We start from the raw sequence: 111,220 nt of genomic DNA, 5'->3' as shown, positions 1-111,220 counted from the left end.
CGGGCCGCGGGGCTCCTTCCCTGACGGGATCACCATCTGACGGGCCCTCCGGCCCAGGCGACCGCTCCCCTGAGAGGCCATCAGGGGCGCCCCCGCCGAGCGACCACCACGCCCCACCAGGCCCCATTAGGCCGACCGTGCGGAATTCCCCCGTTTCCGCCCCCACCCCGCCTCCCGTCGGCCACCATCGCATCCGTGTGGACCGCCACTCGTCTCCGTGCGCATCTGGTGGCCGCTCGGCTGGCCGGGGTCGTGGCCACCTCACGGGAGGACAGCCTGCGCAGTTACCGGCTGTTCGCCGCCCGGGACCCGCGGGCGCTCATCGGGCTCGACCCGGAAGGCGCCTGGCAGGTCCGGGACCTGCTCGGGCTGATGGCGCGGAGGTGCGGGGTTTCGGCCGATCCGCGGCACACCCGCGGACCGGACGTGATCGACCCGGACCTGACGCTCGCCGCGCTGGACGCCTTCGCGGGCCGGCTCCGGGAGGCGGCCCGGCGGGGCGCGCCCGTGCTGCTGGGCACCGGACACCCGCACCGGCTACTGGATTTCTACGCCGGTCTCGCGGACGCCCTGTCGACGGCGGGATGTGAGATCCTCACCCCCGCGCAGGGTCGCTGTGTCGACATATTGACCCGGTTCGGCCTACGCACCCATCGCCTCGACTACGTACGAGGGGTTGCCCTGGCGCGGGAACCGGCGAGCGGGCGCCCCGGTTGTGAGCCGGGCTCCCACACCCACTCGCCCCTCCCGGTTAGGGTCGCGCTGGAGGCCGCGGCCGAGGCCGGCGGGCCGCTGCCCGAGCTGGTCGTCGGCGACCACGGCTGGGTCTGCGGCGCAGGTCAGCTGGGGTTCGAGGCGATCGGTCTGGCCGACACCGACGATCCCGCGCTGTTCGTCGGGGAGGCCGAGGGGCGGGTGTCCGTCGTCGTTCCGGTTGATGACGCAGTGCGGTCTGCTCACTACACGCCACTGACCCGCTACGTACTCAATCGAGCCCGTCTGTCACGGTAGGCCGCCGATGGGTGCACCTCTTCCCCACTCGCATCACCCGCCCCTAGTCTGGGGAGTGAGCACGCAACGACGAAGAGTCACCGGAAGGGGAAGCCGGTGGCCGTCGAGTGCGGAAGGTTCAGGTGTGTCATGGCTGCAGCTGGCGAGAGGCCTCTGAACGAGGTTCAGTTCCTTACCGTGGCGGAAGTCGCCTCGGTGATGCGAGTGTCGAAGATGACCGTGTACCGCTTGGTGCACAGCGGTCATCTGCCCGCGATCCGGGTGGGACGGTCGTTCCGCGTCCCGGAGCAAGCGGTACACGAGTACCTCCGCGACAGCTATGTGGGGGTGGAGACGGCATGACGGCAACCCCCCGGTGACCTGGGGGTACCTCCTCGATTACGACCTCGGCGCTCGGTTGGGTAGGCTAGCCCCTCGTAGGTCGTGTGGGCCCATGGCGCCCAAACAACCGAGTGATGAGAAGTGAGCGAGGGTAGTCGTGGGCTCTGTTATCAAGAAGCGGCGCAAGCGGATGGCCAAGAAGAAGCACCGCAAGCTGCTCAAGCGCACGCGCGTTCAGCGCCGCAACAAGAAGTAAGCGGCGTCGCGAGAGCGTGGCCCTGTGGCCCCCCACCTCAGTGGTGGGGGGCCACAGGCATATACCGACGGGGGAAAACCGGCCGACGGGCGCCCCTGGGGTCATCCCGGCACAACGTCGACCGGCTAGGTTGGCCGCACACGGGAACGCGGGATACCGGTTACGCGGAAGGAAGGCGCTGATCTTGGGAAGGATCGTGCTCGTCACCGGAGTGGCCCGGCAGCTGGGCGGCCGGTTCGTACGGCGGATCCAGCGGGACCCGGAGGTCGACCATGTCATCGCGGTGGACGCCGTACCGCCGGCGCACCATCTGGGCGGCGCCGACTTCATCCAGGCCGACATCCGGCAGCCGACGATCGCCCGGGTGCTCGCCGAGACGGGCGCCGACACGGTCGTCCACATGGACGTGACGGGCACGGCACTGGGCGGCGGCAGCCGGGCCACGGTCAAGGAGACCAACGTCATCGGCACCATGCAGCTGCTCGGCGCCTGCCAGAAGTCGCCGGCCGTGCGCCGGCTGGTGGTGAAGTCCAGTACGAACGTCTACGGCTCGGCGCCGCGTGATCCGGCCGTGTCCACCGAGACGACCCCGCCCAAGTCGCTGCCCAGCGGCGGCTTCGCGAAGGACGCCGTCGAGGTGGAGGGCTACGTGCGCGGGTTCGCGCGGCGGCGGCCGGACGTCGCCGTGTGCGTGCTGCGGTTCGCCAACATCCTCGGGCCGGCCGCGGACACCCCGCTCGCCTCGTACTTCGCGCTGCCCGTGCTGCCGACCGTGTTCGGCTACGACCCGCGGCTGCAGTTCGTCCACGAGGACGACGTGATCGAGGTGCTGCGGATCGCCTCGCACGAGCCGCGCCGGGGCACCCTCAACAGCGGCACCTTCAACATCGCGGGGGACGGCGTACTGCTGCTCTCCCAGTGCTCCCGGCGGCTCGGGCGGCCCACCGTGCCGCTGCTGCTGCCCGCGGTCACCTGGACCGGCTCCCTGGTGCGTACTCTCGGTATGACGGACTTCTCGCCGGAGCAGATCCGGTTGCTCACCCACGGGCGGGTGGTGGACACCGCCCAGATGCGCGAGACGCTGGGCTTCACGCCCCGCTACACGACGGCCGAGGCCTTCGCGGACTTCGCGCGCGGTCAGACCCCCGGGCTGCTGCCCCCCGGGACCCTCGCGGGGGCCGTGGACCGGCTCGCCGCGCTGGCCGCGAGGGCGGGCGGCCACCCCCAGACGCACGGCGCCAACTGAGGAGAGCGGCAACGATGGCGGACGCCAAGGTCATTCCGTTCGACGACGACCGGAACCGCGGGAGCGCCGCACAGCGCCCGGCGCGGCGCCGGAGCGCGGGGAGTCGGCGCGGTGCGCTCGGGGAGCCGGGCGGGATCGGCGCCGTGCAGCCCCTGCCGGGCCGGGGGCGGGCGCAGGATGATGGGCCTGTGAGCCGCGAGGAGGAGCCGCCGGGGCCGTCGCAGCCTTCGGCGCCGTCGGACGCCGAGGGCGGGGACGGCGGCCTGGAGCGGCGGGTGGCGGCCGGGCTGGCCTTCCTGCGGCGCCGGCTCACCGGGGACTACGAGGTCGACGACTTCGGGTACGACGAGGAGCTGACCGACCAGGTCCTGATGTCGCTGCTGCGGCCGGTGTACGAGAAGTACTTCCGGGTCGAGGTGAAGGGCGTCGAGAACATCCCGGCGAAGGGCGGGGCACTGATCGTCGCCAACCACTCCGGGACGCTGCCGCTGGACGGCCTGATGATGCAGGTGGCGGTGCACGACCACCATCCGGCCGGCCGGCACCTGCGGTTGCTGGCGGCCGACCTGGTCTTCGTGCTGCCGGTGGTGAACGAGCTGGCCCGCAAGCTGGGGCACACGCTGGCCTGCGCCGAGGACGCGGAACGGCTGCTGGCCCAGGGCGAGCTGGTCGGAGTGATGCCGGAGGGCTTCAAGGGCATCGGGAAGCCCTTCAGCGAGCGGTACAAACTCCAGCGGTTCGGCCGGGGCGGCTTCGTCTCGACGGCGCTGCGGCAGGGCGCGCCGATCATTCCCTGCTCGATCGTCGGCGCGGAGGAGATCTACCCGATGATCGGCAACGCCAAGACGCTGGCGCGGGTGCTGGGCTTCCCGTACTTCCCGCTGACGCCGACCTTCCCGTGGCTCGGGCCGCTGGGGGCGATCCCGCTGCCCACCAAGTGGACGATCCAGTTCGGTGAGCCGATCCCGACGGACGGCTATCCGCCGGAGGCGGCGGAGGATCCGATGCTGATGTTCAACCTGACCGACCAGGTGCGGGAGCAGATCCAGCACACGCTGTACAAGCTCCTGGTGCAGCGGCGCTCGGTGTTCTTCTGACGTTTCGGGTGTCTACGGCACCGGGGGCGCCCCTGCTCGGAAAGGGGCGCCCCCGATGCCGTGCCCGTACCGCGTCAGCCCGCGTCCTGCCCGTCGATGCCCAGGCCCGGCAGCAGGTCCGGGAGGAGCGGCGGGATGGTGACGTCCGGCTGGCCCGTCGGGGTCTTGCCGGCGGACGGCGTGGTGCCCTCCGGTCCGGTCTTCGGCGGGTCGAGCAGGCCGCCCGTACCGCCGCCGAGGAGCCCGTCACCGCTGCTGCCGGTGGCCGCTCCGCTCGGTGTGCCCGCGCCGCTGTGCTTGCCGGCGGACGGGGTGTTGCCGGACGAGCTGGGCTCGGTGGACCGGTGGCCGCCGGCGGAACCGGTGGACGCCGGGCCGGAGCCGCCCGGGTGCTTGCCGCCGCCCGGCTGCGCGGGTGGCTGCGGGAGCATGGACTGCAGCGGGGCGACCTCCTGGTCTATGGCGTCGAAGACCGAGGACACCTGCTGTTTGACGTCGCCCAGTTGGACGGGCAGCTTGTCTCTGAGCGCGCTCCAGGCCTCGCGGTGGGATCTGGAGAACGCGGACAGCGCCTGGATGGGACCCAGGGAGTCCGGGTCGGCCTCGTAGGCCGCGTGGAGCAGCCGGTGGCCCTCGGTGACATCGTGTTGCATCCCCGCCAGGGTGCGGCGGATCTCACCGAGGGACTCGTGGTCCAGCTGGCCGCCCCGGCCGCGCTCCAGCAGCCGGCGTGCCTCGCTCAGCCGGGTGGAGGCCTGGTCGAGGTAGGTCTGGCCGCGCTGGTCGTCGCCGTCGGTCAGGTAGTTGAGCTTGAAGTCCTCGATGCCGCGCTTCAGGCCGTACAGCGAGTCGCCGGGCAGGGCGTCGGAACTGGCGGCGGCGACCCCGCCGAAGGCTCCGGCGGCCACGCCCACGCTCAGTCCGCCGGCCGCGAGGCCCTTGGTCAGTCTGGTGCGCGGGCGGAGTTTGCCCAGCGGGCTCGCCCGGTGCGCGCCCCTGGCCCGGTGGGACCGCTGTTCCGGTACCGACGCATCCGCCGCCCCGGTTCCCTCCTGGAGCATGGCTTCCATCGCGGCCACCAGTCGGGCCCGCTGGACGACCTTGACCTCCGGGTCGAGCTGCGGCTTGGGCAGTGCGCCGAGACCCTCCGCCAGGGCCAGCAGCGCGCCCTGTTCGGTGAGTTCCTCGGCCGGCGGGGACTCCGCCGGTGCTGCGGACTGCTCGGCCGCCGTGTCCCGGTCGGACTGCTCCTCCAGAGCCTGGGCGAAGGCGTTCGCCCGCCGGTGCGCCGATACGTTCGCGATCACTGGCGGCACCTCCTCTCGTCATGACGGTCGACTCCCCAGGGGGTCCTGAGGGTTGCACGCCCGCGACCACTTCACACGATCGAGCGATCAGGGTCGGCCAGGACGTGACCACAGGGAGCCTGTATCCCGCACAACGACTGGCGCGGCACTTGGGTTACGGACGGCGGATGAACGGATGGGAAAGGCAACGCGCCTTCACTGTAGGTCAGTTGGCCGTCACCCTGGGTGGGTGGTTCAGCGGGCGTCGTCCGGCAGCAGCCGGGCGAGGGTGCGTACGGCGCGGTACTGCAGGGTCTTGATGGCGCCCTCGTTCTTGCCCATGACGCGGGCGGTCTCCGCGACCGAGAGGCCCTGGAGGAAGCGGAGCGTCACGCACTCCTGCTGCTGCGGGTTGAGCCGCCGTACGGCCTCCAGCAGGGCGGCGTTCGACAGCGACTCCAGGACGGAGTCCTCCGGGGAGCGCTCGACCTCGTTGGCGTCGAGCATCTCGCCGGTGGTCACCTCCAGCCGGAAGCGGCTGGACTTGAAGTGGTCGGCAACCAGGTTCCGGGCGATCGTCACCAGCCAGGCCCCGAAGTCGCGGCCCTGCCAGGTGAAGGTGCCGATCCTTCTGAGCGCCCGCAGAAAGGTCTCGCTGGTGAGGTCCTCGGCGGTGGCCCGGCCTCCGACGCGGTAGTAGATGTAGCGGTACACCGTGTCGCTGTACTGGTCGTAGAGCCGCCCGAAGGCCTCGGCCTCCCCCGCCTGGGCGCGTTCGACCAGGTCCATCATCCGGGCGCTGTCGCTGTCGGCGGCCGGACGGCGGGCGGTGGCCGCGCCGGTGGCACGCCCTCGTCTGCCGACGGCGGCGCTGCCGTCGGCCAGTGCGTAGCACGGGCTCGCGGGCGCGGCGCCGGCGAAGGCCGGGACGGCGTACGCGGTGGGGACGAAGCCGCGCAGCGTCTCTTTGACCGTCGCGATCCTTGCGCGCAGCGTAGCCAGGCCCGAGGCGTCAACCCCGACGTGTGGGTACACGGGACTCCCAGAGGCAGAGCTTCCATCACGTGCAGTGCGGAACCTTTCACCCGTCGTAGCGACGGACAGGTACCGGTTTGCGTCTGAGGAGAATAACGCTTCGTGCAGGCACTGCTACACCGAGTTGCTCAAATCATCGATTGCGTCGCATCTCCAACCGTTTGGTGCCGGGTCAAGTTCCGTAAGTTGATCGGTTGTTGACCGGTATGGCGCCTGTTTCGGTGAATTACGGGGCGTGTTGAAATGGCCGCGGCATAATTCGTGCGCGCCGGCAGGGGTGGTGTGTCGCGAGGGAGCGGGGGAGCGGGACGCGGCCGCGCGGGTCAGCGGCGGCGCCGGCTCAGGGCGATGGCCGCCGCGGTGCCGCCGGCGACCGCGCCGACGCCGGCCGCGGCCGGGATGCCGACCTTCGCCGCCTTGCGGCCGGTGCGGTAGTCGCGCAGCCGCCAGTCCTTCTCGCGGGCGTGCCGACGCAGCTTGGCGTCCGGGTTGATGGCGTAGGGGTGGCCGACCAGGGACAGCATGGGGATGTCGTTGTGGCTGTCGCTGTAGGCCGCGCAGCGGGAGAGGTCCAGGCCCTCCGCCGCGGCCAGCGCGCGCACCGCCTCCGCCTTGGCCGGCCCGTGCAGCGGCTCGCCGACCAGCCGGCCGGTGTAGACGCCGTCGACGGACTCGGCGACCGTACCGAGCGCGCCGGTCAGGCCGAGCCGGCGGGAGATCACCTGGGCGATCTCGACCGGGGCCGCGGTGACCAGCCACACCTTCTGGCCGGCGTCCAGGTGGGCCTGGGCGAGGGCGCGGGTGCCGGGCCAGATGCGGTCGGCCATGTACTCGTCGTAGATCTCCTCGCCGATCGACTCCAGCTCGGCGACCCGGTGGCCCTTGACGATCGACAGCGCCGAGTCGCGGGCGTCCTGCATGTGCTCGGGGTCCTCGACGCCGGCCAGCCGGAACCACGCCTGCTGCCAGGCGAACCGGGCCAGGTCGCGGGTCTCGAAGAACTTCCGCTTGTACAGGCCCCGGCCGAAGTGGAACAGCGCGGCGCCCTGCATGACCGTGTTGTCGAGGTCGAAGAAGGCGGCGGCCCGGTCGTCGCCGAACACCGGGAACTCGGGTTCCTCCGGCGTGGCGCGCGGGGCCTCCTGCGAGGACTTGCGGGCGGCCTCCGCCGAGGCCTCGCCTGCCAACACGCTCCGCGCCGTGGCGGAGCGCCTACGGGGAGTGAGCCATCCGAGAGCGGCCATGACGTGAGCATAGCCAGTCTGTTCGGTGGTTCCGGCGCCGCCGGGTTGGCGCGGTGTGAACTCTGCTCGACGGCGTCGTGACAGAAGCGATCCGGAACGGACGCGCGGCGCGCGAGAATGGCCGGCATGACTCCCCTCTTCCGACGCAGGTCCGAGCCGCGCGCGCGGCTGGTCACGCTCGTCCGCAAGCCCGGCTGCCATCTGTGCGACGACGCGCAGGTGGTGGTCGAGAAGGTGTGCGCCGACCTCGGTGTGCCGTGGGAGCCGAAGGACATCACCGAGGACCGGGAGCTGTACGACCGCTACTGGGAGCAGATCCCGGTGGTGCTGATCGACGGCGAGCAGCACACGTTCTGGCGCGTGAACGAGGAGCGGCTGCAGCGGGCACTGACCGAGTAGTCCAAACCGGCCCGGAAAGTCGCTTAGGATCGACGGCGGTTTGGTCTCGGGGGCGGGATTCGTGAGGAGTGTGTGCGGTTTTGCCCCCAGTAACGAAGGAACGGCGGTGCGTATGCGCCGGTTCCCGCCATGGGCGCGAAAGGCGCGTGACCCCGGTCACTTCTGCCGGGCAAATCGGACACCATCTTTGTGCACGCGTTCACAAAGACATAGCCTGCTGTCGACGGGGCGGTCCGGGGACGTATGACCGCCTGCAGCCCCGCTCTACCCGCAGGAGCACCGTGGCAACTGGCCGAACACACCGACCGGCGACCCGTAGCCGAGGGATTCCCGAGGCCACCGTCGCCCGCCTTCCGCTGTACCTCCGCGCCCTGACCGCACTGTCGGAGCGCTCGGTCCCCACGGTCTCCTCCGAGGAGCTGGCCGCGGCCGCGGGGGTCAACTCCGCCAAGCTGCGCAAGGACTTCTCGTACCTGGGCTCCTACGGAACGCGCGGTGTCGGCTACGACGTGGAGTATCTCGTCTACCAGATCTCCCGCGAACTCGGCCTCACCCAGGACTGGCCCGTGGTCATCGTCGGTATCGGCAACCTCGGCGCCGCCCTGGCCAACTACGGCGGTTTCGCCTCCCGCGGCTTCCGGGTCGCCGCGCTGATCGACGCCGACCCGGCGATGGCGGGCAAACCCGTAGCCGGCATCCCCGTCCAGCACACCGACGAGCTCGAGAAGATCATCGAGGACAACGGCGTCTCGATCGGCGTGATCGCGACCCCCGCCGGCGCCGCCCAGCAGGTCTGCGACCGGCTCGTGGCCGCCGGGGTCACCTCCATCCTGAACTTCGCGCCGACCGTGCTGTCCGTCCCGGACGGCGTCGACGTGCGCAAGGTCGACCTCTCCATCGAACTGCAGATCCTCGCCTTCCACGAGCAGCGCAAGGCCGGCGAGGAGACCGCCGCGGGCGACGGCGCCCTGCCCGCAGCCGCCCCCCGCGGGGAGTCCGCCGACCAGGGACCCGACGGGGAAGTCCCCGCCGTGATGCCGGCATGAGCCTCCTCGTCGTCGGACTGAGCCACCGCAGCGCCCCGGTCAGCGTGCTGGAGCGGGCCGCGCTGAGCACGGACGCCCAGATCAAGCTCGTCCAGGACACGGTCGCCGCCGAACCCGCCACCGAGGCCGCGGTGCTCGCCACCTGCAACCGCATCGAGCTGTACGCCGACGTGGACAAGTTCCACGCCGGTGTCGCCGAGCTGTCCACGCTGCTCGCCCGGCACAGCGGCGTCGGCCTGGAAGAGCTGACCCCCTACCTGTACGTGCACTACGAGGACCGGGCCGTCCACCACCTGTTCTCGGTGGCCTGCGGCCTGGACTCGATGGTCGTCGGCGAGGGCCAGATCCTCGGCCAGATCAAGGACGCCCTGGCCCGCGCCCAGGACCTGCACACCGCCGGCAAGCTGCTGAACGACCTGTTCCAGCAGGCCCTCCGGGTCGGCAAGCGCGCCCACTCCGAGACCGGCATCGACCGCGCCGGCCAGTCCCTGGTCACCTTCGGCCTTCAGCAGCTGGCCGCGGGCGGCGACGTCCAGGACTGGGCGCGCGGCCGCACGGCCCTCGTCATCGGTGCCGGGTCGATGTCGTCCCTGGCCGCCGCGACCCTGGCGCGCGCCGGGGTCGCCGAGGTCGTCGTCGCCAACCGCACCTTCGACCGCGCCGAGCGGCTCGCCCGGATCCTCGCCGAGGACGAGGACACCGCGGTGAGCGCCCGCGCCGTGCGCATGGACGCCGTGGCCGGCGAGCTGACACGTGCCGACGTCGTCGTCTCCTGTACCGGGGCGACGGGACTGGTCCTCACCGCGGAGACGGTCGCGCAGGCGGTCGAGGGCCGCACCGGGCAGCCCGTCGCCGACACCGGCGCCACGGCCGTACGGCACCCGGCCCCGACGGCCCCCGCCGGCCTCGGCGCCGACGAGAACTGCCCGCTGGACCTGGCCGCCGCACAGCCCGGCTTCTCCGTCATGGGCGAGGCCGCCGTGGCCGGCATGGACGCGGCCACCCTGGAGCAGCACGCGGCCTGGGTGGACAAGGGCACCACGGTGGAGCGCCGGGAGCGCCGTACGCCCGAGGCGGACACCGAGCTGATCACCGCGCTCGCCGCGACCGTCGCCACCGTCGGCCGGATCCCCGAGCGGCGCAGGCCCGAGCCGGTCGCCGAGCGGCCCGCGCCCTTCTTCTTCCTGCTCGACCTGGCCATGCCCCGGGACATCGACGCGGCCGCGCACCGGCTCGCCGGGGTCCGCCTGGTGGACATCGAGTCGCTCGCGGAAGCCTCCGCCGACGCGCCGATGGCGGCCGACGTGGACCAGGTCCGGCGTATCGTCTCCGACGAGGTCGCGGCCTTCGGCGCGGCACAGCGGGCGGCGCACATCACGCCGACCGTGGTCGCGCTGCGCACCATGGCCGCCGACGTCGTCGCCGGCGAGATCGCCCGCCTCGACGGCCGCCTTCCCGACCTGGACGAACGCCAGCGCGGCGAGATCCGCCAGGCCGTGCACCGGGTCGTCGACAAGCTGCTGCACGCGCCGACCGTGCGGGTCAAGCAGCTCGCGGCCGAGCCCGGCGGCGCCGGGTACGCGGACGCGCTGCGGGCCCTGTTCGGCCTCGACCCCGAGACGGTGGCCGCCGTCTCCCGGGCCGGGGACAGCACACAGACGAAGGACCGACCGGCATGAGTGAGAAGGCTTTGAGGCTGGGGACCAGGCGCAGCAAGCTCGCCATGGCCCAGTCCGGGCAGGTGGCGCAGGCCGTCCGCCAGGTGACCGGGCGGCCCGTCGAACTGGTCGAGATCACCACGTACGGCGATGTCTCCCGGGAGGCGCTCGCGCAGATCGGCGGCACCGGGGTGTTCGTCACGGCGCTGCGCGAGGCGCTGCTCGGGGGCGAGGTGGACTTCGCGGTTCATTCGCTCAAGGACCTGCCGACCGCGCAGCCCGAGGAACTGGCCCTGGCCGCCGTACCGGTGCGCGAGGACCCCAGGGACGTGATCGTCGCGCGGGACGCGCTGAAGTTCACCGACCTGCCCCGCGGGGCGCGCATAGGCACCGGTGCGCCGCGCCGCATGGCGCAGCTCAACGCGTACGCCCGCGCCCACGGCCTGGACATCGAGACGGTCCCGATCCGGGGCAACGTCGACACCCGCATCGGGTACGTCCGTGACGGCGAGCTGGACGCGGTCGTCCTGGCCGCCGCCGGGCTCAACCGGATCGGCCGCATCGACGAGGTGACCGACTTCCTGTCGGTCGACACGGTTCTGCCCGCCCCCGGCCAGGGGGCCCTGGCGATCGAGTGCGCCGCGGGCAACGCGGAACTCGTCGCGGCGCTCGGCGAACTCGACGACCCGTTCACCCGGGCCGCCGTGACCGCCGAACGGTCACTGCTCGCCGCCCTGGAGGCCGGCTGCAGCGCCCCCGTAGGAGCGCTCGCCGACCTTCCCCCGCTCTCGGCTCCGCTGGAGCGGGGGGAGCCCCAGGCCGACGGGCAGTTTGTCAAGGAAATGCGCCTGCGCGGCGTCGTCGGCACCACCGACGGCACGCGCATGGTGCAGCTGTCCACCACCGGTCCCGTGCCCCAGACGCACGACCAGGCGTGGGCACTCGGTCGCGAACTCGCCACCGAGATGCTCGCCCAGGGCGCGGCCGGTCTGATGGGGGAGCGAGCACAGTGAGCCCCACCGCCCTTCCTGCCGCCGGTCCGGAACACGGGCACGTCACCTTCCTGGGTGCCGGACCCGGAGATCCGGGACTGCTGACTCTGCGCGCCGTGGAGGCGCTGTCGCACGCGGACGTCCTGGTCGCCGAGCACGAGGTGCTCGACGTGATCCGGACGCACGCCCGACAGGGCGTCTCCGTGGTGCCGACGGACGCGGACTCCTCGACGGTGTCCCCGCCGGGCACGGGCACGCCCCAGCTGACGGTCGTTGACGGCACGTCAACACCCGTCGCTGTCCCGGCTGCTGCTCGGGATGCCGCTCATCTTGTCATGGAGGCCGCGCGGGGCGGCAGGCGGGTCGTGCGTGCGGTGTCCGGGGACCCCGGACTCGACACGTACGCGGCCGAGGAGATGCTCGCCTGCGCCGCCGCCGGGGTGCCCTTCGAGGTCGTCCCCGGTGTCGCGGCCGCGGTCGGCGTGCCCGCGTACGCCGGTGTGCCGCTGCGGGGCGCCGAGGGCGCGGACGTCCGGTTCGTGGACGCCCGTACCGCCTCCGACCGCTGCTGGACGGAGGTGGGCGCGTCGGACGGCACGGTGGTCGTGTCGGCGACCCTGGACTCCGTGGCCGCCGCGGCGGGCGAACTGGTCACGGCGGGCCGCAAGCCCGACACCCCCCTCACGGTCACGGTCGCCGGTACGACGACCCGCCAGCGCACCTGGACGGCGACGCTCGGCACGATCGCGCAGACGCTGAAGCAGGCGAAGGTCCTGCCGTCGCCGGACGGCGGCCGGCCGGTGATAGCCGTGGTCGGCGAGCGCAGCGCCGCCGCCCGGCGCGACCAGCTGTCGTGGTTCGAGTCCAAGCCGCTGTTCGGCTGGAAGGTGCTCGTGCCGCGCACGAAGGAGCAGGCGGCCTCGCTCTCCGACCAGCTGCGGTCCTACGGCGCGGTGCCGCACGAGGTGCCCACCATCGCCGTCGAGCCCCCGCGGACGCCCCAGCAGATGGAGCGCGCGGTCAAGGGCCTGGTCACGGGCCGCTACGAGTGGATCGCGTTCACCTCCGTCAACGCGGTGAAGGCGGTCCGGGAGAAGTTCGAGGAGTACGGCCTCGACGCCCGCGCCTTCGCGGGCATCAAGGTGGCCGCGGTGGGCGAGCAGACGGCGAAGGCGCTGGTCGCCTTCGGCGTGAAGCCCGACCTCGTGCCCTCGGGCGAGCAGTCGGCGGCCGGCCTCCTGGAGGACTGGCCCCCCTACGACCCGGTCTTCGACCCGATCGACCGCGTCTTCCTGCCCCGCGCCGACATCGCCACCGAGACCCTGGTGGCCGGCCTGGTCGAGCTGGGCTGGGAGGTGGACGACGTCACCGCCTACCGCACGGTCCGCGCCTCGCCGCCGCCGGCGGACACCCGCGAGGCCATCAAGGGCGGCGGCTTCGACGCGGTCCTGTTCACCTCGTCCTCCACGGTCCGCAACCTCGTGGGCATCGCGGGCAAGCCGCACAACGTGACGGTGATCGCCTGCATCGGCCCGGCCACGGCGAAGACGGCCGAGGAACACGGTCTGCGGGTCGACGTCATGGCCCCGGAGCCGTCCGTGCACAAGCTCGCGGAGGCCCTGGCCGACTTCGGCATGAAGCGACGGGCCGCGGCCCTGGAGGCGGGCGACCCGGTGACCCGGCCGAGCGAGCGCCGGCCGGGGGCGCGCAGGCGCCGGTCCACGACGTGACCTCCGGCTGACGCCGTCTCCAGGGGTGCCCGGGCCACGGCCCGGGCACCCCTGCGCGCGTCGCCCGGGGCCCGTGCCCGCGTCGCCGCCGTGACCGCCGCCGCCGTCGCTGGGGCCGACTCCGCGTCGGCAAAGGCACCGCTTGGGCGGGCGTAGCGTAGGGGGCATGACGAAGTACGGATCGTTTCCCGGTACGCGTCCTCGACGGTTGCGCACCACCCCCGTCATGCGCCGTATGGTCGCCGAGACCCGGCTGCACCCCGCCGACTTCATCCTTCCGGCGTTCGTCCGGGAGGGTGTCGCCGAGCCGGTGCCGATCGGGGCGATGCCCGGGGTCGTGCAGCACAGCCGGGACAGCCTGAAGAAGGCCGCGCTGGAGGCGGTGGAGGCGGGCGTCTCCGGGATCATGCTGTTCGGCGTGCCGGAGGACGGCAAGAAGGACCCCCAGGGCACGGCCGGCACCGACCCGGACGGCATCCTCCAGGTGGCCCTGCGGGACGTCCGGGCCGAGGTCGGCGACGACCTGCTCGTCATGTCCGACCTGTGCCTGGACGAGTTCACCGACCACGGGCACTGCGGAGTGCTGGACGCCGAGGGCCGTGTCGACAACGACGCCACCCTCGAGCGGTACGCGGAGATGGCCCAGGTGCAGGCCGACGCCGGCGCCCATGTCGTCGGCCCGAGCGGGATGATGGACGGCCAGATCGGCGTGATCCGCGACGCGCTCGACCAGATCGGCCGCGAGGACGTCGCGATCCTCGCCTACACCGTCAAGTACTCCTCCGCGTTCTTCGGCCCCTTCCGCGAGGCCGTCGCCTCCTCCCTGCGGGGCGACCGCAAGACGTACCAGCAGGACCCGGCCAACTGGCGCGAGTCCCTGCGGGAACTGGAGCTGGACCTGGCCGAGGGCGCCGACATGGTCATGGTCAAGCCGGCCGGCCCCTACCTCGACATCCTCGCCCGGGTCGCGGACGCGGTCGACGTGCCCGTCGCCGCCTACCAGATCTCCGGCGAGTACGCGATGGTCGAGGCCGCCGCCGAGAAGGGCTGGATCGACCGGGACCAGGCGATCTTCGAGACCCTCACCGGCATCAAGCGGGCCGGCGCGCAGAACATCCTCACCTACTGGGCCACCGAGGCGGCCCAGAAGCTGCGCTGACGGCAGGCGCCGTCAGTCCCACCAGAAGGTCCAGGCGGGCGCGCCGACCAACTCCTTCGCGTACGCGGGAAGGGTGTCCTGCGCCCCCTGGAGCACGTTGTCCGGGCAGAGCGCGAAGTGCTCCGCCGCCACCGCCTCGGCCTCCTCCCGGGTGGCCGGCGGGGCGGCGACGGACACGACGAGGGTGTCCGGGCCGAGCGCCACCACCCGGGCCCCGAACCGGTCCTCCCAGGACCGCAGCACCGCGCAGATCCGGGCCACGTCCGCCTCGTAGTTGACGGCACCGCTCCAGCCGATCGCCGCCGGTATGTCGGCGGACCGCCGGGCCGGGACGAGGGCGAGATGCGCCTCCTGAACGCCCCGGCCGGGATCGGCGGCCAGCATGTCGGCGATCTGCGCGGCCCGGGTGTCCGGGTCGGCGGACAGCGCGGCGGGGGCGGGCGCGAGCCCGGGCCATCCGGCCCCGAACGGCTCGATCTCCTCAGTGAGTTCGCCGTCCTCCGTCTCCTCCTCCCAGTACTCCGCGAGCACGTCCGCGCCGTCGTGATCGCCCGGGTACGACGACTCACCCGGCCGCAGCCCCCAGTCGTCCAGGCTGCCCGGGCCGCCGCCGGTGTCCACGAGGACCGGCAGCAGACCGACCCGCGCGCCCGGCGCCCCCAGCGCCCGCCAGGAGCCCGGCGCGGCCGGCTTCTGCGCGTACCACAACAAAGGCTCGGGCCAGGGGCCGTCGTCCGCCCTGTCGACGAGCGTGCCGGGCGGCAGTTGAAGACCGAGCGAACGCCCACTGGGATCGGTGGCCAGCCTGGGTAGCGGATTGGGAAGAGTCGCCATACCGCCGACTGTACGGCTCGGCACTGACAACGCCCTTGGCGCCGACCGCCGTTGCCGTGCGGCCGGGCGGTCAGACCAGCGTGGTGATGCAGAACGGGTGGCCCGCCGGGTCCAGCAGGACCCGCCAGCGGTCCGGCTGCGGCTGCGCATCCGGTTTCGTCGCGCCCAGCCCCAGCAGGTGGGCCTCGGCCGCGTCCAGGTCGTCCACACCCACCTCGATGTGGGCCTGCTTCTCCTGGGCCGGGTCCGGCCAGGTGGGGCGGCGGTAGTCGGCCAGGCGGTTGAAGCCCAGGCCCGGCGCGCCGTCCCCGCCGCCGAGGAAGACGAACTCCTCGGAGGTGTAGGTGACGGGGAGGCCGAACATCTCGGCGTAGAAACGGGACAGCCCGACCGGGTCGGCGCAGTCGAAGGTGATGCCGGCGTAGCGGAAGACGGGTGCGGAAGCGGTGTCTGTGCTCATGGGGACGACCGTAGACCCCGACCCGGACACCTACGGTCCTGGTTATGCGGGCCGTGTGGAAACATTCCCCCGTGCCGAGTGCCTCCGCCCGTCTGCTGCGCCTGCTCGCGCTGCTCGCCGCCCGGCCCTCGTGGACCTGTGCCGAGCTGGCCGGCCGGATGGGCGTCACCGACCGCACCGTGCGGCGCGACATCGCCAAGCTGCGGGACCTCGGCTACACCGTCGACTCCGAGGCCGGGCCCTGGGGCGGCTACCGGCTCCGGGCCGGCGTACGCGTGCCGCCGCTGATCCTGGACGACGAGGAGGCGCTGGCCGTGGCCGTGGGACTGCGCGAGGCCGCGCTCGGCGGAGCCCTCGGCGGGGACCAGGCCGCCCTGTCCGCCCTGCTGAAACTGCGGCAGGTGCTGCCGCCCCGGATCGCCGAACGGCTGGGGGAGTGGGACGACGCCCTGGTACGGCTGCCCTGGCCCGACGCGCCCCGGCTCCGGCCCGGCGTGCTGCTGGAACTGGCCGCCGCCTGCCGGCACGGCGAACGCGCCCGGCTGTCGTACCGCGACGGGCAGGGCCGCAGCACGGTCCGGGACGTCGACCCCTACCGGCTCGTGCACACCGGACGGCGCTGGTACTTCGTCGCCCGGGACGTGGAGCGCGGCTGGCGCACCTTCCGCGCCGACCGCGTCGAACGGCTCCAGTCCACCGGCCGACCGGTGGAGATCACCGACCCGCCCGACCCCGCGCGGCTCGTCTCCCGCAACACCGCCAACGGCCCCTACCCGCTGTCGGCCACCATCCGGCTGCCGCTGCCCCTCGCGGACGCGCTGCGGATCGTGCCCGCCACCGTCGGCACCCACCGCGCCGACGGCCCGGACGCCACCGTCGTGGACATCGGCGGCCCCGACGCCGACGGCCTCGCCCGCTACCTGCTCGGCCTGGCCACGCCCCTGCGCGTCCTCGGCCCGGACGCGGTGCGGGAGGCCTTCGTGCGCCGTGCCCGGGAACTCCTGGCCGCGCAGACGGCCGACGGCCCGCCCCTCACGTGAGGGGCGGGCCGTCGGTGCCGTCGCCGGCGTGTCCGGTCAGAGCTTCTCGGGCGTCCTGATGCCCAGCAGGGCCATCCCCCGGTGCAGGGTGCGGGCCGTGACGTCGCACAGGAACAGGCGGTTCTCCACCTGGGCGGGCGAATCGGCCTTCAGGACCGGGCACTTGTCGTAGAAGGACGTGTACAGGGACGCCAGCTGGTACAGGTACGCGGCCAGCTTGTGCGGGGCGTACTCCGCCGCCGTCTCCAGGACCGTCTCCGCGAAGGAGTCCAGGTGCAGGCCGAGGGCGCGCTCGGCGTCGGTCAGGGGCAGCTCCGGGTGGGCCGCCGGGGCGACCTCGCCGGCCTTGCGGAGGATGGACCGGATACGGGCGTAGGCGTACTGGAGGTAGACGGACGTGTCGCCGTTCAGCGAGACCATCTGGTCCAGGTCGAACTTGTAGTCCCGGTTCGCCGACGTCGACAGGTCCGCGTACTTCACCGCGCCGATGCCCACCTGGGCGCCCCGCTCGGCGATCTCGTCCTCGGACAGGTCCTGCGCCTTCTCCCGGACCACGGCCGACGCGCGGTCGATCGCCTCGTCCAGCAGGTCGACCAGGCGGACCGTCTCGCCCTCACGGGTCTTGAACGGCTTGCCGTCCTTGCCGAGGACCGTGCCGAATGCCAGCTGCACCGCCGTCACGTCGTCGTTCAGCCAGCCGGCCCGGCGGGCGGTCTCGAAGACCATCCGGAAGTGCAGGGCCTGCCGGGCGTCCACCACGTACAGCAGGGTGTTCGCCTTGAGGTGGAAGACGCGGTCGCGGATCGCGGACAGGTCGGTGGCCGCGTAGCCGTAACCGCCGTCGGACTTCTGCACGATCAGCGGGACCGGGTTGCCGTCCGGGCCCTTGATGTCGTCGAAGAACACGCACAGGGCGCCCTCGGAGCGGACCGCGACGCCCGACTCCTCCAGCAGGCGGCAGGTCTCGGCCAGCATGTCGTTGTAACCGGACTCGCCGACGATGTCCGCGTCCCGGATCTCCATGTCCAGCTTCTCGAAGACGGAGAAGAAGTAGATCTTCGACTCGTCCACGAACTTCTGCCACATGGCGAGCGTGTGCTCGTCCCCGGCCTGGAGGTCGACCACCCGGCGGCGGGCCCGCGTCTTGAACTCGTCGTCGGAGTCGAAGAGCGCCCGCGCGGCCTTGTAGAGGCGGTCGAGGTTGGACATCACCTCCTCGCCGGTGACCTGGGCGGCCTTGTGGTCCAGCTCGTGCGGGTGCTCGTCCAGGTACTGGATGAGCATGCCGAACTGGGTGCCCCAGTCGCCGATGTGGTGACGCCGGACCACGGTCTCGCCGGTGAACTCCAGGAGCTGGACCACCGCGTCGCCGATCACCGCCGACCGCAGGTGCCCGACGTGCATCTCCTTCGCCACGTTCGGCTGTGCGTAGTCGATCACCGTGGTGCCGGGCTGCTCGGCGTGCGGCACGCCCAGCCGGCCCGTCTCGTCCGCGTACCGCGCGGCCAGGTTCCCGGTGATCGCCTTGTCCGCGATCGTGATGTTGAGGAAGCCGGGGCCGGACACCTCGACGTCCTGGATCACGTCACCGGCCACCACCCGGGAGACGACCTGGGCCGCCAGTTCCCGCGGGTTCGCCTTCGCCTTCTTGGCCAGGGCCAGGATGCCGTTGGCCTGGAAGTCGGCCCGGTCGCTTCGTCGCAGCAGCGGGTCCGCGCCGGCGGCCTCCGGCAGGGTGGCCGAGAGGGCGGACGCGAGGTGCTGCTGGACGTTGTCGCTGAGGGACGTGACCGAGGCCATAGGAAGGGGTGCCGTTCTCCTCGTGGGGATGGATAGACCCGGCCAGTATCCCACGGGGGGTAAAGCCGTTTTCCCGGCCGCGATCGCGTCTGTGAGAATGGAGTGTCACCCCGTTCAGAAAGAAGGACGTGCCGATCGTGGCTCAGAGCACCGAGACCACCGACTGGGTCTCCCGTTTCGCGGATGAGGTCATCGAGGAGTCGGAGCGCCGGGCCCCGGGCAAACCGGTCGTCGTCGCGTCCGGACTGTCCCCCTCCGGGCCGATCCACCTCGGGAACCTCCGCGAGGTCATGACCCCGCACCTCGTCGCCGACGAGATCCGCCGCCGCGGCCGCCAGGTCCGGCACCTGATCTCCTGGGACGACTACGACCGGTACCGCAAGGTCCCGGCCGGTGTCGCCGGTGTCGACGAGAGCTGGGCCGAGCACATCGGCAAGCCGCTGACCTCCGTCCCGGCCCCGCAGGGATCGCCCCACCCGAACTGGGCCGAGCACTTCAAGGCCGCGATGGTCGAGTCCCTCGCCCAGCTCGGCGTCGAGTTCGACGGGATCAGCCAGACCGAGCAGTACACCTCCGGCGCCTACCGCGAGCAGATCCTGCACGCCATGAGGCACCGCGGTGACATCGACGCCGTCCTCGACCAGTACCGGACGAAGAAGGCGCCCGCCAAGAAGCAGCAGCAGAAGGCGGTCGACGCGGCCGAGCTGGAGGCCGAGGAGGGCTCCGGCGCCGCCGCCGAGGACGACGGAAGCTCCGGCTCCGCCGGGTACTTCCCGTACAAGCCGTACTGCGGCGGCTGCGGCAAGGACCTGACGACCGTCACCTCCTACGACGACGACACCACCGAGCTGTCGTACACCTGCACCGCCTGCGGCTTCGCCGAGACGGTCCGGCTGAGCGAGTTCAACCGCGGCAAGCTGGTCTGGAAGGTCGACTGGCCGATGCGCTGGGCCTACGAGGGCGTGATCTTCGAGCCCAGCGGTGTCGACCACTCGTCCCCCGGGTCGAGCTTCCAGGTCGGCGGCCAGATCGTCGGGATCTTCGGCGGCGAGCAGCCCATCGGCCCGATGTACGCGTTCGTCGGCATCTCCGGCATGGCCAAGATGTCGTCCTCGCGGGGCGGGGTCCCCACTCCGGGCGACGCGCTGAAGATCATGGAGCCGCAGCTGCTGCGCTGGCTGTACGCCCGCCGCAGGCCCAACCAGTCCTTCAAGATCGCCTTCGACCAGGAGATCCAGCGGCTCTACGACGAGTGGGACAAGCTGGCCGCCAAGGTCGCCGAGGGCTCCGCCCTGCCCGGTGACGTGGCCGCGTACAGCCGCGCCGTCGGCACCGCCGCCGGCGAGCTGCCGGCGACGCCGCGCCCGCTGCCGTACCGCACGCTGGCCTCCGTCGCCGACATCACGGCCGGACACGAGGACCAGGCCCTGCGGATCCTCTCCGAACTCGACCCCGAGCAGCCCCTGGCCGCCCTGGACGAGGTCCGGCCGCGCTACGACCGGGCCGAGGCCTGGATCAACACGCACGTCCCCGCCGACCAGCGGACCATCGTGCGCGACGAACCCGACGTCGACCTGCTCAAGTCCCTCGACGAGGCCTCCCAGCAGTCCGTACGGCTGCTCCTCGACGGACTCGCCGACCACTGGTCGCTCGACGGACTCACCCACCTCGTCTACGGCGTCCCCAAGGTGCAGGCCGGCTTCGCCGCCGACGCCACGCCGAAGGAACTCCCGGCCGAGATCAAGACGGCCCAGCGGACGTTCTTCGCCCTGCTGTACCACCTGCTCGTCGGCCGCGACACCGGCCCCCGCCTGCCCACCCTGCTCCTCGCGGTCGGCCAGGAGCGGGTACGGCACCTGCTCGGCGCGTAACCGGCACCGCGGACAGACGAAAGGGGCCCTCCTCGGCGGAGGGCCCCTTTCCCATGCCGTCAGGCGATGTGCTCGTCCTGCATCTCCTGGTAGTGCCGTTCGGCGAAGACCTTGGCCAGGCGTTCGGCCTCACCCCGGGGGAGCGAGACGCCGTAGGTCGCCTCCACGTCCTCCCGGAGCTGGGGTCCGGTGGGGTAGCTGCCGTCGATCGACTTGCGGAAGACCTGGTAGAAGTCCTCCTCCGTCGGCTCCGCTTCGGGCGTGCCACCGCCGTCGCCCAGCTCGCGGGTCCGGGTCGCGCTCACCGGGATCGGGAAGCTGCCGGTCTCCTCGGCGGAGGGCTGCTGGAACTGCTCCGGCGGCTGCTCCTCGTACCACTCCCCGTACTCCTCCTCGGGGGCGTACTGCGGCTCCTGCATCATCGGGTCGTACGTCGGGTCGTACCCGCCGTGGTACTCGATCTCCCGCGGTGCCTGGAACCAGGGGCTCTGCTCGTCCGCCGCCGGATCCCGCGGGCCCTGCTCGCCGGCCGGGGCCGCCTGCTCCGGCGCGGGCGCCTCCCCGGCGCCGCGAGCACCCGCGGCCGCCGCGGTCGGCCCGGCCGCGGCCGTGGCGCCCACCGCCGCCAACCGCGGCTGCGGCGCGACCGGGGGCAGCAGCGCCGGTTCGATGCCCGCCGCCGCCAGGCCCGACGGGGCCGTCTCCGCCAGCGGCACGCCGTAGCGGGCCAGCCTCAGGGGCATCAGGGACTCCACCGGAGCCTTCCTGCGCCACGCCCGGCCGAAGCGGCTGCGCAGCCGCGCCTGGTAGACGAGACGTTCCTGCTCCAGTTTGATCACCTGCTCGTAGGAGCGCAGCTCCCACAGCTTCATACGGCGCCACAGCAGGAACGTGGGCACCGGGGAGAGCAGCCAGCGGGTGAGGCGGACCCCCTCCATGTGCTTGTCCGCCGTGATGTCGGCGATACGGCCGACCGCGTGCCGGGCCGCCTCCACCGAGACGACGAACAGCACCGGGATCACGGCGTGCATGCCCACACCCAGCGGATCCGGCCAGGCGGCCGCGCCGTTGAACGCGATCGTCGCCGCCGTCAGCAGCCACGCCGTCTGGCGGAGCAGCGGGAAGGGGATCCGGATCCAGGTCAGCAGCAGGTCAAGGGCGAGGAGAACACAGATACCTGCGTCGATGCCCACCGGGAACACATAGGAGAAGTTCCCGAAGCCCTTCTTGATGGCCAGCTCCCGGACGGCCGCGTACGAACCGGCGAAGCCGATGCCGGCGATGATCAAGGCGCCGGTCACGACCACGCCGATGAGAACGCGGTGCATCCGAGTCAGCTGCAGTGGCGCGGCCACTCGTACTCCCCTCCCATTGCGTGTTGTTGCGCGCAACAGAGTGGCACACGTGTACGCCGAACGTGGTGGCGGTCGGCCGCTACGGCCCTCCGGTCAGCTCTTCCGCGCGGCCGACTCGGACGGAGACGCGCTGGAGGAGGCCGACTTGGACGGCGACTTCGAGGGCGCCGCCGACTTCGACGGCTCGGCGGACCGCGACGGTGAACTCGCCCCGCCGCCCGCGCCGTTGGCCGCCGACACCGACGCCACGACCTCCTTGAGCGCCTTCTGGGCCGCCTTCGTGAGATCGTCCGCGTCCGGGGTCTTCTCGCCCGCCAGACCGGCGCCGTTGTAGTCGAGCGTCACCACGACGTTCTCCACGCGGGCGACGACCGTCTGCTGCCTGAAGAGGCCTTCCTTCTTCTTCAGGTCGTACCGCACCGTCGTCGCCTCCGCGCCCGTGCCCGACAGCGGCACGACCTTGGTGTTCTTGGCGCCGTCCACCGCCTGGGCGTCCTTGGCCTGCCGCGCGTAGTACGCGTGCGCCTGGTCCGCGGCGGAACCGCGCCCGGCGTCCGAGTCGAACCGCAGCAGGGACACCGTCAGCCAGCGGAACTGCGAGCCCTTCACACCGTTGTTGTCCAGGCTGTTCCACGAGCAGGACGCCCGCGACGACGGGTCGTCCGACGCGCCCTTCTTCGCCGACTTCACGCCCTTGGGGACCAGCTCCTCCAGGGTCTTCCCGCCCAGCGCCGCACACGCGTCGGGAAGCTTGTGGTACGCGGCGGCCTGCACGGTCGGCGACGCGCTCGCCGACGGCTGCGTACCGCCCCCGCTCGCCGGGCGGGTGCTCCCGGCACCGGACTTGGCGGAGTCACCCGAGTCCGAGGAACAGGCGGCCGTGATCAGAACCGCGGGAACGGCTGCCGCGCAGACAAGGACGCGGCGAAGGCGCTCGGCTCGCCGGCTGGGCTGGACACGGTCGTCTCGCTGGGCTGCTCGCTGCATGGTTCCTTCACTCATGACGCTCGGTGTTCGTGCGGGTTCCTGCGGGGCCACGGTACGCGGTGAAGGGGCCGTGGGCCTTCCGTTCCCGCGCTTGGCGGGCGGGGGCGGACGGGACCGGCGGGACCGTCAGCCGGTCAGCTCGTCGTTCAGACCGGAGGCCAGATTCAGGGCCCTGTCCTGCATTTCCTTGCTGTCCGGGACCGTTCCCGTCGCCATCGGCTGTTCCTCGTACTGGAGGGTGACGATGACATTGGACGTGCGGAACACCACAGTCACCGTCCGCTGTTCGGCCGCCGAACCGGACGTGTTCAGCTGGTCGTCCAGATACGCCTCGTCACCGAGATCGGAGAGCGTACGCGGCTGCAGATCGGTCGGCGTGGCACCGGGCGAGGTGGCGCCGCCGCTCGGGGACCCCGTCGAGGACGCGGCCGACGGCGAGGCCGGGGACGACGACACCGACGCCGAGGAGCTGGGTGCCGGGGACGCCGGCGGCGCCGACGAACTGCTCGGCGCCGGCAGGTCGGCGGCCGTCTCCGCCTCCTCGAACAGCTTCTGCGCCTGGTCGTCGTCGCTGACCGCGTTGTCGTACGACACCACCCGCTCGAAGTCGACCGACAGCCGGTCCGTGGCGTCGGCCGACTCCACCTTCCACCGGCAGCCGACCTTGCGATCGGTGTCGTAGGTCAGCGCGGCCTCGCCCTGGTACGCCTTGTCCCGCTGGTCCGGGTCGGTGATCTGCCGGATGCCCGGCAGCAGCGCGTCCAGCGTGTCGTGGCCGACCGCGCCGCAGGGTTCGGGGAGCGTGCGGTACTTGCCCGGCTGCGCGGCCACCGTCGCCGTACCGGCGTGGCCCGGGTTGGCGTCGTCCGTCGCGCCGTCGTCCCCGGAGCCGCTCGTGCACCCGGCCAGCAGCGCCGCGAGGAGGGCGGCGGTGCCGGATACGTACGCCTTCCGCTGCACGGTCGGGCTCCTCTCGACGGTGTGTGCTCGCTCGGTGCTCCAGTGTCCCCGCTGGTTATTCGCTTGCCGCAGCGGGGCGCCCCCTGAAGAGAATGTCTATCGCACGCACTGCCGTGGACGCCGGTCCCTTGTCCCTTTTCGTCGACCTTGGCGCCGCTTTTGCGTTTTGCTGCCCTTGAGTCTTTTGCCGATGTTTCCGGGGGAATGAGGAAGACATGTCGTACATGGAGATACCGGGCGCCGAGGTGCCGATCCGGATGTGGACGGACCCGGCGACGGTCGAGGACGTGGCCCTGCGCCAGCTCCGGAACGTGGCCACCCTGCCCTGGATCAAGGGCCTCGCCGTGATGCCGGACGTGCACTACGGCAAGGGCGCCACGGTCGGCTCGGTCATCGCCATGCAGGGCGCGGTGTGCCCGGCCGCGGTGGGCGTGGACATCGGCTGCGGGATGTCGGCGGTGAAGACGTCCCTGACGGCGAACGACCTCCCCGGGGACCTGTCGCGGCTGCGGTCGCGGATCGAGCAGGTCATTCCGGTGGGGCGGGGGATGCACGACGAACCGGTCGAGCCGGGGGACTTCCACGGACTGGCCACGGCCGGGTGGGACGACTTCCGGGGGCGGTTCGACGGGATCGCCGATGCGGTCAAGTTCCGTCAGGAGCGCGCCTGGAAGCAGATGGGAACGCTCGGATCGGGCAATCACTACGTCGAACTCTGCCTCGATCAGTCGGATGCGGTCTGGCTCACGCTCCACTCCGGCTCCCGGAACATCGGCAAGGAACTGGCCGAACACCACATCGGCGTGGCCCAGAAGCTCCCGCACAACCAGGGCCTCGTCGACCGTGACCTCGCCGTCTTCGTGTCGGACACCCCGCAGATGGCGGCCTACCGCAACGACCTGTTCTGGGCGCAGGAGTACGCCAGGTACAACCGCACGCTCATGATGGCGCTCCTGAAGGACGTGATCCGCAAGGAGTTCAAGAAGGCGAAGCCGGCCTTCGAGACGGAGATCTCCTGCCACCACAACTACGTGGCCGAGGAGCGGTACGAGGGCATGGACCTGCTGGTGACCCGGAAGGGAGCGATTCGGGCCGGCTCCGGTGAGTTCGGGATCATCCCGGGCTCGATGGGCACCAGCTCGTACATCGTGAAGGGTCTCGGCAACGAGAAGGCCTTCAACTCGGCCTCGCACGGGGCTGGTCGTCGTATGAGCCGCAATGCGGCCAAGCGCCACTTCACGACCAGGGACCTGGAGGAGCAGACGCGGGGTGTCGAGTGCCGCAAGGACTCCGGAGTGCTGGACGAGATTCCGGGCGCCTACAAGAACATCGACCAGGTCATGGACCAGCAGCGCGACCTCGTCGAGGTGGTCGCGAAGCTCAAGCAGTTCATCTGCGTGAAGGGCTGAAGCGGAAGGCCCCCGGCCGGAGCCGGGGGTCTCGTTCGTCCGGTCACTGGTCGCCAGGGGTTCGCTCTGGTGGGTTACCTGCCCTCTGACTCCAGCGAGTCCAGCCAGCGCAGGAGACGTTCGCCCTCCCTGGTCATGATGTCCGGGTCGCGGAGGGCGTTGGCCAGGAGGGACATGCCCTGGTAGGCGGAGACCAGGGTGAGGGCGCGGTCGTCCGGGTCGGGCAGGTTCCACTGGCGGAACTGGGCGGCCGTCCAGTTCAGCAGGCGGCGGATGGCCGCGCCGGCCTCGGCGTCCAGGATGCCGTCGGTGCGTTTGTCGAGTTCGACGGCCAGGGTGCCGGTGGGGCAGCCGTGGCGGGCGGCGGTCTCGCGCTGGGCGACCCAGGCTTCGACGAGCGCCTTGAGGCGGTCGCGGGGGGCCGGCAACTCCTCCAGGGCAGCGGTGAGTTCGTCCAGGTGGGCCTGGTGTTCCGCCAGTGCCGCCCGGACCAGTTCGTCCTTGGTCTTGAAGTAGTAGTAGACGTTTCCGACCGGGACGTCGGCCTCGCGGGCGATGTCGGCGAGGGTGGTGCGCTCGACGCCCTGCTGGTGCAGGACGCGGGCCGCCGCGGCCGTGAGTCGTCGGCGCTTCTGTGACGCCCGTGCTCGCCGATCCACTGAGTTTGTCACCTGACTGACTATAGACAGGCGGGGGTGGTCGCGTGTTGGCGTCCGACGCGCTCGCCTGGAGTGAGTCGGTGCGTACCCGGCGCACGGTGTACGCGCCCTTCGGTGATGTCGCGCTGCCCGTGGTCGACCCGGCGGACGTCGCCGCCGTGGCCGCCGCCGCGCTGCTGGAGGACGGGCACGCGCGCCGGGTGCAGAGAGGACCTCCGCCTGCCCGCGCGGACTGATCGGCTCCGGGCCGGTCAGCCGAGCGACGGCCCGGCCCCCGGTGTGGCGGCCGTGCTGCACCGGCCGGCCGCCCCGTTCGCGGCGTGGGTCGCGCGGAACCTGCCGGCGTTCGCCTGAGCCCGCCCGGACCGGCGGGCTACTTCGCGTGCCGTACGGCGTAGATCATGACGAACGCGACGAGGTGGATGCCGAACAGGAAGTAGGCCAGGAAGTACCAGACCTGGCGTTCGTTCCTCGTCTCCTGGGCCAGGCGCCGCTGCTCGAAGGCGTCCTGTGCCGGGGAGCCGTCCGTCGCGGGGTCGTCGTCCGTCACCGTTCCCGGTGGACCTTGGTGTTGGACGCCTGGGCGCGGGGGCGCAGGACCAGCAGGTCGACGTTGACGTGGCTGGGGCGGGTCACCGCCCAGGTGATGGTCTCGGCCACGTCGTCCGCGGTGAGGGGCTCGGCGACGCCCTCGTACACCTTCGCGGCCTTCTCCGTGTCGCCGCCGAAGCGGGTGAGGGCGAACTCCTCGGTCTTGACCATGCCGGGGGCGATCTCGATGACGCGCACCGGCTGGCCGACGATCTCCAGGCGGAGGGTCTCGGCGAGGACGTGGGCGCCGTGCTTGGCGGCCACGTAGCCGCCGCCGCCCTCGTAGGTGCCGTGGCCGGCGGTGGAGGAGACGACCACGACCACGCCGTCGCCGCTCGCGACCAGCTTCGGCAGCAGCGCCTGGGTGAGGTTGAGGGTGCCGATGACGTTGGTCTCGAACATCGTGCGCCAGTCGGCGGGGTCGCCGGTGGCCACCGGGTCCGCACCGAGGGCGCCGCCCGCGTTGTTGACGAGGACGCCGATGGTCTTGAAGGCGCCGGCGAACTCGTCCACGGCGGCGCGGTCGGTCACGTCCAGCTGGTAGGCGAGGGCGGAGTGGCCGGCCTTGGTGAGTTCCTCGGCGAGGGCTTCGATGCGGTCCTTGCGGCGGGCCGTGAGGACGACGCGGTAGCCGGCCGCGGCGAGCCGGCGGGCCGTGGCGGCGCCGATGCCGCTGCTCGCGCCGGTGATGACGGCGATGCGGGAGGCGGCGGACGGGGCGGCGGTGGCCATGGCTGCTCCTGTGGGCTGCGTCGGGGTGGTGCGCTCGGACGGTTCCGTCCAGCCTAAGTGAGCCTCAGCCGCCGCTCCGGGGCGCCCACATGATGACGGCCATGCCGGCGAGGCAGATCAGCGCCCCGGTGACGTCCCAGCGGTCGGGGCGGTAGCCGTCGGCGACCACGCCCCACAGCAGGGAGCCGGCCACGAAGATCCCGCCGTAGGCGGCGAGAATGCGGCCGAAGTGGGCGTCGGGCTGGAAGGTGGCGACGAAACCGTAGGCGCCGAGGGCGAGGACGCCACCGGCCGCCCACAGCCAGCCGCGGTGTTCGCGCACGCCCTGCCAGACCAGCCAGGCGCCGCCGATCTCGAACAGGGCGGCGACGACGAACAGGGCGGCGGAGCGGAGGATCGGCATGGCCGCAGCTTCGCACGCGGGGGTGGCGTCACCTTGTTGGAGGGCGCCCGGCGGGCACCTCGCGTGGCATACATCCGTACGGCGGTCGTGGGAACGGCGGCCAGGTGTACGGCGGTGCCGGCGCGAGCGAGGAGTGGTGAGGGCGTGCGGATGCGGGCGTGGGTGTTGTCCGGGGTGTGTGCCGGTGCCGTCCTGGCGCCGGGGACCGCGGTGGCCGCTCCGGTCCCGGAGGCCGACCTGGCCTTCCACGGGACCGCGGTGATGGACGGGGACCGGGTGGAGGTGCGGCTGACCCCGCGGAACAACGGACCGGCCGCCGTCGCGGACGCCACGGTCCGGCTGCGCTGGTCGGTGGAGCTGGCCGACGAGCAGGAGCTGCCGGCCCGGTGTGCCCGGGAGGACGGGCGGACGGTGGTGTGCGGGACGGGGGCGCTGGCGGTGGACGCGGCGGAGGAGCAGGTGCGGGTGCCGGTGCGGCTGCGGGAGCGGCCGTCGGAGGTGACGCTGGAGATCGACACCGCGTGGAGCGCGGGCGCGGTGGACCGGGACCGGTCGAACGACCGGATGGCGGTGCTGGTGCTGGACACCGGGGACGCGTACGCCTTCTGAGGCGTTGCCCGCGGTGAGTCGGGCGGGGTTGTCGGTGTCGTGGCGTTCGCGGGCCGCGCGGACCTCGCCGGAGTGGGTCGCCGCCCAGTCCTGCACGGGCCACCCGACCCGCCGGGCCGCGCCCTGAACGGGCTGACCGGGCTCCGGGCGGGTCGTTGCCGGTGGCCAGAGCGGCGGGGGCGGTCGGCGGGTTCGCGGTGCAGCCGGCGGCGCGCCGGGGGTTCGGGGTGACCGGGCAGGCCCCCGGGCGGGCGACGAGGAGCTGGTGGGTTCGCCCGGTGCCGCGCACGTCACCGCCGAGGGGGTGCTGGACGCGGCGGTGCCCGGCGAGGCGGTCCTGGAGTGGGCGCGGGACTGGGGCGCATACGTGGGGGGTGCGGGACGGGGGCGCGTACGCGGGGGTGCGGCCGGGGCGTTCCCGGCGTCGGTGCGCGGGGTGTGGACGGGGGCCGTGGCGGTGGCCGCGGACGGGGTGCTTTGCTGCGGCCGGTCCGGCCGGTGGGCGACGGCGTGCCGACCCCGCGGCTGGCCGAGACCTGCCCCGCTTCAGGAGGCGGCGATGGCGCACGCCCGGCTGGGGGCGGGCGGGGTGCGGGGGCGGCTGGTGCTGGTGCCCTGACTCCCGGCGGGCCGGAATATCCAGGGAGGGCGGACCGTTCCGAGGGTATAGTTGAACGGTCAACAATCTGGAGGGTGAGTGACCATGCAGTTCGGGATCTTCACGGTCGGCGACGTCACACCGGACCCCACCACGGGACGGACCCCGACCGAGCGCGAGCGGATCAAGGCCATGGTCGCCATCGCGCTGAAGGCCGAGGAGGTCGGGCTCGACGTCTTCGCGACCGGTGAGCACCACAACCCGCCGTTCGTGCCGTCGTCCCCCACCACCCTGCTCGGCTACATAGCCGCGCGGACCGAGAAGCTGATCCTCTCCACGTCCACCACCCTGATCACCACCAACGACCCGGTGAAGATCGCGGAGGACTACGCGATGCTCCAGCACCTGGCCGACGGGCGCGTCGACCTGATGCTGGGCCGCGGCAACACCGGGCCGGTCTACCCGTGGTTCGGCAAGGACATCCGGGAGGGCATCAACCTCGCCGTCGAGAACTACGCCCTGCTGCGCCGCCTGTGGACCGAGGACGTCGTGGACTGGGAGGGCAGGTTCCGCACGTCGCTGCAGGGCTTCACCTCCACCCCGCGCCCGCTGGACGACGTGGCGCCGTTCGTCTGGCACGGCTCCATCCGCTCGCCGGAGATCGCCGAGCAGGCCGCGTACTACGGCGACGGCTTCTTCCACAACAACATCTTCTGGCCCGCCGAGCACACCCGGCGGATGGTCGAGCTCTACCGCAAGCGGTACGCGCACTACGGGCACGGCACCCCGGAGCAGGCGATCGTCGGCCTCGGCGGCCAGGTGTTCATGCGGAGGAACTCGCAGGACGCGGTCAGGGAGTTCCGGCCGTACTTCGACAACGCGCCGGTGTACGGCCACGGGCCCTCGCTGGAGGACTTCACCGAGCAGACCCCGCTGACCGTGGGGTCCCCGCAGCAGGTGATCGAGAAGACCCTGGCCTTCCGCGAGTACGCCGGCGACTACCAGCGCCAGCTGTTCCTCATGGACCACGCGGGACTGCCGCTGAAGACCGTGCTGGAGCAGCTCGACCTGCTCGGCGAGGAGGTCGTGCCCGTACTGCGCGAGGAGTTCGCCAAGGGGCGCCCGGCTGACGTGCCGGAGGCGCCCACCCACCAGTCCCTGCTCGCCGCGAAGGAGAAGGAGGCGGCCACCGTATGAACGACCGCGTGAACGACCGTGTGGACAGGCGCATGAACCTCGTCGTCGTGTCGGCGGGGCTGAGCGTCCCGTCCTCCACCCGGCTGCTCGCCGACCGGCTGGCCGCCGCCGTCGGCCGGCAGGCGGAGGTGGACACCGAGGTGGTCGAGCTGCGCGACCTCGCCGTCGAGATCGCGCACGCCTTCACCAACGGGTTCCAGGGCAAGGGTCTCGCCGCCGCGCAGGACGCGGTGGCGGGGGCCGACGGGCTGATCGTCGTCACGCCGGTGTTCAGCGCGTCGTACAGCGGGCTGTTCAAGTCGTTCTTCGACGTGCTGGACAGGGACGCGCTGGCCGGCAAGCCGGTGCTGATCGGTGCGACCGGCGGTACGGGACGGCACTCGCTGGTGCTGGAGCACGCGCTGCGGCCGCTGTTCGCCTACCTGCGGGCCGTGGTCGTGCCGACCGGGGTGTACGCGGCGTCCGAGGACTGGGGCGCGGACGGGCTGGCCGCCCGGATCGAGCGGGCGGCGGCCGAACTGGCCGCGCTGATGCCGTTGGCCCCGCGGGCCGGCGAGGACGTGGTGGTGCCCTTCGCCGAACAGCTGGCGGCGTTGCAGCGCTGATGCTGTTCGCCCGCCCACCCGGCTCGCTCGGCCGGGAGGCTGCCGACACGGTGGGCGGGCGTGCGGGCGTGCGGGCGCGCGGGCGGGTGGCAGGGCGCGGGTCGGGTGGGGCCGTGGACGCCCGGGCCCCGTCGCTCGCCCGGACCCGCATCGCCCTGCCGGTAGGCGGCCGCCCGAGCGCGAACCCGGCACCGGGGACGGCTCCGGCCTCCCGAGCGCCGCCGGCGGCCGGCCGGGGCCGGGTGGTCTCCGTGCCGGGGCCGGGTTGCCTCTGTGACGGTGAGAGGGGGGTAAAAAGGGTGATCGTAGGGCCATCGGGCCCGGCCGGACCCGTGGAGGGCTTGGCACACTGGGGGCGTGCCCCAGACTGTGCTGCTCGCTGAAGACGACCGTGCCATCCGTCACGCCCTGGACCGTGCCCTGACGCTGGAGGGGTACCACGTGACGGCGGTCGCCGACGGCGTGGAGGCGCTGGCGCAGGCGCACAAGAACCCGCCGGACGTCCTCGTCCTGGACGTGATGATGCCCGGCATCGACGGCCTCCAGGTGTGCCGCGTGCTGCGCGCCGAGGGTGACCGCACCCCGATCCTCATGCTCACCGCCCTCGTGGAGACCGCCGACCGCATCGCGGGCCTCGACGCCGGCGCCGACGACTACGTGGTCAAGCCGTTCGACGTCGAGGAGGTCTTCGCGCGGCTGCGCGCGCTGCTGCGCCGTACCAGCCCGGTGCCCGCCGCCGGCGGCGCCCCCGAGGGCCCGGTTCGCGAGGTGCAGGTCTCCGACCGGCAGCAGGTGGAGGCCGCCGGCATCCGCATGGACCTCCAGGCCCGCCGGGCCTGGCGCGGCCGGCGCGAACTGGAACTGACCCGCACCGAGTTCGAGCTGCTGGAACTGCTGGCGCGCAACGCGGGCATCGTCCTCGACCACTCCACGATCTACGACCGGATCTGGGGGTACGACTTCGGCCCCGGCTCCAAGAACCTCGCCGTCTACGTCGGCTACCTCCGCCGCAAGCTGGACGAGCCGGGCGCCCCGCAGCTGATCCACACCGTGCGGGGCGTGGGTTACGTGCTGCGGGAGGACTAGGTGGGCCACCGCTGGCGGCCCCGGGCCGGCCCCCGGCCGAGGCTGGTCTCCCTGCGCACCACCTTCGCCGTCTCCTTCGCGGCCGTCACCGCCGCCGTCACCATCCTGGTCGGCATCCTGTCGTACAACTCCGCCGCCCGGCTCGTCCGCGTCGACCAGCAGTCGGTGTTCACGCAGGTCGTGCAGGACGTGCGGGACGAGGTACGGCAGCACCCCATGGGCCCCGACGACTTCTCCTCCTCCCGCCCCGGGCACGACCTGGTCCGCCCCGCCCGCACGGACGTGCAGGTGCTGGGCGGGCAGGGACAGATCATGGACCACGGCAACCCGGTGCTGCCGGTCACCTCCCGGGACCGGGCCACCGCCCTCGCCCGGACGGCCGGGACGGTGGTGGAGCACAAGGACGTACGGGTGGACGAGGACCTGTTCCGCATCGCCACCGTCTCGCTCGGCGACGGGCGGGGCGCCGTCCAGGTCGCCCAGGAGTTCAGCGACACCGAGGACCTGCTGCGGGCGCTGCAGCAGCGCACGCTGATCCTGATGGCGGCGGTCGTGGTCGCGGCCGGGCTGTTCGGGTGGTGGCTGGCCCGGCGGATCACCCGGCGCCTGGTGATCCTCACCTCCGCCGCCGAGGACGTCGCCCGCACCCGGCAGCTGGGCATCCAGGTCCCGGTGGCCGGCCTGGACGAGGTCGGGCGGCTGGGCCGCGCCTTCGACCGGATGCTGGGCCGGCTCGCGCAGTCGGAGGAGGACCAGCGCAGGCTGGTCCAGGACGCCGGTCACGAGCTGCGGACCCCGCTCACCTCGCTGCGTACGAACATCTCGCTGCTGCGGCGGATCGACGAGCTCCCGCCCGCCACCCGCGAGGAACTCGTCGCCGACCTGTCCCAGGAGGCGCGGGAGCTGACCGACCTCGTCAACGAGCTGGTCGACCTGGCCGCCGGGCAGTCCGACAGCGAGCCGCCGCAGCGGGTGGACCTCGCCGACCTCGCCGAGGACGTCGTCGGGCTGGCCCGGCGCCGTACGGGGCGGGACGTCGTCCTGCACGCCGCCGGTGACACGACGACCGACGGGCGGCCCGGGCTGCTCCAGCGGGCCATCTCCAACCTGGTGGAGAACGCGGCCAAGTTCGACCGGGACGGCAGGGCACCGATCGAGGTCAGCGTCACCGGGCCGGCCCGGCCGGGCACGGTACGGGTGGAGGTGCTGGACCGGGGGCCCGGGATCGCCGAGGGCGACCTCGTGCGCATCTTCGACCGCTTCTACCGCGCCGCCGACGCCCGCTCCCTGCCGGGCTCCGGTCTCGGCCTGTCCATCGTCCGCGAGGTCGCCATGGCGCACGGCGGAGCACCCTTCGCCTACCGCCGCGAGGGCGGCGGCGCGGTCATCGGGTTCACGGTGGGCGGTGGGTACCTCCCGGGCGGGCGGCACCGGCACCTGACCGAGGGCCCGGGCTAGTTTCCTCCCGGCAGGGTGAGGAAGCCCTCCGCGCGGGCGCTGGCCAGGCCGATCCTCGGGATGTCACCGCTCTTGGCGAACAGCAGGAAACGCGGCTCCCACACCGGCCGGTACTTGGCGTTGGCGCGGTACAGGGACTCGATCTGCCACCAGCGGGAGAAGAAGGTGAGCACCGAGCGCCACAGGCGCAGCACCGGACCCGCGCCGAGACGGGCGCCGCGCTCGAAGACCGAGCGGAACATCGCGAAGTTGAGCGAGACCCGGTCGATGCCCAGCTCCTTCGCCTGGAGGAGGAGCTCGACGACCATGTACTCCATCAGGCCGTTCTCGCAGTCCCGGTCGCGGCGCATCAGGTCCAGGGAGAGACCGCGCTCACCCCAGGGGACGAAGCTGAGCAGGGCGCGGGGCTCGCCGTCGGCGTCCCGGCACTCCAGCATCACGCAGCGGCCGTCGCTGGGGTCGCCGAGGCGGCCCAGGGCCATGGAGAAGCCGCGTTCGGTGGCGCCGTCGCGCCAGTGGTCGGCGCGGTCCACGAGCAGCGCCATCTCCTCGGCGGGGATGTCCTCGTGCCGGCGGACGCGGACGGTGTAGCCGGCCCGGCGGACCCGGTTGTGGGCCTGGCGGACCACGCGCATGGCCCGGCCGTCCAGGGTGAAGTCGGCGAGGTCCACGATCGCCTCGTCGCCGAGTTCGAGCGCGTCCAGACCGTGCCGGGCGTAGACCGTGCCCGCTTCCTCGCTCGCGCCCATCACGGCCGGGGTCCAGGCGTGGCGGCGGGCCTCGGCGAGCCAGGCGTCGATGACGCCGGGCCAGGCCTCGGGGTCGCCGAGCGGGTCGCCGGAGGCGAGGCTGACCCCGCCGACCACGCGGTAGGCGATGGCCGCCTTGCCGCTGGGGGAGAAGATGACGGACTTGTCGCGGCGGAGCGCGAAGTAGCCGAGGGAATCGCGCTCGCCGTGCCGGTCCAGCAGGTCGCGCAGCCTGCGCTCGTCCTCCTCGGCCAGCAGCCGGGCGCCGCGCGGGGCGCGGAAGCAGGCGTAGAGGACCAGCAGGAAGGTGACCGCCATCAGGACGTTGACGGTCATGTCCGCCCAGCGGGGCGCGTGCACGGCGGGGACGCGGTCGGCGAGCGGGCCGACGCTGATGCCGCGCAGCAGGCTGTAGGCGATCTCGTTCCCGAGGGTGGCCCCGCCGACCTTGTTGGTCGCGTGCACCAGCAGGGTGCCGAGGCCGCCGCTGACGAGGGTGCCGCCCACGCCGACGGCGAGCGCCAGACGCGGGTTGGAGCGGTCGCCGATGGCGTCGAACTCGCGGCGGCCGAGCAGCAGGGCGGCGACGAACAGGCCGGTCAGCGCCGTGGAGACCCAGTTGAAGGGGTGCTCGCGGTAGGGGGCGCGGGTCAGCGCGACGACGTAGAGGCCGAGGAGCGGGCCGGCGAGGAGGAGGTTGAAGAGCCAGGCGGCTCGTTTGCGGCGGCGCATCACCACCGCGAGGAACAGGGCCAGGGCGGCCGAGACCAGGCCGGCGGTGGCCAGGTACGGGGTGAAGTACTCGCCCGCGTTGTGCTCGTGCACCTCCTCGCGGAACGGCAGGGACACCACCGCCGCGATGTTCAGTACGGCGAGGAGTCGCAGGTACCAGACGGTGGCGGTGGCGGCCCGGGCGCACAGTGGCGGCGGGAGGAACGGCAGGAAGCGGATGCCACGGCGGGGGGTGCGGGGAGCGGTGGCCGGTGGCGGGGCCAGGGTCGTCTGTGGTGCGGGCATGCTGACGGTTCACCCTTGGGGACGGGGGAAGGGGGCCGGGGAGGGGACGGGGCGCGTAGACCCTACAGTTTGTAGGTTCACAGCCGGTTCTCTCCCTGCGGCTGTAGGGGCCCAGCGGGTTTCTTCCCTACAGCCGATGCACAGTTTCTCATCCGCCGGGGGAGGGGGCGAGGGCGCTCAGCCGCCGTGGCCCCGGCGCGCCGCCGTCAGATGCCAGGCCAGGTTGCCCACCGCCGCTCCGGCGGCCACCGCGGCCGCGATCACCCCGCCGGTCGCGAGACCGTCGCTGAACAGGTGCGGGCGCCGGTCCAGGCTGTGCAGCCCGAAGCCGCACAGCTCGTACACGCCTACGGCGGCGATGGCCAGGCTGACGGCCAGCAGGGTCAGCGTCGGTGCGAGACTGCGCGCGCACACCTGCGTACCGGGCTCCGCTTGCGTGGTGTCCTGCATGGGTCCCCCGTTGAACAGGCGTGTGAACAGCGCGGCGGCCGATGGCCGTTGGGAACCTACAATACGTAGGGTCGGTCAGGGGTGACGCCGTGCGGATCTCCGTCTGTGGGGACACGGAGTCCGTGCAGCTCGGCATGGGCGGCCGGCCACTCGCCCACGCCACGGCGGCGGTCCTCGGCGTGCCGGTCGTGGCCCTCACGGGTGACGACGCGGCGTGCGCGGAGATGACGGAGTGGGACGCCTCGGTCCCGGCCGACCGGTCGCCTTAACTGCTGACACCTGCCGCCTTTCAGCCACCCGCAGCGGTGCGGCACCGCGCGGGACGTGCGACTGTGCACGATCCCCCGCCCTATGCGCCGGGGTGTTACCAAATCGATTGGTCACTACACGTACGTCCACCCCCCAAGATCATGAACGTGCAGCATCCTGCTGCACGTTTCCTTTGAGCTGCGCAGACGTTGCTGGCAGGGTCACTGACGGAGTGACCAGGCAACAGGTCCGACGGGAGCGGGCCGGCCACCTGGCGGACGTACGGAGCACCCGGGGGGAGCAGGGGGAAGCACGGGACGAGGGCCGGGCACACCGCCCCCGTAGCACTTTTCACGCCGACTTCTGCCGTTCCGGCGCGCCCGCGACGCACCTTCCGAGTTGCCGTCCGCCTCGCCCGACCGGTGTTCCGCCGCGCCTGTCCGACATCTGACAGCTCGCACGCAGAAAGGCCAGTCCCATGACCACCGTTGTCCATCGGCATGCCCAGGAACTGCTCGACCAGGGCTACACCCTCCTGCACGGCATACGGTCCGACGAGGAGGCCGCCGAGGCACTGCGCCCGTTCGGGGACCTGATGCCCCAGTACGACGGCCGGCTGCGCTACCAGGTGAAGGCGGCCCCGGGCTTCGAGGACCGCCGCTACTCGAAGAGCACGAACACCATCCTCGTCCACACCGAGGCCCCGGGCTGGGCCCCGCCGCCGCGCCATCTGGCCCTGCACTGCCGGGTGCAGGCGAAGTGCGGCAGCGGGCACACCGAACTCGCCGACGCGCGCGAGCTCCTGGCCGGACTCGACGCGACCGCGGCCCGGGCCGTGCGGGAGGAACAGATCGACTGGCTCGGGCACAACACCGGCGGCACCGGCACCGAAGGGGTGCGCCGGCCCGTGGTGGAGCAGGACCCCGACGGCCGGGAGATCATCCGTTTCAGCTACAACCTGCTCACCGCCGGCCACTACGACCCCCCGGTCGACGCCCGCCCCGAACCCGAGACCCTTCCCCTCGGCCGGCTCGGCCTCGAACTGGCCCAGCGCGCCGAGGACTTCTTCCGCGAGCACAAGGTCTCCGTCCTCATCCCGGAGGACTCCCTGCTCGTCTGGGACAACCAGCGCATGCTGCACGCCCGTTCCGAGTACCAGGACGCGCGGCGCCACCTCACCCGCTACTGGCTCTCCGAGCGCGTCTGATCACTCCTCCCCACCCATGAAGGACGTCATGAACGGCAACTCCCCCCTGTCCACCGAAGAGCCCACCCTCGCGCTGCCCGACGGCATCCCGACGTACGACCCGAACGACCCCGTGGAGAACGCCGTCATACGGCGCCTCGTGGGGAACTGGCACCGCCGGGCCACGGTCAAACGCGAAGAGCCCGACCTGGACGACCTGTTCGAGCCCGAGCGGGCGGACTACCCCGAACAGATCCTCCCCTTCCACGACCACCCGACATGGCAGGCGCTCGCCCCCGAGAAACGCTCCGAGGTGCTGAGCTGGGCCTGGATCGCCTACAACCGGCACACCGTGATGGCCGAGCAGAAGGTGGCCAACCCGGCCTTCGCCCTCGTCATGGAGGGCGAGTACCCCGCACTCCAGGGCGAGGCGCTCAACCTGTCGCTGGCGCAGGCCATGGTCGACGAGCAGTACCACACCCTGATGCACCTCAACGCCAGCGCGGTGACCCGCCGCCGGCGCGGCATGGCCATGCCCGACCACGAACTGCCCCTGTCACACACCGCGCGCCGGCACCAGCGGCTGCGGGACGACGCCGGCGAACGGTGGCAGCGCTCGCTGACCACCCTGGCGTTCGCGACGGTCTCCGAGATCTCGATCAACGCCTATCTGGACCTCCTCGCCGACGACACGGACATCCAGGTCATCAACAGCACGACGGCGAAGCTGCACAACCGCGACGAGTACTGCCACGCCTCCATCTCCGCCGTGCTGGCCGAGATGGTCTACGACAAGCTGGACGCACCGCAGCGCAGGTTCTTCCTGGACATGCTGATGGAGGGCCTGGACGCGTTCGTCGCCAACGACTACACCACCTGGGAACGCATCATCGACCTCACCGGTGTCCCCGGCGGCCGGGAGATGCTGAAGGACTGCCAGGCCGACAGCGGCCGCAAGCGGCTGGTGCGCGAGTACACGGGCCTGCACAGCCTGGTCGAGCAGATGGGCGTGACCGAGCAGATCGACTTCGACTGGTCCCGCTCCCACATCGCCACCGCCTGACCCACCCGCTCCCCACGCTGCGCGGGACCCCCACCGAACGGCCCGAGGTCTCTACCGGATGAAAACCTTCTCCCACGAACGACTGGCAGAACTGGCCCGCAGCCGCGGGCTGTCGGAGGACTACCTGCGCGACCTGCGGGTCGTGTCCGCCGTACTGCCCTTCAAGGTCAACGACTACGTCGCCGACGAGCTGATCGACTGGTCGGCGGCACCCGACGACCCGGTCTTCCGCCTCACCTTCCCGCACCGGGACATGCTGCCGCCGGACACCTTCGACACCATCGCGGGCCTGCTGGACGCCGATGCCCCGCGCGAGGTGATACGCAAGGCGGCCGCCGACGCCCAGACACTGCTCAACCCGCACCCCGGCGACCAGCTGGAAGCCAACGTCCCCACGCTCGACGGACGCCGGCTGCCCGGCCTGCAGCACAAGTACGCCGAAACGGTGCTGGTCTTCCCGTCCCAGGGACAGACATGCCACGCCTACTGCGGCTACTGCTTCCGGTGGGCCCAGTTCGTGGGCGTCGCCGAACTCCGCCAGGCCCTGCGCGATCCCGCCGACCTGACCGGCTACGTCGCCACGCAGCCCCAGGTCACCGATGTGCTGTTCACCGGCGGCGACCCCATGATCATGAAGACGGCGGTGCTGCGCCGCTGGGTCGACCCCCTGCTCGACCCGGCCATGGAACAGGTGCGCACCCTGCGGTTCGGCACCAAGGCCCTGGCCTACTGGCCCGACCGCTTCCTCGGCGACGCCGACGCCGACGACCTGCTGCGGCTCTTCGAACGCAGCGTCGAGGCCGGCCGCCACGTCGCGGTCATGGCGCACTTCTCCCACCCCAGGGAGCTGGAGGGCACCCGGGTCCGCCGGGCCATCGCCCGGATCCAGGCCACCGGTGCGGTGATCCGCGCCCAGGCCCCGCTGATCGGCCACGTCAACGACGACAGCGGCGTCTGGGCGCGGATGTGGCAGCGGCAGGTCGAACTGGGCGTCGTGCCCTACTACATGTTCGTGGAACGGGACACCGGCGCCCGCAGCTACTTCGGTGTGCCGCTGGCCCGGGCCCTGGACATCTACACCGACGCCGTGCGCGGCGTCTCGGGGCTGGCCCGCACCGCACGAGGACCGGTGATGTCCGCCGCGCCCGGCAAGGTGGCGGTCGACGGCGTGGTCACCATCGCCGGGGAACGCGTCTTCTCGCTGCGCATGCTGCAGGCCCGCGACCCCGAGTCGGTCGGGCGGCAGTTCTTCGCCGCGTACGACCCGACCGCGGAGTGGCTGGACCAGCTCAGGCCCGCGCTCGGCTCGTGGTTCCCCGAGAGCCCCCGCCAGGCCCTCCCGCTGGTACCCGCGGGTGCCCTGTGAAGGTCGTCGCGCACGAGATCAGCATCACCCAGCGCCACCTGTGGCGCTCCGCCCGTGAAGCCATCCCCGTACAGCGCGCGCTGATCGTCGAGGTGGGGCAGGACGGGGTCAGCGGCTTCGGCGAGGCCTCCGCCTTCATGACCGACCACTACAACTCCGGCCTCGACCGGATGCACGCCGACCTGCGCCGGCTCGCCCCGGTCCTGCGCGAACTGGCCCCCGACGACCCGTTCGCGGTCTGGAAGGCCCTCGCCGCGCGGCTGCCCCGGTCACCGTTCCTGCTGGCCGCGCTCGACACCGCCGTACACGACCTGCGGGCCAGGCTGCTCGGCGTACCGCTGTGGCAGGCCCTCGGGCTGCGGGCGCCGGTGGGCGCCCGGTCCAGCTTCAGCATCGGCCTCGACGACACCGAGGTGATGGTCGTGAAGCTGCGCGAGCAACTCGGCTGGTCCGCCTACAAGGTGAAGCTCGCCGATCCCCGCGACCTCTCCGTCCTGGCCGAACTGCGCCGCCACACCGACGCGCCGTTCTACGTGGACGGCAACTGCGGCTGGGACCTCCCCGGCACGCTCGCCGCCCTGGACGGCATGCGGGACCTGGGCGTCGCACTCGTCGAGCAGCCCTTCCCGCGGTCCGCCTGGCGCGACGCCGAGGTACTCAAGGAAGCAAGCCCGATGCCGGTACTGGCCGACGAGAGCATCACCTCCCTCGCCGACCTGGACGCCTGCACCAGGGCCTTCCACGGCATCAACGTCAAGCCGATGAAGGCCGGCGGCACCACCCCGGCGCTCGAACTGCTGCGCGCCGCCCGGGAACGCGGGCTGATCACCATGCTGGGCTGCATGCCGGAGTCCTCGGCGGGCCTCACCGCCACCGCGCATCTCGCCCCGCTCGCCGACCACCTGGACGTCGACTCCGTCGTCCTCAACGCGGTCGACACCGGACACGGCCTCGGCGTCGACGAGACCGGCCGGGTCACGCTGCCCGACCGGCCGGGCTCGGGCTACCTGCCGGACCCGCGCCAGCGCGGCTGGCGGGTCCGCCCGGCCACCGCCGAGGAGATCCGGCCGTTGCGGCACCGGGTGCTGCGGACGGGAGAACCGGCCGAGAACGCCCACTACCCGTACGACGACCACCCCGGTGCCCTGCACCTCGCCGCTTGGGACGCCGGGCGTCCGACGGGCGCGTGCTCGCTGCTGCCCGAGGACCCGCCCGCCGAGCACCCCGTGCCCGGCCTCGCCCCGGGCACCGGCCGACGGCTGCGCGGCATGGCCGTACTCGACGAGGACCGCGGCACCGGACTGGGCAGCGCCCTGCTGCGCACCGCCCTCACCCACGCCGTGCTGGACGGCGCCACCACCGTGTGGGGCACCGCCCGCGCCCAAGCGGCCGGCTTCTTCGGCCGGCACGGGTTCCGCGCCGTCGGCGACACCTTCGAACGGCCCGGTCTCGGACCTCACCTGCTCATGTACTGGAGCCCGGAATGACCACGAACACCTCCACGGGAGCGCTGATCGAGGAGCGGGCGGCGCGGGACCTCGCGACCGCCGCGCTCACCGCGGCCGGCGTCCCCGGCGATGACGCCGCGCAGGTGGCCGACGCCCTGGTCGACACGTCCCTGCGGGGCATCGACACGCACGGTCTGCGTCTGCTCGGCCAGTACCTCGACGAACTCGCCGGCGGCGTGGCGGACGCCCGGGCCCGCATCACCGTGGCCCGGGACAGGGGAGCGGGACTGCTGCTGGACGCGGACGGCGCCCTCGGTGTCCTCGCGGGCCTCGCCGCCGCCCGCCACGCGGCCGAGCGGGCGGCACGCTTCGGTGTCGCGGCGGTCGGGGTGCGCTCCTCCAACCACTTCGGGGCCGCCTCCGTCTACACCCGGCGGCTCGCCCGGAAGGGCCTGGTGGGCCTGGCGGTGACCTCGGCGGCCTCCCGGGTCGCCCCGTTCGGCGGGGTGGAGCCCCTGTTCGGCACCAATCCGATCAGTGTGGCGGCCGGCTCCGACGACCGGGAGTTCGCCCTCGACATGGCCACCAGCCAGGTCTGCTTCGGCGAGATCAAGCAGCGCCGCACGGAGAGCCGGCGGCTCGACCGGGGGTGGGCCACCGACGCGACGGGGCAGCCCACCGAGGACCCGGACACGGCGCACGCCCTGTCGCCGCTCGGCGGATACAAGGGCCAGGGGCTCGCCATGGCGGTCACGCTCCTCGGGGCGGTGCTGACCGGCATGCCGCCGGACTGGCGGCTGTCGCAGGTGGGCGCCGGTACCGCAGGCCAGGACCGGCAGGTGGGCCACTTCGTGCTGGCGATCGACCCCGCCGCGTTCGCCGGCGAGGAACAGTTCACCGCCGGCCTCACGGAGCTGCTCGACACCGTGCGCACGGCCCCCCGGGCGGGGCAGGAACCCGTGCTCGCCCCCGGCGACCCCCAGCGCGCGCACGCACGACGGCGCCGGGCGACGGGCATCCCGCTGGACGCCGGCACCGCGGGGCGGCTGGCCGAGCTGGCCGAACGGCTCGGCATGCCCGGCCCGGTCGCCGGTCCCCTCGCCGGCCCCCTCGCCGGTCCGGAGCGGGAGGAGGCGTCCGCGAAGTGACCCTCCTCCTGATCAGTCCCCGTCACGCCCACCTGCCGTTCGCCCGCTGGCTGCCCGAACTGGCCGGGCGCATGGTGGCGGTGGCGCCCGCCTCGGCCCGGCTCGGCGACGGCTTCCGCGAGGTCCGTACCGTCCCCGACCACACCGACGACGCGGCCGTCCTGGCGGCGGCCCGGGACCTGGTGGCACGGCACCGGCCCGCGACACTGGTCGCGCTCGCGGAGTCCGACATCGAACGCGCGGCCGCGCTGCGCGCCGAGTTCGGCCTGCCCGGCTTCGACCCGCGGGCCGCCGCCGCGTACCGCGACAAGGTCCTCATGAAGGAGTACGCGCGGGCCGCCGGGATCAGCGTGCCCCGCTTCGCACCGGTGCACCGGCTCTCCGACGTCACCGACTTCCTGGCCGCGCACGGCGGACCCGTCGTGGTCAAGCCGCGGGGCGCCTCGGGGGCCACCGGCGTACACGTGGTCGAGACCGCGGCGCAGGCCACCGCGCTGAGCGAGGAGTCACTCGCCTCCACCCCGTACGAGGTGGAGGAGTTCGTCGCGGGCCAGCTCTACCACGTGGACGCCTTCCGGGTGGCCGGCCGGCCGGTGGCCGCGGTGGCCTCCCGCTACACCACACCCGGCTGTCTGTCGCACTGGTCCGACAGTCCGCACGGCTCGCGCACCCTGCCGGCGGACGATCCGCTGCGCCCGCGGCTGGTCGCCGAGACATGGCGGCTGATCGAGGCGCTTCCCTCCCCGCCGACGGTGTGCGTGCACGCCGAGTTCTTCGTCACCGCCGAGGGGGAGTTGGTGTTGTGCGAGGTGGCCGGCCGGGTGGCCGGCGGCACCATCCCGGTCATGCTGCGGCATGTCCTCGGCATCGACCCCCGCGCGCTGTGGGCCCGGGTGGAGTGCGGCCTGCCCAACGACCTGGAGGCCGTGCGCGCGCACGCCGACGCCGCTCCCTCGGCCGCGTGCTGCGGTCTGCCGCCGCAGCGGGGACGGATCCGCCGCACACCCCGAGCCGTCGAGGGCGCCCTGGACTTCACCGTCCACGGCGCGGTCGGGGACGACTGGGGCGGCGAGCGGTACGCCCGGCGCAAGTCGGGTGACTTCGTGGCGAGCTGGGTGGTCACCGCCGAGGACGACGAACGTCTGACGGCCGCCCTGGAGTCGACCGTGGCACGGGCCGCCGCCGGATTCGCCTGGGAGCTGGAAGCCGTGACCGGAGCCGCCCGATGAACGACAGCACGACATCCGTCCGGCCGCAGCAACCGCCGGCCCAGGCACCCGGGCCGGCACGCCCCGACCTGGAGGGACGGCTCCTCCCGCCCGGCGCCCGTCCGGCCGCCGGCGACTTCCCCGCCCTGGACCGGCCCGGCGTGATCTGGGAGGACGCCCGCTGGTGGCGCTTCACCGAGCGGACCGACCTGCACGAGGTGCGCTACCTGCGGATCGACGCGGACGGCCGCACGGTCGCCCTCGCGCCGCTGCTGCTCACCCGGGAGAGCGGCGGACTGCTCTTCTACGACCCGCCCCGGCTGATCGGGACGCCGGGGTCGATGGCCGAGCCCGACCTGCTGGACGCGGCCGACGAGAAGCGCTGGCACGAACTGGCGGCGGCCCTGCCGCAGGCGCGCCCCGACCAGTACCCCTCCCTCACCCTCGGGGTCTTCGGCTCCCACCACGGAGTCGTCCACGCCACCGACCGCACCCCCGCCCAGCGGGCCGCCGTGATGGCCGCCCTGCCCGCGCTGCTCCGCCGGGCGGCGGCCGAACTGGGGTGCCTCAGCCATGCCCTGCTGTACGTCGGGGAGCCGTACGCCCAGGCGGTGGACGACACGGCACGGCAGGACGGATACCAGGCCGTGCTGCTGGGGGCCGAAGGCGTCCAGCACCTCCCCGACGCCACCGACTGGGACGGTTACCTGGCCGGCCTCGGCAGCCACCGCCGCCGGCGGATCGTCAAGGAGGTGGAGCGCTACGAGGCGGCCGGCTGGCGCACCGTCGTACGCACCGGGGCCGACGCCCTGGACGACGAGGTGGTGGCCCTGCAGGTGGCCCACCGCGCCAAGTACGGCCTGCCGGGCGGGGACGAGCGGGTGCGGCGCGACTTCGACGCCGTCCGTGCCGACCTGGGCGAGAGCTGTCTCGTGCTGGGCAGCGAGCGCGACGGGCGCCTCGGCGGCTTCGTGCTCTACTTCCGGGCCGGTGACGCGCTGTTCGCCCGCACGGCCGGATTCTCCCCCGACGCCGACGGCTGCTATCTGACGCTCACCTATCACGAGACGGCCCGCTGGGCGCTGGCCCACGGTGTCCGCCGTATCCACTACGGACTGTCCGCCTACCAGGCCAAGTACGCCAGAGGCTGTGAACTCCAGCCGCGCTGGGGCTGGTTCTCGTTCTCCGGCGCCCACGCGGACGACTACCGGAACCTCGCCGACCTGCAGTCCCTCAGCATCGAACGCCGGCTCGCGTCGGTGGGCGCGCCCGCCGCCCCGGTCGCCTCGCGGGCCGCCGCGCACGGCACACGTCCCTCCCCCACCCCGTCCCACGGAGCCCCCTCATGCGACTGACACCGACCAGCACCATCTGGATGAACGGCGAGTTCGTTCCCTGGGAGGAGGCGCGGGTCCACGTCCTGACGCCGAGCCTGCACTACGGCTGGGGCGTCTACGAGGGCATCCGGGCCTACGCGACGGCGGACGGGCCCGCCGTCTTCCGGCTGCGCGAGCACCTGAAGAGGCTGCTGGACTCGGCCCACGTCTATCTGATGGATCCGGGACACACCCTCGACCGGCTCACCGAGGCCTCGCTGGAACTCCTGCGCCGCACCGGCCTGGAGTCCGGCTACCTGCGCCCGATCGTCTACCTCGACTACGGCACCATGGGCATCACACCCGACCTGGACAGCGTCCGCACCAGCATCGCCGCCTGGGCCTGGGGCTCGTACCTGGGCGAGAAGGCGGAGCAGGAGGGGTGCCGGCTGACCGTCAGCAGCTGGCAGCGCAACGGCGCCAACACCCTGCCGCCGCTGGCCAAGTCCACCGGCGCCTGCGTCAACTCCTCGCTCGCGAAGGTGGCCGCCCTGCGGGCCGGTTACGACGACGCGCTGATGCTCACCCCCAGCGGGCACGTGGCGGAGGCCTCCGCGGCCAACCTCTTCGTCGTCCGGGACGGTGTGCTGCACACCCCGCCGGTCAGCGACTACATCCTCCCCGGCATCACCCGGGACACGATCATGACGCTCGCCCGCGACCGGGGCCTCACCGTCGAGGAGCGCAGCCTGACGCGCAGCGAGATCTACGTGGCGGACGAGGCCTTCCTGACGGGCACGGCCCTGGAGCTCGTGCCCGTCGCGTCGGTGGACGACCGGCCGCTCGCGTCGGCGGGCTGCGGGCCGGTCACCCGGCAGTTGCGCGAGGCGTTCCAGGACGTGGTCCACGGCCGGGACGAGCGCTACCGGAACTGGCTCGCGTATGTCCGCTAAGGTGCGCCCGGCCGGCCCCGGAACGCTGCTCAGGACGGCCGGCCGGCTGACCGCCCTGCTGCTGCCCGACAACCGGGCCGGCCGGACCCTGGTGACCGGATCCTTCGTGGACGCCCTCGGCACCGGCATGTTCATGAGCTCCGCCACGCTGTACTTCGTCGGCGTGGTGGGGCTCGCGGCCGACCGCATCGCCTGGGCGTCCACGCTCGCCGGCGCCCTCGCCCTGCTGGCCCCGGTCCCCCTGGGCCGGCTCGCCGACCGGTTCGGCTCCGGCCGGTTCTACATCGCGCTGTTGGTGCTGCGCGGCCTCGGCTACGGCTGCTACGCCTTCACCACCCACTTCGCCCCCTACCTGGTCCTCACCGTGGCGCTGACCGCGCTCGACCGGGCCAGTACGCCCATCCAGCAGGCCGTGGTGACCACGCTGGTCGACGGGCAGGACGGCACCCGCACGATGGCCTCCATCCGTGCCGTGCGCAACATCGGGTTCACCGTGGGGATCCTGCTCGCCAGCGGGGTGTTCGCCGCCGACAGCCGGGCCGCGTTCATCGCCCTGTTCCTGGGCAACGGGCTCTCGTTCCTGGTGATCGCGCTCACCGTGCGGATCGCGGTGAACCGCGCCGCCCCCGAGACCTCGTCGACCTCGCTGCCGGACGCGCCCGTACGGCCCGGACCGGCGGCCGCCGCGGGGGAGCAGCCGGAACCGACGGTGCGGTCCCCGTTCCGCGACGGCTGGTTCATGCTGTTCACCCTGGCCAACGGGGTGCTGTCGCTCTACGACACCGTGCTGCTCGTGCTGCTGCCGATCTGGGTGATGAAGTACACCGACGTCCCCTCCGCCTGGGTCCCGCTCCTCATGGTCGTCAACACCGTGCTGACCGTGGGTCTGCAGGTCCTGGTCGCGCGCCGGGTGGACGAACCGGCCACCGCGGCACGGTTCCTGGTGTCGTCCGGCGTGCTCCTCGCGGTGAGCTGCGGTTTCTTCGCCCTCGCACAGGCCGCGGACGGCCCGGTCGTCGCGGGGTCGCTGGCGCTGGCGGCGGTGGTCGTACTGACGGTCGCGGAGAACCTCCAGTCGGTGGCCGCCTGGGAACTGTCGGCGGTGCTCGCCCCCAAGGCCGCCCGGGCCCGCTATCTCGGTGCGTTCAGTCTCGCCTTCACCGGTCAGAAGGTGATCGGCCCCAGCCTGCTGGTGGTCGCCCTGCTGCCGGCCGGGCTCCTCGGCTGGCCGGTGCTCGCCGCCGTCTTCGGCACGGCGGCCGCGACGTCGCGCACCGCGGTGCGCCACGCCCTGGCCGCCCGGGCCGGCTCGGACCCGGCCACGGCCCCCGACTCCGCCCCCGCCCCCGTCACGCAGAGCCCTGTGAGCCCGTCATGACCGACCTGCCCTTCACCACCCCCGAGGCGCCACCGCTCGCCCCGTCCCCAACGCCGCTCAACCTGGAGGACTTCCGGCGGGCGGCACGGGCGGCCGTACCGGCACCGGTCTTCGACTACCTGGAGGGCGGAGCCGCCGACGAGCACACCGTCGGCTGGAACGAGCAGGCGTACCGGCGCCACGCGCTGGCCCCCCGGGTCCTGACCGGCCACACCGAGGTGGACACGCGCTGTTCGCTGTTCGGCACCGTGCTCGATTCACCGGTCCTGCTGGCTCCCACGGCCGCCCACGGGCTGTTCCACGCCGACGCGGAGATCGCCACGGCGCGGGGCGCGGCCGACGCCGACGCGCTGCTGACGTTGAGCACCTTCTCGTCCCGGACCATCGAGGAGGTGGGCGCGGCGGCGCGCGGACCGTGGTGGTTCCAGCTCTACGTGCAGCGGGACCGCGGCCTCACCGCGGACCTGGTACGGCGTGCCCGCGCGGCCGGGGCCGGAGCCTGCGTGGTCACGGTCGACACCCCCGTCACCGGACGGCGCGAGCGGGACCTGCGCAACGGCTTCGCGCTGCCCTCGCACGGGCGCCCCGCCAACCTCGCCGACGCTCCCGCGCACGCGGCCTCCGGCCACTCCCTCCACGATCCGCGCATCGATCCCGCGGTGACCTGGGACGATCTGGAGTGGCTGCGGGACGTCGCGGGATTGCCGGTGCTGGCCAAGGGCATCCAGCGCGCGGACGACGCCGGGCGGGCCGCCGAGCGTGGCATCGGCGTGTGGATCTCCAACCACGGCGGACGCAACCTGGACACCGCCCGGCCCACCCTAGACGTGCTGCCCTCGGTTGCCGCGCGGGTGGACGGCCGGGTCCCCGTCGTCGTGGACGGCGGGATACGCCGGGGCACGGACGTGGTCAAGGCGCTCGCTCTCGGCGCCACCGCAGTCGCGGTCGGCCGCCCGTACGTGTGGGGCCTCGCCGTCGGAGGCCGGGAAGGGGTACGAGACGTGGTGCGGGCGCTGCGCAGGGAGACGGAGCTGGCGATGGCCCTGACCGGCTCCGCGAGCCTCCCCGACCTCACACCCGACCTCGTGGTGCCTCACCCGCCGGCGTAGAGCGCGGCCACCGCGTCCCGGACGTGCGCTGCGGGCCGGTCGACGGCGCAGCGACCGCCCAGCTCCACGCGGGTCTCGTCCACCGGCCGGGTGCGGATGACGGCACGGTGGCGGCCGTGCAGCACCTCCAGGCCGCGGCCCAGCTTCTGGGTCAGCAGCATGGACGCGCTGCCGCACGCCTCGTCCTCGCCCTTGCCGATCCTGGGCGCCCACAACCGGGCGCGCACGCGACCGGCGGCCTCGTCCTCCCAAGCCCACACCTGGGTGAAGTCCTCGCCGTCCGGCAGGCCGGTCAGGGCGTCGATCTCGGCCGCGTCGGCCATCCGGTAGTGGCGCCAGGGCTTCGACCAGGCCGCGGGCGCGGTCAGCCAGACCGTGCCGTCGGCGTCCCTGCGGCACGGCACCGGCCCCGCGTCGGGGACCAGCTCCCGCGGGACGCGGCCGATGCCGTGCAGGGCCTCGACGGTGGCCAGCAGCGGATGGCCGCCGAAGCGGATCGGCTGACCGTAGGAGCTGTGGATGCCGATACGGCCCCGGTCGGCGTCCCGGACGAACACGGTGGCCGGGACACCCAACCGGGTGGCCAGGTCCTGACGTTGCGCGGCGGTGACCGAAGCCCCCTCCGGTTCGGCCACCACCAGGGCGGGGTTGCCGTGCATGCCCTCGGCGTTCACGAACGCCCTCACCATCCAGCAGTCGGTCATGCCCCGACCGTATCGGCACCTCGGAGCCCATGGTCAAGCCACGGGACGGGCGTCTGCCGCGGCGATCCGGCACGTCGCGGGCACACCGCCGTCAGTGCCGTGGGCTCAGCCCGCGTGCGGTCGGGTCAGGCCGTGGTCGTAGGCGAAGATGACCGCCTGGATGCGGTCGCGGGCGCCGATCTTGGACAGGACGCGGCCGACGTGGGTCTTCACCGTGGATTCCGACAACACGAAGTGCGTGGCGATCTCACCGTTCGACCAGCCTTTGCCGATGGCGACGAGGATCTCGCGTTCGCGGTCGGTGAGGGCGCCGAGGCGCGGATCCTCGGCAGGGCTCCTGCCGCCGGGTGGCACGAGACGGGCGAACTCGTGCAGGAGGCGGCGGGTGAGGGCGGGCGCGATCACGGCGTCGCCGGCGGCCACGGCGCGGATGCCCGCGAGGAGTTCGTCGGGGCGGACGTCCTTGAGGAGAAAGCCGCTGGCTCCGGCGCGCAGGGCCGCGTAGACGTACTCGTCGACGTCGAACGTGGTCAGGACGAGCACGCGGGAGCGGTCGCCGGCGGCGACGATGCGGCGGGTGGCCTCGATGCCGTCCATACCGGGCATGCGTACGTCCATGAGGACGACGTCGGGGCGCAGTTCGGCCGTCTTGCGGACGGCCTCGCTTCCGTGCGCGGCCTCGCCGACCACCTCCGTCTCCGGCACGGAGTCGAGGAGCATACGGAAGCCGTATCGCTGGAGCGGCTGGTCGTCCACGACGAGGACGGTCGTCATCGGGTGCCGGCCTGGGGAGCGAGGTCGAGGGTGGCGCGCAGCGTCCAGCCGGCGCCGCCGGCCGGACCCGCGCTGACGTGCCCTCCGTAGAGTGCCGCTCGTTCTCGCATGCCCACCAGGCCGTGTCCTTCCTCGTTCACCGCGCCGGGACGGCCTCCCGGTGCGGAGGGGCCGGAATCCTGGACGGTGATGGTCAACCGTGCGTCCTCGACGAGGATCGCCAGGTTCGCACGGGCGCCCGCGCCGGCGTGCTTCAGGGTGTTCGTCAGGGCTTCCTGCGCGATGCGGTAGACCGTCAGCTGCACCCCGCTGTCGAGGGCGTCGGTGTCCCCGGCCGTACGGTAGACGACCTCCAGACCCGCGGCGCGCACCGCCTCGCACAGCGCGTCGATGTCCGCGAGACCGGGCTGGGGGCTGAGTTCCGGCTCGCCGCGGGGGCCGTCCGGCTCGCGCAGGACGCCGAGCACGCGGCGCAGTTCGCCCAGGGCCTGGCGGCCGGTGTCGCCGATGAGGCGCAGGGCCTCCTCGCCGCGCTCCGGGGCGGCGGCGGTGGCGTAGGCGCCCGCGTCGGCGAGGGTGATGATGACGGACAGGTTGTGGCCGACGATGTCGTGCATCTCGCGGGCCACCCGGGCCCGTTCGGAGGCGACGGCGAGTCTGTCCCGCTGGTCGCGTTCGATCTCCAGCCGGGCCGCGCGGTCGCGCAGCCCGGCGAGCTGAGCCCGCCGGATACGGATCACCAGGCCGAGCGCGAGTGCCGCGGTCGCCGTGCCGAGCAGGAAGAACAGCGCGTCCCAGACCGAGACCGCCGCCGACACCCTCGCCGCGACCAGGCCGAGAACCCCTGTCGTCGCCGCGCAGGCCCACGGCAGCTGCCTCAGCCGCCCGTGCAGGGCCAGGCTGTACAGGGCGACGAAGAGGGCCACGTCCGCGCGGAGGGCGGCGCCGATCGCCCACTGGACGGCGAACACGGCCGTGACCGCGCCGAAGGCCACCGCGGGTGCCCGGCGTCGCCACAGCAGCGGCAGCACCAGCCCGGCCTGCAGCGCGAGCATGCCCGCCACCGGCAACCGGGTGAACGCCAGACGGAACCGGCGCGGACCGTCGCCGTCGTCGTCCCCGCCGATCACGCCCACCGCGTGCAGCAGGTCGGGCAGGCAGAACAGGAGGACGGCCCCGACCACCACCGCGCTGTCCAGCACCCACGGACGCGCCCGGTCGGCATGCCGGAGCCGCTGGCCGGCCCGGCCGAGCCGGGCGACCAGCGGTCCCATACCGCTGAGATCTTCGGTGGTCATGGAGGTCACCGGACCATGATGCGGGTGGCTGCCGTTCAGACGTCGCTGCGCAGCAGCCGGTACGCCGCGCCGCCCAGGGCCAGGGCCGTCCAGCCGAGGAAGACCAGGAGCCCGGCGCCCGGAGACAGAGTGGTCGAGTCGTGCGTCAGGGCGAAGAGCGACTCGCCGGCGCTGCTGGGGAGGTAGGGGTTGATGTCGCCCTGCCACGAGCTGGGCAGCAGGGAGACCAGCCCGGGCACGAGCATGAGGGCCGCGACCAGCACCGAGATGCCGCCGGCCACCGACCGCAGCAGCGCGCCCAGGGCGGTGCCGATGACGCCGACCAGGCCCAGGTACAGCCCGGCACCCAGCAGGCTGCGGACGACGCCGGCGTGGCCGAGGCCCATGGCGGCGGGCGTGCCGGAGACGATCCGGCTGCCGATGAGGAAGGCGACGAAGGCGCCGGCCGTCGCGATCACCAGCGCGACCACGCCGAACACCGCCGCCTTGGACCAGAGCACGGGCAGCCGGCGCGGCACCGCGGCCAGCGTCGAGCGGATCATGCCGGTGGAGTACTCGCCGGCCGTGACCAGCACGCCGAGCACACCGAGGGCGAGCTGGGCGAAGTTGGTGCCGAAGAGGGACAGGCTCGCGGCCGTCGCGGTGGCGAAGTCGCGGTCCAGGTGCCGGCCGGAGTCGATGTTGGACTTGTAGTGGCTCGCGGCGATGACGCCGAAGGCGACGAGGAACAGCAGGCCCAGGCCGAGGGTGATCCAGGTGGAGCGCAGGGACCAGAGTTTGGCCCACTCCGAGGACAGCACGCGCCTGCCGGTCACCCGGTAGGCGGGCCGGGCGGGAGCGGCCGGAGCGGTCCCGGGGGTTTCGGGTGCTGCCGTGAGGGTGCTCATGCCGCGCTCCCGGAGGTCTCGGTGCCGATGGTGGAGCCGTGGTACTCCACGGCGTCCCGGGTCAGTTCCATGAACGCCTCCTCCAGCGACACCGCCTTCGGGGTCAGTTCGAACAGGGGGATGGCGTGCTCGGCCGCCTTCAGGCCGATGGCGCGGGCGGAAAGCCCGCTCACCTGCAGCTCCTCCGAACCGATCCGGCCGGTGATCTCCACGCCCGGCCCGGCCAGCACCTCCCGCAGCCGTGCTGGGTCGTCCGTCGCCACCCGCACGGTGTCACCGCCGGCCTCGCGGACCAGGTCCTGCACGGTCGTGTCGGCCAGCAGCCGGCCCCGGCCGACGACGATCAGGTGATCGGCCACCAGCGCCACCTCGCTCATCAGGTGCGAGGAGACGAACACCGTACGTCCCTCGGCGGCGAGGGAGGTGAGCAGGTTGCGGATCCAGAGGACGCCCTCGGGGTCGAGCCCGTTGACGGGTTCGTCCAGCATCACCGTCTGCGGGTCGCCGAGCAGGGCGGCGGCGATGCCGAGCCGCTGGCCCATGCCGAGGGAGAAGGCACCGGCCCGCTTCCTCGCGACGCTGCCGAGACCGGCGAGTTCGACGACCTCGTCGACCCGGCGGCGCGGGATGCCGTGGGTGAGTGCGAGCGCCCGGAGGTGGTTGTGCGCCGAGCGGCCCGGATGGATCGACTTGGCCTCCAGCAGGGCTCCCACCTCCTGCAACGGCGCCTGGTGGCGGGCGTAGCGCTTTCCGTTCACCGTGACGGAGCCGGCGGTCGGCGCGTCCAGGCCGACGATCATGCGCATCGTCGTGGACTTGCCCGCACCGTTGGGTCCCAGGAAGCCGGTCACCGTGCCCGGCTTCACGGTGAAGTCGAGTCCGTCGACGGCTGTCTTCTCCCCGTACCTCTTGGTGAGCTGCTGTGCCTCGATCATGGGCGCCCTCTCTCGGAATGCGGCACCCGGAACGCCTGGCGCCTCGTTCCTCACGCTACGTCCGTGACCTGCGGAATCCGGTGGTACCAGGGGGCTGAACACCGCCGGCGAGTGGTACCGGGGTACTACGACCCGGTGGTGCGCACGGAGCGGACGCGGGGTCGCACGGCCGGCCCGACGGCGGGTCAGGCGGCCCGGGCCGGCGGGGGCGGGCAGCGGGTACGGGGCCGTCGGCGGCGTACCACCCGGCCGGCGGCCTGCGCCGGTCGGTGCGGGAGGGGCGGGCACCGGTCACCCGGCGGGCAGACGGACCGTGAACCTGGCCCCCGGCGTGTGCAGGGGGTCGTACGACACTTCACCGCCGGCGGCGCGGGCCAGGCGTCGCGCGAGCGGCAGCCCCAGGCCCGCGCCGTCGTGTCCGTCGCCGGGATCGGCGCGCCGGCCGGGCTGGAACAGGTCGCCCGCGAACGTCGCCGGCACGCCGGGACCGTCGTCGACGACGTCGATCCGCACGGCGCCGGGGACGCGCCGCGCCGACACGGTCACGCGGGAACGGGCGTAGCGGGTGGCGTTGGCGAGCAGGGGGCTGAGGATGCGTTCGAGGGGGGCGGGGTCGACACCCGCCTCGAGCCTCGGCGCCTCCGCCTCCACCGCCGCCGTCACACGGGCCGGGACGGCGAGACGCTGGACCAGGCGGTCCAGTACCTGCACCACCTCGGTCGTCCCGGGGACCGTCGCCGGACGCAGCGCGTTCTCGCGTGCGTCGTCCAGGAGCGTGTCGCAGATGACGCGCATCGACCCGGCGGCCTCGGCGATCACCTCATGGGCGGCGCGCGTCTCGGCGTCCGTGCGGGGGCGGGCCCGCCACCAGTCGAGTTCCATGACGATCCGGGTGAGCGGCGTACGCAGTTCGTGGGACAGCTCTCCCGTCAGCTGCTGCTCGTGGCGCAGCACGGTGCGTATGCGGTCCAGAAGCGCGTCCAGGGAGGCACCGAGGCGGGCGAGTTCGGCCGGATGGGTCTCCGTGCCGAAGCGCTCGTCCGAGCCCACGGCGCTCCACTGCGCGGCCTGGTCGGTCATCGTCCGCACGGGGCGCAGTGCCCGGCCGACGGCCAGGCGGGTGAGGACGTAGGTGCAGCCGAGCATCACGGCGTCCAGCACGAGCGATCCCACCAGCAGGGTGTCGGCCGAACTGCGGTACGGAGCCAGGTCCAGGGCGGTGACGACGGTGGCGGGGGCGCGGCCGGGGACGCGCTGGGCGCACAGCCGGACGGGCCGGTGACCGTGTGCCCGGACCGTCGCGCAGGCATCCTTCGGCTGGGCGGCCAGCCGGTCGGCGGCTCGGGTAGGCGGCTCACCGGCCGTCGCGGACGGCGGCTTCTCCAGCAGACGGGTTCCGGCGTAGATCCACACGTTGGCGTCGAGGAGGCGGTCGTTCACGGTTTCCAGGACGCGCGCCCGGAATCCGGTGGTGTCGACGGTCGCGGCCACCGCTGCCGCCCGGTTGCGTAGTTCGTCGTCCGCCTGGTGCTGCAGATGCCTGTCCATCACGGCGTTGAACAGGACGGTCAGGATCGTCATCAGCAGGCCCGCGGTGGTCAGCGCCACCAGCGAGAGCCGACCGCGCAGGGTGCGCGGGGCGAGGCGCCGCGGGACACGCCGGGCTCGGTTCATGACAGGCGGTGTCCGATCCCGCGCGCCGTACCGATCGTCAGGCCGCTGCCCGCCTCACGCAGCTTGCGGCGCAGCCGGCTCAGGTACTGGTCCAGGGTGTTGTCACCGACGTGCGCGCCCTCGGGCCAGCCGGCCCGCACCAGGTCGCGGCGGCGTACGAGGGTCGCGTTCGCGGCGGCCAGGGTGGCCAGCAGCCGGAACTCCGTGGGGGACAGGGCGACGGCGCGTCCGCCGTGCACGGTGACGGTGTGGTTCACCGCGTCCAGGGCCAGGTCACCGGTCGCGGCCACGGCCGGGGTGGCCGCGACCGTGGTGGCCGCCCGTCTGATGGCCGCTCGCAGTCTGGCGGCGAGTTCGGCCAGGTGGAAGGGCTTGGGCAGGTAGTCGTCGCCCCCGGCGGAGAAGCCGGACAGGCGGTCGGTGAGCCGGTGGCGTGCGGTCAGGAAGATCACGGGGGCGAGGAAGCCGTTGGCACGCATCGCCTGGCACACGTCCCGCCCGTCGGCGTCGGGCAGGCCGACGTCCAGGACGGCCGCCGCGACCTCGCCCGTGGCGAGACGCAGGGCGGTGGCGCCGTCGGCGGCCGGGACCGGGGCGAAATCCTCCTCGTACAGGCCGCGGCGCAGCACGTCACGCAGGGCGTGATCGTCCTCGACGACCAGGATCTTCTGTCGCATGGTCCTCAGCCGGTGTCCGAGTGGGGGTGGTCATGTCGGTGAGCAGGGAGGCGGGCAGCCAGTGGGCGGCCGCGCACAGGCACACCCCGAGCCAGCCGGCGGCGAACAGCCAGCCGCCGACGACATCCGTGAACCAGTGCACTCCCAGATAGACCCGGGTGAGCCCGACCAGCAGGCCCCAGCCGCACACCGCGATCCGCAGGACCGTTCCCCCGCGGGGGGCGCGCAGGCTGAGCGCGACGATCAGCAGGCCGGCGGTCAGGGCGGCCGTGGTGGAGTGACCGGAGGGGAACGCCCAGCCGCTCGCATGTGTCGTCCAGTCGCTCCCCGGCGGACGCGGCCGCTGGATCGACTCCATCACGCCATAGCGCAGGATCTCACCCACGGCGAGACAGGCGAGTGCGAGGGCGGAGGCGAGCAACCGGGTCCGTGGCGTGCGTCCCACGACCGCTCCGGCCAGGGTCGCGAGGACGTACGGGACCACGCCGCTGCCGGTGGCGGTCACCGCCCGGGCCAGCGCCACGGCCTCCGCCGGGCGGTGGCCGACCGACCGTATGAGGAATTGGTCGTCCAGCCACAGCGGTGCGCCGGCCCGGCCGGTGACGACCAGCGCCAGCACGGTGAACGCCGCCCACGCACCGAGGCCGACGCTGCCCGCCACGTCGCCGACGTCCTTTCGGTTCATGACGCCGACAGCAGCACGCGCAGGGGAGCGGCCGCCGCGAGCCGTCCGGCCAGCGCCCCGGAACGGCCACGCACCACGGCCATGGTCACGAACGCGACGCACGCGCCCACGACCAGTCCGGTCGCCACGTCGTGCGGATAGTGCACGCCGACCCAGACCCGGGAGGCCGCCATCGCGACCGCCGCCCCGCAGGCGATCGCGCCCAGCCGCCGCGACACGAACAGCAGCGCCACGGCGGCCGTCGCGGCGATCGCCGCATGGTTGCTCGGGAACGACCAGTCACCGTGCCCCGGACACGCCTCCAGGGTGCGTACCGGCAGGTTCCGGCAGGGCCGATCCTCGCGGACGAGCAGCTTCAGGACATCGTTGACCCCGTACGCGAGGACCACGACCACCGGCACGGCCAGCGCCGTCAAGGCAGGTCCGGGTCCCCTGCGCCGCGCCCACCACCAGGCCAGGACCATCAACAGGGCGAACACCGCCAGACCGTACGTCGACCACACGGTGATCGCGGTGTCCAGCCAACCCGGCGAGCGCGCCGCGAGGCCCACCACACCGCGGTACGCGGAACCGTCGATCGACGCCCCGCCGAACGCGAGCATCATCCGCGGGCCTCCCCGGACCTGGCGCGCCGCCGGCCGCTGTACAGCTCCAGGGCGAGCGGGATCAGCGACAGCACCACGATCAGGGCGACCAACGGCAGCAGATAGCGGTCCACGTTCGGGATCGAGGAGCCCAGCGCGTAACCCGCCAGGGTCAGTCCGACGCTCCACACCAGCCCGCCGGCCACCTGCCACAGCGTGAACACCCGGGTCGGCACGCCCAGCGCGCCCGCGAGCGGATTGAGCACGGTACGCACCACCGGCACGAATCTGGCCAGCACGATCGCCTTCGCGTGCCCGTAGCGCGCGAGCAGCGCCTCGGCTCGCTCGGTCCCCTCGCGCAGGCGCGCCGAGCGGCTGCGGGCCAGCAGGGCGCCGCCCGCCCGGCGCCCGATGAGATAGCCGCACTGCGCGCCGGCCAGCGCGCCGAACACGGCGGCGGTCAGCAGCGGCCCCAGGGAGAGGTGTACGCCGTGCCGCCCGGTGCCCGTGCACAGCAGGCCCGCCGTGAACAGCAGCGAGTCGCCCGGCAGGAAGAATCCGATCAGCAGGCCGGTCTCGGCGAACATCACCACGCCGACGCCCAGCACACCGAAGGCCGCCAGCAGTGACTGCGCGTCCAGCGGGTTCAGCGCGAGCTGCGACGATAGAGCCACGGGTGTGGTCATCGGCAGGAGTCCTTTCGTACGGGCCGCCGGATGGTACGGCACCCAACCGTCTACAATCCCGTAGACGGTCTACGGCAGTGTAGACGATCGCGGAGTGAGGATCGTTCCCATGAGAGCCGAAAAGGACGAACGCCGGCCGGCGGGCGAGCTGGAGGCCGCCGTGATGGCCGCACTGTGGGCGGCCGGCACGCCGCTGACCCCCGCCCAGGTGCAGGCCGAACTCGCCTCCGGTCTGGCCCGGACCACCGTGACGACCATCCTGACCCGCCTGTACGAGAAGGGGACGCTGGAACGCGAGCGGCAGGGCCGCGGCTACGCGTACCGGCCCATAGAGGACCTGCACGGCCTGACCGCCCTGCGCATGCACAGCGAACTCGACCGCGGCAGCGACCGCGAGACGGTCCTGGCCCGCTTCGTCGCCCAGCTCAGCCCGGACGACGAGCAGCTCCTGCGCCGCCTGCTGGAGGACAGCCCATGAGGACCGCCCTGCTGCTGATCCCCCTGCTTCTGCCCTGGGCCGCACCCGCGCCGGCCCGCCGGATCCTCGACCGCGGCACGCCCGTGGCCGCCCTGTGGACCCTGACCGTCTCGGCGCTGCTGCTCGCCGCCGGCACCGTCGCGGCACTCGGCACCCTCGCCCTGACCGGCGTGCTCAGGATCCCGGCCTTCGCCGCGCTGGGCGAGCTGGTGCACCCGCTGCACACGCCCTCCGCGCGCCTGGTCCTGCCCCTGGCCGCCCTCGCCACCGGCCTGCTCGCCCTCGCCGCGCTCGCCCTGGTCCGCACGGTGCTGCGGCAGGCCGCCGGCCTGCGCATCGCGCGCTCCGAGGCCGGGCGGGCGACCTGTGCGTCGTCGACTCCCCGCGCCCGGACGCGTACGCCCTGCCCGGCCGCCCGCACCGCATCGTCGTCACCACCGGCATGCTGCGCCGCCTCGACGCGCGTGAGCGCGAGGCGCTCTTCGCACACGAGCGCGCCCACAACGCGGGCGGCCACCACTACTTCCTGGCGGCGGCCGAGCTGGCCGCCCACTGCCACCCCGCTCTGCGCCCGGTCCGCGAGGCCATCCGGCTGGCTGCCGAGCGCGCCGCCGACGAGGCCGCCGCGACCGCCGTCGGCGACCGCCGCCTCACCGCGCGTGCCATCGCCCGCGCCGCCCTCGCGGCCCACGAGGCGGAATCCGCCCGGCCCGCGATGACCCCCGCGGCCACCACCGGCCCCGTACCGCGCCGCGTGGCCGCCCTCCTGTCCCCCGCCCCGCACGCCCCCCGCGCCCTGCCATGGATCGCGGTCCTGCTGTCCGCCTGCGCACTGCTCTCCTGCACCACCGCCGCGACCGGCGCGCTCCACGTCCACCAGGACATCGAAGTCGCCCAAGGCGAGGCCGCCCACTGAGCAGCGGGCTCGGAGGACCCTGTGTTCCCGGGGTGGGCAGGGGGCACGGATGCCTTCAGCCGCCGCTCTCCTGCATCGGGTGCATCCGGTGCATCCGGTGCATCTGGCCGTCTACGCTGCCGATCGGCTGTCACGCTCCTCACGGCGGCCGGAGTAGCGCCCGGGTCCGATGCAGGTTCGGGTGACAGGCGCGGTCACGCGGTTTGGAGGGCCGACGCGGCCCCCCGATCGTGCGGCAGCCCCGTCCGGCCTCGCGCCAACGTGTCCGCTCCACGCTGCGGGCCGCGCTGAACGGATGCGACGGGGCAGCCTGTTGCTTGCGTCAGATGGCTGTGCCATCTGGGCGCGGGAAACCGTGTCCTCCATGCGTCGCCGTGCGCGTACTGTCGGTCTGGACCGTGGGGGTGGAAGCCTGTGCTGTACGCACACGAGGTGATCCTGAACGAACTCGCACAGGGACTCAGACCTGTGGACGAGGGCGTCGAGTGGTTCGAGGGTCTCTCAGAAGGTGACCAACGCAAGGTCCTGCACGCACTGGTGCTCTTCTGCGGGCAGGCCCGTGGCGCTTCGGAATGGAAGCACTTCCGGCTTACGAACTGACCAAGTCGTTCCGCCTACTCGTCGCCCTCTTCAGCATCGCTGACACCCGCAGGCGGGCGCTGCACTGCGCCGATGGATGTAGTCACGCGTGGCACAACCTGCCGGATCCGCCACGGGACGCAACCTGAGATGTCCTCTTGCCGGGGATTGGCGCGAACTGGGCTTTCGCAGCTCAGGGGCGGTGCGTGCTCCTGGTGATTGTCGTTGGTCGGCATTGGCCGCTGTCGAGGGACCTCGGACGGCCCAGAGTCGGCCCAACCGAAGGCCCTCGGACTTCGTCGTCTCGCGTTGTCAGTGGGGGTGGATACGGTGCACCCGCCAACGAGGGCCACACCCTGGGGGAGGGGCCTTGGGAGCCAAGACGGCCTTTCTGGTGTACGCCGACGGCGACGTACCGGGGGCTGCTGCGAGAAGCGGGCCCAGCGGACCTCGCACGCACGGCCCGCATGATGCAACTGCTCTACCCGGGCTGGGAGGTAGAGGAGAGCGAGAGCTCGACCATCAAGTACGACGCCGACGGCACATCGATCTCCTGCGCTTCCCAGCCGGGTGTAGTCGCCCTCATGCTGGCCCAGCTCGACGCCCAGCCCGGCGATCGCATCCTCGAACTCGGCGCCGGAACCGGCTGCAACGCCGCTCTGCTAGCCCACCTGGTCGGCGAGAGCGGACATGTGACCACCCTCGACGTCGACGACGACCTCGTCGAGGGCGCCCGTGCCCACCTCGCCGCCGCCGGCATCACCAACGTCAAGGCAGCGACCCGCGACGGGGCCCTCGGCTACGCCGAAGGAGCACCGTACGACCGGATCACCGCCACCGTCGGCGCGCACGGCGTACCGCACGCCCGGCTGCAGCAGCTCGCCCCCGGCGGCCGGCTTCTCGTCCCCAGCGCCTCAAAGGCACTGTCGCCCGATCCATCGCCTACGAGCAGCGCGACGGCCGATGGGTGTCCCTGGGCAGCGAGATGAACACCTTCATGCCTCTCCGCCGTGGCATTGCCGACGACGACCGCCGCGTCATCCCGCTCAGCGCGGACGGCACCGTACGACTCCAGGCCCCTGCAGGGCAGAACATCGACGCCGACGCCCTCACCGGCGTCCCTGGGTCAGCCGCGCACTGAGGAGTGGACCGGCATGACGGTCCGCGCCATGGAGTCGCCGGAGTGGATGGAGCTGTTCGTTTCCTGCTCGCTTCCCTCCGGCCTGATCCGGATGCTGTTCCCCCAGAGCGCCAAGGGCACTCTGCTCACCGAGGATCCCTACCCCTCGTCAACCGCGGCCGTCGGCAAAGGCGCCGTCACCTACCTGGCGCGGCGCCTGTCGGAGAAGAAGACCCCCGAGGGCGGCAAGCTCTGGGAGTTCGGCGTCATCGGCCACGGCTCCGGCAGCGACGAGCTGGCCGCCAAGGTCGCCGACGCCATCGGCACCTGGGACCGGGAGTACCGCGGCTGCGAGGCGACGTTCGAGATCCTGCCCCTCGACGCCCCCGCCATCGAGCGGCGCCCCGGCCTCTTCGCTCTCGACACCCCGCTGAATCGCATCGTCGTCGACTGGCAGTGACGCCCCACGTGTAGCGGACGGTGCCCGTCGGCGTCCGGCTGGCGGGCACCGTCGTCTCCGTAGCTCTCACTCAACGCCCGGGGGACCCATGAATCCGCACGGAGCCACAGCCCAACGCTTCCCACTCGTCGCCCGCTTCCGACCCCCCTGCCTGCCCCTGCCCGAGCGCGTGCGCGGCCTCGTCGTCGGCCTTGCCCGCCTGCAGATCCGCGCCGGCCACGCGGATGAGGGACGACATCGACTGCTCGAACCTCCATACGGCGGTCGAGGCAGGCACCGCCGCCCAGCTCGAGGATGTCGCCGTACCGGCGGACCTCACGGCGGCCGATGAGGACCGCCACGAGGTCCGCAGGTGGCTGTGGCGCGTGCTCCTCGCCGACGGCACACGCACCCTCACCACCACGGGGCGTTGGGCCGAGGCCCTGACGCACATCGAAGCTCACGGCGGCGTAGGCAAACGGATGCTCGACGGGCGCCAAGTCGCCGCACTCGCCGCTCTAACTGCGGGTGACACAGTGGAGTTGGCTCAGCCGTTCGTATACCGTCACCCTCCGTCCGCGTACCTGTCGGTCCGCGACCCGAGTGAAGCAGTCCTTGAGCACTTGCTTCTTCACCTTGTCCCGCGTCGCCGACACCGGCTTGGCCACGGCCGCCGCGTCCGTGACCAGCAGTATTCTCCGCTGAGTGAGCATCGCGGCACGGATCCGCCCGGGGCTGGTCTCCACGCCCTTGAGGGTCCCGGACTTCCTCGCGTCCTCAGCCAGCGCTATGTCCCGCAGACCGGTGAAGGCGCGGGGGGAGACCAAAGCCGTGTCGCGCCGGGCCGCCGGCACGAAGAGAACCGCATCGCCGGCCTGCTTGAATCGCCGCACGTCCGACGCTATCGCCAAGACGTCGTCCACCCGGCTCGCTGGGGACCGCTTGGCCAGTGACTGGGGCAGCAGGGCAACCACCGCCACGCCGAGCGTCAGAGGCAGTATCCACATCGAGGCTCGTGGGAAGCGCGGCCCTGCTGCCCGGATGCCGGCATCCAGTCCCGCACCGATCAACAGAGCCAGACCCAGAAGGCTGAAAAGGACGTACCGATCCAGGAACAGCGGCTGGAACAGAGAGATGCCGATCAGTCCGACCTGCGGTACCGCCAGGAGCGGCAGCCCGACGGCCGCCGCTGACAACCGTTGTGCCGTTGGTCGGTCCAGACACGCACCGAGACCGCCGATCGCCAGCAGGACGGCCGGGCCGATCACCATGTGCCAAGTCAGCGGTGGTATCCAGGAGACCTGGTCGGACTGGCGTCGACTGAAAAGGATTAGCGGCAGCACACACACCGACGCCACCACCGAGGCCGACAGCCATCGTGCCCACGTTCCGCATCTGGCCCGCGCCCAGAACAGAGTCACTGCGTGGGCGGGAAGAATGAACAGCGACAGCCAGTTCAGTAGCCCGCACAGCAGAACCGTGCCGCCATAAGCGACCCAGTGCAGCGACGTGCCGCGCCCCTGGAGTGAAGCCACCAAGAGCAGTGTCGACGTCGCGGCCGCGGCTGCGACCAGGGCGTAAGGGCGGCCCTCCTGAAGGTAGAACTGCACGGACGGAAGCAGCCCGAACGCCAGTCCACCGCCCAGACCCGCCCAGGGACTGACCAGCCGGCGGCCGATGACCGCCACGCATGCCGCCGCCACCGCCATGCCCACCACCGACGGGAGCCGCAGGGTCGTGGTACTGGGCCCGAAGCATGCAAATAGTTCGTGCATCAGCAGGTAGTAGAGCCCGTGCACCACATCGACGTTTGCCAACATGTGCCAGATCTCGGCAATGGGCCGTTCCGACACTTGCCACGTCGCGGCCTCGTCTCGCCAGACGCTGTGCTGCCGGGACAACCCCCACAGACCGAGCGCGAGCGTCCACAGCATCGGCAGCAACCAGACGGGCAGGCGACGCCGGAGATTGGCTATGTGGGGGGTCATAAATGTTTGGCCTTGGGGTAGCGGCGAAGAGCCAGGTCAACGGTGCAGGCGCAGGAACGGAAGCCTCGGGCCGATGCCGTGCGTGCTGGGCACCCGATAGACGCGAAGTTCGCACGTGGAAATTCCAGTGCATGACTCGCGCCGGTCGGGAGGCTACCAGTAACTGACGTGCGAGAAATTCGGCCAATGGGTTCAGGCCACCCGGAGTCGAAAATCCCCTTTGCTTTCTGTTGTCCGCATATGCGTCCATGGGTGCCGCGCCAAACGGTGTCCCATGCGGCGATCAGGCCTATGGCGGCGCGAAAGCGAGGGTATGGCGCCAAAAGGGCCACCGCAGAAAAAGGCCGACAGGCAAGTGACTTGGATCACATGGCCGGGAATTGTGTAACCACTGGCCAGATTTATGCGTCACCATGATCACGACAACGGCATGCCGGAGGGGGCAGGCGTCATGTCGGAACTCGGCATGGAAGGCGTCACGGCAGGGGTTTGAGCCGAAGGTCGCTCTGCAGTCCCCTCTGGTGAATCCTGATGAGAAGAGTTATGAAATGACCAGAGGTATAGTCAACCGCACTCTTGCCGCAAAGATTGCGCTGACCGTCGTGCTCGGCGCCGGTGCCGGCCTGGCGGTGGCGCCGATGGCCTCGGCCACCAATGGAAACACCGTGCACAACTGTCGCGGCCAGTACTTCACGACGTCGTGGCAGCAGGCCTGCACGACCGCCGGTGCCGGCACGACGGGGCAGTACATCTCGACGGCCGCCTGCGACTACGAGGGTGACCCCTCCATGAACATCTGGCGCTACCAGGGCGACCGCGCGGTCGTGCCGGGCAGCGACTGCACGTTCAAGGTGACCTACGTGGACACCGTGTTCCGGTAAATCGCTGATTAATTCGTGACGTCGTGGGTTCGGTGACTCGCCGAACCCACAGCGTCATGAGAGAGAGTGCATCATGAGCCTTCGACTCGCTGACGTCTATCAGGGCTATAGTGGGACCCCGGTGCTCCACGGCATCAATCTCGATCTCGGCGCAGGAATAACCGGATTGTTGGGGCCGAACGGAGCCGGCAAGTCGACACTGCTGCGTACCATGGCCACTGTTGTTCCGCCGCGCAGCGGTGCGGTCGAGATCTCTGGCGTTCGCGTCGAAGCCGAACGTTCCGCGCGTCAAGTGCGCAGCCGGATCGGCTACCTACCGCAGGATTTCGGGCACGACCCTGGCATGAGGGTCCTGGAATTCGTGGAGTACGCCGCTTGGCTCAGAGGTGTCCCGGCTCGGCAGCAGCGCGATTCGGTGATGCGGGCCTTGGAGCAGGTTGACCTCGCGAGTCATATTCGCACCAAGATGGGAAAGCTGTCGGGCGGGCAGCGGCGCAGAGCTGGAATCGCTTGGGCTGTGGTCGGCGACCCGGACGTGATCCTGCTCGACGAACCGACGGTCGGCCTCGACCCTCGACAGCGTATTCAGTTTCGCGGCATCATCAAGAACTTCTCCCACGCAACGGTCGTGCTGAGTACTCATTTGACGGACGACATCGAGGCTGTGTGTGATCGCGTAGTCGTTTTGAATGGCGGAACAATCACTTTCGACGACACCGTTCCTGCCCTCGCCGCGCTGGGGCATGATGGCCTGCCGGGCGAGTCGGCCTTGGAGCGTGCATACATGCACCTCCTGCCTCAGGAGGAGCGAAACCTGTGAAACCGCTGATCCGGCACCTGCGCTTCTCGGGTCTTTTGTGGTGGATAGTCCCCCTTGCGCTGCTCGATGTAGCGACACTCTTTCTGCGTACCACATACTGGATCGGGATCTGGCCCGAAGCTGGTGCGGCTGCCCAGGTGCCCGCCTCTCTGCTGGGAATCGCGGCCTGCGGGGCTTCGGCGTGGATGTCGGGCGCCCGGTCCAGGAACGGGCTGGACGATCAACTGGCTGCAACCGGCAAGCCGTCTGCCCTCATAGACCTGTACCGCCTGAGCGCCGTCGTCACCGCCTTCGTTTTCCCTTACCTGTGCGGGGTCGCAGCCGCCTGGTCGGTCACGTGGCCTACGGACCCACCGGGTATTTCCATGTTCTTCGGGTACGCGCTTATGGGTGCCTGTGTGATCGTTTTGTCATGCAGTTGGGGTTGGCTTCTGGGTAAGCTACTCACGGGGCGTTTCGCAGCCATAGCTTCCGTCTTGACGTGGATCATCGTAACCATGGCGTTTCGGTCGGCAACCAGCATCTCCGTCATGAGTGGCCCTCCGTGGAAGGAAGTGGATCTCCCGGCCCTGGTGCTGCGCTTCGGTGCTGTGGCGGCATTCTCTTGTGCCATGCTTTTTCTTCCATCGCGCATATCGCTGCGTAAACTGCCGTCTCGCGTGGCATCTCTGGCGAGCATTGCGGCAGGAATAGCAGTCGTTCTCGCAATCTCTGGAGTGCCGGCCGTCGTCGACCGTGCGGCACCTGAAAGCCTGCCGTGTACGTCTGGCGCCATGAAAATGTGTTACTGGCCGGAGCATGAGAAGTACCTGGGCCTGATGCACAAGATCGACGCCAGGGCGGCCACCCTCCCGGAGGGATTCTCTCTTCCGGATCGTGTGTACGAGTACGGCACGCGAGAAGAGGTTTTCCACATCAATGGAGAGACCCACCGGCAGGCTACTGGGGACTTCACCATCATGGAAGGGAATAGATGGTCTTTGGCGTCCAGCATCTCGAGCGTGATCGCCGGCAAGACGTTTTCTTCCTGTGATTGGCAGGCGGCTGCCGCGAAACATGACTCCACTGCCGACGCGGTCGGACACTGGGTCGAGATCTACTTGGCCGGTGGTGGAGATCCCGACTACCGGCTCGAGGGTGCAACTCCAGAATACGTCAAAGCGAGTGAAGAGAGCGCAGCCGAAGCAAAGACCCACTCGAAAGAAGAGCAGTTCGCGTGGGTCCACAAGAAGATGGAAGACTTCCGTGCGCGGTACTGCAGGTAAAAATCACGAGCGTGCGCTTCTAAAGTGGACTCACTCGCTACCGGGCTTCTACGGGCCCCGGCGTCCTGTGCTCACCTTGGCGATTGCACTTGCGCTTGGGATCGTCACTGCCCTGGTCGGGCATCAGAGCTCTCCGATCCCTACCGCAGATGTGCGCGTAGCGCCTCCTGCCGCTTGGCGTATTCTGCTGCTTGGGCCGGCAGTGCTCCCGGTTCTGGCGCTCTACAGTCCGCTGGCCAGCCTGGAGTCCGTATCCACAGAACAGTTTCACAGGGTACGTGCGAGGTTTCTCGTCGTCATGGCGTCGCTGTGCTCCGGGATATTCCTCGCTGCATCCGCCGTCGTACTGCCGCCTTCTCTCGTGGAGCATGTCGCTCGCTCCATCCCGGGTTGGACCGGCATCGCTCTGATATCTGGATGCACGCTCGGTTGGCGGCTAGCTTGGGTTTTGCCCGTGTGTCTGCTGTGTCCAATGCTGTATTGGGGGACCCCTGACCCTCACGGACAGTACCCCTGGTGGGAGTTCACCACCCGTCCGACTGGCGATGTCTGTGCGCTCGTCCTCAATGGTGCGCTTCTCGGGGTGGGTGTCTTTCTCTCTTATCTGACGCCTTGGCGGCTCCAGACGCTGAGGAACAAGTTCAGGGATTAGCCCGATCTTTCGCGCGCCCAGCAGACTGGCGGTCTTGATGATGTAAGTGCGTTGTGGCAAAGGGAGTCCCTGTTCGATGAGCAGGGACTCCTTCGTGTGCGGGGCATGATCGCGGTGGGGTAGGAGCAGGCGGCGAGCGGCTTGTTGTTGATGCTCATGCGCTTCATCACGCGGGGGTGTGGGGTGGTGACGTGCCTGATGAGCCGCTGACCTCCTGGCTGCGGGCGGAGGGGCCCTCGCGGATGGTCTGTTCTCGGTCGCTCGCCGCTACGGGTCGACTGTGGCCTGTCACTGCTGGTAGCTGAAGTTGCTGGTGCGGATGTGAGCCGTCGGTTGTTCTGACAATACGGGGAGGGTGTTGTGCTTCCGAGCGATGGCGGGTCGACGTCGGGCACGTCGTCGTGGGCGTCCGGCCTGTTCGACGTGGCACGCGAAGCCGTCGCCGATGTGGCCACGGAACTGTCGTCATTCACCACCTTTCAGAAGCGCGTCGACGCTCTGATCCACGAGAGGGCTCGCAGGCAGGTCCGGGCAAGATCGGGCAGGAGCAGTTCGCACGCCATCAGTTCGGCGGCGGGGCCGGTTCGTGGGCGGAGGCGGCCGGGCTGTTCAGCACGTACGAGACGGTGATCAGCGAGCTGGAAACGCTGTCGAAGCTGCTGTCGGACTCCATGGAGGGCATGGGCATCGCGGTCATGGCCTCACACAAGGGCTATCAGAACGTCGACCTGGACGTCCGTGACCGCATGGCGGCAATCAGCGCGGAGACGACGAAGAACTACGGCGGCAGTTACGACCCTGAGGGGCCGAGCAAGGCGCACGGCGGCGGGAACGGGACGCAGACCGGGCAGCCGTCGACGCCGGCGCCGGCGGGGGCTCCGTATCGCAGACGTCACTGGTCCTCCACAACGAGGAGGAATGCCAGCCCAACGAGTAGGAATGCCAGCCGGTCCAGAAGAGCCGGGGCGGGGGGCGATTCCCGGACGGCCCACCTTGGCGCCAGGCGGGGAAGTCCCGACGCCGATTCCCGGACGCATGCCCAGCGGCGGCGGCAACGGCATTGTCGGGGGCCGTCCGACCGTGCCTTCTACCGGCCGGCCGACAGGGGCCATCCCCCGCGGAACGGTGGTGGGTACGGAGGGCCCGACCGCCCGCGGCCCTGTGGGGCGTCCTACGACAGGCACCGGTGGTCCTGTGCCCCAGCCGGTTGGTCGCGCGGCTGGGGTCCCCGGTGGTCACACCGCCTCGCCCTACGGAAGAGTCGTCGGCGGCAGCACGCAGGAGTCGTCTCGGGGGTCCCTGAGCTCGGGAGCTCCCATGCGAGGGGGCGTCTCTGGTGGTGCGCCCACCCCCAAGCGGTCAGGTGGCACCTGCGCCAACGCGACTCCGCGGGAGACCTCATCAGCATCTCCCAACCAGCCGCGCAGCACCGCAGCCACGCCTGGCGGCCGCCAATCCAAGGAGCAGCGGAATCGGAAGGACGACCGCCGTTCCGGTCGTCCGACCTCCGAGTGACCGCCCGCGAACAGCGAAGGAAAGTCATGCTCTTCAAGAGGACCCGAACCGGAAAGTCCGCTACCTCCGCTACCGGGCACCGAAAACGCCGCCTGACCAGCAACAACGGGGTAGCGGCAAGCACCACCGCTAGCCGCTACCCCGCTGCTCCCCATCCGCTACCGCTACTCCTTCCCGCTACCCTGAACAGGGTGCTGACCTGCGCGGTAGCGGCGGTAGCGGAAGTAGCGGACTTCCCAGGGGGCCGAGGACGCCCCCTCATTGCAGGAGGTTCGTCGTGCGCACCGCCATGCCCGCAGCCCCCGAAGCTCTCACGGTTCCCGAAGTGATGACCGCCCTGCGGCTGAGCCGCAGCAAGGTCTACGACCTCATCCGATCCCGTCAGTTGGCGAGCTTCACCGTCGGGCGTGCGCGACGCATCGCCCCCGACAGCCTGCGCGCCTTCATCCAGGCACAGATCGAGGAGAACGCAGCCTGATGGCATCCCGAAAGAGAACGGCGCCGGCAGCATCTGGCAGCGCAAGGACGGGCGTTACGAGGCCCGTGTCTACGTCCCCCAGCCCGATGGCACGCGCAAGCGCAAGACTGTGTACGGCAGCACCTGGGAGGAGTGCGACACCAAGCGGCAGGAGTTGGTGCGCCGCGACCGTCAGGGCATCCCGACGCCGACGCGGTCCGCGAAGCTCTCCGAGTGGTTGCCGTACCGGCTTAAGCACTACGTCGAGCCGCGCCGCAAACTCAGCACCTACGACAAGTACGAAACGCACGTGCGTCCTTATCTCGTACCGCTGTTGGGCACGAAGCGGCTGGAGTCGTTGAGCGTCGCTGACGTGCGGTGCTTCGTCACTCGAATGCAGAACGACAACACGGCCGCGACCGCCAAGGAAGCGCACCGGGTGCTGCGCACGGCACTCACGGCGGCGGTGCGGGAAGAACTGATCGCACGGATCGTCGCGTCGCTGGTTGAGCCACCGCGCGTGAAGCAGCGGAAAATTCGGCCGTGGACCTTGGAAGAGACGCTGTCATTCCTGGAAGCCGCACGCCGAGACTCGCTGTACGCGGCGTTCGTCCTCGCCGTGGCCATGGGCCTGCGCCGTGCCGAGTTGGTGGGCCTTCGCTGGTCCGACGTGGACCTCGACGACCGCGTCCTTCACGTCCGGCAGCAGACGCAGCGCCGTAGGGGCACTCTGTACGACGACGACCCCAAGAGCCGCCGCAGCCGGGTGGTGCCGATGCCGGCGCTGTGCATCGCGCCCCTGCGCTGGCATCGGCTGAGGCAGCGCGAGGCGTTCTCACGCACGGGCGTCGGCTGGTCGGAGACCGGCTACGTGTTCGCCACGAGGAACGGACGGCCGGTCGAGCCGCGGAACGTCTACCGGTCCTTCACTCGGGTGGCGGCCGATGCGGGACTGCGGGTAGTCCGGCTGCACGACGCGCGGCACGGCTGCGCGACGCTGCTGACAGCGGCTGGCGTCGCGCCACGGGTCATCATGGAGATTCTGGGGCACAGCCAGATCAGCATCACGATGGACGTGTACACGCACGTTGTGCACGACACCCAGCGGGAGGCGATCAGCCACATGGACCGGCTGCTCAAGCGTCGAATGCCGCTTTGAGACGTCGCTCGTACCTGGTCCGATAAGGCGCAGCCGCCCCCGCTATGACGGCGGGGACGGCTGTCCCGATGGCGCAGACCTCGTCACTCACGAAGGAGGTACTCAAGCGCCTTGATCCCAACAGTGAAGGCAACGACGGCCGCAGCTGCACCGGCGGCGGACGCGGCGTAGAAGGTGAAGTCGCCCACACGCGCGGCGAAGATCCCGGCAATGAGCCCAGCAACTCCGGCGGCGAGAGCCAGCAGTGTGAGGTGCATCGCTCGGTGAACCAGCCCGCGAGCAATCGCCTGCTGTGTACGGTGCATAGAAGGGTCCCGTCTCTGAGGAATGACTCGTGGCCCGAGAAGAGCCCGCCGGATGCCGTAGGAAGCCCGGCGGGCTCTCTGTCGAGGTAGCTGCATCTTGGCGAGCGGATGCCTGAAATTGCCAACGGAACCAGGGATTTGCGAGGTTACTCACCACTCGCAAGAACTAGGGCTTCCTGGCGCTTGAGCGCTTGTGACGCATGGTATGGATGCCGGGCGTCTCCGCTGTCAAGTGACAGTGGGTGCTTCGGTGGCTGGCGTGGGCGATCACGTGACCGTGCAGGGAGGTGCCCGCGGGGTCAGAGTGATGGGCGATGCGTGCTCGCTGAAGATCCGAACGTGCTCCGGACGGAGGCTGAGGCGACTGCCGTCAAAGACCGCCGTCAAAAGGCCCCGGACCATGATCGGTCCGGGGCCCTTTGCCTGGTGCCCCCGGCAGGATTCGAACCTGCGACACCCGCTTTAGGAGAGCGGTGCTCTATCCCCTGAGCTACGAAGGCGTACGTGGGCGTCCTGGTGGGCGCTCGGTCCACAGGGTACCGGATCAGGGTGGGGCGGGGTGGCGGGAAGGGGGCAGGTTGGGAAGGGGGGTGTGGCGGGAGGCGGTGGGGAGGGGCTGTGGGAGCTTCCTGCCCGGCTCGGTACGGCGTGGTCCCCTGGCTCCTCCCGCCCTCATCCCCGAGTGACCCGCACCCGGCAGTTGCCGTCCTCGTCCAGGCTCAGTACCTGTATCGCTATGCCGTGCCGGGGATCCTTGAAGGATTCCCCGGGGGTGAAGGGGGCGTCGGAGAGTTCGGCGTGGACGTTGGGGCTGCTGGTGCAGCCGCCGCTGTTGCGGTGGCTGTCATAGACGGTGACCGGGCCGCGGCCGGTGTCGACGGTGGCGTCGACCTTGTAGACGAGGAGGCCGGGGCGGCACACCGCCTCGTCGTTGCCGCCCTGTGCGCGGACCTCCAGGGCGTAGGTGCTGCGTGGGCTGATCGGGACCAGGACCAGCTTGCCGCCGCCGGCCTTGTACAGCGGTGTCAGGCTGTACTCGACGCTGCCCCGCCCCGCCGCGCAGCCGACCTGGCCGGCGTCCAGCCAGCCCAGCTTCCACTTGTGCCAGCCGAGCAGGTCGTTGTCGGCGCCCCAGTCCTCGCTCATGATGTCCCAGTGCCCGACCGCGCCCCCGCCGTCCTGGGTGTACAGGTCGGGCAGGCCGAAGGTGTGGCCGTTCTCGTGGGGGAGCACTCGGTAGCCGGTGCGGGAGTAGGAGCCGGAGCCGTCGTCCTGGCGGGAGTAGACGAACGAGGCGTTCGCTATGCGGACGCCGTCGGCGACCGGGGCGTCGTCGTTGCCGGCGAAGGTCACGGACAGCACGGTGTCCAGGGCGGACGGGCCGGCGTTCGGGGTGACGAGGACGTTCAGCAGGTCGTAGTCGCGGAAGTTCACCTTCGGGTCGGCGGCGGCCACCAGGTCCTGGACCAGGTTCCGGTAGCCGGGGTCGAAGGGGGCGCCGCGCTCTATGCCGTACGACCGGAAGGGTTTCGGCATGCGCAGCCAGGTGGTCACCGGGGTCTCGGGGCGGTAGTCGAGCCGGCCGTACGACGCGGTGCGGAACCACTCCTGGGTCTGCGGGAAGAACTCGTGGAAACGGTCCATCGCGGTGCCCTGACCGGGCGCGTCGGGGAAGTCGACCATCAGGGTCAGGGCGTGGACGGTGCCCGTGGAACGGGAGTAGCCGGGCGGGGTGGGCAGCCCCTCGGTCATCTGCACGTCCGGGCCGCCACGGATCAGGCAGGGTATGAGCGCGGAGGAACGGGCCGGACTGACGGGCCCCGCGGTGGTGAGCGCCGTAGGGTTCCCGGTCCCGGCCGAGGTGCTGACCGCGAGGGTCAGTGCGGTCACCACGGACAGGCCCGCGAACCGGCGCGGGCGTATGCGGCGGCGAGGCGGCGGCTGCGGCTGCATGCGGGACCTTTCGCGCCACGGCAGCCGCCGGTCTCCGGCTGCACCCTTGCGCTCACCCTGAGTCGGGGCCGCGGCGGGCGCGCGCTGGAGGAGACCGATCGTGGGAAAGCGGGGCCGCACCGGGGTGAATCCCGGCGGCGGCTGATTGTGACTCAGGTCACGGGAATCTTTTCGTCGGCGGGAAATAACCGGGGACGGTTTCCCCGTTTAGCCCTGTGTCCGAGCGAAACGGGGACCTGCTCCCCGGATCACCCTCGGCGTCGGCCGAGTGAGGCGGGGGGCCACCTTCACCTCGTAGCCCCCGGCCGGGTGAGACGGGGCCCACCGCGCTTCGTAACCCCCGGCCGGGTGGGACGGGGCGACCACCTCGCGTCGTAGCCCTGCCGAACCCGTGCCACCCCACCGACCACAAGCCGAACCCGCGTCGGCGACCGACCGAAGGAGTACACCGTGTCCGCCATCACCGCCCCCGCACCGCGCAAGGCGCCCCGGCCCCGCGCCGACGCCCTGCGCAACCGGGAGCGGATCGTCACCGCCGCCCGGGAGATGTTCGTCGAGCACGGCCCCGACGTGCCGCTGGACGAGATCGCCCGCCGGGCCGGTGTCGGCAACGCCACGGTGTACCGCAACTTCCCCGACCGCGACGCGCTCGTCCGCGAGGTCGTCTGCTCCGTCATGGACCGTACGGCCGAGGCGGCCGAGCTGGCCCTCGCGGAGACCGGGGACGCGTTCGCCGCTCTGGAGCACTTCGTGCACACCGCCGCCGACGAGCGGATCAGTGCGCTGTGCCCCATGGTGTCCAGCACCTTCGACAAGCACCACCCGGACCTGGAGGCCGCCAGCAAGCGCGTCGAGCAGCTCGTCGAGGGGGTCATGGGCCGGGCGAAGGCGGCCGGGCAGCTCCGCGCGGACGTCGGCGTCGGCGACCTGATGATCGTCGTCGCGCAGCTCAGTCGGCCCCCGGCCGGTACGGACTGCGTGCGCGGCGACCGCTTCGTCCACCGCCACCTTCAGCTGTTCCTCGACGGTCTGCGGGCCCCGGCCCGCTCCGCCCTGCCGGGACGGGCCGTCAGCCTCAGGGAGCTGCGCGCGTGCTGACCGATTAGTTCCGCTCCCGCCCCGAGTCCACTCTTCGACACCACTCTTCCGGTACGGCGGCCCCCCGGCCGCCGCGCCCTTCTTCGTCCGCCCTCCCGCTGCCTCTCCGCCGTCCTTCCGTCGTTCTTCGCTCTCCCGCCTTACTCCGTTTTCTCGGCATTTTTCACTGCACGACCAGCCGCATGACCAGCCGTACGACCATTCGAGTTCCAAGTCCCGAAGTGGGTATCTCCATGTCCGAAACAGCCCTCAAGGCTCCTGGCGTCACCGCCCCGAGCGGTGACGCCAACCGCTGGAAAGCGCTCGTCTTCATCGCGCTCGCCCAGCTGATGGTCGTCCTCGACGCCACCATCGTGAACATCGCCCTGCCCTCCGCCCAGACCGACCTCGGCATATCCGACGGCAACCGGCAGTGGGTCGTCACGGCCTACGCCCTCGCCTTCGGCGGTCTGCTGCTCTTCGGCGGCCGGATCGCCGACCTGTGGGGCCGCAAGCGCGCCTTCGTGCTCGGTCTGGGCGGCTTCGCCGCCGCCTCCGCGCTCGGCGGTGCCGCCACCACGGGCGCGATGATGTTCGGTGCCCGCGCCCTCCAGGGCGTCTTCGGCGCGCTGCTCGCCCCGGCCGCGCTGTCCCTGCTCGCGGTGATGTTCACCGACGCCAGGGAGCGCGCCAAGGCGTTCGGCATCTACGGCGCGATCGCGGGCGGCGGCGGCGCCGTCGGCCTGATCCTCGGCGGCTTCCTGACCGAGTACCTGAACTGGCGCTGGACCTTCTTCGTGAACGTCCCGTTCGCCGTGGTCGCCGCGGCCGGCGCCTACTTCGTCATCCGCGAGCCGGAGGGCGGCCGCAACCGCAACCCGCTCGACATCCCCGGCGTCCTGCTGTCCACCCTCGGCCTGGTCGCGCTCGTGTACGGCTTCACCCGCGCCGAGTCCGACGGCTGGGGCGACACGGTGACCGTGTCGATGTTCGTCGCCTCCGTGGTGCTGCTGGTCGCGTTCGCGATCGTGGAGTCCAAGGTCAGGACCCCGCTGCTGCCGCTGCGCGTGGTGACCGACCGCAACCGCGGCGGCATCTACCTCTCGCTGGGCCTGGCGATCATCGGCATGTTCGGCCTGTTCCTCTTCCTGACCTACTACCTCCAGGTCGTCAAGGGCTACTCGCCGGTCAAGACCGGCTTCGCCTTCCTGCCGATGGTGGCCGGCATGATCACCGGCTCCACCCAGATCGGCACCCGGCTGATGACCCGGGTCCCGGCGCGCCTGCTGATGGGCCCCGGCTTCCTGGTCGCCGGCCTCGGCATGCTGCTGCTGACCCAGCTGGAGATCGACTCCTCGTACGGCGCCCTGCTGCTGCCCGCGATGGTGCTGCTCGGCCTCGGCATGGGTACGGCGTTCATGCCGGCGATGTCCCTGGCCACCCAGGGCGTCGAGCCCCGGGACGCCGGTGTCGCCTCCGCGATGGTCAACACCTCGCAGCAGGTGGGCGGCGCGATCGGCACCGCCCTGCTGAACACCATCGCCGCCTCGGCGACCACCTCGTACATCAAGGACCACATCGCCGGTGCCACCGCCAGGCCGCAGCAGCAGCTGGTGCAGCTCCAGGGCATGGTGCACGGCTACACCGCCGCGATCTGGTTCGCCGTCGGCATCCTGGCGGCCGCCGCCGTGATCGCCTTCACCTTCGTCAACGCCGGCCGTCCTGGTTCCACTCCGGTGGCCTCGGGCGAGGGCGTCGAGGACGAGGTGCCGGTGCCGGTGGTGGCCCACTGACGGGCGTGCGGCGGACGGACGTACGGTGACTTAGCGGAGCCAGGGAAGGTCCGCACCCGCTTCGTTGGGCTGGAGGCCCTCGGCGACGATCTCCATGATCTCGCCGAGGGCCTTCTGCTGTTCGGGGCTGAGCCGCTCGAACAGCGCCTGCCGTACGGCGGTCACATGGCCGGGCGCGGTGCGCCGGAGAACCTCGTAGCCCTCGTCGGTCAGTACGGCGAACTGGCCGCGCTTGTCGGAGGCGCAGTCCTCGCGGCGCACCCAGCCGTTCTTCTCCAGCCGGGCGATCGCGTGCGAGAGCCGGGAGCGGGTGATCTTCGCCCGCATCGCCAGCTCGGTCATCCGCAGCCGGCGGCGGGGCGCCTCGGCGAGGCCGACGAGGAGGCCGTAGTAGATGTGCGGCATGCCCGCATCGCGCTGGAGCTGCCGGTCGAGGTGGTCCTCCAGGAGGGTGGTGGCGTGCAGGTAGGCGCGCCAGACGCGCTGTTCCTCGTCGGTGAGCCAGCGGTGCCGTGCGGCGGCGGGGTCCGGTGCGGTGTTCATGGGGTCCACTGTACGAGCCGTCTCCTTGAAACTTGAACAAGTCGGGCGTATGGTGTCGGTGAGAGCTTGAGAGTTAAAGCACCTCGCTCCGCAGCAGTAAGGCCGTAGCCGGTCCTCGGCCGTCACAGCGTCTGGATCATCGGGAGTCGCCGCCATGTCCGCCACCACCCAGGAGCGCATGCCCGCCCTGTACCTCAGCCATGGTGCGCCGCCGCTCGCCGACGACCCCGTCTGGCCCGGCCAGCTCGCCGCCTGGTCGGCCGGCCTGCCCCGCCCCCGGGCGATCCTCATGGTCTCCGCCCACTGGGAGGAGGCCCCGCTCGCCCTCGGCGCGGTCGAGACCGTCCCGCTCGTCTACGACTTCTGGGGGTTCCCCGAGCACTACTACCAGGTCCGCTACCCCGCCCCCGGCGCGCCGGCGCTCGCCGAGGCCGTGCGCAAGCTGCTGCGCGCCCCCGGCATCCCGGTCCAGGACATTCCCGACCGGGGCCTCGACCACGGCGCGTACGTCCCCCTGGTCGAGATGTTCCCGGCCGCCGACATCCCCGTCCTGCAGATCTCCATGCCCACCCTCGACCCGGTACGCCTGATGGACATCGGCCGCAAGCTCGCCCCCCTGCGCGACGAGGGCGTGCTGATCGTCGGCTCCGGCTTCTTCACCCACAACCTCGCCGCCCTGCGTCATGCCGGCCGGGGCGTGCCGACCTGGTCCTCCGAGTTCGACGACTGGGGCCGGCGCGCCCTGGAGGCCCGCGACTGGGACGCCCTGCTCGACTTCCTGGACAAGGCCCCGGCAGGCCGGTACGCCCATCCGCGCACCGAACACTTCGCCCCGCTCTTCGTCACCATGGGCGCGGCGGAGGCCGGCGGCGAGCTGGACGCCCAGAAGTCGGTGATCGACGGGTTCTGGATGGGCATGGCGAAGCGGTCCGTGCAGTTCGGATGAGGCGCGGGGGGCGTTCGCCGTCCTGCCCGCCGCCCGCCGCCTACAGCGGTTTCTCGTACCAGGCCACGTCCCAGTAGCGGCCGAACTTGCGGCCCACCTCGCGGTACGTGCCGACGTACCGGAAGCCGAAACGCGCGTGCAGCCGCTCGGACGCCTCGTTCGGCTGCGTGATGCCCGCGTAGGCGCGGTGTACGTCCTCCCCGGCCAGGGCGTCGAACAGGGCGCCGTAGAGCAGCGTGCCGATTCCGCGCCGGCCGGCGTCCGGGGCGACGTACACCGAGGTCTCCACGGAGGTCAGGTACGCCGGCTTCGGCCGGTGGGGGCCGGAGGTGGCGTACCCCAGAATCTCCTGTGAGTCCGCGTCCGTGGCAACCATCAGCCGGTGCGGGCCGTCTTCCGGGTGGGAGAGCAGCCAAGGACGGCGTTCTTCCGGGGAGAAGACCGCGGTGTCGAATGTGATGGCCGTCTCACGTACGTAGTGGTTGTAGAGCGCCGTGAGAGCGTCGAGGTCACCCTCGATTCCCGGCCTGACCTGCACCTCGGCATGTTCCGACGGCATCTCGCCTCCCTGTGCGGCGGAACAGGGTACTGCATGATCAGAAAAATCGGGGGGCGGGTTGGGAATTCTGTCCGGATTCCAGTCGTTGTTTCCCACGGATGCAGGGCACTCGGAGACTGTCTCGGAGCGAGTGAGATGAGTCCCCGGAGACGTTCTCCTCAGTGCCGGGCGTTCACCAGGACCACCCGCCAGCCCACCATCGCAAGGGAGCACGCATGGCAACCCGTGCCGTCGCCCGTCGCCAGTCCGCCACCGGCGAGACGGCCGCAAGCAGTGTTCGCGCTCATGGCGGCGAGATCGCAGACCGCGACCTGGTCGGCATGTACCTGGACGAGATCGCGCGTACGCCGCTGCTCGACGCCGCCAAGGAGGTCGAGCTGTCCCAGACCATCGAGGCGGGTGTGTTCGCGCAACAGGTCCTCGACGGCGAGGAGGAGTCCCGGTCGGACGCCACCCGCGAGGAGCTGGAGGCCCTGGTCGCCGCCGGTGAGCGCGCCAAGGACGTCTTCATCCGCTCCAACCTCCGCCTGGTCGTGGCGGTGGCCCGGCGCTACCCGCGCAGCGGGCTGCCCCTGCTCGACCTGATCCAGGAGGGCAACGCCGGCCTGGTGCGCGCCGTCGAGAAGTTCGACTACCGCAAGGGCTTCAAGTTCTCCACGTACGCCACCTGGTGGATCCGGCAGGCCATCACCCGCTCCATCGCCGACCAGTCCCGCACGATCCGGCTACCCGTCCACCTGGTGGAGGAGCTGGGCCGGATCCGGCGCGTGCAGCGCGAGTTCAACCGCGAGCACGGCCGCGACCCGGAGCCCGCGGAGATCGCCGCGGAGCTGGGTTCGACGCCGGAGCGCGTCGTCGACGTCCTCGACTGGGCCCGCGACCCGGTCTCGCTGAACATGTCGGTGGACGACGAGGGCGAGACCCAGTTCGGCGACCTGCTGGAGGACACCTCGGCGGTGAGCCCCGAGCAGTCCGTCCTGACCCTGCTGCGCAGCGAGGAACTGGACGACCTGATCGGCCGCCTGGACCAGCGCACGGCCTCCATCATCAAGATGCGGTACGGCATCGAGGACGGCCGCGAGCGCACCCTGACCGAGGTCGGCAAGGAGCACGGACTCACCCGTGAGCGGATCCGGCAGATCGAGAAGCACGCCCTGATGGAGCTGAAGAAGCTGGCCCGCACCACCGGGTTCGACGCGGCGGCGTGATCCAGGCCCCCGCGTGACGCGGGGGGGCCCGGGGTGGGGGCGTGACCATGAGGCGCCGACGCGTGATGCCCTGGGCGTACCCGGCGTACGGCGCACTGCCCGGCGCGCACCGGGGCGAAAGGCGGCGCAAACATGGCGTGGTCCCGTCGCTTCAACCCCCGGGGCCGCGGGAACAACCCTTCCGGGCCCCCTGGGCCCGGGTACCGCACTCCCCTCGCACACCGCACCCCCGGCCACGACCTGGCCGACCCCACGTGAACCACGTCCCGACGCACATCCCCCCCCGGCGCCGGGACTTTCCGAGCCGGGCTCCGGCGCCCACCCCCCCCGGGGCGCCGGAGTCCGGCCTCTTCCTGCGGGCCCCGGACAGTGGAAAGGTGGCCCACCCCGTACCTGAACCCCGGGGTGGGCCACCGGATGGCAGATTCTGCCACACGGGCATAGCCTGCCGACGTGAGCACCACCCCAGGCCCCGCCGACCAGCCGTTTTCCGCCTCCGCGCCGATGTCCCTCACGGAACGCCGGAAGGCCGAGACCCGGATGGACATCGCCCGGGCGGCGGCCGCCCTCTTCGTGCAGCGTGGCCTGCGGGCGACCCGCGCCGAGGACATCGCCCAGGCCGCGGGCATCGCACCGCGCACCTTCTACCGCTACTTCGCCGGCAAGGAAGAGGCGGTGTCCCCGCTCTACGCGGCCGGCGCCCGGCGCTGGATCGAGGCGGTCCGTACGGCCCCCGCCCACCTGTCGCTGCCGCAGGCCCTGGAACACGCCGTCCACCACACCCTCACCCCCGGCCTCGGCGTCTCGACCGCGTCCTGGGAATGGCTGCGCACCCTCGTCCGCCTGGCCGGCACCAGCCCGGCCCTGGGCAAGGTCTGGGCGGAGGTGTGCCAGGCGTCGGAGGGGGCGCTGGCGGAGATCCTGGCGGCGCGGGTGCCGGGCGGGGCGGCCGACGAGGCGGACCTCCGCTTCGCCGCGGCCGTGGCCGGCGCCGCCGTCCGCGTGGCCGTGGAGTCCTGGGCCACCACGACCACCCCGCCCACCGGCCCCGGCAGCCCGGCAGCCCTGGCCCTCCGGAATCTGCACGCCCTACAGGGCTTCGGGTGGGGCGGCGTGCAGGGCGGGGAGTAAGGGCGCGGGAGGAGCCGGCGCCCTGCCGTGCTCGGGTCCTCGCGAACACCTCGGGCGTGCCGGGCACCGCAGATCCGTCCCGCCCCCGCTAACTCCCCGCCGCCCTGGTCAACCGCGCACCCAACTCCCGCACCGAATCGGCCAGTTCCGCCGGGGCCCGGACCGAGAACTCGTACCCCGTCATCGCCAGTCGTACCGCCAGCCACTCCACCGGGTCGCCGGTGGTGCCGCGCAGGAGGCTGCCGCCCGTGCCGTCGTCCTCGGGGGTTCCGAGCCACTTCGGGGTCCGGGTGGCGACCTGTTCCGCCGGCGCGGCGAACCGCACCTCGAACGCGTACGTCTCCTGTCGGCGGTGGATCGACTGCCGCAGATACTCGGCCGCGCTCCCCGTCGGCAACTCCCGCGGCACGAAGCGGACTCCGGTCGCGAACGGCTCGCCCACCCGGTCCACCCGGAAGGTGCGCCAGTCGGCGCGGTCGAGGTCGTACGCGACCAGGTACCAGCGCCGCCCGGTCGACACCAGCCGGTGCGGCTCGGTCAGCCGCCGGGACGCGCTGCCGTCCTTGTCGCGGTAGGCGAACCGCAGCCGTTCGTGCCCCGCCACCGTCGACGCCATCACGGTCAGCGTCTCCGGCGCGATACTCGGACCGTCCCCGCTGGTCAGGGGCGTGGTCGCGGCCTGGAGCGTGGACACGCGGTGGCGCAGCCGGGACGGCAGCACCTGCTCCAGTTTGGCCAGCGCCCGTACGGACGCCTCCTCCACCCCTTCCACGGCGTGGCCCGCCCCGGCCCGCAGGCCCACCGCGATCGCCACGGCCTCCTCGTCGTCCAGTACCAGCGGCGGCATCGCCTTGCCCGCCACCAGCCGGTACCCGCCGTCCGCGCCCTTCGTCGCCTGGACCGGATAGCCCAGCTCCCGCAGCCGGTCGACGTCCCGCCGCACGGTGCGCCGGGACACCCCGAGCCGGCCGGCGAGTTCACCGCCGGGCCACTCGCGGGGCGTCTGGAGGAGGGAGAGGAGCTGGAGCAGCCGGGCTGGAGTGTCCGTCGTCATGGTGCCGAGCATGCCGCATCAATAGGACACGATCTGACCTAATGGCGTCCTACCTTTCTTCCATGACCCCGAACGACAGCACCCTCGCGTCCCCGGCGCCCGACCGCGCCCGCTGGCTGGCCCTGGCGATCGTCATGGCCGCGGCCTTCATGGACCTGGTGGACGTCACGATCGTCAACATCGCGATCCCGTCCATCCAGCGGACCGCCCACGCCTCGGTCGGCCAGATCCAGTGGATAACCGCCGGCTACGCCCTCGCCTTCGCCGCCGGCCTGATCACCGGCGGCCGACTCGGTGACATCCACGGCCGCAGGCGGCTGTTCCTCCTCGGCATCGGCGGCTTCACCCTCGCCTCCGCCCTGTGCGGCTTCGCCGCGAACCCGGAGATGCTGGTCGCCTCCCGCATCCTGCAGGGCGGCATGGCCGCGCTGATGGTGCCTCAGGTGCTGTCCATCGTGCACGCCACCTTCCCCGCCCACGAACGCGGCAAGGTCTTCGGTCTGTTCGGCGCGATCGTCGGCCTCGGCGCGGTCTCCGGCCCGCTGCTGGGCGCCCTGCTGACGGAGTGGAACCTGTTCGGCCTCGAATGGCGGCCAATCTTCCTCATCAACCTCCCCGTCGGTGTCCTCGCCTGGCTGCTCGGCCGTCGCTTCATCACCGAGTCGAAGGCCCCCAGGGCGATGAAGCTGGACCTCGCCGGCGTCGCCCTGGTGACGCTGGGCCTGCTGATGCTGCTCTACCCGCTCACCCGCGGCCGCGAGCTGGGCTGGCCGCTGTGGGGTCACCTCTGCATGGCCGGCTCCCTCGTCGTCTTCGCGGCACTGGTGTCGTACGAGAAACGGAAGGCGGCCAAGGACGGTTCCCCGCTCATCGAGTTGTCCCTCTTCCGTGTGAAGAGCTTCGCCGCGGGCATCGCCGTACAGATCGTCTTCGGCGTCGCACTCGGCATCTTCTTCCTGGTCTGGACGCTGTACATGCAGATCGGCCTGGGCTGGAGCCCGCTGCGGGCCGGGCTGACCGGGGTGCCGTTCTCGCTCGCGGTGTCCACGGCGGCCGGGCTGTCGGTGCAGCAGCTGGTCCCGCGCTTCGGCCGGAAGGTGCTGCAGGCGGGCGCGCTGCTGATGGCCGCCGGCGTGCTGCTCTACCTGGCGGAGTCCCGCCACTACGGCCTCGCCATCGCCTCCTGGCAGATGGCCCTGCCGCTGGTCGTGATGGGCGCCGGCATGGGTCTGATCGTGGCCCCGCTGACCGACGCGGTGCTCTCGGAGGTGCCGCGTGAGCACGCCGGTTCCGCGTCCGGGCTGATCAACACCGTGCAGCAGATGGGCAACGCGCTCGGGCTGGGGCTGGTCTCGGTGGTCTTCTTCGGGGAGATCGGCGACCGGCTCACCCTGGCGCAGGTCGGCCCGGCGTTCGTGCACGCCTTCCAGCACGCGCTGTGGTGGGTCGCCGGGATCATGGGCGTGATCTTCCTGCTGATGTCCGCCCTGCCGAAGCGTCCGGCCCAGCACGTGGAGGGTGCGGGGCAGGAGGAGCCGTCGGCGGCGCAGGAACCCGCGCTGGTCTCCTGACCCGGGGCGACGAGGGGCCCGGTACCGGTGCGGTACCGGGCCCTTCTGCTGCCCGGACACCGGGGAAGTCCGTTCCTGCCCGAGCCGGGCCCGAATCTGTTTACTTTCCGGAAATCCGGGCGTAGCCTGCCATTGAAACCACACGTTCGGGCATGGACTCAGAAGTGATCGGACATCGGGGATCGGTCGATCGGACATCGGGTCGGCCGTCCGACCGGCCATCGAGGCGGAGGCGAACGGACATGTACGCACCGGAGCGGCAGCAGGAGATCCTCCGGCTCGCCCGTGACGGCGGCCGGGTGGACGTGCTGTCGCTGGCCGAGGAGTTCCAGGTCACCGCGGAGACGATCCGCCGCGACCTGAAGGCCCTCGACCGCGCCGGTCTCGTCCGCCGGGTGCACGGCGGTGCCATTCCGGCCGGCCGCCTCGACTTCGAGCCGGACCTCACCGAACGCGAGTCCACCGCCGCGGACGAGAAGGACCGCATCGCCAAGGCGGCCCTCACCGAGCTGCCGGCCGAGGGCACGATGATCCTCGACGCCGGTACGACGGTCGCCGGCGTGGCCGGGGCCATCCCGCTGGAGGCGCGGCTCACCGTCGTCACGCACTCCCTGCCGATCGCCGCCCGCCTCGCCGACCACCCGGGCATCCAGCTCCACCTGGTCGGAGGGCGCGTGCGGCACCGTACGCGTGCCGCCGTGGACGCCTGGGCGCTGCGCGCGTACGGCGAGATCCGCGCCGACGTGCTGTTCGTCGCCGCCAACGGATTCTCCGCCGAGCACGGTCTGACCACCCCCGACCTCGCCGAGGCCGCGGTCAAGCGGGCCGCCGTCGCCGCCGCCCGCCGCGTGGTGCTGCTGGCCGACTCCTCCAAGCACGGCAAGGAGCACTTCGCCCGTTTCGGCGACCTGAGCGATGTGGACCTGCTGATCACCGACAGCGGGCTGAGCCCGGAAGACGCCGCCGCCATCGAGCGCGGAGGCACGGAAGTAGTGCGCGCATGATCCTCACCGTCACCCCCAACCCCTCCCTCGACCGCACCTACGAGGTACCCGCCCTGGAACGCGGCGAGGTCATCCGCGCCACCGGCGAGCGGATGGACCCCGGCGGCAAGGGTGTGAACGTCTCGCGGGCCGTCGCCGCCGCCGGCAGGCGCACGGTGGCCGTCCTGCCCCTGGGTGGTGCGCCGGGCGCGCTCGTCGCCGAGTTGCTCGACGCGCAGGGCATCGAGGTCGCGCCGGTCCCGGTGGCCGGTGCCACCCGCTCCAACATCGCGCTCGCGGAAGCCGACGGGGTGCTCACCAAGATCAACGCACCGGGCCCGCAGCTGTCGGAGGCCGAGCAGGAACTGCTCCTGGACACCGTCCGCTCGCACTCCGGCGACGCCGACTGGATCGCCTGCTGCGGCAGCCTGCCCCGGGGGCTCGCGCCCTCCTGGTACGCCGACGTCGTCACGCGGGCGCACGCCGGGGGTGCGCGCATCGCGCTGGACACCTCGGGGCGCGCGCTCCTGGAGGCGCTGCGCGCGCGGCCCGACGTGGTGAAGCCGAACGCCGAGGAGCTCGCGGAAGCCGTCGCGCGCCCCCTGGCGACCGTGGGCGACGCGTTCAAGGCGGCCGAGGAGGTGCGCGCGATGGGCGCGGGCGCCGTGCTCGCGAGCCTGGGCGCCGACGGCCAGCTCCTGGTCTCGGACACCGGCGCCTGGTTCGGCAGTGCGCGGGTGTCCGCCGTCCGCAGCAACGTCGGCGCCGGCGACGCCTCGCTGGCCGGCTTCCTCATCGCCGGCGGCACCGGCTCCGAGGCGCTCGCCTCCGCCGTGGCCCACGGCGCCGCCGCCGTGCAGCTTCCCGGCAGCGTGATGCCGACCCCGGCCGACCTGGATCCGGCGGCGGTGACCGTCACGGCCGACATCCCCCTGGACCGCGAACTGACGGAGCCGGTGCCATGACCTCGATCGCGTGCAGCTGCGCCCGCCCCGGCTTCCGCCGGCTGGGCGGTCGTACCGGTTCCGCCCAGCCGGACGCGCCCGCCCGGCCGGCCCGTGAGCGGCGAGCCTCCCCGTTACTCGCCGCCCCGGGGCGGTACGGCCATCCGTGCCGTGGCGTCCCACGGAGGCGGGGCTTCCCCGGCCCCGCCTCCCGCACCACCCCGTCCCCCCACCGCACCCCCGTCCCCCCTTTCGCCCACCCCACGCCCCGGGCGACACGCGTGCATAGGAGCCCGCGATGAGCGAAATGATCACTGCGGACCTGGTCGACCTCGACCTGTCCGCCGACACCAAGGAAGCGGCGGCCCGTGCCCTCGCCGAGCGCATGGTGGCCCAGGGCCGGGTGACCGACCTGGAGGGCTACCTCGCCGACGTCGCCGCCCGCGAGGCCCAGATGCCGACCGGGCTGGACGGCGGCATCGGCATCCCGCACTGCCGCAGCGCCCATGTCACCGAGCCGACCCTCGCCTTCGGCCGCAGCGCCGCGGGCATCGACTTCGGTGCCGCGGACGGCCCGGCTGACCTGATCTTCCTGATCGCGGCCCCGGCCGGCGCCGACGACGCCCACCTCACCATCCTGTCCTCCCTCGCCCGCCAGCTGATGAACGCCGAGTTCACGGACGCGCTGCGCTCGGTGCGGGACGCGGCGACGGCGGCGGCGCTGATCCGCGGGGACGAGGTACCGGCGGAGGGCGGCGCGCGGGACGCCCGGGACGCCCAGGGGGTTGGGAGCGCGCAGGGTGCCGTGCGCGCTGACGAGAGCGCCGTGGGCGCTGCTCAGGGCGCCGCGGGCGCCCCCGAGGACACCGCTGCGGCGCCGGTGGCGGCCTCCGCCGGCGCCGCGGCGGGCAGTACGGCACCGGCCGCGGCCGCCACGGACGGATCCGATCCGGCGCCGGGCACCACCCCCGGCGGGGCTCCCTTCCGGATCGTCGCCGTCACGTCCTGCCCGACCGGTATCGCCCACACCTACATGGCGGCCGAGTCGCTGGAGAACGCCGGACGTGAGGCGGGCGTCGAGCTGGTCGTGGAGACGCAGGGCTCGGCCGGCTTCACCCGGCTGGACCCGGCGGTCATCGCGGCGGCGGACGCCGTGATCTTCGCCCACGACGTGGCCGTACGCGACAAGGACCGCTTCGCGGGCAAGCCGACCGTCGACGTGGGCGTGAAGGCGGGCATCAGCCGCCCGGCGGAACTCATCGCGGAGGTCCGCGAGAAGGCGGCGCGCGGCGAGGCGAGCGCGCCGGCGCGCGGGTCGTCCACGCCGGTGGAGCGCGCGGGCGACTCCACCGAGGGCTACGGCACCCGGCTCCGCAAGTGGCTGATGTCCGGCGTCAGCTACATGGTTCCGTTCGTCGCCGCCGGCGGCCTGCTCATCGCGCTGGGCTTCGCGATCGGCGGCTACAAGATCAACAAGGCGCCGTCGGTGATGGACCACTTCCTGTGGACCCAGGCCGACAGCTGGGGCGCCCTGCTGTTCCAGATCGGCGGCGTGGCCTTCGGCTTCCTGGTCCCGGTCCTCGCCGGCTACATCGCCTACGGCATGGCGGACCGGCCGGGCCTGGTCCCCGGCTTCGTCGGCGGCGCGATCTCGCTGACCATCAACGCGGGCTTCCTCGGCGGCCTGGCGGCCGGTCTGATCGCCGGTGGTGTGGTGCTGGCGATCCAGCGGATCAACATACCGGCGGCGCTGCGCGGCATCATGCCCGTGGTGGTGATCCCGCTGATCTCCTCGGCGATCGTCGGGTTCCTGATGTTCGTCGTGATCGGCAAGCCCATCGCCAGTGCCCAGAAGGGCCTGACCGACTGGCTGAGCAGCCTCACCGGCGCCAACGCCATTCTGCTCGGCGCGCTGCTCGGCCTGATGATGTGCTTCGACCTGGGTGGCCCGGTCAACAAGGTCGCCTACACCTTCGCCACCGCCGGCATCGCGGTCTCCAACCCCAGTGACTCCGCGATGAAGATCATGGCCGCGGTGATGGCGGCCGGCATGGTCCCGCCGCTGGCGATGGCCCTGGCCACGACCGTGCGCGGCAAGCTGTTCACCCCGACCGAGCGCGAGAACGGCAAGGCCGCCTGGGTGCTGGGCGCGTCCTTCATCTCCGAGGGCGCCATCCCGTTCGCGGCGGCCGACCCGCTGCGGGTCATCCCGTCCGCCATGGTGGGCGGCGCGCTCACCGGCGCCCTGTCGATGGGCTTCGGCGCCACCCTGCGGGCCCCGCACGGCGGCATCTTCGTGGTCCCGCTGATCGGCAACCCGCTGCTGTACCTGGTGGCCATCGCGGCCGGCGTCTGCGCCAGCACGGCCCTGGTGGTTCTCCTCAAGGGCATGCGCAAGCCGGCCCCCGAGCCCACGGCCTCCGACCCGACCACCCAGCAGCCCACGCCCCCGAAGGAAACCAAGCAGCCGGTGGCAGCCTGACCACCAGGGCACACCTCGCTACCTGAGCGGCACGGACCCGGGACGACGACCCGGGTCCGTGCCGCCCGTCGCTTCGGGGGCCGCTACGGCTCCCGGGCCGCGCCGCGACCGCCCTCCCGCCGGCCACCGGAACCGGCGGGGCCGGTCGTCAGCCCCGATGCGTCGCGCGGCGGTTCATCGCCTCCCGGGCCTCTTCTTCAGTCATGTACACCTCGCACATGTGCCGGCCGTCCGGTGTCGCCGTGTGCTCGACCTCCCACAGGGAGAGCTCGGTGCCATCGGACAGCAGGAAGGCGTGCTCGTACAGCGCGTAGCTCAGTCCTGTCCGGCCGGCCCGTCCGGGGTGGCCGAAGGCCTGGGTGATCTCGTGCGCGGTCGCCGTCGCCAGCACCGCCGCCGTCTCCGGGCCGGGCCGGTCGGGGTTCTCCGCGCGGCGCAGCAGCCGGCGCGCGTGGTCGGCCGAGTCGTCGGAGACGAAGGTGTGCCGGGGCTCCGGGATCGCCCACAGCCGCATCAGCGAGGGCAGTTCGAAGTCCTGCGTCTCCGGCGGCACCCCGAGCCGTGCCGTGGCGGTCTGCAGCTCCTCCTCGTCGACGTACACCTCGTGCTCGGGGGCGCTGCCGGGCGTCGGGTTGGCCACCAGCTCCCACAGCGTGACCGCCGATCCGTCGGCGAGCAGCCAGGTGTGCCGGTACGTCTCCCGGTGCAGCCCCGCGCTGTGGTACGCGGCGTGCAGCGAGCTGTCGTGCGCCAGCGCGCAGTCGAGGCGCCTTATCACCTCGTCGGGCAGCTCGAACGAGTTCAGGGCACGGCCGAGGAGTCGCGCGAGTTGCTCCTCAGGAGACTCGGGCGACTCGGCTGGTTCGTACGCTGCGGTCTCGTACGGAACGCTCAAGGCATCTCCCGGCGTTGCTGCATGTCACCTTGTGGGTGCATACCGTAGCCCCTCGGTCGGACATCATGTCCGGGAACCGAGAAAACGTACGCCGGGAAAACGCGCGGGCCGCGCGGGATGTTCCCGCGCGGCCCGTCCTGTCGTCAAAATCCGCCGCTCAGGCGGTACTTCCGGCCGTCCAGGCACTCCACGGCATGTTCCAGCCGTTGAGCCCGTTGTCCGGGGAGACGGTGGTGTCGGGGGAGTTCTTCACGATCACGACGTCCCCGACGAGCGAGTTGTCGAAGAACCACTTGGCCTGCGTGTCGCCCTGCGCGCCCTGGACGTCCGCGAGGCCGACGCAGCCGTGGCTGGTGCCCTCGCGCCCGAACGGCGGGTTGCTCCGGCTGTACCAGTAGTTGCCGTGGATGAACGTCCCCGACGAGGTCAGCCGCATCGCGTGCGGCACGTCCGGGATGTCGTACTCCCCGCCGAAGCCGACCGTCGAGCCGTTCATACGGGTCTGCACGAACTTCTCGGAGATCACCATCTGCCCGTTGTACGTGGTGTGCTGCGGGCTGCCCGCCGAGATCGGCACCGTCTTGAAGGTCCTGCCGTCCCGTACGACCGTCATGGTCTGTGTGCGGACGTCGACCGTGGAGACCTGCGACCGCCCGATGGTGAAGGAGACGGTCTTCTTCTGCACCCCGTAGACGCCCTTCGCGCCCTGCACGCCGTCCAGGTCGATGCCCAGCGTGACCTTGGATCCGGCCTTCCAGTACTCCTGCGGCCGGAAGTCGAGCCGGCGGTCCCCGAACCAGTGGCCGACCACCTGTTGGCCGCTGGTGGAGTTGACCGTGATGTGGGACTGCACGGCCTTCTTGTCGGTGATGGACTTGTCGAAGGTGAACGACACAGGCATGCCGACCCCGACCGTGGAGCCGTTGTCGGGCGTGTAGGTGCCGATGAAGCTGTTCGCCGAGCTGACGGTGGTGAAGATGGCGTTGGCCGCCGCGGTACGGCCGCCGGAGTCCTTCGCGGTCGCGGCTATCTGGTACTTCGTCCCGCGCTCCAGCCGGGCCTCGGGCTTCCAGCTGTGGCCGTCCGCCGATATCGCCCCCGGCACGGCCTGCCCCGACCCCGCCACGGTCATCTTCACGTCCGTCAGCCTGCCGTCGCTGACCTTCACCCCGGTGGCGTTGATGGACGCCCCGGTCGAACCGTCCTTGGCCGAGATCGCGATCTTCGCCGTCGACGTCCTGGGGGAGTCCTTGCCCCCCTTGCCGTCGTCGGTCGTGTGGGTGCTGCCGCCGCAGGCGGTCAGGGTGAGGGCGCCGACCATCAGGGCGGCACAGGCCCCCAGTGCGCGCCGCGCTGCAATGTCCGGCGTTGTCACGGGCTGCTCCAGGTTCGTGTGATGTGCGTGATCCGTTCCAGTGCGTGGAGAAAGAGAGCACCGGGGCCGGGGTAGGTTCCCTCCGGCACCCGGGAACGCCATCACGTGACAGAACCGCGACAATCCTGGGCTCAACCTGGCACTAGCGGCCGTACAACTCCCCGTACGACGGCCACACTCCGCCCGGTCCCTCCACCGACTCGGCCGCGCGTACGGCACGTACGATCGCGCGCGTCACGAGGTCCGCGCCGGCGGCCAGGATGTCGTTGAGCGCCAACGGGTGCGCGCCGAGCGGCCGGGCGCCGGTCGCGAGGGCGAACACCGTGTCACCGTCGTGCAGGAGGTGCACCGGCCGGACGGCGCGCGCGATGCCGTCGTGCGCCGTGCCCGCGAGCTTCTGCGCCTGCGCCTTGGTGAGGTCCGCGTCCGTCGCGACCACCGCCAGCGTCGTGTTGAGCGGCGCCGACGCGTTCCGGGCGGCGACCTCGTCCAGGCGCCGGCGGGCGGCCTCGTGCACACGCCCCTCCGGGTACTCCACCCGCCCCTGGAACAACTCCCCGTACAGCGCCCCCGTTTCCGGGTCCATCACCGACCCCGCCGCGTTCGCGACCACCAGCGCCGCCACGGTGATCCCCGAGGCGAGCACCGTACTGGCGCTGCCCACCCCGCCCTTGAGCAGCCCGGCGACCGCGCCCGTACCGGCGCCGACGCACCCCTCGGGCACCCGCGCGCCCGGCGCGGTCGCCGCCGCGGCCTCCACCGCCGCGCGTCCCGTCGCCGCGTCCGGACGGGCCCGGAAGTCGCCGCCGCGTCCCAGGTCGAAGACGCACGCGGCCGGCACCACCGGCACGACATGCGCCGGATCCACCCCCACCGGCACCCCGCGCCCCTGCTCCTCCAGCCAGGCCATCACCCCGGACGCCGCGTCGAGCCCGTAGGCGCTGCCTCCGGTCAGTACGAGCGCGTCGACCTTCTGCACCACGTTGCGCGGGTCGAGCGCGTCGGTCTCCTTGGTACCGGGGCCGCCGCCGCGTACGTCCACGGCGGCGACGGCGCCGCCCTCGGGCGCGAGGACGACCGTGGTGCCGGTGAGCCGGCCGTCGCCGCCGCGGGTGGCGTGCCCCACCCGCAGCCCGGCGACATCCGTCAATGCGTCAGCTGTCATGGACGCCAGTCTGGCCCAGCCGGCGCGCCCTTCCGAAGGCCTCAGCCGGCCGAGGTGGTGGCGCCGCCCGTCCCGCGGCCCCGGGCGGCCGCGCGCGCGGTCAGGGCCACGCCGGTGGCCACCGCGGCCGAGGTCACCAGCCCCGCCGCGAGCACCGCCCACGCGCGCAGGAAGGTGCAGCAGATCACCAGCAGGGCCGTGACCGGCAGCACCAGCTGCTGGGCGAGGCCCACCTTGAAGTGGCGGGAGTGCAGGGCCCACACGGTCAGCAGATACAGCGCCGTCGGCAGGGTGACCGCGGCCGAGGCGGACAGGGCGGAGATGTGCGGCTTGCCGACCGCCTGCTCCACGGCCACCTCCAGACCCGCGCCGATCGCCGCCGTCGAGGCGAAGACCGAGTAGTGGCCGTAGCCCCAGACGAACGCCCGCCGGCTGGAGCGCAGGTGACCGTGGATCGGCACCGCGAAGTAGATCCACCACGCGGAGAACACGATCAGCAGCCCGCCCGCGGCGATGGGCAGCAACGCGCCCAGCGCGTCGTGCTCGTCCACGCCCGACTTCACGGCGGCCGTGGCCGCGGCGATCGTCTCGCCGAGCACGATGATGGTGAACAGCCCGTACCGCTCGGCGATGTGGTGCGGGTGCCAGGAGGTCTGCTGGGCCTTCTCCGCGTACAGCGGCACGCACAGTTCCAGGACCGCCATCACCAGGAACACCCACGGCCGTCCCGGCTGCGGCAGCAGCACCAGACCGAGCCAGCCGACCTGGCACAGCAGCACCCCGCACGCGTACCGCAGTGCCGTGGTCCGCTCCCCGCCCGAGGCCGAGCGCGCGGCCCGCAGCCACTGCCAGGCCATCGCCACCCGCATGATCAGATAGCCGAGCCAGACCAGCAGGAAGTCGTGGTGCGCGGCGGCCCGTGAGATGCCGGCGGCCAGGACCAGGACACCGGAGATCTGGATCAGGGTGACGACCCGGTACAGCACGTCGTCGTTGTCGTACGCCGAGGCGAACCAGCTGAAGTTCATCCACGCCCACCAGATGGCGAAGAACACCATCGCGTAGTCGAGGATCCCCCTGCCCGCGTGCCCCGCGGCGACAGCGTGCACCAGCTGCGCACCCGCCTGCGCGATGGCCACCACGAAGCACAGGTCGAAGAACAACTCCAGCGGCGAGGCGACGCGGTGTGCCTCGTCGCGCCCGCGCGCGGTGAGCCGGCGCAGGGGACCGGAGGGCTGCGGTGCGCCCGAGGGGCCGGGTGCCGGGGCGGAACTCGACGTCATGGTCACAGCACAGCAGAAAACCCCGGCGAAATCCCGCGGCGGCGTGCCCGGGCCGGCCGGGATCGCCAGGGGCGGCGGCGACCCCCGGCGGGGCGGGCCGGCGGGCGCCGTACCCTGGAGGCATGAGCAGCGCCCCCGAGCCCGAGCCGCGCGATCCGAAGCCCGCGCTGGTCTTCGACGACCCCCTGGACCAGCAGTCCTCGGACGACACCGACCGCGGGTGGGGCGAGCGCCCGGCCGGCGACAGCGCCGCCGACCTCAAACGCTTCCTGGACGAGAAGCCGCCCCACCACATCTGAGCCGTCGGCGGGAGCGCCCCTAGCGTCCGTCGTAGCCCGTTCCGCGCTGGGCGACCAGCGCGTCCCGGATCTCCTTGAGCACCTCCAGCTCGGACACCTCCACGACCTCCTTCGTGCCCTCCCGCGCCGCCTTCCGCGCGGCCTGCCGGGCGAGGTACTTCGACATCGGCAGGACCATCAGGAAGTACACGACCGCCGCGGTGAGCAGGAACGTGAGCGTGGCGCCGATGACGGAGCCCCACAGGATCGGCACCCCGTCCTTGACCGTGCCGTTCACGACCTTGCACGGGTGCTTCAGACACGAGCTGTAGTTGTCGAGGTTCTGCGTCCCGATCGCGCCGACGAGCGGGTTGATGATCCCCTTCACCACCGCGTTGACGATGTTCGTGAAGGCCGCGCCGATGACCACCGCGACCGCCAGATCCACGACGTTGCCGCGCATCAGGAAGGCCTTGAAGCCGTGCCAGACGCTCGGTTCCTTCTTCACGCTCACCTGGGGGACTCTCCTCGCCTGCTCTGGGTGTGGAACGAAACGCTCCGCAACCTACGGCACGGCGTAGCCGTCGTGTCCAGTCCCGGAGTGCGATCACGGGGCCGGTCAGCAGGCCGCCCACGGCGCGTACCAGCCGGTTCAGCACAGCGTCACCGCCAGGCGGGCGGTGGCGCCCGCACCGACCAGCCGTGCCGCCGTGGCACGCGGCACCGCCAGCACGACCAGCGCGCCGCTCTCGGCCGCGCCGTCCAGCGGCTCGGGCACCCTCGTCACCCTTACCCCGCGCGCGAGCACCCGGACCGCGCCGCCGGCCGACGGGTCCGCCGCGGCGATCACGTCGACGCGGTCTCCGGGCCGGAGCAGCCGCACCGTGTCGGCGTCGGCGATCCGCACCGGCGCCGTCACCATCTCGACCACCGGGTGCCGGTGTTCGGGGCCCGCGCTGCGGTGGGCCCGGGGCGGATCCGCGCCGTGCGGTTCGGTGCCGGTCCGGGGACCCGCGGCCACGAGCGCCGCCGCGGTCACCGCGAGGCCGGCCACCACGGCCCGCCTCCGATGCCGTACCAGTCGCTGGAGTGCGTACCGCCCACCGCGCACCCGCACCGGATCGAACGGGGGCACTTCACAGGTCGGCGGGGCGTCGGTGCCCAGCGGGCGCGGTAGCCGGAGCGGAGGGAGGGGAGAAGGGGCCGGGAAGGGGGGCGACGGCGCGGACGGGGAGGATGGCGAGGAAGGGGAGGGCGGGGAGGACGGGGGCATGGGGATCACCGCCTGCGGTGAGGAGTTCGGCTTGCGGTCCCACGATGAGGCCTTCCGCCGGATCCCGCCGAGACCGGTGGACCACCGGCCGATTGTGGATAACTCCCCCACCCGAACGAGAAGTTCCCCCCCGGGGGCGCGCCCTACGGCAGCGCGAACCCCGGATCCATCCCCCCGAGCGCGTTCACGCACAGGCAGTCCCGGGTGCCGGTCTCCGGCAGTGCCGACACCGCGTCGAACAGGACGCCGCGCATGCGGTCCACGTTGGCGGCGAACACCCGCAGCACCTCCTCGTGGGAGACGCCCTCCCCGGTCTCGGCGCCCGCGTCGAGGTCGGTGACCAGGGTCAGCGAGGTGTAGCACAGCTCCAGTTCACGGGCGAGCGCGGCCTCGGGGTGGCCGGTCATGCCCACCACCGACCAGCCCTGCGCCCGGTGCCACAACGATTCGGCACGCGTGGAGAAGCGCGGCCCCTCGACCACGACCAGCGTGCCGCCGTCCACCGGCTCCCAGTCCCGGCCGCGGGCCGCCTTCAGCGCGGTGGCCCGCCCGGTGGGGCAGTAGGGGTCGGCCATGGACACGTGCACGACGTTCGGCATGGTTCCGTCGGGCAGCGGCAGGCCGTCGAAGTAGGTCTGCGCCCTGGACTTCGTACGGTCCACCAGCTGGTCCGGCACGAGCAGGGTGCCCGGGCCGTACTCGGGGCGCAGCCCGCCCACCGCGCACGGGCCGAGCACCTGCCGGACGCCGACGGAGCGCAGGGCCCACAGGTTGGCGCGGTAGTTGATGCGGTGCGGCGGCAGATGGTGGCCACGGCCGTGCCGGGGCAGGAAGGCGACCTGTCGGCCGGCGACCTCGCCGAGGAAGAGGGAGTCGCTGGGCGGGCCGTACGGGGTGTCCACCTGGATCTCGGTCACGTCGTCCAGGAAGGAGTAGAAACCCGAACCGCCGATTACACCGATCTCTGCGTTCGCCATGACCAGCACACTAGCGGGCCGCGAAACCGCGGGGGAGCCGGTACCGGGGAACGCCGAAAGCCCTGCCGTCGCGGGGACGGCAGGGCCGGGGTGAGAGGTCTCAGGCGGCGGAGCTGCTGGTGGAGCTCGACGAGGACGCGGACGACGACGAGGCCGAGGACGTCGAGGAGGACGTCTTCGCGTCGGACGCCTTCGCCTCGGACGACGAGCCGGCCGGCTTCGACGCCGGGGAGCTGCTCGACGTGGAACCGCGCGAGTCGTTGCGGTAGAAACCGGAGCCCTTGAAGACGATGCCGACCGCGGAGAACACCTTCTTCAGGCGGCCCTGGCAGCTGGGGCACTCCGTCAGGGCGTCGTCGGTGAACTTCTGCACCGCCTCGAGGCCCTCGCCGCAAGCGGTGCACTGGTACTGGTAGGTCGGCACTGTCTTCCTCCTGGCACTCTCACTCGATGAGTGCTAACGACGATCCATAGTGACGTATTCCCGGGGATCAGTCCACCGTGACGGGCAGGCGGTGACCGACGCCACGCGCCACCGTGCGGTTCGGCTGCCGTGGCACCAGCCGGGAGCGCAGCGTCACCAGGGTGGCCAGCGCCAGCACAGTGCCGGCCATCGGCACCAGGAACCCGGCGCCGTCCCACAGCCGGTCCTGAAGCTGTCCGGCGACCGTGACGGCGGCGGCCTGGCCGAGCGCGACGGCGCCGGTCAGCCAGGTGAACGCCTCGGTGCGGGCGCCGGCCGGGACCAGGCTCTCGACCAGCGTGTAGCCGGTGATCAGCGACGGCGCGATGCACATGCCGACCAGCAGGCCGAGCGCGGCGAGCAGCAGGACCGAGTGCGCCGTCCACAGGGCGGACGCCGCCACCGCGAGCGCGGTGTAGCCGATCACCAGGCGCCGCTGGGGGGCGGCCTTCCAGGCGATCGCGCCGCAGACGACGCCGGACAGCATGTTGCCGGCGGCGAAGACGCCGTACAGGACGCCGTTCAGGCCGGGTTCGCCGATCGACTCGGTGAAGGCCGCGAGCGACACCTGCATGCCGCCGAAGACCGAGCCTATGCCGAGGAAGGTCACGACCAGCACGCGCACGCCCGGGACGCGCAGGGCGGAGGCGTGCCGCACGCGCGCGTGCCCGCTCTCCGCGGACACCGGCGGCTGCGTGCTCTTCTGCGCGGCGAACAGCAGTCCGCCGACGAGGGTCAGGGCGGCCTCGGTGACCAGACCCGCCGCCGGCGTCACGGCGGTGCACAGCGCGGTCGCCAGCAGCGGGCCGAAGACGAAGGTCAGCTCGTCGGTGACGGACTCGAAGGCCGCCGCGGTGGCCATCAGGGGCGAGCCCTGCAGCTTCACGCCCCAGCGGGCGCGCACCATGGGGCCGACCTGCGGCACCGAGGCGCCGGTCGGGACGGCCGCCAGGAACAGCGCCCACAGGGGCGCGTGGGCCAGCGCCAGTGCCGTCAGGGACACGCCGGAGACGGTGTGCACCAGGACGCCGGGGAGCAGGACGGCACGCTGGCCGTAGCGGTCGGCGAGGCGGCCGCTGTAGGGCGCGAAGAGCGCCATGGAGACGCCGGTGGCGGCCGCGACGGCGCCCGCTGCGCCGTACGAGCCGGTGGTGTGCTGGACGAGCAGCACGATGGAGAGGGTGAGCATCGCGAACGGCTGGCGCGCCGCGAAGCCGGGGAGCAGGAACGTCCAGGCGCCGCGGGTGCGCAGCAGCTGTCCGTATCCGGGGCGGGAGGAAGCCGGTGAGGTCTTCTCCGGTTCGGTGGTGACCGTGGATCCCACGGCCCGTGCCTTTCTGCCGCCTGGTAGCGCGGGCCCTTGTGCGGGCCGGGCGCCGAGAGCTGTCCTCTTGCGCGGACTGCGGTAGATACCGGCGCCCACTGAGGTGTGGGCGGCGACCCGGCCGCCATGCGGTCGCGCCAGCTCTGCGTCAGGCAGAGTTGGTTCGATCAAAGTGCACCTTCATCGTACAGGGATCACTGCTTGCGCGGCTGTGAAAACGAGCACCACAGCCCACGGTCGCCTGGGATTTCCCGGGCTGTGAGCCGTACGGAACCCGGGTGTGGACCGTGCGGAGCGCCGCCCTCAGCGCGTGCTGCCGGCCCCGTCGGTGCCCAGCCAGCCGGCCAGCTTGCCGCCGTGGGCGACCGCGCGCAGACGGCGTTCCGCCGCGTCGCGGACCGGGTCGGTGGCGACGACGAGCAGCTCGTCGCCGCGCCGCAGCACCGTCGTGGGCATCGGGACGAACGATTTTCCTTCCCGGACGACCAGGGTGACGCCCGCGCCGGGCGGCAGCCGCAGCTCGCCGATCTCCACGCCGTGCATCCGGGAGCCCTCGGGGACGGTGACGGACAGCAGGTGTCCCCGCAGCCGCTCCAGGGGCGCCGACTCGATGCCCAGGTCGGCGGCCTCGCCCTGCTCGCCCAGCCGCAGGGTGCGGGCCAGCCAGGGCAGCGTGGGCCCCTGGACGAGGGTGTAGACGACGACCAGGACGAAGACGATGTTGAAGATGCGGCGGCTGCCGGAGACGCCGTTCACCATCGGGATGGTCGCCAGGATGATGGGCACGGCGCCGCGCAGGCCCGCCCACGACATCAGGGCCTGCTCGCGCCACGGCACCCGGAACGGCGCCAGGCTGCCCACCACGCTCAGCGGTCGGGCCACCATGGTCAGCACCAGCCCGATGACCAGGGCGGGCACGACGTCGTCGCCCAGTTCGTGCGGTGTGACCAGCAGGCCGAGGACGACGAACATGCCGATCTGCGCGATCCAGCCGAGCCCCTCGGCGAAGCCGCGGGTGGCGGGCCAGTGGGGGAGCCGCGCGTTGCCGAGCACCATGGAGGCCAGGTAGACGGCGAGGAAGCCGCTGCCGTGCCCGAGGGCGCCGGCGGCGTAGGCGGTGACGGCGATGGCCATCACGGCGATCGGGTAGAGACCGGAGGCGGGCAGGGCCACGTGCCGGAGGCCCCAGGAACCGAACCAGCCGATCGCGATCCCTATGGCCGCGCCGATGGCCAGCTCCAGGGCTATCTCGCCGAGCAGGACGTACCAGTGGTCGACCGGGCCGGCCGTGCAGAAGGCGACGACCAGGATGACCACCGGGGCGTCGTTGAAGCCGGACTCGGCCTCCAGCGTGCCCGTCACGCGCGTGGGGAGGGGGATTCTGCGGAGCACCGAGAAGACCGCCGCTGCGTCCGTCGACGACACCACCGCGCCGATGATCAGCGCCTGCCGCCACTCCAGCCCGACCAGGTAGTGCGCGCCCGCCGCGGTGAGGCCCACGCTGATCGCGACGCCCAGCGTCGCCAGTACCGAGGCGGACGACAGGACCGGGCGGATCTCCTTCCACTTCGTGCCGAGGCCGCCCTCGGCGAGGATCACGACGAGGGCCGCGTATCCCATGACCTGGGTCACGGCGGCGCTGTTGAAGTGGATGTCCCCGATGCCGTCCTGGCCCATGAGGACGCCGATCCCCAGGTAGACGAGCAGGCTGGGGAGCCCGCTGCGCGAGGAGATCCGCACGGCCGCGACGGCGACGAGCAGGACGACGGAGCAGACGAGCAGGAGCTGGTTGAGGTGGTGAACAGTCAGCGGGCGTTCCTCTCCGGGATCGGTCGAGGGGGGTCCGGTCGGTCGAGGGACCTCCGGTTACTTCGTTACCTTACCTAAGTCTTGACGCTTTCTTGACGATTACCGAGGCAAGATCGAACGCTCGTGCGCGCTGGTTCCCGACTCCGCGTCAAGCGGGACAGGGCCCTGCGCCTATGGTTGCTCCAGCGCTCATTCAAAGTCACAGCCCGACCTGCCGCTCGCGTTAGGACAGCAAGGACAGCGATGCCCCCCAACACCACCGCCACAACGGGTGACACCGCCACCACGGGTGCCACGTCCGTCAAGTCCGGCAGGAAGAAGGGGCGCAGAGCCCGACTGATCGTCCTCGTGCTGGTCCTGGCCCTCATCGGCGGCGTCGCCTACGGCGCGTACTGGTCGATCAGCACGGTCCGCGCCTCCTTCCCGCAGACCACGGGTTCGATCAAGCTCGACGGCCTGTCCGGACCGGTCGACGTCAAGCGGGACGGCTACGGCATCCCGCAGATCTACGCCTCCTCGGACGAGGACCTGTTCATGGCGCAGGGCTACGTGCAGGCGCAGGACCGGTTCTACGAGATGGACGTGCGCCGGCACATGACCTCCGGGCGCCTGTCGGAGATGTTCGGCAAGGGCCAGGTCGACAACGACGCGTTCCTGCGCACCCTGGGCTGGGACCGGGTCGCCCAGCAGGAGTACGACACGAAGCTGTCGGCCGCCACGAAGAAGTACCTCCAGGCCTACGCCAAGGGGGTCAACGCCTACCTCCAGGGCAAGGACGGCAAGGACATCTCCCTGGAGTACGCGGCCCTGGGCCTCACCAACGACTACACGCCGCAGAAGTGGACCCCGGTCGACTCCCTCGCCTGGCTGAAGGCGATGGCCTGGGACCTGCGCGGCAACATGCAGGACGAGATCGACCGCGCCCTGATGACCAGCCGCCTCGGCCCGCAGCAGATCCAGGACCTGTACCCGGCCTACCCCTACGGCCGCAACAAGCCGATCGTGCAGCAGGGCCAGTACGACGATCTGACCCAGGCCTTCCAGGAGAGCGGCGGCACGGCCTCCCAGGGGACGACGAGCGGCACCCAGGGCACGACCGGCACCACCGGGACGACCGGCGGCACGGGCACCCGGGGCACGGCCGGCGGCGCCACGGGCCCCTCTCAGGGCAGCACGGGCGCGACCGGCTCCTCCGCCTCGGCCGGGACCGGTTCGGGCCTCACGAGCCAGCTGGGCGGCCTCTACCACGTCCTGGACGACCTCCCCACGGCCGTCGGGGTGAACGGCCAGGGCATCGGCTCCAACTCCTGGGTGGTCGCCGGGAAGTACACCGTCAAGGGCAAGCCGCTGCTCGCCAACGACCCGCACCTGTCGGCGTCCCTGCCGTCGGTCTGGTACCAGATGGGCCTGCACTGCCGGACCGTCTCCAGCAAGTGCCAGTACGACGTCAGCGGTTACACGTTCGCCGGCATGCCCGGTGTGATCATCGGTCACAACGCCGACATCGCCTGGGGCATGACCAACTCCGGGGTCGACGTCACCGACCTCTACCTGGAGAAGGTCAGCGCCGACGGCTACCTGTACGACGGCAAGATCCGGCCGTTCAAGACCCGCGAGGAGACCATCAAGGTCGCCGGCGGCAAGGACAAGACGATCGTCGTCCGGCAGACCCAGGACGGGATGCCGCTGCTGTCCGACCGCGACGACGAACTGGTCGAGGTCGGCAAGAGGGCGACCGTGACCACCGCCGCACCCGACCGGGGCGACGGCTACGGCATCGCCCTGCGCTGGACCGCGCTCGACCCGGGCACCTCCATGGACGCCGTGTTCGCGCTCGACAGGGCCGGGGACTGGAAGGACTTCCGCTCGGCGGCGGCCCTGTTCGACGTGCCGTCGCAGAACCTGGTCTACGCCAGCACGGACAACCACATCGGCTACACCCTGCCGGGCAGGATCCCCACGCGCTCCGCCAAGGACGACGGCTCCGTCCCGGCGCCGGGCTGGGACCCCAAGTACCGCTGGACGGGCTTCATCAAGCAGGACGAGCTGCCCTACGAGTACGACCCCGAGCGCGGCTACATCGTCACCGCCAACCAGGCCGTGGTCGACCCCCGCAAGTACCCGTACACGCTGACCACCGACTGGGGCTACGGCACCCGCAGCCAGCGCATCTCCGACCTGATCGAGTCCAAGATCAAGGACGGCGGGAAGATCTCCACCGACGACATGCGGCAGATGCAGCTGGACAACAGCAGCGAGATCGCCAAGCTGCTGGTGCCCAAGCTGCTGAAGATCGACCTGGACGACCCGGACGTCCGCGAGGCGCAGAAGCTGCTGGAGGGCTGGGACTACACCCAGGACGCCGACTCGGCCGCGGCCGCCTACTTCAACGCCGTCTGGCGCAACATCCTCAAGCTCGCCTTCGGCAACAAGCTGCCCCAGGAGGTGCGCGTCAAGGGACAGTGCCTGTGGGTCGACAAGATCGACAGCACCGGTCCGGTGGACGAGGACACCAAGGTGCGCGAGTGCGGCCAGCGCGACGCCGACCAGGCGCAGCCGGACGGCGGCGACCGCTGGTTCGAGGTCGTGCGCACCCTGATGGACAAGCCGGACAGCGACTGGTGGAAGACGCCCAAGTCGGGCACCCGGCCCGGCGCCGAGAACCGTGACCAGCTCTTCAAGCGGGCCATGATCGACGCCCGCTGGGAGCTGACCGCCAAGCTCGGCAAGGACATCGACACCTGGAGCTGGGGCCGTCTGCACCGGCTGTTCCTGAAGAACCAGACGCTCGGCACCGACGGCCCCAAGGCCCTGCAGTACATCCTGAACCGCGGCCCCTGGAAGCTCAGCGGCGGCGAGGCCACGGTGAACGCGAGCGGCTGGAACGCCGCCGGCGGCTACAACGTCGTCTGGGTGCCGTCCATGCGGATGGTCGTCAACCTCGCCGACCTCGACAAGTCCAAGTGGATCAACCTGACCGGCGCCTCCGGGCACGCCTTCAGCGCGCACTACACGGACCAGACGGGCAAGTGGGCCAACGGCGAGCTGCTGTCCTGGTCGTTCTCGGCCAAGGCGGTGGACCTGAGCACGAGCGACACGCTCGTCCTCAAGCCGTGACCCGGTGACGGCGCAGCACCGAAAGGCAGCACCGAAGCAGCACTGAAAGACAGCACCGCAAAACGGCCCTCCACGCGCGCGTGGAGGGCCGTTTCCGCTCCGGCGGCGGGCGGGCCGGGTCAGCTGTCCGTGAAGCGGCGCACTCCCGACGGCGTCACCACCGCGTGCACCGGCTTGTCGTGCGCCTCCGCCGGGACGCGGGCGACGACCTCCGTGTCGTAGAGCAGCACCACGAGCCGGGGCCGGACGCCGGCGCGTTCCAGCCGGGCCAGCACCCGGTCGTACGACCCTCCGCCGCGTCCGAGGCGCATCCCGCGCGCGTCCACCGCCAGCCCGGGCAGCAGGACGACGTCCGCGGCCGTCACGGCGTCCGGGCCGAGCCGCGGTCCGGAGGGCTCCAGCAGCGCCATCCTCCCGCCGTGCCGCACGCGCGCGAGGGAGTCCGGGCCGGCGTACTCGCCCCAGTCCAGATCGTTGTCGGGCAGGAGCGCGGGAAGGAGGACACGCACGCCCCGCGCGCGCAGCGCGTCCAGCAGGGCGAGCGTGCCGGGTTCGCTTCCCACCGAGACGTACGCCGCCACCGTGCGCGCGTGCGCCAGCTCGGGCAGCTCCAGGGCGCGCTCCGCCAGCGCGCGGCCCGTCTCCAGGACGTCATCCGCCGTCCACCTGTTCCTCGCCGCGAGGAGCTCTCGTCGTAGCGTCCGCTTGGCAGGCTCGTCCGTCCGTCCGCTGTGTTCCACCGGTCGCTCGCGCACCCTTCTTCTTGCAGGTCACACATGGGTCAAGCATCCGGAGCGCACAGATTCCGCACAAAGGCACCGGATATGGTTGCGGGCATGACTCAGTCCCACCCCAGGATCAGCAAGGCTGTCATCCCCGCAGCAGGCCTCGGCACCCGGTTCCTGCCGGCCACCAAGGCCACTCCCAAGGAGATGCTGCCGGTGGTCGACAAGCCGGCGATCCAGTACGTGGTCGAGGAGGCCGTGTCGGCGGGGCTCGACGACGTCCTCATGATCACCGGGCGTAACAAGCGCCCCCTTGAGGATCACTTCGACCGCAACTACGAGCTGGAATCGGCGCTGGAGAAGAAGGGTGACGCCGAACGGCTCGCGAAGGTGCAGGAGTCCAGCGACCTGGCCACCATGCACTACGTGCGCCAGGGCGACCCCCGGGGCCTCGGTCACGCCGTCCTGTGCGCCGCTCCGCACGTCGGCCACGAGCCCTTCGCCGTCCTCCTCGGCGACGACCTGATCGATCCGCGCGACCCCCTGCTGCGGCGCATGATCGACGTCCAGGAGCAGCACGGCGGCAGCGTGGTCGCCCTCATGGAGGTCGCGCCCGAGCAGATCCACCTCTATGGCTCCGCGGCCGTGGAGGCCACCGGCGACGGTGACGTCGTGAAGCTCAGCGGGCTGGTCGAGAAGCCCGACCCGGCGGACGCCCCGTCGAACTACGCGATCATCGGCCGGTACGTCCTCGACCCGCACGTCTTCGACATACTGCGCAAGACCGAGCCGGGCCGCGGCGGCGAGATCCAGCTCACCGACGCCCTCCAGCAGCTCGCGCAGGACGAGAAGGTCGGCGGCCCGGTGCACGGCGTCGTCTTCAAGGGCCGCCGCTACGACACCGGGGACCGCGGCGACTACCTGCGTGCCATTGTCCGACTCGCGTGCGAACGTGAGGACCTGGGCCCGGACTTCCGGACCTGGCTTCGCAGTTACGTAGCCGAGGAGATGCAGCAGTCTTGAGCAGCGCCGCGACCCGCCCCGCCGGCCAGGACCACCTGTGGTCGGTGGACGAGCACCTGGAGGACATCCTCTCGACCGTCCGCCCCCTCGAACCCATCGAGCTGCAACTGCTCGACGCCCAGGGCTGCGTCCTGGTCGACGACGTCACGGTGCCGGTGTCCCTGCCACCGTTCGACAACAGCTCCATGGACGGGTACGCGGTGCGGGTCGCGGACATCGCCGGCGCGAGCGAGGAGTTCCCGGCCGCCCTGGAGGTCGTCGGGGACGTCGCGGCCGGCGCGGCCGACCCGGTCCGGGTGGGCCCGGGGCAGGCCGCGCGCATCATGACCGGCGCCCCGCTGCCGCCCGGCGCCGAGGCCGTCGTCCCCGTCGAGTGGACCGACGGCGGGCTGGGCGAGGGCCCGGTGACCGGCATGCGGGCGCGCAGCCTGGCCCCCGAGGGCGCCGAGGGGGTCGTGCAGGTGTACCGGGCCGCCGAGGCACGCGCGCACGTGCGGGCCAAGGGCAGCGACGTGAAGGCCGGCGACCTGGCGCTGGAGGCCGGGGCGATCCTCGGCCCGCCGCAGATCGCCCTGCTCGCCGCGATCGGCCGCGGCACGGTCCGGGTGCGCCCGCGCCCGCGCGTGGTGGTGCTCTCCACCGGCAGCGAACTCGTCCAGCCCGGCGAGCAGCTGGCCGCCGGCCGGATCTACGACTCCAACAGCTTCGCCCTGACCGCCGCCGCGCGGGACGCGGGCGCCATCGCCTACCGGGTGGGCGCCGTCGCCGACGACGCCGAGACCCTCCGCTCCACCATCGAGGACCAGCTCATCCGCGCGGACCTGCTGGTGACCACGGGCGGGGTGAGCGTCGGGGCGTACGACGTCGTCAAGGAGGCGCTGGCGTACGCCGGTGACGCGGACGAGGCCGGCAGCGGCGTCGAGTTCCGCACGCTCGCCATGCAGCCCGGCAAGCCGCAGGGCTTCGGGTCCATCGGCCCCGACCACACCCCGCTGCTGGCCCTGCCCGGCAACCCGGTGTCCTCGTACGTCTCCTTCGAGCTGTTCGTCCGCCCCGCCATCCGCGCCCTGATGGGCCTCACCGATCTGCACCGGCCCCGCGCGCGGGCCGTCCTGAAGGCGGACACCGCGCTGCGCTCGCCCAAGGGCCGCCGCCAGTTCCTGCGCGGGACGTACGCCGGCGGGGAGGTGACCCCCGTGGGCGGTGCCGGGTCCCACCTGGTCGCCGCCCTGGCCCAGGCCGACGCGCTGATCGTCGTCCCGGAGGACGCGGAGTCCGTCGAGCCCGGCAGCGAGGTGGAGGTGGTCCTGCTCGGCTGACCCCGGCCGGTTGGCGGTACCGTGTCGCGCACAGCAGGCCCGCGCTCCGCACAGCGCCGGGCCCGGACCGGGAGCGCCACAGCCATGACAGTGCCTTCCCGGGGGGAGACCCCCGGACGACCTGCGCAGGACCGTCTGACGCACATCGACGACGCGGGCGCGGCCCGCATGGTCGACGTGTCCGGGAAGGACGTGACCGCGCGCACCGCCCGGGCCTGCGGCCGGGTCCTCGTCTCACCGCGCGTGGTCGAGCTGCTGCGCGGCGAGGGCATGCCCAAGGGGGACGCCCTGGCCACCGCGCGCATCGCCGGGATCATGGGAGCCAAGCGCACCCCGGACCTGATCCCGCTGTGCCACCCGTTGTCGGTGTCGGGTGTGACACTGGACCTGTCGGTCGCGGACGACGCCGTGGAGATCCGGGCCAGCGTGAGGACCACGGACCGCACGGGCGTCGAGATGGAGGCCCTCACCGCGGTGACGGTCGCCGCGCTCACCGTGATCGACATGGTCAAGGCGGTCGACAAGGGGGCGGTCATCACGGACGTACGGGTGGAGGAGAAGACGGGCGGCAAGTCGGGCGACTGGAGCAGGGCATGACCTTCGACGACGGCACCGGGGGCGCGCTGCATGCGCCGTACGCCGCGCTGGTCGTCACCGCCTCCAACCGCGCCGCCGCCGGTGTCTACGAGGACCGGAGCGGCCCGCTGATCGTGAAGGGCCTGCAGGACCTCGGGTTCGCCGTGGACGGGCCGCGGGTGGTGCCCGACGGGGATCCGGTGGAAGCGGCGCTGCGGGCGGCCGTGAGCGCCGCGTACGACGTCGTCGTCACCACCGGCGGCACCGGCCTGTCGCCCACCGACCGCACGCCCGAGGCGACCCGCGCGGTGATCGAGTACGAGGTGCCGGGCATCGCGGAGGCCATCCGCGCGTACGGCCGGGACAAGGTGCCGGCCGCCGCGCTGTCCCGGGGCCTTGCCGGGGTGGCCGGGGTCACGCTGATCGTCAACCTGCCCGGGTCGACGGGCGGGGTGCGCGACGGGCTCGCCGTGCTGGAGCCCCTGCTGGTCCACGCCGTCGACCAGATCCGCGGCGGTGACCACCCCAGACCGGGCAGCAGCGGGGGTGCGAGCTGAACAGCCCCTCCTGGCCCGTCGTACTGGCGGACGGCGATGTCGTCCTCCGCCCGATAAAGCTGCGCGACCAGCGGGCCTGGCGCGAGGTGAACCGGCGCAACCGCGACTGGCTGCGCCCCTGGGAGGCGACGATCCCGCCTCCCACGCCGAGTGGGCCGATCGTGCACCGGCCCACCTACCGCCAGATGGTCCGGCACCTGCGCGCGGAGGCGAACGCGGGCCGGATGCTGCCGTTCGTCATCGAGTACCAGGGGCGGCTGGTCGGGCAGCTGACGGTCGCCGGGATCACCTGGGGCTCGATGTGCTCCGGACACGTCGGCTACTGGGTGGACGAGGGGGTGGCCGGGCGCGGGGTGATGCCGACGGCCGTGGCGCTCGTGGTGGACCACTGTTTCCGTACCGTCGGTCTGCACCGCATCGAGGTGTGCATTCGCCCCGAGAACCGGCCGAGCAGGCGGGTCGTGGAGAAACTCGGATTTCGGGAGGAGGGGCTGCGGCCGCGTTATCTGCACATCGACGGGGCCTGGCGGGACCATCTCGTCTTCGCGGTCACCGCCGAGGAGGTGCCCGACGGACTGCTCGCGCGCTGGAAGCGGGCACGCGCGCACGGGGCCCAGCGCACCGAGAGCCAGTAAATGGAAAATGTGTTCGAAATTGATCGGTAGTTGACGTCTGAGGGTGCTGAATTTCGCGGCCCGGGCGGTCCTCTGATCGCATCGGTCGCAAAAATGCTGGAAATATCAGCCAGATCGTGCGACACACCGGCCCAATTGGCGGATGGCCTCACGCAAACCCCTCTACCGTGTGAGGCGTGAGCAGCAGCGGCCTCATCTACGCAGTCATTGTCGGGGCCTGGGCCGCCTACTTGGTGCCGATGTGGCTCCGTAGGCAGGACGAGCTGAACGAGGCCCGTCCGACGGAACGCTTCAGCACCGCCATCCGGCTGCTGTCCGGACGGGCGGGTATGGAGCGCCGGTACGCCAGGGACCTGCGGGCGCGCTCCACCCAGGAGGGGGAGCAGGACGCCGGTGATCCGGACGCCGTCACCGATTCGGTGGACGTCCGTGCCTTCGCCGTGCCTCCGACCCGCCGTCAGGTCACCGCGGACGCCGGGCCCGAGGCACCCGGCAGCGCGGACCCGGCGCACGACCAGGTCGCCGAACCGGCACCCAAGCCGGCCCCCGGGCACGCATCGGGAGCCATTCCCGCGCAGAAGCAGAGCGCGTCCGCGCAGGCCGCCGCGGCCCGCGCCCGGCGCTCGAAGGTGCTCGCGCGCCGTCGGCGCACCACCGTGCTTCTCTTCCTCGCCTTCACGCTCGGCGCGATCGTGGCCGCCGTCGGCGGGCTCGCCTTCCTGTGGGTGCCGGCCGTTCCCGCCGTCATGCTGAGCGGGTACATCGCCTACCTGCGGACGCAGGAGCGGCGCCGCTTCGCCTACCAGATGGACCGCCGGCGCGCCGAGGCCGCCGCCCAGCGCCTGCGCGAACGCCAGCCGCACCGGCGCGCGTCCGCCGGTACGGGCGCCGGTCAGGAGGAGGCGGAGCAGGGCGCGGACAGCGGCACGGACACCGGTCTGTCCACGCTCGCCGCCGACCGGCGCGCCCTGGTGGAGCAGACCGACCACGCCGAGTGGGTCGACCAGCAGCGGGAGCGGCAGCGGCGGCCCGGGCACGGCGACAGCTGGGACCCGGTACCGGTGCCCCTGCCGACGTACGTCACCGCGCCGGTCGCCCCGCGCGCCACCTCCGACGTGGACCTGGGCGCCCCCGGCACCTGGAGCTCGGCGCGGTCCAGCGCGGTGGCTCCCGAGCAGGACGCCGACGCCCACGAGGGCACGGCCGGCACACCGGCCCCCGCGGCCGGGGACCGGCCGGCGGGCGGTCACGGCGACGCCCGTCGCGCGGCCTCCGCACGGCGGGCACGGGAACGCGGACGCACCCCCCTCTTCGACCAGTACGAGGACGGCGACCGACCCCGCGCGGCCAACGAGTGACCCCCGTCACACCCCCGGAAAACCCCGCCCTGACCAGTCAGGGAGCGGATTTCCGAGCACCCCGATCGGGATGCTAAAGTTTCACTCGTTGCAAGGGCCTGTGGCGCAGTCCGGTAGCGCACCTCGTTCGCATCGAGGGGGCCAGGGGTTCAAATCCCCTCAGGTCCACTGCACGACGAAGATCCCGTCGGTCATCACGACCGGTCGGGATCTTCGTCGTTTCCGGTGGCTCGGTGCCGGTCACAGGCGCTTGGCGTAGCAGAGGCTGTCCTCGTAGTGGCGGTAGTAGCCGAACTTGGGGCAGGGCTCGTAGCCGGTGGAGGTGTACAGGGCTATGGCCTCCGGCTGCTTGGTGCCCGTCTCCAGGACCATGCGGATCCGGCCGGCCATGCGCGCGTCCTCTTCCAGGGCCGCGAGGATGCGGCGGGCCAGGCCCCGGCCGCGCATCTGCTCGATGACGAACATCCGCTTCAGCTCCGCGTCGCCGTCCTCGTTGCCCTCCTCGTTGCGGTCCCGGCTGCGCCAGCCGCCGGTGGCCACCGGGCGGTCCGCCTCGTCGTACGCGATCAGGTACACGCCCCGGGGTGGGTCGAAGTCGGCGGCGTCGAGGGCGGTGGCGTCGCCGCCGTCGCCGTAGCGCAGGTGGTACTCGGCCTGGACCTCGTCGTTGAGTTTCAGGGCGTCGGGGTGGTCGAAGCGAACGCGGCGAATAAACATGCTGGGCATCGTACTTCTATGCAGAGGGCGGGGGTCCCGGATTTTGCGGACCCCGACCAGTGTGCCGGTATCGTGCCCGGGTGCTGACTGTGACCTCGGTGAACGTGAACGGGCTGCGGGCCGCCGCGAAGAAGGGCTTCGTGGAGTGGCTCGCCGGGACCGAGGCGGACGTCGTCTGCCTGCAGGAGGTGCGCGCCGAGCCGCACCAGCTGCCCGAGGAGGTCCGGCAGCCCGGCGGCTGGCACGTCGTGCACGCCCCGGCCGCCGCCAAGGGCCGCGCGGGCGTCTCCCTCTACACGCGCCGGGAGCCCGACCGCGTCCGCGTCGGCTTCGGCTCGGCCGAGTTCGACGGCAGCGGCCGCTACGTCGAGGCCGATCTGCCCGGTGTCACGGTCGCCTCCCTCTACCTGCCCTCCGGCGAGGTCGGCACCGAGCGGCAGGACGAGAAGATCCGCTTCATGGACGAGTTCCTCGCCCACCTGAAGGAGCTGCGCGAGCGGGCCGCCGCCGACGGGCGCGAGGTCCTCGTCTGCGGCGACTGGAACATCGCCCACCGGCAGGCCGACCTCAGGAACTGGCGCGGCAACACCAAGAACTCCGGCTTCCTGCCCGAGGAGCGCGGCTGGCTCGACCGCGTCTTCGCCGCGCAGGACGGCGGCTACGTCGACGTCGTCCGCGCCCTCCACCCGGACGTCGAGGGGCCGTACACCTGGTGGTCGTACCGGGGGCGGGCCTTCGACAACGACACGGGCTGGCGCATCGACTACCACGTGGCCACGGCCGGGCTGGCCGGCAAGGTGGTCAAGGGGTACGTCGAGCGCGCGGCCACGCACGCGGAGCGGTGGTCGGACCACGCGCCGGTGACGGTCGTCTACGACCTCTAGGCCCACCCCGGATCTCTCGTCCCGCGCCCGGGTCCTCTGGTCCCGTCTCCCGGACTTCTGGTCCCGCCTCGCCCGGTCTTCTGGTCCCGCTCAGTCCCGCTTGTTCAGGCGGCGGTCCAGGGCCAGGGAGAGTTCCGCCTCCACGACGCTGCGGGCCAGGGGGCGCAGGCGGCGCAGGTCCTCCTCGGGGGCGTGGCGCAGCACCAGGGTGGTGAAGAGGTCGGCCAGGGCGTCGGCGTGTTCGCGGACGCGGGCGCCGGCCGCCAGGACCTCGGCGAGCGGGATGCCCTCGCGGACCAGGGCGGAGGAGACGTCCAGCAGCCGCCGGCTGATGTGGACGATCTCGTCGCCGTCGGTGCCGAGGTAGCCCAGTTCCAGGGCGGCGGCGAGGTTCTCGGGGGTGACCTCGCCCTCGAAGCGGGCGGCGAGTTCCTCGGGGGTGAGGCGGACCGGCTCCTCCTCGGTGGGGGTGCCGACGCCGAGCAGGTCGGCGACGTCCCGGCCCTGGTCGAGGGCCTCGGCGAGTTCCGCTATGCCGTTCAGGGTGTGGCCGCGCTCCAGCAGCGTGGCGACGGTGCGCAGCCGGGCCAGGTGGTGGTCGTCGTACCAAGCGATGCGGCCCTCGCGGCGGGGCGGCGGGAGCAGCTTGCGCTCGCGGTAGAAGCGCAGGGTGCGCACGGTGATGCCGGCCAGCCGGGCCAGCTCCTCCGTGCGGTACTCGCGGGGGCCTCGCTGGGGTTCTGCGTCCTCTGCCACGCCCGCAGCCTATGGCGTACCAGCGGTAACTTTCCCTCGTCCCACCCCTACCGCTCAGTAGGCGGCTGCTCTACAGTCCCATTGCGCCAGTAATCACTGGCATGGTTCCTAGGTGATGCGTGGAGGCTTCGGGATGACCGAGCACGAGCATGTACGGGTGGCGGTGATCGGGTCCGGGTTCGGCGGTCTGGGGGCCGCCGTGCGGCTGCGCCGCGAGGGAATCACCGACTTCGTCGTCCTGGAACGGGCCGACAGCGTCGGCGGCACCTGGCGGGACAACAGCTACCCCGGCTGCGCCTGCGACGTGCCCTCGCACCTGTACTCCTTCTCCTTCGCGCCCAACCCCGAATGGCCGCGCACCTTCTCCGGGCAGAGCCACATCCGCGCCTACCTGGAGCACGTCACCGACCTGTTCGGACTGCGCCCGCACCTCCGCCTCGGCTCCGAGGTCACGCTGATGACCTGGGACGCCGACCACCTGCGGTGGAACATCGAGACCACGCGCGGGACGCTGTCCGCCGACGTCGTCATCTCCGCCACCGGGCCGCTGTCCGACCCGAAGATCCCCGAGGTGCCGGGCCTCGCCTCGTTCCCCGGCAGGGTGTTCCACTCCGCCCGCTGGGACCACGACTACGACCTGAGCGGCAAGCGGGTCGCCATGGTCGGCACCGGCGCCTCCGCGGCCCAGATCGTGCCGGCCATCCAGCCGCAGGTCGGCCGGCTCACCCTCTTCCAGCGCACCCCGCCCTGGGTGATGCCCCGCGTCGACCGCGCGATCAGCGGTGTAGAACGCGGGCTGCACCGGCGGCTGCCCGTCACCGCCCAGGCGCGGCGCGCCCTGCTGTGGGGCATCCGGGAACTCCAGGTGCAGGCGTTCACGAAGCGCCCGGACGAACTCGGCCTGGTCGAGCGGCTCGCCAAGCGGAACATGGCCCGCGCCATCAAGGACCCCGCGCTGCGCGCCAAGCTCACCCCGGACTACCGCATCGGCTGCAAGCGCATCCTGCTGTCCAGCACGTACTACCCGGCGCTGGCCAAGCCGAACGTGGACGTCGTGGCCGGCGGGCTGAGCGAGGTCCGCGGGTCGACGGTCGTGGCGGCGGACGGCACCGAGGCCGAGGTCGACGCGATCATCTTCGGTACGGGCTTCCACGTCACCAACCTGCCCATCGCCGAGCGGGTGGTCGGCGCGGAGGGCATCACGCTCGCCGAGTCCTGGAAGGGCGGCATGCGGGCGCTGCGCGGGGCCGCGGCGGCCGGGTTCCCGAACCTGCTGACGATCATCGGGCCCAACACCGGCCTCGGGAACTCCTCGATGATCCTCATGATCGAGGCCCAGCTGAACTACATGGCCGACTACCTGCGGCAGCTGGACGTCCTCGGCGGTCGTACGGCCCTCGATGCCCGGCCCGCGGCCGTCGAGGACTGGAACGACCGGGTCCAGGAGCGGATGAAGCGCACCGTGTGGAACACCGGCGGCTGCACCAGCTGGTACATGGACGCGAGCGGCCGCAACACCACCCTGTGGCCGGGGACGACGACCGAGTTCCGGCGCGCGACCCGGCGGGTGGACCTGGCGGAGTACGAGGTGATCCGCAGGCCCGCGGCGGTCCCCGGGCGGACGAGCGAGGCCGCCGTATGAGCCCCTTCGCCTCCGCCGCCTCCGTCACCGGCGGCCCCTACGCCCCGCCCGTCCCGGCCCGCACCCTCACCGCCGTCTCCGCCGACGGCGCGCGGCTGCACGTCGAGGTGCACGGCCCCGAGGACGCGCCCCCGGTGGTCCTCGCCCACGGCTGGACCTGTTCCACGGCCTTCTGGGCGGCGCAGACACGGGACCTGGCGACCGACCACCGGGTGATCGCCTACGACCAGAGGGGGCACGGGCGCAGTCCCGCGAGCCCCGCGTGCACGACCCGGGCGCTGGCGGACGATCTCGAAGCGGTGCTCGCGCAGACGCTCGCGCCCGGGGAGAAGGCGCTCGTCGTCGGCCACTCCATGGGCGGTATGACGGTCATGGCCGCGGCCGGTCGGCCCCGCTTCCAGGAGCACGCCGCCGCCGTCCTGCTGTGCAGCACGGGCAGTTCGCGGCTGGTCGCGGAGGCGCTCGTGGTGCCGTTGCGCGCCGGGCGCATGCGGACCTGGCTCACCGGGCGTGTCCTCGGTTCGCGCGCCCCCCTCGGGCCGGTCACGCCGGTGGCCAGGAGAATCCTCAAGTACGCCACCATGGGCGCCGGTTCCACCCCGCACATGGTGGAGGCGTGCGCACGCATCGTGCACGCCTGTCCGCGCGGGGTGCGGCACGCCTGGTCGGTGGTCCTGTCGGGACTCGATCTCGACCACGGCGTGCGGGAGTTGGGGGTGCCCACCGCGGTGGTGTACGGCACGCGCGACCGGCTCACACCCCCGGTGCACGCCCGGGCGCTGGCCGCCGCGCTGCCGAACTGCGTCGGGCTGACCGAGCTGCCCGGTGTCGGCCACATGACCCCGATCGAGGCGCCCGAGCCGGTGACCGGCCGGATCCGGGAACTCGTCGGCAGGTACGTCACGGAGGAGGCCCCCGGGCACGGTTCCGTCCCCGCGCAGAGCGCGCAGAGCGAGCACATCGGGCAGATCAAGGAGGGCGCATGAGCAGGATCGGCCTCGAAGGGCAGGTCGCGGTCGTCACCGGGGCGGCGCGCGGTGTCGGTGAGTTGTTGGCACGCAAGCTCTCCGCGCGGGGCGCGAGGGTCGCGTTGGTCGGCCTGGAGGAGGAGGCGCTCAAGGAGGTCTCCTCGCGCCTGCACACCGAGAGCGCCCACTGGTACGCCGACGTCACCGACCACGAGGCGATGAGCCGGGTCGCGCAGGAGGTGAAGGACCGGTTCGGGAAGGTCGACATCGTGGTCGCCAACGCCGGTGTGGCGACCGGCGGTCCGTTCGCCGAGTCCGATCCGGCGGCCTGGCGGCGGGTGATAGAGGTGAACCTGATCGGCTCGGCGGTGACCGCGCGCGCGTTCCTGCCCGTGCTGGTCGAGAGCCGCGGCTACCTGCTCCAGATCGCCTCGCTCGCCGCGATCACGCCGGCGCCGATGATGACGGCGTACTGCGCGTCCAAGTCGGGCGTGGAGGCGTACGCGCACAGCCTGCGCAGCGAGGTCGGCTACCAGGGCGTGCGCGTCGGTGTGGCGTACCTGTCGTGGACCGACACCGACATGGTGCGCGGCGCCGACCAGGAC

General features: G+C 71.9%; 109 protein-coding genes, 2 tRNA genes and 2 pseudogenes (1 of these 113 running past the window's edge). 67 read left to right on the top strand and 46 right to left on the bottom strand.

The window, feature by feature from the left end; genetic code table 11:
• The first annotated feature begins 195 nt into the window (after positions 1–195).
• From ACZ3ZD_RS24060 to ACZ3ZD_RS24040, 5 genes are all read left to right on the top strand, one after another.
• Positions 196–1,011, top strand: a complete 816-nt coding sequence (locus ACZ3ZD_RS24060) for a phosphatase (RefSeq protein WP_467400802.1) — start codon at positions 196–198, stop codon at positions 1,009–1,011.
• Positions 1,012–1,140: 129 nt separating this feature from the next.
• On the top strand, positions 1,141–1,353 hold the full coding sequence (locus ACZ3ZD_RS24055) for a helix-turn-helix domain-containing protein (RefSeq protein ID WP_121791081.1): 213 nt from the start codon (positions 1,141–1,143) through the stop codon (positions 1,351–1,353).
• A 136-nt stretch (positions 1,354–1,489) separates the two neighbouring features.
• Positions 1,490–1,588: a 30S ribosomal protein bS22 gene (locus ACZ3ZD_RS24050; protein WP_003948845.1), complete on the top strand. Its 99-nt coding sequence runs from the start codon at positions 1,490–1,492 to the stop codon at positions 1,586–1,588.
• Between the two features lie 184 nt (positions 1,589–1,772).
• Complete coding sequence (locus tag ACZ3ZD_RS24045; RefSeq protein WP_467400799.1) at positions 1,773–2,834, top strand: NAD-dependent epimerase/dehydratase family protein; 1,062 nt, start codon at positions 1,773–1,775, stop codon at positions 2,832–2,834.
• A 14-nt stretch (positions 2,835–2,848) separates the two neighbouring features.
• Positions 2,849–3,931 (top strand): lysophospholipid acyltransferase family protein, encoded by a 1,083-nt coding sequence (locus ACZ3ZD_RS24040; RefSeq protein WP_467400797.1) that lies wholly within the window; start codon positions 2,849–2,851, stop codon positions 3,929–3,931.
• 74 nt (positions 3,932–4,005) lie between these two features.
• Here ACZ3ZD_RS24040 and ACZ3ZD_RS24035 read toward each other — a convergent pair whose 3' ends face one another.
• The 3 genes from ACZ3ZD_RS24035 to ACZ3ZD_RS24025 form a co-directional block, all read right to left on the bottom strand.
• A complete protein-coding gene (locus ACZ3ZD_RS24035) occupies positions 4,006–5,238 on the bottom strand; it encodes a DUF5667 domain-containing protein (RefSeq protein WP_467400794.1) in 1,233 nt (410 codons plus the stop codon).
• A 234-nt stretch (positions 5,239–5,472) separates the two neighbouring features.
• Positions 5,473–6,252: an ECF subfamily RNA polymerase sigma factor, BldN family gene (locus ACZ3ZD_RS24030; protein ID WP_467400793.1), complete on the bottom strand. Its 780-nt coding sequence runs from the start codon at positions 6,250–6,252 to the stop codon at positions 5,473–5,475.
• Positions 6,253–6,575: 323 nt separating this feature from the next.
• Positions 6,576–7,496 carry an HAD family hydrolase gene (locus ACZ3ZD_RS24025; protein ID WP_467400790.1) on the bottom strand — a complete coding sequence of 307 codons (921 nt, stop codon included), beginning with the start codon at positions 7,494–7,496 and terminating at the stop codon, positions 6,576–6,578.
• 126 nt (positions 7,497–7,622) lie between these two features.
• On the opposite strand from ACZ3ZD_RS24025, the gene ACZ3ZD_RS24020 reads away from it, so the two are divergent.
• From ACZ3ZD_RS24020 to hemB, 6 genes are all read left to right on the top strand, one after another.
• Positions 7,623–7,895, top strand: coding sequence for a glutaredoxin family protein (locus ACZ3ZD_RS24020; protein WP_467400788.1), 273 nt, complete (start codon positions 7,623–7,625; stop codon positions 7,893–7,895).
• 281 nt (positions 7,896–8,176) lie between these two features.
• Positions 8,177–8,941 carry a redox-sensing transcriptional repressor Rex gene (locus tag ACZ3ZD_RS24015; protein WP_467400786.1) on the top strand — a complete coding sequence of 255 codons (765 nt, stop codon included), beginning with the start codon at positions 8,177–8,179 and terminating at the stop codon, positions 8,939–8,941.
• A complete protein-coding gene (locus tag ACZ3ZD_RS24010; protein ID WP_467400783.1) occupies positions 8,938–10,620 on the top strand; it encodes a glutamyl-tRNA reductase in 1,683 nt (560 codons plus the stop codon). The genes ACZ3ZD_RS24015 and ACZ3ZD_RS24010 overlap by 4 nt, the downstream gene beginning before the upstream one ends.
• Positions 10,617–11,612, top strand: a complete 996-nt coding sequence (gene hemC, locus ACZ3ZD_RS24005; RefSeq protein WP_467400781.1) for a hydroxymethylbilane synthase — start codon at positions 10,617–10,619, stop codon at positions 11,610–11,612. Before ACZ3ZD_RS24010 ends, hemC begins: the two co-directional genes overlap by 4 nt.
• On the top strand, positions 11,609–13,321 hold the full coding sequence (locus tag ACZ3ZD_RS24000; RefSeq protein ID WP_467400780.1) for a bifunctional uroporphyrinogen-III C-methyltransferase/uroporphyrinogen-III synthase: 1,713 nt from the start codon (positions 11,609–11,611) through the stop codon (positions 13,319–13,321). The genes hemC and ACZ3ZD_RS24000 overlap by 4 nt, the downstream gene beginning before the upstream one ends.
• Before the next feature lie 166 nt (positions 13,322–13,487).
• Complete coding sequence (gene hemB, locus ACZ3ZD_RS23995) at positions 13,488–14,480, top strand: porphobilinogen synthase (protein ID WP_467400778.1); 993 nt, start codon at positions 13,488–13,490, stop codon at positions 14,478–14,480.
• 12 nt (positions 14,481–14,492) lie between these two features.
• Here the strand turns inward: hemB and ACZ3ZD_RS23990 are convergent, their stop codons facing one another.
• Both ACZ3ZD_RS23990 and ACZ3ZD_RS23985 read right to left on the bottom strand, forming a co-directional pair.
• Complete coding sequence (locus ACZ3ZD_RS23990) at positions 14,493–15,314, bottom strand: DUF4253 domain-containing protein (protein WP_467400776.1); 822 nt, start codon at positions 15,312–15,314, stop codon at positions 14,493–14,495.
• 70 nt (positions 15,315–15,384) lie between these two features.
• Positions 15,385–15,774 carry a VOC family protein gene (locus tag ACZ3ZD_RS23985; RefSeq protein WP_467400773.1) on the bottom strand — a complete coding sequence of 130 codons (390 nt, stop codon included), beginning with the start codon at positions 15,772–15,774 and terminating at the stop codon, positions 15,385–15,387.
• A 71-nt stretch (positions 15,775–15,845) separates the two neighbouring features.
• On the opposite strand from ACZ3ZD_RS23985, the gene ACZ3ZD_RS23980 reads away from it, so the two are divergent.
• Entirely contained in the window at positions 15,846–16,814 is a 969-nt protein-coding gene (locus tag ACZ3ZD_RS23980; protein WP_467400771.1) for a helix-turn-helix transcriptional regulator, read from the top strand.
• A gap of 36 nt (positions 16,815–16,850) precedes the next feature.
• Here the strand turns inward: ACZ3ZD_RS23980 and argS are convergent, their stop codons facing one another.
• Positions 16,851–18,614: an arginine--tRNA ligase gene (argS, locus tag ACZ3ZD_RS23975; RefSeq protein ID WP_467400769.1), complete on the bottom strand. Its 1,764-nt coding sequence runs from the start codon at positions 18,612–18,614 to the stop codon at positions 16,851–16,853.
• Between the two features lie 128 nt (positions 18,615–18,742).
• On the opposite strand from argS, the gene lysS reads away from it, so the two are divergent.
• On the top strand, positions 18,743–20,485 hold the full coding sequence (gene lysS / locus ACZ3ZD_RS23970; protein WP_467400765.1) for a lysine--tRNA ligase: 1,743 nt from the start codon (positions 18,743–18,745) through the stop codon (positions 20,483–20,485).
• A 59-nt stretch (positions 20,486–20,544) separates the two neighbouring features.
• Here the strand turns inward: lysS and ACZ3ZD_RS23965 are convergent, their stop codons facing one another.
• The 3 genes from ACZ3ZD_RS23965 to ACZ3ZD_RS23955 form a co-directional block, all read right to left on the bottom strand.
• Positions 20,545–21,840, bottom strand: coding sequence for a DUF2637 domain-containing protein (locus ACZ3ZD_RS23965; RefSeq protein ID WP_467400763.1), 1,296 nt, complete (start codon positions 21,838–21,840; stop codon positions 20,545–20,547).
• A 93-nt stretch (positions 21,841–21,933) separates the two neighbouring features.
• Positions 21,934–22,827 carry a DUF3558 domain-containing protein gene (locus ACZ3ZD_RS23960; RefSeq protein WP_467400760.1) on the bottom strand — a complete coding sequence of 298 codons (894 nt, stop codon included), beginning with the start codon at positions 22,825–22,827 and terminating at the stop codon, positions 21,934–21,936.
• Positions 22,828–22,953: 126 nt separating this feature from the next.
• Complete coding sequence (locus ACZ3ZD_RS23955; RefSeq protein ID WP_467400758.1) at positions 22,954–23,787, bottom strand: DUF3558 domain-containing protein; 834 nt, start codon at positions 23,785–23,787, stop codon at positions 22,954–22,956.
• A 215-nt stretch (positions 23,788–24,002) separates the two neighbouring features.
• On the opposite strand from ACZ3ZD_RS23955, the gene ACZ3ZD_RS23950 reads away from it, so the two are divergent.
• Positions 24,003–25,196, top strand: coding sequence for an RtcB family protein (locus ACZ3ZD_RS23950; protein WP_467400756.1), 1,194 nt, complete (start codon positions 24,003–24,005; stop codon positions 25,194–25,196).
• Positions 25,197–25,270: 74 nt separating this feature from the next.
• Here the strand turns inward: ACZ3ZD_RS23950 and ACZ3ZD_RS23945 are convergent, their stop codons facing one another.
• Positions 25,271–25,867, bottom strand: coding sequence for a TetR/AcrR family transcriptional regulator (locus tag ACZ3ZD_RS23945; protein ID WP_467400753.1), 597 nt, complete (start codon positions 25,865–25,867; stop codon positions 25,271–25,273).
• A gap of 32 nt (positions 25,868–25,899) precedes the next feature.
• Between ACZ3ZD_RS23945 and ACZ3ZD_RS23940 the strand changes: the two genes are divergently transcribed.
• On the top strand, positions 25,900–26,091 hold the full coding sequence (locus tag ACZ3ZD_RS23940; RefSeq protein WP_467400751.1) for a hypothetical protein: 192 nt from the start codon (positions 25,900–25,902) through the stop codon (positions 26,089–26,091).
• Positions 26,092–26,228: 137 nt separating this feature from the next.
• Here the strand turns inward: ACZ3ZD_RS23940 and ACZ3ZD_RS23935 are convergent, their stop codons facing one another.
• The 3 genes from ACZ3ZD_RS23935 to ACZ3ZD_RS23925 all read right to left on the bottom strand — a co-directional run bounded on the left by ACZ3ZD_RS23935 (position 26,229) and on the right by ACZ3ZD_RS23925 (position 27,581).
• Positions 26,229–26,405 carry a hypothetical protein gene (locus ACZ3ZD_RS23935; protein ID WP_467400747.1) on the bottom strand — a complete coding sequence of 59 codons (177 nt, stop codon included), beginning with the start codon at positions 26,403–26,405 and terminating at the stop codon, positions 26,229–26,231.
• Complete coding sequence (locus ACZ3ZD_RS23930; RefSeq protein ID WP_467400745.1) at positions 26,402–27,178, bottom strand: SDR family NAD(P)-dependent oxidoreductase; 777 nt, start codon at positions 27,176–27,178, stop codon at positions 26,402–26,404. Before ACZ3ZD_RS23930 ends, ACZ3ZD_RS23935 begins: the two co-directional genes overlap by 4 nt.
• Before the next feature lie 64 nt (positions 27,179–27,242).
• Entirely contained in the window at positions 27,243–27,581 is a 339-nt protein-coding gene (locus ACZ3ZD_RS23925) for a YnfA family protein (RefSeq protein ID WP_467400742.1), read from the bottom strand.
• A 150-nt stretch (positions 27,582–27,731) separates the two neighbouring features.
• Here ACZ3ZD_RS23925 and ACZ3ZD_RS23920 point away from each other — a divergent pair, with 150 nt between their 5' ends.
• The 6 genes from ACZ3ZD_RS23920 (at position 27,732) to ACZ3ZD_RS23895 (ending at position 33,134) form a co-directional block, all read left to right on the top strand.
• Positions 27,732–28,190, top strand: coding sequence for a hypothetical protein (locus tag ACZ3ZD_RS23920; protein WP_467400860.1), 459 nt, complete (start codon positions 27,732–27,734; stop codon positions 28,188–28,190).
• Between the two features lie 265 nt (positions 28,191–28,455).
• Entirely contained in the window at positions 28,456–28,809 is a 354-nt protein-coding gene (locus ACZ3ZD_RS23915; protein ID WP_467400739.1) for a hypothetical protein, read from the top strand.
• A gap of 84 nt (positions 28,810–28,893) precedes the next feature.
• Complete coding sequence (locus ACZ3ZD_RS23910; RefSeq protein ID WP_467400736.1) at positions 28,894–29,985, top strand: LLM class flavin-dependent oxidoreductase; 1,092 nt, start codon at positions 28,894–28,896, stop codon at positions 29,983–29,985.
• Positions 29,986–30,017: 32 nt separating this feature from the next.
• Complete coding sequence (locus ACZ3ZD_RS23905) at positions 30,018–30,590, top strand: CE1759 family FMN reductase (protein WP_467400858.1); 573 nt, start codon at positions 30,018–30,020, stop codon at positions 30,588–30,590.
• Between the two features lie 357 nt (positions 30,591–30,947).
• Positions 30,948–31,676 carry a response regulator transcription factor gene (locus ACZ3ZD_RS23900; protein ID WP_467400734.1) on the top strand — a complete coding sequence of 243 codons (729 nt, stop codon included), beginning with the start codon at positions 30,948–30,950 and terminating at the stop codon, positions 31,674–31,676.
• Entirely contained in the window at positions 31,677–33,134 is a 1,458-nt protein-coding gene (locus ACZ3ZD_RS23895; protein ID WP_467400731.1) for a sensor histidine kinase, read from the top strand. It begins immediately after the preceding gene.
• Here the strand turns inward: ACZ3ZD_RS23895 and ACZ3ZD_RS23890 are convergent.
• Together ACZ3ZD_RS23890 and ACZ3ZD_RS23885 are read right to left on the bottom strand one after the other, a co-directional pair.
• Positions 33,131–34,900, bottom strand: a complete 1,770-nt coding sequence (locus ACZ3ZD_RS23890) for a phosphatidylglycerol lysyltransferase domain-containing protein (protein ID WP_467400729.1) — start codon at positions 34,898–34,900, stop codon at positions 33,131–33,133. The two genes, ACZ3ZD_RS23895 and ACZ3ZD_RS23890, sit on opposite strands and share 4 nt — an antisense overlap.
• A 177-nt stretch (positions 34,901–35,077) precedes the next feature.
• On the bottom strand, positions 35,078–35,350 hold the full coding sequence (locus ACZ3ZD_RS23885) for a hypothetical protein (protein ID WP_467400726.1): 273 nt from the start codon (positions 35,348–35,350) through the stop codon (positions 35,078–35,080).
• An 89-nt stretch (positions 35,351–35,439) separates the two neighbouring features.
• On the opposite strand from ACZ3ZD_RS23885, the gene ACZ3ZD_RS23880 reads away from it, so the two are divergent.
• From ACZ3ZD_RS23880 to ACZ3ZD_RS23830, 11 genes are all read left to right on the top strand, one after another.
• Positions 35,440–35,619: a hypothetical protein gene (locus tag ACZ3ZD_RS23880; RefSeq protein ID WP_467400724.1), complete on the top strand. Its 180-nt coding sequence runs from the start codon at positions 35,440–35,442 to the stop codon at positions 35,617–35,619.
• Positions 35,620–36,077: 458 nt separating this feature from the next.
• Positions 36,078–36,806, top strand: a complete 729-nt coding sequence (locus ACZ3ZD_RS23875) for a TauD/TfdA family dioxygenase (RefSeq protein ID WP_467400721.1) — start codon at positions 36,078–36,080, stop codon at positions 36,804–36,806.
• 28 nt (positions 36,807–36,834) lie between these two features.
• A complete protein-coding gene (locus tag ACZ3ZD_RS23870; RefSeq protein WP_467400719.1) occupies positions 36,835–37,848 on the top strand; it encodes an AurF N-oxygenase family protein in 1,014 nt (337 codons plus the stop codon).
• 58 nt (positions 37,849–37,906) lie between these two features.
• Positions 37,907–39,214, top strand: coding sequence for a KamA family radical SAM protein (locus ACZ3ZD_RS23865; RefSeq protein WP_467400716.1), 1,308 nt, complete (start codon positions 37,907–37,909; stop codon positions 39,212–39,214).
• Positions 39,211–40,701 carry a GNAT family N-acetyltransferase gene (locus tag ACZ3ZD_RS23860; protein ID WP_467400715.1) on the top strand — a complete coding sequence of 497 codons (1,491 nt, stop codon included), beginning with the start codon at positions 39,211–39,213 and terminating at the stop codon, positions 40,699–40,701. The genes ACZ3ZD_RS23865 and ACZ3ZD_RS23860 overlap by 4 nt, the downstream gene beginning before the upstream one ends.
• A complete protein-coding gene (locus ACZ3ZD_RS23855) occupies positions 40,698–41,810 on the top strand; it encodes an Ldh family oxidoreductase (RefSeq protein WP_467400711.1) in 1,113 nt (370 codons plus the stop codon). The genes ACZ3ZD_RS23860 and ACZ3ZD_RS23855 overlap by 4 nt, the downstream gene beginning before the upstream one ends.
• Positions 41,807–43,039 carry an ATP-grasp domain-containing protein gene (locus tag ACZ3ZD_RS23850; protein ID WP_467400707.1) on the top strand — a complete coding sequence of 411 codons (1,233 nt, stop codon included), beginning with the start codon at positions 41,807–41,809 and terminating at the stop codon, positions 43,037–43,039. Before ACZ3ZD_RS23855 ends, ACZ3ZD_RS23850 begins: the two co-directional genes overlap by 4 nt.
• A complete protein-coding gene (locus tag ACZ3ZD_RS23845; RefSeq protein ID WP_467400706.1) occupies positions 43,036–44,373 on the top strand; it encodes a GNAT family N-acetyltransferase in 1,338 nt (445 codons plus the stop codon). Before ACZ3ZD_RS23850 ends, ACZ3ZD_RS23845 begins: the two co-directional genes overlap by 4 nt.
• Positions 44,364–45,287 carry a branched-chain amino acid transaminase gene (locus tag ACZ3ZD_RS23840; protein ID WP_467400703.1) on the top strand — a complete coding sequence of 308 codons (924 nt, stop codon included), beginning with the start codon at positions 44,364–44,366 and terminating at the stop codon, positions 45,285–45,287. The genes ACZ3ZD_RS23845 and ACZ3ZD_RS23840 overlap by 10 nt, the downstream gene beginning before the upstream one ends.
• Positions 45,277–46,665 (top strand): MFS transporter, encoded by a 1,389-nt coding sequence (locus ACZ3ZD_RS23835; protein WP_467400700.1) that lies wholly within the window; start codon positions 45,277–45,279, stop codon positions 46,663–46,665. The genes ACZ3ZD_RS23840 and ACZ3ZD_RS23835 overlap by 11 nt, the downstream gene beginning before the upstream one ends.
• Complete coding sequence (locus ACZ3ZD_RS23830; protein WP_467400696.1) at positions 46,662–47,774, top strand: alpha-hydroxy acid oxidase; 1,113 nt, start codon at positions 46,662–46,664, stop codon at positions 47,772–47,774. The genes ACZ3ZD_RS23835 and ACZ3ZD_RS23830 overlap by 4 nt, the downstream gene beginning before the upstream one ends.
• Here the strand turns inward: ACZ3ZD_RS23830 and ACZ3ZD_RS23825 are convergent.
• From ACZ3ZD_RS23825 to ACZ3ZD_RS23780, 10 genes are all read right to left on the bottom strand, one after another.
• Entirely contained in the window at positions 47,759–48,478 is a 720-nt protein-coding gene (locus ACZ3ZD_RS23825; RefSeq protein ID WP_467400693.1) for a PhzF family phenazine biosynthesis protein, read from the bottom strand. The genes ACZ3ZD_RS23830 and ACZ3ZD_RS23825 overlap by 16 nt on opposite strands.
• A gap of 105 nt (positions 48,479–48,583) precedes the next feature.
• Complete coding sequence (locus tag ACZ3ZD_RS23820) at positions 48,584–49,252, bottom strand: response regulator (RefSeq protein ID WP_467400690.1); 669 nt, start codon at positions 49,250–49,252, stop codon at positions 48,584–48,586.
• A complete protein-coding gene (locus tag ACZ3ZD_RS23815) occupies positions 49,249–50,550 on the bottom strand; it encodes a sensor histidine kinase (RefSeq protein ID WP_467400688.1) in 1,302 nt (433 codons plus the stop codon). Before ACZ3ZD_RS23815 ends, ACZ3ZD_RS23820 begins: the two co-directional genes overlap by 4 nt.
• A gap of 35 nt (positions 50,551–50,585) precedes the next feature.
• Positions 50,586–51,437 (bottom strand): ABC transporter permease, encoded by an 852-nt coding sequence (locus ACZ3ZD_RS23810; RefSeq protein ID WP_467400686.1) that lies wholly within the window; start codon positions 51,435–51,437, stop codon positions 50,586–50,588.
• Positions 51,434–52,372, bottom strand: coding sequence for an ATP-binding cassette domain-containing protein (locus ACZ3ZD_RS23805; protein ID WP_467400681.1), 939 nt, complete (start codon positions 52,370–52,372; stop codon positions 51,434–51,436). The genes ACZ3ZD_RS23810 and ACZ3ZD_RS23805 overlap by 4 nt, the downstream gene beginning before the upstream one ends.
• A 291-nt stretch (positions 52,373–52,663) precedes the next feature.
• The gene (locus tag ACZ3ZD_RS23800; protein ID WP_467400678.1) at positions 52,664–54,046 is read right to left on the bottom strand and encodes a sensor histidine kinase; all 1,383 of its coding nucleotides are present in this window, start codon (positions 54,044–54,046) and stop codon (positions 52,664–52,666) included.
• Positions 54,043–54,723: a response regulator transcription factor gene (locus ACZ3ZD_RS23795; protein ID WP_467400676.1), complete on the bottom strand. Its 681-nt coding sequence runs from the start codon at positions 54,721–54,723 to the stop codon at positions 54,043–54,045. Before ACZ3ZD_RS23795 ends, ACZ3ZD_RS23800 begins: the two co-directional genes overlap by 4 nt.
• Positions 54,677–55,408 (bottom strand): phosphatase PAP2 family protein, encoded by a 732-nt coding sequence (locus ACZ3ZD_RS23790; protein WP_467400673.1) that lies wholly within the window; start codon positions 55,406–55,408, stop codon positions 54,677–54,679. Before ACZ3ZD_RS23790 ends, ACZ3ZD_RS23795 begins: the two co-directional genes overlap by 47 nt.
• Positions 55,405–56,013 carry a phosphatase PAP2 family protein gene (locus ACZ3ZD_RS23785; protein ID WP_467400671.1) on the bottom strand — a complete coding sequence of 203 codons (609 nt, stop codon included), beginning with the start codon at positions 56,011–56,013 and terminating at the stop codon, positions 55,405–55,407. The genes ACZ3ZD_RS23790 and ACZ3ZD_RS23785 overlap by 4 nt, the downstream gene beginning before the upstream one ends.
• Complete coding sequence (locus tag ACZ3ZD_RS23780; protein WP_467400669.1) at positions 56,010–56,678, bottom strand: DedA family protein; 669 nt, start codon at positions 56,676–56,678, stop codon at positions 56,010–56,012. The genes ACZ3ZD_RS23785 and ACZ3ZD_RS23780 overlap by 4 nt, the downstream gene beginning before the upstream one ends.
• Before the next feature lie 109 nt (positions 56,679–56,787).
• Between ACZ3ZD_RS23780 and ACZ3ZD_RS23775 the strand changes: the two genes are divergently transcribed.
• The 8 genes and pseudogenes from ACZ3ZD_RS23775 to ACZ3ZD_RS23740 all read left to right on the top strand — a co-directional run.
• A complete protein-coding gene (locus ACZ3ZD_RS23775) occupies positions 56,788–57,156 on the top strand; it encodes a BlaI/MecI/CopY family transcriptional regulator (protein WP_467400666.1) in 369 nt (122 codons plus the stop codon).
• Positions 57,153–58,072: pseudogene (locus tag ACZ3ZD_RS23770) on the top strand (M48 family metalloprotease). The gene ACZ3ZD_RS23775 and the pseudogene ACZ3ZD_RS23770 overlap by 4 nt, the downstream one beginning before the upstream one ends.
• 414 nt (positions 58,073–58,486) lie before the next feature.
• Positions 58,487–58,672, top strand: coding sequence for a DUF5958 family protein (locus ACZ3ZD_RS23765; protein WP_467400663.1), 186 nt, complete (start codon positions 58,487–58,489; stop codon positions 58,670–58,672).
• The gene (locus ACZ3ZD_RS23760) at positions 58,645–58,800 is read left to right on the top strand and encodes a DUF5958 family protein (protein ID WP_467400662.1); all 156 of its coding nucleotides are present in this window, start codon (positions 58,645–58,647) and stop codon (positions 58,798–58,800) included. The genes ACZ3ZD_RS23765 and ACZ3ZD_RS23760 overlap by 28 nt, the downstream gene beginning before the upstream one ends.
• Before the next feature lie 318 nt (positions 58,801–59,118).
• Positions 59,119–59,640 (top strand): methyltransferase domain-containing protein, encoded by a 522-nt coding sequence (locus ACZ3ZD_RS23755; protein ID WP_467400661.1) that lies wholly within the window; start codon positions 59,119–59,121, stop codon positions 59,638–59,640.
• Positions 59,641–59,648: 8 nt separating this feature from the next.
• On the top strand, positions 59,649–59,792 hold the full coding sequence (locus ACZ3ZD_RS23750) for a hypothetical protein (RefSeq protein ID WP_467400658.1): 144 nt from the start codon (positions 59,649–59,651) through the stop codon (positions 59,790–59,792).
• A 13-nt stretch (positions 59,793–59,805) separates the two neighbouring features.
• Complete coding sequence (locus ACZ3ZD_RS23745) at positions 59,806–60,231, top strand: hypothetical protein (protein ID WP_467400656.1); 426 nt, start codon at positions 59,806–59,808, stop codon at positions 60,229–60,231.
• A gap of 88 nt (positions 60,232–60,319) precedes the next feature.
• Positions 60,320–60,746, top strand: a pseudogene (locus ACZ3ZD_RS23740) (hypothetical protein); the annotation flags it as partial.
• Here the strand turns inward: ACZ3ZD_RS23740 and ACZ3ZD_RS23735 are convergent.
• Entirely contained in the window at positions 60,729–62,198 is a 1,470-nt protein-coding gene (locus ACZ3ZD_RS23735) for a glycosyltransferase family 39 protein (RefSeq protein WP_467400652.1), read from the bottom strand. The pseudogene ACZ3ZD_RS23740 and the gene ACZ3ZD_RS23735 sit on opposite strands and share 18 nt — an antisense overlap.
• 548 nt (positions 62,199–62,746) lie before the next feature.
• On the opposite strand from ACZ3ZD_RS23735, the gene ACZ3ZD_RS23730 reads away from it, so the two are divergent.
• The 3 genes from ACZ3ZD_RS23730 to ACZ3ZD_RS23720 all read left to right on the top strand — a co-directional run bounded on the left by ACZ3ZD_RS23730 (position 62,747) and on the right by ACZ3ZD_RS23720 (position 65,164).
• Positions 62,747–63,079: a hypothetical protein gene (locus ACZ3ZD_RS23730; RefSeq protein ID WP_467400649.1), complete on the top strand. Its 333-nt coding sequence runs from the start codon at positions 62,747–62,749 to the stop codon at positions 63,077–63,079.
• 73 nt (positions 63,080–63,152) lie between these two features.
• Positions 63,153–63,899, top strand: coding sequence for an ABC transporter ATP-binding protein (locus ACZ3ZD_RS23725; protein WP_467400646.1), 747 nt, complete (start codon positions 63,153–63,155; stop codon positions 63,897–63,899).
• Positions 63,896–65,164, top strand: coding sequence for a hypothetical protein (locus ACZ3ZD_RS23720; protein WP_467400644.1), 1,269 nt, complete (start codon positions 63,896–63,898; stop codon positions 65,162–65,164). The genes ACZ3ZD_RS23725 and ACZ3ZD_RS23720 overlap by 4 nt, the downstream gene beginning before the upstream one ends.
• Positions 65,165–66,378: 1,214 nt before the next feature.
• Here ACZ3ZD_RS23720 and ACZ3ZD_RS23715 read toward each other — a convergent pair.
• On the bottom strand, positions 66,379–66,513 hold the full coding sequence (locus ACZ3ZD_RS23715; RefSeq protein WP_467400640.1) for a hypothetical protein: 135 nt from the start codon (positions 66,511–66,513) through the stop codon (positions 66,379–66,381).
• 1,095 nt (positions 66,514–67,608) lie between these two features.
• On the opposite strand from ACZ3ZD_RS23715, the gene ACZ3ZD_RS23710 reads away from it, so the two are divergent.
• Positions 67,609–67,809: a helix-turn-helix domain-containing protein gene (locus ACZ3ZD_RS23710; protein WP_467400638.1), complete on the top strand. Its 201-nt coding sequence runs from the start codon at positions 67,609–67,611 to the stop codon at positions 67,807–67,809.
• Between the two features lie 4 nt (positions 67,810–67,813).
• Positions 67,814–68,947: a tyrosine-type recombinase/integrase gene (locus tag ACZ3ZD_RS23705; RefSeq protein WP_467400856.1), complete on the top strand. Its 1,134-nt coding sequence runs from the start codon at positions 67,814–67,816 to the stop codon at positions 68,945–68,947.
• 83 nt (positions 68,948–69,030) lie between these two features.
• Here the strand turns inward: ACZ3ZD_RS23705 and ACZ3ZD_RS23700 are convergent, their stop codons facing one another.
• The 3 genes from ACZ3ZD_RS23700 to ACZ3ZD_RS23690 all read right to left on the bottom strand — a co-directional run bounded on the left by ACZ3ZD_RS23700 (position 69,031) and on the right by ACZ3ZD_RS23690 (position 71,205).
• The gene (locus tag ACZ3ZD_RS23700) at positions 69,031–69,204 is read right to left on the bottom strand and encodes a hypothetical protein (RefSeq protein ID WP_467400635.1); all 174 of its coding nucleotides are present in this window, start codon (positions 69,202–69,204) and stop codon (positions 69,031–69,033) included.
• Positions 69,205–69,676: 472 nt separating this feature from the next.
• Positions 69,677–69,752: transfer RNA gene (locus ACZ3ZD_RS23695), tRNA-Arg, on the bottom strand.
• 172 nt (positions 69,753–69,924) lie between these two features.
• Positions 69,925–71,205: a M6 family metalloprotease domain-containing protein gene (locus ACZ3ZD_RS23690; protein WP_467400632.1), complete on the bottom strand. Its 1,281-nt coding sequence runs from the start codon at positions 71,203–71,205 to the stop codon at positions 69,925–69,927.
• Between the two features lie 450 nt (positions 71,206–71,655).
• On the opposite strand from ACZ3ZD_RS23690, the gene ACZ3ZD_RS23685 reads away from it, so the two are divergent.
• Positions 71,656–72,303 (top strand): TetR/AcrR family transcriptional regulator, encoded by a 648-nt coding sequence (locus tag ACZ3ZD_RS23685; protein WP_467400630.1) that lies wholly within the window; start codon positions 71,656–71,658, stop codon positions 72,301–72,303.
• Positions 72,304–72,536: 233 nt separating this feature from the next.
• A complete protein-coding gene (locus tag ACZ3ZD_RS23680; RefSeq protein ID WP_467400627.1) occupies positions 72,537–74,075 on the top strand; it encodes an MFS transporter in 1,539 nt (512 codons plus the stop codon).
• 30 nt (positions 74,076–74,105) lie between these two features.
• Here the strand turns inward: ACZ3ZD_RS23680 and ACZ3ZD_RS23675 are convergent, their stop codons facing one another.
• A complete protein-coding gene (locus ACZ3ZD_RS23675; RefSeq protein ID WP_467400625.1) occupies positions 74,106–74,618 on the bottom strand; it encodes a MarR family winged helix-turn-helix transcriptional regulator in 513 nt (170 codons plus the stop codon).
• A 154-nt stretch (positions 74,619–74,772) separates the two neighbouring features.
• Here ACZ3ZD_RS23675 and ACZ3ZD_RS23670 point away from each other — a divergent pair, with 154 nt between their 5' ends.
• A complete protein-coding gene (locus tag ACZ3ZD_RS23670) occupies positions 74,773–75,564 on the top strand; it encodes a dioxygenase family protein (protein WP_467400621.1) in 792 nt (263 codons plus the stop codon).
• Between the two features lie 40 nt (positions 75,565–75,604).
• Here ACZ3ZD_RS23670 and ACZ3ZD_RS23665 read toward each other — a convergent pair whose 3' ends face one another.
• Positions 75,605–76,123, bottom strand: coding sequence for a GNAT family N-acetyltransferase (locus ACZ3ZD_RS23665; protein ID WP_467400617.1), 519 nt, complete (start codon positions 76,121–76,123; stop codon positions 75,605–75,607).
• 215 nt (positions 76,124–76,338) lie between these two features.
• Here ACZ3ZD_RS23665 and ACZ3ZD_RS23660 point away from each other — a divergent pair, with 215 nt between their 5' ends.
• Together ACZ3ZD_RS23660 and ACZ3ZD_RS23655 are read left to right on the top strand one after the other, a co-directional pair.
• On the top strand, positions 76,339–77,331 hold the full coding sequence (locus ACZ3ZD_RS23660; RefSeq protein ID WP_467400615.1) for a sigma-70 family RNA polymerase sigma factor: 993 nt from the start codon (positions 76,339–76,341) through the stop codon (positions 77,329–77,331).
• A gap of 504 nt (positions 77,332–77,835) precedes the next feature.
• Entirely contained in the window at positions 77,836–78,462 is a 627-nt protein-coding gene (locus ACZ3ZD_RS23655) for a TetR/AcrR family transcriptional regulator (RefSeq protein ID WP_467400852.1), read from the top strand.
• 88 nt (positions 78,463–78,550) lie between these two features.
• Here ACZ3ZD_RS23655 and ACZ3ZD_RS23650 read toward each other — a convergent pair whose 3' ends face one another.
• Positions 78,551–79,516, bottom strand: coding sequence for a helix-turn-helix transcriptional regulator (locus ACZ3ZD_RS23650; protein ID WP_467400612.1), 966 nt, complete (start codon positions 79,514–79,516; stop codon positions 78,551–78,553).
• A 62-nt stretch (positions 79,517–79,578) separates the two neighbouring features.
• On the opposite strand from ACZ3ZD_RS23650, the gene ACZ3ZD_RS23645 reads away from it, so the two are divergent.
• The 4 genes from ACZ3ZD_RS23645 (at position 79,579) to ACZ3ZD_RS23630 (ending at position 85,496) form a co-directional block, all read left to right on the top strand.
• Positions 79,579–81,087, top strand: a complete 1,509-nt coding sequence (locus tag ACZ3ZD_RS23645) for an MFS transporter (RefSeq protein ID WP_467400610.1) — start codon at positions 79,579–79,581, stop codon at positions 81,085–81,087.
• Positions 81,088–81,329: 242 nt separating this feature from the next.
• Positions 81,330–82,091 (top strand): DeoR/GlpR family DNA-binding transcription regulator, encoded by a 762-nt coding sequence (locus ACZ3ZD_RS23640; RefSeq protein ID WP_467400607.1) that lies wholly within the window; start codon positions 81,330–81,332, stop codon positions 82,089–82,091.
• Positions 82,088–83,035: a 1-phosphofructokinase gene (gene pfkB, locus ACZ3ZD_RS23635; RefSeq protein WP_467400604.1), complete on the top strand. Its 948-nt coding sequence runs from the start codon at positions 82,088–82,090 to the stop codon at positions 83,033–83,035. The genes ACZ3ZD_RS23640 and pfkB overlap by 4 nt, the downstream gene beginning before the upstream one ends.
• 277 nt (positions 83,036–83,312) lie before the next feature.
• On the top strand, positions 83,313–85,496 hold the full coding sequence (locus ACZ3ZD_RS23630; protein WP_467400602.1) for a PTS fructose transporter subunit IIABC: 2,184 nt from the start codon (positions 83,313–83,315) through the stop codon (positions 85,494–85,496).
• A 148-nt stretch (positions 85,497–85,644) separates the two neighbouring features.
• Here ACZ3ZD_RS23630 and ACZ3ZD_RS23625 read toward each other — a convergent pair whose 3' ends face one another.
• The 4 genes from ACZ3ZD_RS23625 to ACZ3ZD_RS23610 form a co-directional block, all read right to left on the bottom strand.
• A complete protein-coding gene (locus ACZ3ZD_RS23625) occupies positions 85,645–86,391 on the bottom strand; it encodes a DUF6227 family protein (RefSeq protein ID WP_467400600.1) in 747 nt (248 codons plus the stop codon).
• Positions 86,392–86,548: 157 nt separating this feature from the next.
• On the bottom strand, positions 86,549–87,766 hold the full coding sequence (locus ACZ3ZD_RS23620; protein WP_467400597.1) for a L,D-transpeptidase: 1,218 nt from the start codon (positions 87,764–87,766) through the stop codon (positions 86,549–86,551).
• A gap of 142 nt (positions 87,767–87,908) precedes the next feature.
• Entirely contained in the window at positions 87,909–88,931 is a 1,023-nt protein-coding gene (locus tag ACZ3ZD_RS23615; RefSeq protein WP_467400595.1) for a P1 family peptidase, read from the bottom strand.
• Positions 88,932–88,972: 41 nt separating this feature from the next.
• Positions 88,973–90,214 (bottom strand): low temperature requirement protein A, encoded by a 1,242-nt coding sequence (locus tag ACZ3ZD_RS23610; protein ID WP_467400592.1) that lies wholly within the window; start codon positions 90,212–90,214, stop codon positions 88,973–88,975.
• A gap of 122 nt (positions 90,215–90,336) precedes the next feature.
• Between ACZ3ZD_RS23610 and ACZ3ZD_RS23605 the strand changes: the two genes are divergently transcribed.
• Positions 90,337–90,513 carry a hypothetical protein gene (locus ACZ3ZD_RS23605; protein ID WP_467400590.1) on the top strand — a complete coding sequence of 59 codons (177 nt, stop codon included), beginning with the start codon at positions 90,337–90,339 and terminating at the stop codon, positions 90,511–90,513.
• 19 nt (positions 90,514–90,532) lie between these two features.
• Here ACZ3ZD_RS23605 and mscL read toward each other — a convergent pair whose 3' ends face one another.
• From mscL to ACZ3ZD_RS23575, 6 genes are all read right to left on the bottom strand, one after another.
• Positions 90,533–91,006 (bottom strand): large conductance mechanosensitive channel protein MscL, encoded by a 474-nt coding sequence (gene mscL / locus ACZ3ZD_RS23600; RefSeq protein ID WP_467400588.1) that lies wholly within the window; start codon positions 91,004–91,006, stop codon positions 90,533–90,535.
• Positions 91,007–91,144: 138 nt separating this feature from the next.
• On the bottom strand, positions 91,145–91,765 hold the full coding sequence (locus tag ACZ3ZD_RS23595; protein WP_467400585.1) for a hypothetical protein: 621 nt from the start codon (positions 91,763–91,765) through the stop codon (positions 91,145–91,147).
• A gap of 143 nt (positions 91,766–91,908) precedes the next feature.
• Positions 91,909–92,742 (bottom strand): S-methyl-5'-thioadenosine phosphorylase, encoded by an 834-nt coding sequence (locus ACZ3ZD_RS23590; RefSeq protein ID WP_467400583.1) that lies wholly within the window; start codon positions 92,740–92,742, stop codon positions 91,909–91,911.
• 100 nt (positions 92,743–92,842) lie between these two features.
• Complete coding sequence (locus ACZ3ZD_RS23585; protein WP_467400580.1) at positions 92,843–93,166, bottom strand: FmdB family zinc ribbon protein; 324 nt, start codon at positions 93,164–93,166, stop codon at positions 92,843–92,845.
• A gap of 67 nt (positions 93,167–93,233) precedes the next feature.
• Complete coding sequence (locus ACZ3ZD_RS23580; RefSeq protein WP_467400578.1) at positions 93,234–94,529, bottom strand: MFS transporter; 1,296 nt, start codon at positions 94,527–94,529, stop codon at positions 93,234–93,236.
• A 303-nt stretch (positions 94,530–94,832) separates the two neighbouring features.
• Positions 94,833–96,338, bottom strand: a complete 1,506-nt coding sequence (locus tag ACZ3ZD_RS23575; protein WP_467400850.1) for a potassium/proton antiporter — start codon at positions 96,336–96,338, stop codon at positions 94,833–94,835.
• A gap of 243 nt (positions 96,339–96,581) precedes the next feature.
• On the opposite strand from ACZ3ZD_RS23575, the gene ACZ3ZD_RS23570 reads away from it, so the two are divergent.
• The gene (locus ACZ3ZD_RS23570) at positions 96,582–99,455 is read left to right on the top strand and encodes a penicillin acylase family protein (protein WP_467400575.1); all 2,874 of its coding nucleotides are present in this window, start codon (positions 96,582–96,584) and stop codon (positions 99,453–99,455) included.
• Positions 99,456–99,574: 119 nt separating this feature from the next.
• On the opposite strand, the gene ACZ3ZD_RS23565 is transcribed toward ACZ3ZD_RS23570, so the two are convergent.
• Entirely contained in the window at positions 99,575–100,195 is a 621-nt protein-coding gene (locus ACZ3ZD_RS23565; RefSeq protein WP_467400847.1) for a 5-formyltetrahydrofolate cyclo-ligase, read from the bottom strand.
• Between the two features lie 96 nt (positions 100,196–100,291).
• Here ACZ3ZD_RS23565 and galU point away from each other — a divergent pair, with 96 nt between their 5' ends.
• The 7 genes from galU (at position 100,292) to ACZ3ZD_RS23530 (ending at position 105,816) form a co-directional block, all read left to right on the top strand.
• Entirely contained in the window at positions 100,292–101,203 is a 912-nt protein-coding gene (gene galU / locus ACZ3ZD_RS23560; RefSeq protein ID WP_467400573.1) for a UTP--glucose-1-phosphate uridylyltransferase GalU, read from the top strand.
• A complete protein-coding gene (glp, locus tag ACZ3ZD_RS23555) occupies positions 101,200–102,522 on the top strand; it encodes a molybdotransferase-like divisome protein Glp (RefSeq protein WP_467400570.1) in 1,323 nt (440 codons plus the stop codon). Before galU ends, glp begins: the two co-directional genes overlap by 4 nt.
• Before the next feature lie 84 nt (positions 102,523–102,606).
• Positions 102,607–103,119, top strand: a complete 513-nt coding sequence (moaC, locus tag ACZ3ZD_RS23550) for a cyclic pyranopterin monophosphate synthase MoaC (RefSeq protein ID WP_467400567.1) — start codon at positions 102,607–102,609, stop codon at positions 103,117–103,119.
• Positions 103,116–103,655, top strand: a complete 540-nt coding sequence (locus ACZ3ZD_RS23545) for a MogA/MoaB family molybdenum cofactor biosynthesis protein (protein WP_467400564.1) — start codon at positions 103,116–103,118, stop codon at positions 103,653–103,655. The genes moaC and ACZ3ZD_RS23545 overlap by 4 nt, the downstream gene beginning before the upstream one ends.
• Positions 103,652–104,290 carry a GNAT family N-acetyltransferase gene (locus ACZ3ZD_RS23540; RefSeq protein WP_467400845.1) on the top strand — a complete coding sequence of 213 codons (639 nt, stop codon included), beginning with the start codon at positions 103,652–103,654 and terminating at the stop codon, positions 104,288–104,290. Before ACZ3ZD_RS23545 ends, ACZ3ZD_RS23540 begins: the two co-directional genes overlap by 4 nt.
• A 176-nt stretch (positions 104,291–104,466) precedes the next feature.
• A complete protein-coding gene (gene sepX, locus ACZ3ZD_RS23535; protein WP_467400562.1) occupies positions 104,467–105,648 on the top strand; it encodes a divisome protein SepX/GlpR in 1,182 nt (393 codons plus the stop codon).
• Between the two features lie 94 nt (positions 105,649–105,742).
• A tRNA-Ala gene (locus ACZ3ZD_RS23530) sits at positions 105,743–105,816 on the top strand.
• Between the two features lie 72 nt (positions 105,817–105,888).
• Here the strand turns inward: ACZ3ZD_RS23530 and ACZ3ZD_RS23525 are convergent.
• Positions 105,889–106,365 (bottom strand): GNAT family N-acetyltransferase, encoded by a 477-nt coding sequence (locus ACZ3ZD_RS23525; RefSeq protein WP_467400560.1) that lies wholly within the window; start codon positions 106,363–106,365, stop codon positions 105,889–105,891.
• Positions 106,366–106,445: 80 nt separating this feature from the next.
• Between ACZ3ZD_RS23525 and ACZ3ZD_RS23520 the strand changes: the two genes are divergently transcribed.
• Positions 106,446–107,249 carry an exodeoxyribonuclease III gene (locus ACZ3ZD_RS23520; RefSeq protein ID WP_467400557.1) on the top strand — a complete coding sequence of 268 codons (804 nt, stop codon included), beginning with the start codon at positions 106,446–106,448 and terminating at the stop codon, positions 107,247–107,249.
• Positions 107,250–107,339: 90 nt separating this feature from the next.
• On the opposite strand, the gene ACZ3ZD_RS23515 is transcribed toward ACZ3ZD_RS23520, so the two are convergent.
• The gene (locus tag ACZ3ZD_RS23515; RefSeq protein WP_467400555.1) at positions 107,340–108,005 is read right to left on the bottom strand and encodes a MerR family transcriptional regulator; all 666 of its coding nucleotides are present in this window, start codon (positions 108,003–108,005) and stop codon (positions 107,340–107,342) included.
• Positions 108,006–108,138: 133 nt separating this feature from the next.
• Here ACZ3ZD_RS23515 and ACZ3ZD_RS23510 point away from each other — a divergent pair, with 133 nt between their 5' ends.
• The 3 genes in view from ACZ3ZD_RS23510 to ACZ3ZD_RS23500 are tightly spaced (each overlapping or abutting the next) and all read left to right on the top strand, a layout consistent with a single transcriptional unit that may run on beyond the window.
• The gene (locus ACZ3ZD_RS23510) at positions 108,139–109,647 is read left to right on the top strand and encodes a flavin-containing monooxygenase (protein ID WP_467400552.1); all 1,509 of its coding nucleotides are present in this window, start codon (positions 108,139–108,141) and stop codon (positions 109,645–109,647) included.
• Positions 109,644–110,633 (top strand): alpha/beta fold hydrolase, encoded by a 990-nt coding sequence (locus ACZ3ZD_RS23505; protein ID WP_467400550.1) that lies wholly within the window; start codon positions 109,644–109,646, stop codon positions 110,631–110,633. Before ACZ3ZD_RS23510 ends, ACZ3ZD_RS23505 begins: the two co-directional genes overlap by 4 nt.
• Positions 110,630–111,220, top strand: the 5' portion of a protein-coding gene (locus ACZ3ZD_RS23500; RefSeq protein WP_467400547.1) for an SDR family oxidoreductase. It continues 294 nt past the right edge of the window; only the first 591 of its 885 coding nucleotides appear in the window; the start codon lies at positions 110,630–110,632; the stop codon falls past the right edge of the window. Before ACZ3ZD_RS23505 ends, ACZ3ZD_RS23500 begins: the two co-directional genes overlap by 4 nt.

Source organism: Streptomyces sp. NPDC023481, from assembly GCF_055560195.1.
This window is presented reverse-complemented; position numbering and strand designations above follow the sequence as displayed.

Bases quoted from the DNA above. Each gene is read 5' to 3' on its own strand.
- ACZ3ZD_RS24055 (WP_121791081.1), top strand. From the start codon at position 1,141: ATGGCTGCAGCTGGCGAGAGGCCTCTGAACGAGGTTCAGTTCCTTACC.
- ACZ3ZD_RS24040 (WP_467400797.1), top strand. From the start codon at position 2,849: ATGGCGGACGCCAAGGTCATTCCGTTCGACGACGACCGGAACCGCGGG.
- ACZ3ZD_RS24025 (WP_467400790.1), bottom strand. From the start codon at position 7,496: ATGGCCGCTCTCGGATGGCTCACTCCCCGTAGGCGCTCCGCCACGGCG.
- ACZ3ZD_RS24020 (WP_467400788.1), top strand. From the start codon at position 7,623: ATGACTCCCCTCTTCCGACGCAGGTCCGAGCCGCGCGCGCGGCTGGTC.
- ACZ3ZD_RS24010 (WP_467400783.1), top strand. From the start codon at position 8,938: ATGAGCCTCCTCGTCGTCGGACTGAGCCACCGCAGCGCCCCGGTCAGC.
- hemC (WP_467400781.1), top strand. From the start codon at position 10,617: ATGAGTGAGAAGGCTTTGAGGCTGGGGACCAGGCGCAGCAAGCTCGCC.
- hemB (WP_467400778.1), top strand. From the start codon at position 13,488: ATGACGAAGTACGGATCGTTTCCCGGTACGCGTCCTCGACGGTTGCGC.
- ACZ3ZD_RS23990 (WP_467400776.1), bottom strand. From the start codon at position 15,314: ATGGCGACTCTTCCCAATCCGCTACCCAGGCTGGCCACCGATCCCAGT.
- ACZ3ZD_RS23985 (WP_467400773.1), bottom strand. From the start codon at position 15,774: ATGAGCACAGACACCGCTTCCGCACCCGTCTTCCGCTACGCCGGCATC.
- argS (WP_467400769.1), bottom strand. From the start codon at position 18,614: ATGGCCTCGGTCACGTCCCTCAGCGACAACGTCCAGCAGCACCTCGCG.
- ACZ3ZD_RS23960 (WP_467400760.1), bottom strand. From the start codon at position 22,827: ATGCAGCGAGCAGCCCAGCGAGACGACCGTGTCCAGCCCAGCCGGCGA.
- ACZ3ZD_RS23950 (WP_467400756.1), top strand. From the start codon at position 24,003: ATGTCGTACATGGAGATACCGGGCGCCGAGGTGCCGATCCGGATGTGG.
- ACZ3ZD_RS23930 (WP_467400745.1), bottom strand. From the start codon at position 27,178: ATGGCCACCGCCGCCCCGTCCGCCGCCTCCCGCATCGCCGTCATCACC.
- ACZ3ZD_RS23925 (WP_467400742.1), bottom strand. From the start codon at position 27,581: ATGCCGATCCTCCGCTCCGCCGCCCTGTTCGTCGTCGCCGCCCTGTTC.
- ACZ3ZD_RS23920 (WP_467400860.1), top strand. From the start codon at position 27,732: ATGCGGGCGTGGGTGTTGTCCGGGGTGTGTGCCGGTGCCGTCCTGGCG.
- ACZ3ZD_RS23910 (WP_467400736.1), top strand. From the start codon at position 28,894: ATGCAGTTCGGGATCTTCACGGTCGGCGACGTCACACCGGACCCCACC.
- ACZ3ZD_RS23905 (WP_467400858.1), top strand. From the start codon at position 30,018: ATGAACCTCGTCGTCGTGTCGGCGGGGCTGAGCGTCCCGTCCTCCACC.
- ACZ3ZD_RS23890 (WP_467400729.1), bottom strand. From the start codon at position 34,900: ATGCCCGCACCACAGACGACCCTGGCCCCGCCACCGGCCACCGCTCCC.
- ACZ3ZD_RS23885 (WP_467400726.1), bottom strand. From the start codon at position 35,350: ATGCAGGACACCACGCAAGCGGAGCCCGGTACGCAGGTGTGCGCGCGC.
- ACZ3ZD_RS23875 (WP_467400721.1), top strand. From the start codon at position 36,078: ATGACCACCGTTGTCCATCGGCATGCCCAGGAACTGCTCGACCAGGGC.
- ACZ3ZD_RS23870 (WP_467400719.1), top strand. From the start codon at position 36,835: ATGAACGGCAACTCCCCCCTGTCCACCGAAGAGCCCACCCTCGCGCTG.
- ACZ3ZD_RS23865 (WP_467400716.1), top strand. From the start codon at position 37,907: ATGAAAACCTTCTCCCACGAACGACTGGCAGAACTGGCCCGCAGCCGC.
- ACZ3ZD_RS23855 (WP_467400711.1), top strand. From the start codon at position 40,698: ATGACCACGAACACCTCCACGGGAGCGCTGATCGAGGAGCGGGCGGCG.
- ACZ3ZD_RS23845 (WP_467400706.1), top strand. From the start codon at position 43,036: ATGAACGACAGCACGACATCCGTCCGGCCGCAGCAACCGCCGGCCCAG.
- ACZ3ZD_RS23840 (WP_467400703.1), top strand. From the start codon at position 44,364: ATGCGACTGACACCGACCAGCACCATCTGGATGAACGGCGAGTTCGTT.
- ACZ3ZD_RS23835 (WP_467400700.1), top strand. From the start codon at position 45,277: ATGTCCGCTAAGGTGCGCCCGGCCGGCCCCGGAACGCTGCTCAGGACG.
- ACZ3ZD_RS23830 (WP_467400696.1), top strand. From the start codon at position 46,662: ATGACCGACCTGCCCTTCACCACCCCCGAGGCGCCACCGCTCGCCCCG.
- ACZ3ZD_RS23825 (WP_467400693.1), bottom strand. From the start codon at position 48,478: ATGACCGACTGCTGGATGGTGAGGGCGTTCGTGAACGCCGAGGGCATG.
- ACZ3ZD_RS23820 (WP_467400690.1), bottom strand. From the start codon at position 49,252: ATGACGACCGTCCTCGTCGTGGACGACCAGCCGCTCCAGCGATACGGC.
- ACZ3ZD_RS23815 (WP_467400688.1), bottom strand. From the start codon at position 50,550: ATGACCACCGAAGATCTCAGCGGTATGGGACCGCTGGTCGCCCGGCTC.
- ACZ3ZD_RS23810 (WP_467400686.1), bottom strand. From the start codon at position 51,437: ATGAGCACCCTCACGGCAGCACCCGAAACCCCCGGGACCGCTCCGGCC.
- ACZ3ZD_RS23805 (WP_467400681.1), bottom strand. From the start codon at position 52,372: ATGATCGAGGCACAGCAGCTCACCAAGAGGTACGGGGAGAAGACAGCC.
- ACZ3ZD_RS23800 (WP_467400678.1), bottom strand. From the start codon at position 54,046: ATGAACCGAGCCCGGCGTGTCCCGCGGCGCCTCGCCCCGCGCACCCTG.
- ACZ3ZD_RS23795 (WP_467400676.1), bottom strand. From the start codon at position 54,723: ATGCGACAGAAGATCCTGGTCGTCGAGGACGATCACGCCCTGCGTGAC.
- ACZ3ZD_RS23790 (WP_467400673.1), bottom strand. From the start codon at position 55,408: ATGAACCGAAAGGACGTCGGCGACGTGGCGGGCAGCGTCGGCCTCGGT.
- ACZ3ZD_RS23785 (WP_467400671.1), bottom strand. From the start codon at position 56,013: ATGATGCTCGCGTTCGGCGGGGCGTCGATCGACGGTTCCGCGTACCGC.
- ACZ3ZD_RS23780 (WP_467400669.1), bottom strand. From the start codon at position 56,678: ATGACCACACCCGTGGCTCTATCGTCGCAGCTCGCGCTGAACCCGCTG.
- ACZ3ZD_RS23775 (WP_467400666.1), top strand. From the start codon at position 56,788: ATGAGAGCCGAAAAGGACGAACGCCGGCCGGCGGGCGAGCTGGAGGCC.
- ACZ3ZD_RS23760 (WP_467400662.1), top strand. From the start codon at position 58,645: ATGGAAGCACTTCCGGCTTACGAACTGACCAAGTCGTTCCGCCTACTC.
- ACZ3ZD_RS23755 (WP_467400661.1), top strand. From the start codon at position 59,119: ATGATGCAACTGCTCTACCCGGGCTGGGAGGTAGAGGAGAGCGAGAGC.
- ACZ3ZD_RS23750 (WP_467400658.1), top strand. From the start codon at position 59,649: ATGCCTCTCCGCCGTGGCATTGCCGACGACGACCGCCGCGTCATCCCG.
- ACZ3ZD_RS23745 (WP_467400656.1), top strand. From the start codon at position 59,806: ATGACGGTCCGCGCCATGGAGTCGCCGGAGTGGATGGAGCTGTTCGTT.
- ACZ3ZD_RS23735 (WP_467400652.1), bottom strand. From the start codon at position 62,198: ATGACCCCCCACATAGCCAATCTCCGGCGTCGCCTGCCCGTCTGGTTG.
- ACZ3ZD_RS23730 (WP_467400649.1), top strand. From the start codon at position 62,747: ATGACCAGAGGTATAGTCAACCGCACTCTTGCCGCAAAGATTGCGCTG.
- ACZ3ZD_RS23725 (WP_467400646.1), top strand. From the start codon at position 63,153: ATGAGCCTTCGACTCGCTGACGTCTATCAGGGCTATAGTGGGACCCCG.
- ACZ3ZD_RS23715 (WP_467400640.1), bottom strand. From the start codon at position 66,513: ATGACCGCGATGCCCATGCCCTCCATGGAGTCCGACAGCAGCTTCGAC.
- ACZ3ZD_RS23700 (WP_467400635.1), bottom strand. From the start codon at position 69,204: ATGCACCTCACACTGCTGGCTCTCGCCGCCGGAGTTGCTGGGCTCATT.
- ACZ3ZD_RS23690 (WP_467400632.1), bottom strand. From the start codon at position 71,205: ATGCAGCCGCAGCCGCCGCCTCGCCGCCGCATACGCCCGCGCCGGTTC.
- ACZ3ZD_RS23680 (WP_467400627.1), top strand. From the start codon at position 72,537: ATGTCCGAAACAGCCCTCAAGGCTCCTGGCGTCACCGCCCCGAGCGGT.
- ACZ3ZD_RS23675 (WP_467400625.1), bottom strand. From the start codon at position 74,618: ATGAACACCGCACCGGACCCCGCCGCCGCACGGCACCGCTGGCTCACC.
- ACZ3ZD_RS23670 (WP_467400621.1), top strand. From the start codon at position 74,773: ATGTCCGCCACCACCCAGGAGCGCATGCCCGCCCTGTACCTCAGCCAT.
- ACZ3ZD_RS23665 (WP_467400617.1), bottom strand. From the start codon at position 76,123: ATGCCGTCGGAACATGCCGAGGTGCAGGTCAGGCCGGGAATCGAGGGT.
- ACZ3ZD_RS23660 (WP_467400615.1), top strand. From the start codon at position 76,339: ATGGCAACCCGTGCCGTCGCCCGTCGCCAGTCCGCCACCGGCGAGACG.
- ACZ3ZD_RS23655 (WP_467400852.1), top strand. From the start codon at position 77,836: ATGTCCCTCACGGAACGCCGGAAGGCCGAGACCCGGATGGACATCGCC.
- ACZ3ZD_RS23650 (WP_467400612.1), bottom strand. From the start codon at position 79,516: ATGACGACGGACACTCCAGCCCGGCTGCTCCAGCTCCTCTCCCTCCTC.
- ACZ3ZD_RS23645 (WP_467400610.1), top strand. From the start codon at position 79,579: ATGACCCCGAACGACAGCACCCTCGCGTCCCCGGCGCCCGACCGCGCC.
- ACZ3ZD_RS23640 (WP_467400607.1), top strand. From the start codon at position 81,330: ATGTACGCACCGGAGCGGCAGCAGGAGATCCTCCGGCTCGCCCGTGAC.
- pfkB (WP_467400604.1), top strand. From the start codon at position 82,088: ATGATCCTCACCGTCACCCCCAACCCCTCCCTCGACCGCACCTACGAG.
- ACZ3ZD_RS23630 (WP_467400602.1), top strand. From the start codon at position 83,313: ATGAGCGAAATGATCACTGCGGACCTGGTCGACCTCGACCTGTCCGCC.
- ACZ3ZD_RS23615 (WP_467400595.1), bottom strand. From the start codon at position 88,931: ATGACAGCTGACGCATTGACGGATGTCGCCGGGCTGCGGGTGGGGCAC.
- ACZ3ZD_RS23610 (WP_467400592.1), bottom strand. From the start codon at position 90,214: ATGACGTCGAGTTCCGCCCCGGCACCCGGCCCCTCGGGCGCACCGCAG.
- ACZ3ZD_RS23605 (WP_467400590.1), top strand. From the start codon at position 90,337: ATGAGCAGCGCCCCCGAGCCCGAGCCGCGCGATCCGAAGCCCGCGCTG.
- ACZ3ZD_RS23595 (WP_467400585.1), bottom strand. From the start codon at position 91,765: ATGCCCCCGTCCTCCCCGCCCTCCCCTTCCTCGCCATCCTCCCCGTCC.
- ACZ3ZD_RS23590 (WP_467400583.1), bottom strand. From the start codon at position 92,742: ATGGCGAACGCAGAGATCGGTGTAATCGGCGGTTCGGGTTTCTACTCC.
- ACZ3ZD_RS23570 (WP_467400575.1), top strand. From the start codon at position 96,582: ATGCCCCCCAACACCACCGCCACAACGGGTGACACCGCCACCACGGGT.
- galU (WP_467400573.1), top strand. From the start codon at position 100,292: ATGACTCAGTCCCACCCCAGGATCAGCAAGGCTGTCATCCCCGCAGCA.
- moaC (WP_467400567.1), top strand. From the start codon at position 102,607: ATGACAGTGCCTTCCCGGGGGGAGACCCCCGGACGACCTGCGCAGGAC.
- ACZ3ZD_RS23545 (WP_467400564.1), top strand. From the start codon at position 103,116: ATGACCTTCGACGACGGCACCGGGGGCGCGCTGCATGCGCCGTACGCC.
- ACZ3ZD_RS23525 (WP_467400560.1), bottom strand. From the start codon at position 106,365: ATGTTTATTCGCCGCGTTCGCTTCGACCACCCCGACGCCCTGAAACTC.
- ACZ3ZD_RS23510 (WP_467400552.1), top strand. From the start codon at position 108,139: ATGACCGAGCACGAGCATGTACGGGTGGCGGTGATCGGGTCCGGGTTC.
- ACZ3ZD_RS23505 (WP_467400550.1), top strand. From the start codon at position 109,644: ATGAGCCCCTTCGCCTCCGCCGCCTCCGTCACCGGCGGCCCCTACGCC.